The organism is Haloferula luteola (genome assembly GCF_014201715.1).
GTDB lineage: Bacteria > Verrucomicrobiota > Verrucomicrobiia > Verrucomicrobiales > Akkermansiaceae > Haloferula > Haloferula luteola.
In genome coordinates, this window is the sequence record NZ_JACHFD010000002.1 from 230,686 (window position 1) to 346,028 (window position 115,343).

87 protein-coding genes, 1 tRNA gene and 1 riboswitch (2 of these 89 only partly in view) are annotated in these 115,343 nt (G+C 59.5%); of the genes, 46 read left to right on the forward strand and 42 right to left on the reverse strand.

Annotated features, from left to right (window positions below; genetic code table 11):
• Positions 1–577 carry the final stretch of a bifunctional UDP-3-O-[3-hydroxymyristoyl] N-acetylglucosamine deacetylase/3-hydroxyacyl-ACP dehydratase gene (locus HNR46_RS02860; RefSeq protein WP_184015607.1) on the forward strand. The gene continues 737 nt to the left of window position 1, outside the view, so only the last 577 of its 1,314 coding nucleotides appear in the window; its start codon lies beyond the left edge, outside the window; its stop codon occupies positions 575–577.
• A gap of 124 nt (positions 578–701) precedes the next feature.
• Here HNR46_RS02860 and HNR46_RS02865 read toward each other — a convergent pair whose 3' ends face one another.
• The 7 genes from HNR46_RS02865 to trpB all read right to left on the reverse strand — a co-directional run bounded on the left by HNR46_RS02865 (position 702) and on the right by trpB (position 8,738).
• On the reverse strand, positions 702–905 hold the full coding sequence (locus tag HNR46_RS02865; RefSeq protein ID WP_184015609.1) for a hypothetical protein: 204 nt from the start codon (positions 903–905) through the stop codon (positions 702–704).
• 271 nt (positions 906–1,176) lie between these two features.
• A complete protein-coding gene (locus tag HNR46_RS02870; RefSeq protein WP_221284979.1) occupies positions 1,177–2,760 on the reverse strand; it encodes a bifunctional GNAT family N-acetyltransferase/carbon-nitrogen hydrolase family protein in 1,584 nt (527 codons plus the stop codon).
• A 48-nt stretch (positions 2,761–2,808) separates the two neighbouring features.
• Complete coding sequence (locus HNR46_RS02875; protein WP_184015611.1) at positions 2,809–4,494, reverse strand: hypothetical protein; 1,686 nt, start codon at positions 4,492–4,494, stop codon at positions 2,809–2,811.
• Entirely contained in the window at positions 4,491–5,456 is a 966-nt protein-coding gene (locus HNR46_RS02880) for an ABC transporter ATP-binding protein (RefSeq protein ID WP_184015612.1), read from the reverse strand. The genes HNR46_RS02875 and HNR46_RS02880 overlap by 4 nt, the downstream gene beginning before the upstream one ends.
• Entirely contained in the window at positions 5,456–6,400 is a 945-nt protein-coding gene (locus tag HNR46_RS02885; RefSeq protein WP_184015614.1) for a hypothetical protein, read from the reverse strand. Before HNR46_RS02885 ends, HNR46_RS02880 begins: the two co-directional genes overlap by 1 nt.
• A 123-nt stretch (positions 6,401–6,523) precedes the next feature.
• A complete protein-coding gene (locus HNR46_RS02890) occupies positions 6,524–7,447 on the reverse strand; it encodes a sugar phosphate nucleotidyltransferase (protein WP_184015615.1) in 924 nt (307 codons plus the stop codon).
• Positions 7,448–7,535: 88 nt separating this feature from the next.
• Positions 7,536–8,738, reverse strand: coding sequence for a tryptophan synthase subunit beta (gene trpB / locus HNR46_RS02895; protein WP_184015616.1), 1,203 nt, complete (start codon positions 8,736–8,738; stop codon positions 7,536–7,538).
• Positions 8,739–9,112: 374 nt separating this feature from the next.
• Between trpB and carB the strand changes: the two genes are divergently transcribed.
• From carB to HNR46_RS02940, 9 genes are all read left to right on the forward strand, one after another.
• Positions 9,113–12,322, forward strand: coding sequence for a carbamoyl-phosphate synthase large subunit (gene carB, locus HNR46_RS02900; protein ID WP_184015617.1), 3,210 nt, complete (start codon positions 9,113–9,115; stop codon positions 12,320–12,322).
• A gap of 3 nt (positions 12,323–12,325) precedes the next feature.
• The gene (locus HNR46_RS02905) at positions 12,326–12,787 is read left to right on the forward strand and encodes a hypothetical protein (protein ID WP_184015618.1); all 462 of its coding nucleotides are present in this window, start codon (positions 12,326–12,328) and stop codon (positions 12,785–12,787) included.
• Positions 12,784–13,242 carry a hypothetical protein gene (locus tag HNR46_RS02910; protein ID WP_184015619.1) on the forward strand — a complete coding sequence of 153 codons (459 nt, stop codon included), beginning with the start codon at positions 12,784–12,786 and terminating at the stop codon, positions 13,240–13,242. Before HNR46_RS02905 ends, HNR46_RS02910 begins: the two co-directional genes overlap by 4 nt.
• A gap of 81 nt (positions 13,243–13,323) precedes the next feature.
• Positions 13,324–14,196 (forward strand): hypothetical protein, encoded by an 873-nt coding sequence (locus HNR46_RS02915; RefSeq protein WP_184015620.1) that lies wholly within the window; start codon positions 13,324–13,326, stop codon positions 14,194–14,196.
• A 79-nt stretch (positions 14,197–14,275) separates the two neighbouring features.
• Positions 14,276–14,878: an N-acetylmuramoyl-L-alanine amidase family protein gene (locus tag HNR46_RS02920; RefSeq protein WP_184015622.1), complete on the forward strand. Its 603-nt coding sequence runs from the start codon at positions 14,276–14,278 to the stop codon at positions 14,876–14,878.
• 60 nt (positions 14,879–14,938) lie between these two features.
• On the forward strand, positions 14,939–16,417 hold the full coding sequence (locus HNR46_RS02925; protein ID WP_184015624.1) for an NAD(P)H-hydrate dehydratase: 1,479 nt from the start codon (positions 14,939–14,941) through the stop codon (positions 16,415–16,417).
• A 79-nt stretch (positions 16,418–16,496) separates the two neighbouring features.
• Positions 16,497–17,528, forward strand: a complete 1,032-nt coding sequence (locus tag HNR46_RS02930; protein WP_221284980.1) for an HD domain-containing protein — start codon at positions 16,497–16,499, stop codon at positions 17,526–17,528.
• A gap of 5 nt (positions 17,529–17,533) precedes the next feature.
• On the forward strand, positions 17,534–18,115 hold the full coding sequence (recO, locus tag HNR46_RS02935) for a DNA repair protein RecO (RefSeq protein WP_184015628.1): 582 nt from the start codon (positions 17,534–17,536) through the stop codon (positions 18,113–18,115).
• A 19-nt stretch (positions 18,116–18,134) separates the two neighbouring features.
• Positions 18,135–19,022 carry a tetratricopeptide repeat protein gene (locus HNR46_RS02940; protein ID WP_184015630.1) on the forward strand — a complete coding sequence of 296 codons (888 nt, stop codon included), beginning with the start codon at positions 18,135–18,137 and terminating at the stop codon, positions 19,020–19,022.
• A gap of 14 nt (positions 19,023–19,036) precedes the next feature.
• On the opposite strand, the gene HNR46_RS02945 is transcribed toward HNR46_RS02940, so the two are convergent.
• Both HNR46_RS02945 and hisF read right to left on the reverse strand, forming a co-directional pair.
• Positions 19,037–19,798, reverse strand: coding sequence for a hypothetical protein (locus HNR46_RS02945; RefSeq protein WP_184015632.1), 762 nt, complete (start codon positions 19,796–19,798; stop codon positions 19,037–19,039).
• A 1-nt stretch (position 19,799) separates the two neighbouring features.
• Entirely contained in the window at positions 19,800–20,570 is a 771-nt protein-coding gene (hisF, locus tag HNR46_RS02950) for an imidazole glycerol phosphate synthase subunit HisF (protein WP_184015820.1), read from the reverse strand.
• 119 nt (positions 20,571–20,689) lie between these two features.
• Between hisF and HNR46_RS02955 the strand changes: the two genes are divergently transcribed.
• Positions 20,690–21,223: a DUF3313 family protein gene (locus HNR46_RS02955; protein ID WP_184015634.1), complete on the forward strand. Its 534-nt coding sequence runs from the start codon at positions 20,690–20,692 to the stop codon at positions 21,221–21,223.
• Between the two features lie 23 nt (positions 21,224–21,246).
• On the opposite strand, the gene HNR46_RS02960 is transcribed toward HNR46_RS02955, so the two are convergent.
• The 4 genes from HNR46_RS02960 to HNR46_RS02975 all read right to left on the reverse strand — a co-directional run bounded on the left by HNR46_RS02960 (position 21,247) and on the right by HNR46_RS02975 (position 26,647).
• Positions 21,247–21,960, reverse strand: coding sequence for a hypothetical protein (locus HNR46_RS02960; protein ID WP_184015636.1), 714 nt, complete (start codon positions 21,958–21,960; stop codon positions 21,247–21,249).
• 14 nt (positions 21,961–21,974) lie between these two features.
• On the reverse strand, positions 21,975–25,475 hold the full coding sequence (locus tag HNR46_RS02965) for a hypothetical protein (protein WP_184015638.1): 3,501 nt from the start codon (positions 25,473–25,475) through the stop codon (positions 21,975–21,977).
• Between the two features lie 432 nt (positions 25,476–25,907).
• Entirely contained in the window at positions 25,908–26,258 is a 351-nt protein-coding gene (locus HNR46_RS02970; protein WP_184015640.1) for a hypothetical protein, read from the reverse strand.
• On the reverse strand, positions 26,255–26,647 hold the full coding sequence (locus tag HNR46_RS02975; protein WP_184015642.1) for a hypothetical protein: 393 nt from the start codon (positions 26,645–26,647) through the stop codon (positions 26,255–26,257). The genes HNR46_RS02970 and HNR46_RS02975 overlap by 4 nt, the downstream gene beginning before the upstream one ends.
• A gap of 608 nt (positions 26,648–27,255) precedes the next feature.
• Positions 27,256–27,398, reverse strand: a riboswitch (cobalamin riboswitch).
• 60 nt (positions 27,399–27,458) lie between these two features.
• Between HNR46_RS02975 and HNR46_RS02980 the strand changes: the two genes are divergently transcribed.
• From HNR46_RS02980 to HNR46_RS02995, 4 genes are all read left to right on the forward strand, one after another.
• A complete protein-coding gene (locus HNR46_RS02980; RefSeq protein WP_184015644.1) occupies positions 27,459–28,241 on the forward strand; it encodes a methyltransferase domain-containing protein in 783 nt (260 codons plus the stop codon).
• A gap of 84 nt (positions 28,242–28,325) precedes the next feature.
• Positions 28,326–29,000, forward strand: coding sequence for a KIAA2012 family protein (locus HNR46_RS02985; protein WP_184015646.1), 675 nt, complete (start codon positions 28,326–28,328; stop codon positions 28,998–29,000).
• A 24-nt stretch (positions 29,001–29,024) separates the two neighbouring features.
• Positions 29,025–30,419, forward strand: coding sequence for a 30S ribosomal protein S12 methylthiotransferase RimO (rimO, locus tag HNR46_RS02990; RefSeq protein WP_184015648.1), 1,395 nt, complete (start codon positions 29,025–29,027; stop codon positions 30,417–30,419).
• A 123-nt stretch (positions 30,420–30,542) separates the two neighbouring features.
• Positions 30,543–31,838: a phospholipase D-like domain-containing protein gene (locus HNR46_RS02995; RefSeq protein ID WP_184015650.1), complete on the forward strand. Its 1,296-nt coding sequence runs from the start codon at positions 30,543–30,545 to the stop codon at positions 31,836–31,838.
• A gap of 12 nt (positions 31,839–31,850) precedes the next feature.
• On the opposite strand, the gene HNR46_RS03000 is transcribed toward HNR46_RS02995, so the two are convergent.
• The 6 genes from HNR46_RS03000 to HNR46_RS03025 form a co-directional block, all read right to left on the reverse strand.
• Positions 31,851–34,940, reverse strand: coding sequence for an error-prone DNA polymerase (locus HNR46_RS03000; protein WP_184015652.1), 3,090 nt, complete (start codon positions 34,938–34,940; stop codon positions 31,851–31,853).
• Entirely contained in the window at positions 34,922–36,391 is a 1,470-nt protein-coding gene (locus HNR46_RS03005; RefSeq protein WP_184015654.1) for a Y-family DNA polymerase, read from the reverse strand. Before HNR46_RS03005 ends, HNR46_RS03000 begins: the two co-directional genes overlap by 19 nt.
• Positions 36,392–36,393: 2 nt before the next feature.
• A complete protein-coding gene (locus HNR46_RS03010) occupies positions 36,394–37,029 on the reverse strand; it encodes a hypothetical protein (RefSeq protein ID WP_184015656.1) in 636 nt (211 codons plus the stop codon).
• Positions 37,030–37,172: 143 nt separating this feature from the next.
• Positions 37,173–38,171 (reverse strand): bile acid:sodium symporter family protein, encoded by a 999-nt coding sequence (locus HNR46_RS03015; RefSeq protein WP_184015658.1) that lies wholly within the window; start codon positions 38,169–38,171, stop codon positions 37,173–37,175.
• Positions 38,172–38,254: 83 nt separating this feature from the next.
• On the reverse strand, positions 38,255–41,104 hold the full coding sequence (secA, locus tag HNR46_RS03020; RefSeq protein WP_184015660.1) for a preprotein translocase subunit SecA: 2,850 nt from the start codon (positions 41,102–41,104) through the stop codon (positions 38,255–38,257).
• A gap of 161 nt (positions 41,105–41,265) precedes the next feature.
• Positions 41,266–41,598, reverse strand: coding sequence for a hypothetical protein (locus tag HNR46_RS03025; RefSeq protein ID WP_184015662.1), 333 nt, complete (start codon positions 41,596–41,598; stop codon positions 41,266–41,268).
• A 132-nt stretch (positions 41,599–41,730) separates the two neighbouring features.
• Here HNR46_RS03025 and HNR46_RS03030 point away from each other — a divergent pair, with 132 nt between their 5' ends.
• Together HNR46_RS03030 and HNR46_RS03035 are read left to right on the forward strand one after the other, a co-directional pair.
• A complete protein-coding gene (locus HNR46_RS03030; protein ID WP_184015664.1) occupies positions 41,731–42,960 on the forward strand; it encodes a putative DNA modification/repair radical SAM protein in 1,230 nt (409 codons plus the stop codon).
• A gap of 2 nt (positions 42,961–42,962) precedes the next feature.
• Positions 42,963–44,396, forward strand: a complete 1,434-nt coding sequence (locus HNR46_RS03035) for a UdgX family uracil-DNA binding protein (RefSeq protein WP_184015666.1) — start codon at positions 42,963–42,965, stop codon at positions 44,394–44,396.
• Here the strand turns inward: HNR46_RS03035 and HNR46_RS03040 are convergent.
• Together HNR46_RS03040 and HNR46_RS03045 are read right to left on the reverse strand one after the other, a co-directional pair.
• A complete protein-coding gene (locus HNR46_RS03040) occupies positions 44,386–45,339 on the reverse strand; it encodes a sulfotransferase (RefSeq protein WP_184015668.1) in 954 nt (317 codons plus the stop codon). The two genes, HNR46_RS03035 and HNR46_RS03040, sit on opposite strands and share 11 nt — an antisense overlap.
• Positions 45,340–45,525: 186 nt before the next feature.
• A complete protein-coding gene (locus tag HNR46_RS03045; RefSeq protein WP_184015670.1) occupies positions 45,526–46,791 on the reverse strand; it encodes an MgtC/SapB family protein in 1,266 nt (421 codons plus the stop codon).
• Between the two features lie 120 nt (positions 46,792–46,911).
• Between HNR46_RS03045 and HNR46_RS03050 the strand changes: the two genes are divergently transcribed.
• Positions 46,912–48,138 (forward strand): aspartate kinase, encoded by a 1,227-nt coding sequence (locus HNR46_RS03050; protein WP_184015672.1) that lies wholly within the window; start codon positions 46,912–46,914, stop codon positions 48,136–48,138.
• Between the two features lie 84 nt (positions 48,139–48,222).
• Positions 48,223–48,498: a hypothetical protein gene (locus HNR46_RS03055; RefSeq protein ID WP_221284982.1), complete on the forward strand. Its 276-nt coding sequence runs from the start codon at positions 48,223–48,225 to the stop codon at positions 48,496–48,498.
• A gap of 11 nt (positions 48,499–48,509) precedes the next feature.
• On the opposite strand, the gene HNR46_RS03060 is transcribed toward HNR46_RS03055, so the two are convergent.
• Positions 48,510–51,221, reverse strand: coding sequence for a DUF2339 domain-containing protein (locus HNR46_RS03060; protein WP_184015674.1), 2,712 nt, complete (start codon positions 51,219–51,221; stop codon positions 48,510–48,512).
• Positions 51,222–51,262: 41 nt separating this feature from the next.
• Between HNR46_RS03060 and rnhA the strand changes: the two genes are divergently transcribed.
• Together rnhA and recA are read left to right on the forward strand one after the other, a co-directional pair.
• Positions 51,263–51,865: a ribonuclease HI gene (gene rnhA, locus HNR46_RS03065; RefSeq protein WP_246417878.1), complete on the forward strand. Its 603-nt coding sequence runs from the start codon at positions 51,263–51,265 to the stop codon at positions 51,863–51,865.
• 93 nt (positions 51,866–51,958) lie between these two features.
• A complete protein-coding gene (gene recA / locus HNR46_RS03070; RefSeq protein ID WP_184015676.1) occupies positions 51,959–52,987 on the forward strand; it encodes a recombinase RecA in 1,029 nt (342 codons plus the stop codon).
• 504 nt (positions 52,988–53,491) lie between these two features.
• Here the strand turns inward: recA and HNR46_RS03075 are convergent.
• Positions 53,492–54,457: a 6-phosphofructokinase gene (locus tag HNR46_RS03075; protein WP_184015678.1), complete on the reverse strand. Its 966-nt coding sequence runs from the start codon at positions 54,455–54,457 to the stop codon at positions 53,492–53,494.
• A 113-nt stretch (positions 54,458–54,570) separates the two neighbouring features.
• Here HNR46_RS03075 and HNR46_RS03080 point away from each other — a divergent pair, with 113 nt between their 5' ends.
• Positions 54,571–55,611, forward strand: coding sequence for a hypothetical protein (locus HNR46_RS03080; RefSeq protein ID WP_246417879.1), 1,041 nt, complete (start codon positions 54,571–54,573; stop codon positions 55,609–55,611).
• Positions 55,612–55,619: 8 nt separating this feature from the next.
• On the opposite strand, the gene HNR46_RS03085 is transcribed toward HNR46_RS03080, so the two are convergent.
• Positions 55,620–57,476, reverse strand: coding sequence for an SLC13 family permease (locus HNR46_RS03085; protein ID WP_184015680.1), 1,857 nt, complete (start codon positions 57,474–57,476; stop codon positions 55,620–55,622).
• Between the two features lie 89 nt (positions 57,477–57,565).
• Here HNR46_RS03085 and HNR46_RS03090 point away from each other — a divergent pair, with 89 nt between their 5' ends.
• The 3 genes from HNR46_RS03090 to trmD all read left to right on the forward strand — a co-directional run bounded on the left by HNR46_RS03090 (position 57,566) and on the right by trmD (position 60,638).
• Complete coding sequence (locus HNR46_RS03090; protein ID WP_184015682.1) at positions 57,566–58,627, forward strand: SPFH domain-containing protein; 1,062 nt, start codon at positions 57,566–57,568, stop codon at positions 58,625–58,627.
• 31 nt (positions 58,628–58,658) lie between these two features.
• Positions 58,659–59,873, forward strand: a complete 1,215-nt coding sequence (locus HNR46_RS03095) for a TFIIB-type zinc ribbon-containing protein (protein WP_184015684.1) — start codon at positions 58,659–58,661, stop codon at positions 59,871–59,873.
• 87 nt (positions 59,874–59,960) lie between these two features.
• The gene (gene trmD / locus HNR46_RS03100) at positions 59,961–60,638 is read left to right on the forward strand and encodes a tRNA (guanosine(37)-N1)-methyltransferase TrmD (protein WP_184015686.1); all 678 of its coding nucleotides are present in this window, start codon (positions 59,961–59,963) and stop codon (positions 60,636–60,638) included.
• 5 nt (positions 60,639–60,643) lie between these two features.
• On the opposite strand, the gene HNR46_RS03105 is transcribed toward trmD, so the two are convergent.
• From HNR46_RS03105 to HNR46_RS03115, 3 genes are all read right to left on the reverse strand, one after another.
• Positions 60,644–62,170, reverse strand: coding sequence for a UxaA family hydrolase (locus HNR46_RS03105; protein ID WP_184015688.1), 1,527 nt, complete (start codon positions 62,168–62,170; stop codon positions 60,644–60,646).
• A 31-nt stretch (positions 62,171–62,201) separates the two neighbouring features.
• Complete coding sequence (locus HNR46_RS03110) at positions 62,202–66,446, reverse strand: PVC-type heme-binding CxxCH protein (RefSeq protein ID WP_184015690.1); 4,245 nt, start codon at positions 66,444–66,446, stop codon at positions 62,202–62,204.
• An 88-nt stretch (positions 66,447–66,534) separates the two neighbouring features.
• Positions 66,535–67,464: a helix-turn-helix transcriptional regulator gene (locus HNR46_RS03115; protein ID WP_221284983.1), complete on the reverse strand. Its 930-nt coding sequence runs from the start codon at positions 67,462–67,464 to the stop codon at positions 66,535–66,537.
• A 45-nt stretch (positions 67,465–67,509) separates the two neighbouring features.
• Between HNR46_RS03115 and HNR46_RS03120 the strand changes: the two genes are divergently transcribed.
• Positions 67,510–67,965, forward strand: coding sequence for a cupin domain-containing protein (locus HNR46_RS03120; RefSeq protein ID WP_184015694.1), 456 nt, complete (start codon positions 67,510–67,512; stop codon positions 67,963–67,965).
• Here HNR46_RS03120 and HNR46_RS03125 read toward each other — a convergent pair.
• From HNR46_RS03125 to rdgB, 5 genes are read right to left on the reverse strand one after another with little or no spacing between them, the layout of a single operon-like run.
• On the reverse strand, positions 67,959–68,543 hold the full coding sequence (locus HNR46_RS03125) for a C40 family peptidase (RefSeq protein ID WP_184015696.1): 585 nt from the start codon (positions 68,541–68,543) through the stop codon (positions 67,959–67,961). The genes HNR46_RS03120 and HNR46_RS03125 overlap by 7 nt on opposite strands.
• The gene (locus tag HNR46_RS03130) at positions 68,521–69,102 is read right to left on the reverse strand and encodes a P-loop NTPase family protein (RefSeq protein ID WP_184015698.1); all 582 of its coding nucleotides are present in this window, start codon (positions 69,100–69,102) and stop codon (positions 68,521–68,523) included. The genes HNR46_RS03125 and HNR46_RS03130 overlap by 23 nt, the downstream gene beginning before the upstream one ends.
• Positions 69,099–69,509 (reverse strand): hypothetical protein, encoded by a 411-nt coding sequence (locus tag HNR46_RS03135; protein WP_184015700.1) that lies wholly within the window; start codon positions 69,507–69,509, stop codon positions 69,099–69,101. Before HNR46_RS03135 ends, HNR46_RS03130 begins: the two co-directional genes overlap by 4 nt.
• Positions 69,506–71,191 (reverse strand): DUF3592 domain-containing protein, encoded by a 1,686-nt coding sequence (locus tag HNR46_RS03140; RefSeq protein ID WP_184015703.1) that lies wholly within the window; start codon positions 71,189–71,191, stop codon positions 69,506–69,508. Before HNR46_RS03140 ends, HNR46_RS03135 begins: the two co-directional genes overlap by 4 nt.
• A gap of 46 nt (positions 71,192–71,237) precedes the next feature.
• Positions 71,238–71,834 carry an RdgB/HAM1 family non-canonical purine NTP pyrophosphatase gene (gene rdgB, locus HNR46_RS03145; RefSeq protein WP_184015705.1) on the reverse strand — a complete coding sequence of 199 codons (597 nt, stop codon included), beginning with the start codon at positions 71,832–71,834 and terminating at the stop codon, positions 71,238–71,240.
• Between the two features lie 77 nt (positions 71,835–71,911).
• On the opposite strand from rdgB, the gene HNR46_RS03150 reads away from it, so the two are divergent.
• Entirely contained in the window at positions 71,912–72,370 is a 459-nt protein-coding gene (locus HNR46_RS03150; RefSeq protein WP_184015707.1) for a thioredoxin family protein, read from the forward strand.
• Positions 72,371–72,437: 67 nt separating this feature from the next.
• On the opposite strand, the gene HNR46_RS03155 is transcribed toward HNR46_RS03150, so the two are convergent.
• Positions 72,438–73,355, reverse strand: coding sequence for a helix-turn-helix transcriptional regulator (locus HNR46_RS03155; RefSeq protein ID WP_184015709.1), 918 nt, complete (start codon positions 73,353–73,355; stop codon positions 72,438–72,440).
• A gap of 137 nt (positions 73,356–73,492) precedes the next feature.
• Between HNR46_RS03155 and HNR46_RS03160 the strand changes: the two genes are divergently transcribed.
• The 3 genes from HNR46_RS03160 to HNR46_RS03170 all read left to right on the forward strand — a co-directional run bounded on the left by HNR46_RS03160 (position 73,493) and on the right by HNR46_RS03170 (position 81,139).
• A complete protein-coding gene (locus HNR46_RS03160) occupies positions 73,493–77,728 on the forward strand; it encodes a LamG-like jellyroll fold domain-containing protein (protein WP_184015711.1) in 4,236 nt (1,411 codons plus the stop codon).
• 148 nt (positions 77,729–77,876) lie between these two features.
• On the forward strand, positions 77,877–78,878 hold the full coding sequence (locus tag HNR46_RS03165; protein ID WP_184015713.1) for a CheR family methyltransferase: 1,002 nt from the start codon (positions 77,877–77,879) through the stop codon (positions 78,876–78,878).
• Positions 78,875–81,139, forward strand: a complete 2,265-nt coding sequence (locus HNR46_RS03170) for an ATP-binding protein (protein WP_184015715.1) — start codon at positions 78,875–78,877, stop codon at positions 81,137–81,139. Before HNR46_RS03165 ends, HNR46_RS03170 begins: the two co-directional genes overlap by 4 nt.
• A 1-nt stretch (position 81,140) precedes the next feature.
• On the opposite strand, the gene HNR46_RS03175 is transcribed toward HNR46_RS03170, so the two are convergent.
• A complete protein-coding gene (locus HNR46_RS03175) occupies positions 81,141–81,545 on the reverse strand; it encodes a response regulator (RefSeq protein ID WP_184015717.1) in 405 nt (134 codons plus the stop codon).
• Positions 81,546–81,733: 188 nt separating this feature from the next.
• On the opposite strand from HNR46_RS03175, the gene leuS reads away from it, so the two are divergent.
• The 3 genes from leuS to HNR46_RS03190 all read left to right on the forward strand — a co-directional run bounded on the left by leuS (position 81,734) and on the right by HNR46_RS03190 (position 86,332).
• Positions 81,734–84,301 (forward strand): leucine--tRNA ligase, encoded by a 2,568-nt coding sequence (gene leuS / locus HNR46_RS03180; RefSeq protein WP_184015719.1) that lies wholly within the window; start codon positions 81,734–81,736, stop codon positions 84,299–84,301.
• Between the two features lie 7 nt (positions 84,302–84,308).
• The gene (locus tag HNR46_RS03185) at positions 84,309–84,695 is read left to right on the forward strand and encodes a VOC family protein (protein WP_184015721.1); all 387 of its coding nucleotides are present in this window, start codon (positions 84,309–84,311) and stop codon (positions 84,693–84,695) included.
• 95 nt (positions 84,696–84,790) lie between these two features.
• Positions 84,791–86,332 carry a family 43 glycosylhydrolase gene (locus HNR46_RS03190; protein ID WP_184015723.1) on the forward strand — a complete coding sequence of 514 codons (1,542 nt, stop codon included), beginning with the start codon at positions 84,791–84,793 and terminating at the stop codon, positions 86,330–86,332.
• Between the two features lie 178 nt (positions 86,333–86,510).
• Here HNR46_RS03190 and HNR46_RS03195 read toward each other — a convergent pair whose 3' ends face one another.
• Positions 86,511–88,766 (reverse strand): GH92 family glycosyl hydrolase, encoded by a 2,256-nt coding sequence (locus HNR46_RS03195; RefSeq protein WP_184015725.1) that lies wholly within the window; start codon positions 88,764–88,766, stop codon positions 86,511–86,513.
• Positions 88,767–88,887: 121 nt separating this feature from the next.
• Here HNR46_RS03195 and HNR46_RS03200 point away from each other — a divergent pair, with 121 nt between their 5' ends.
• Both HNR46_RS03200 and HNR46_RS03205 read left to right on the forward strand, forming a co-directional pair.
• Positions 88,888–90,426: a family 43 glycosylhydrolase gene (locus HNR46_RS03200; RefSeq protein WP_184015727.1), complete on the forward strand. Its 1,539-nt coding sequence runs from the start codon at positions 88,888–88,890 to the stop codon at positions 90,424–90,426.
• 71 nt (positions 90,427–90,497) lie between these two features.
• Complete coding sequence (locus tag HNR46_RS03205) at positions 90,498–91,817, forward strand: hypothetical protein (RefSeq protein WP_184015729.1); 1,320 nt, start codon at positions 90,498–90,500, stop codon at positions 91,815–91,817.
• Here HNR46_RS03205 and rtcA read toward each other — a convergent pair.
• The 4 genes from rtcA to HNR46_RS03225 all read right to left on the reverse strand — a co-directional run bounded on the left by rtcA (position 91,785) and on the right by HNR46_RS03225 (position 96,270).
• Positions 91,785–92,798, reverse strand: a complete 1,014-nt coding sequence (rtcA, locus tag HNR46_RS03210) for an RNA 3'-terminal phosphate cyclase (RefSeq protein ID WP_184015731.1) — start codon at positions 92,796–92,798, stop codon at positions 91,785–91,787. The two genes, HNR46_RS03205 and rtcA, sit on opposite strands and share 33 nt — an antisense overlap.
• 4 nt (positions 92,799–92,802) lie before the next feature.
• A complete protein-coding gene (locus HNR46_RS03215; protein ID WP_184015733.1) occupies positions 92,803–94,287 on the reverse strand; it encodes an RtcB family protein in 1,485 nt (494 codons plus the stop codon).
• An 85-nt stretch (positions 94,288–94,372) separates the two neighbouring features.
• Positions 94,373–94,504 (reverse strand) — tRNA-OTHER (locus HNR46_RS03220).
• A 188-nt stretch (positions 94,505–94,692) separates the two neighbouring features.
• The gene (locus HNR46_RS03225; protein WP_184015735.1) at positions 94,693–96,270 is read right to left on the reverse strand and encodes an RNA-binding protein; all 1,578 of its coding nucleotides are present in this window, start codon (positions 96,268–96,270) and stop codon (positions 94,693–94,695) included.
• Positions 96,271–96,509: 239 nt separating this feature from the next.
• Between HNR46_RS03225 and rtcR the strand changes: the two genes are divergently transcribed.
• The 5 genes from rtcR (at position 96,510) to lpxA (ending at position 102,633) form a co-directional block, all read left to right on the forward strand.
• A complete protein-coding gene (rtcR, locus tag HNR46_RS03230) occupies positions 96,510–98,126 on the forward strand; it encodes an RNA repair transcriptional activator RtcR (protein WP_184015737.1) in 1,617 nt (538 codons plus the stop codon).
• 106 nt (positions 98,127–98,232) lie between these two features.
• Complete coding sequence (locus HNR46_RS03235) at positions 98,233–99,198, forward strand: coiled-coil domain-containing protein (RefSeq protein ID WP_184015739.1); 966 nt, start codon at positions 98,233–98,235, stop codon at positions 99,196–99,198.
• A gap of 223 nt (positions 99,199–99,421) precedes the next feature.
• Positions 99,422–100,387: a sensor histidine kinase gene (locus tag HNR46_RS03240; protein ID WP_184015740.1), complete on the forward strand. Its 966-nt coding sequence runs from the start codon at positions 99,422–99,424 to the stop codon at positions 100,385–100,387.
• Complete coding sequence (locus HNR46_RS03245) at positions 100,384–101,013, forward strand: response regulator (RefSeq protein ID WP_221284984.1); 630 nt, start codon at positions 100,384–100,386, stop codon at positions 101,011–101,013. Before HNR46_RS03240 ends, HNR46_RS03245 begins: the two co-directional genes overlap by 4 nt.
• Before the next feature lie 846 nt (positions 101,014–101,859).
• A complete protein-coding gene (lpxA, locus tag HNR46_RS03250) occupies positions 101,860–102,633 on the forward strand; it encodes an acyl-ACP--UDP-N-acetylglucosamine O-acyltransferase (protein WP_184015741.1) in 774 nt (257 codons plus the stop codon).
• On the opposite strand, the gene HNR46_RS03255 is transcribed toward lpxA, so the two are convergent.
• The 3 genes from HNR46_RS03255 to HNR46_RS03265 form a co-directional block, all read right to left on the reverse strand.
• A complete protein-coding gene (locus tag HNR46_RS03255) occupies positions 102,623–105,124 on the reverse strand; it encodes a VIT domain-containing protein (RefSeq protein WP_184015742.1) in 2,502 nt (833 codons plus the stop codon). The two genes, lpxA and HNR46_RS03255, sit on opposite strands and share 11 nt — an antisense overlap.
• Positions 105,121–105,522, reverse strand: a complete 402-nt coding sequence (locus tag HNR46_RS03260) for a helix-turn-helix transcriptional regulator (protein WP_221284985.1) — start codon at positions 105,520–105,522, stop codon at positions 105,121–105,123. The genes HNR46_RS03255 and HNR46_RS03260 overlap by 4 nt, the downstream gene beginning before the upstream one ends.
• A 61-nt stretch (positions 105,523–105,583) precedes the next feature.
• On the reverse strand, positions 105,584–106,633 hold the full coding sequence (locus HNR46_RS03265; protein ID WP_184015743.1) for a type II secretion system F family protein: 1,050 nt from the start codon (positions 106,631–106,633) through the stop codon (positions 105,584–105,586).
• Between the two features lie 56 nt (positions 106,634–106,689).
• On the opposite strand from HNR46_RS03265, the gene HNR46_RS03270 reads away from it, so the two are divergent.
• The 6 genes from HNR46_RS03270 to HNR46_RS03295 all read left to right on the forward strand — a co-directional run.
• Positions 106,690–107,418 carry a superoxide dismutase gene (locus tag HNR46_RS03270; protein WP_184015744.1) on the forward strand — a complete coding sequence of 243 codons (729 nt, stop codon included), beginning with the start codon at positions 106,690–106,692 and terminating at the stop codon, positions 107,416–107,418.
• A 173-nt stretch (positions 107,419–107,591) separates the two neighbouring features.
• Positions 107,592–109,958, forward strand: a complete 2,367-nt coding sequence (locus HNR46_RS03275; protein WP_184015745.1) for a heavy metal translocating P-type ATPase metal-binding domain-containing protein — start codon at positions 107,592–107,594, stop codon at positions 109,956–109,958.
• Positions 109,959–110,134: 176 nt separating this feature from the next.
• Positions 110,135–111,994 (forward strand): DUF1549 domain-containing protein, encoded by a 1,860-nt coding sequence (locus tag HNR46_RS03280; RefSeq protein ID WP_184015747.1) that lies wholly within the window; start codon positions 110,135–110,137, stop codon positions 111,992–111,994.
• Positions 111,991–113,454 (forward strand): DUF1501 domain-containing protein, encoded by a 1,464-nt coding sequence (locus HNR46_RS03285; protein ID WP_184015749.1) that lies wholly within the window; start codon positions 111,991–111,993, stop codon positions 113,452–113,454. Before HNR46_RS03280 ends, HNR46_RS03285 begins: the two co-directional genes overlap by 4 nt.
• Before the next feature lie 143 nt (positions 113,455–113,597).
• Positions 113,598–114,092 (forward strand): hypothetical protein, encoded by a 495-nt coding sequence (locus HNR46_RS03290; RefSeq protein ID WP_184015751.1) that lies wholly within the window; start codon positions 113,598–113,600, stop codon positions 114,090–114,092.
• Positions 114,093–114,155: 63 nt separating this feature from the next.
• A protein-coding gene (locus tag HNR46_RS03295; protein ID WP_184015753.1) for a 3-keto-disaccharide hydrolase crosses the window boundary here: on the forward strand, positions 114,156–115,343 show its 5' portion. Its footprint extends 474 nt past the window's final position; 1,188 of the gene's 1,662 nt are visible here — the first part of the coding sequence; it begins with the start codon at positions 114,156–114,158; the stop codon falls past the right edge of the window.

Consider the following 115,343-nt stretch of genomic DNA (forward strand, 5'->3'; position numbering starts at 1 on the left):
CATGCTCTCCGGCAAACGCATCCTCGGCCACGTGATTTGCGTCAAACCGGGGCACGGCCCGAACACCAAGCTCGCAGCCACGCTCAAGCGGGAATACTCGCGCATGCGTTCCCTGGCCGCCCCCTTCGCCATTCCCTCCGGAGAAGCGGTGCTCGATATCAACGACATCCTCAAGATTCTTCCTCACCGCTACCCCTTCCTCCTCGTCGATCGCATTGTCGACTTCGTCGGTGACACCAAATGCGTCGGCATCAAAAACGTGACCATGAATGAGCCCTTTTTCCCTGGGCACTTCCCGGGCCACCCGATCATGCCAGGCGTTCTCCAGCTGGAAGCCATGGCTCAAGTCTCCAGCGTGCTCATGCTGAGAAAACCTGAAAACGCCGGAAAGATTGGCTACTTCATGAGCGCCGACAGCGTGAAATGGCGGCGCCCGGTTCTCCCCGGCGATACCCTCTACATCGAATCGGAAGTGATGAAAATCCGCGGTTCGATTGGCTCAACACGCTGCCGGTGCTTGGTCAATGGCGAGGTCGCATCAGAAGCAGAACTCAAGTTCGCTCTGGTCGACGCTTGACCAGTCGTTGGCTTCGCCAAGCGCAAAGCCCTTCTCCTTCGTTCCAAGAAACGGCTTCCTTCATGGGTCGCCGTTTTTTTATGAGCCTGGCTCCATTCGGAGGACAGAACGAAGGACGCGTCGTTCAAACGCTTAGCCAAATTCCCACACTCAGGAGAGACAGCAGCGCAGAAAGGAACAGGCCTCCAACGACCCACAACATCCGTCCCAACTTTGCCTCAACTTCCGGCGACGCCGCTCGGGAAACGGGCCCTCCTGCGCGCAACGCCGCCGACTGCGCCGCCGCGTATGCGGAGCGATAATCGTGGAGATCAGAGGAACGGGTCATGCCGGGAATTTGTTTTGCGAGTCCTTATTACCAATCGGACCCGGGAATCACCAATTCCAAATATTAACAATTTCCAATCCTACGCGATCACGTAGCCCGCAACCTAACCGAAATAATCCACACAATAACCTCCAAACAAGCAAGTCACAACAAAACCGCCATCGCCAGCCATCACTTCACAACGGAACAGTCTCTAAAAAATTTTCACCTCCCCAACGTCAATGGGAGCAGCGGGAGGCTCAAGTTTTAGGCAATTCGTCCTTTTTGACGCTCAAAGGTGCCCTTCTTCGACACCGGCTTGGATCATTTCATTGGAAAGCTTTGCCTGAAACTCGAAGAGGTCTCTTCGCCGATCATTCACCGGGGTCACCGATCCACTTTGCCGAGATCGATAAAGATCGGAAATATCCACATCCGTCACCAGCATCGTCTCCACGTTGGCATCCGCCTGAGCCTGAATTCCGTCCCGAGCAAATTCGAAATCACTTGGGGTGAACACCGCCGCCCTTCCGTAATGGATGTCCATCGCAGGCACGTCCGGCAAATTCCCGACAACCCCCGCCGTCACCACATAGATTTGGTTCTCGATCGCTCGAGCCGCTGCACAAGTGCTGACCCGCAGGTAGCCCTGACGATTGTCCGTGCAGTAAGGCACAAAAAGAATCTCCACTCCGCGATCTGCCAGATACCGGGTCGCCTCGGGAAACTCCACGTCGTAGCAAATCAGCACGCCAATCCGTGCTTTCGGGGTCTGCACCACCACCATGGAGTCGCCTCCGGTGATTCCCCACCAGGTCCGCTCACTCGGTGTGATGTGGAGCTTCGGTTGGGAAACATGGGTCCCGTCCGGCTTGAAAATCATTGCCGTATTGAAAAGACGCCCATCCTTCTGGGCGACCGGATGAGATCCGGCAATCAAATACAAACCCTGCTCTCGGGCCAGCGTGCTCATCAGTTCCACAAACTGATCCGTGAATTCCGATAGCTTCCGAATTCCTTCGCGAGAACCCATCGGTTCCAAGCCACTCAACAACTGGACCGTCAAAAACTCCGGGAACACCACGAACTCGGCACCATAATCCTCTCCAGCAGTCTCGACGAAATAGCGCACTTGGTTCGCGAAATCCTCAAATCCATCCAACTTCCGCATCTGATATTGCACGCATGCCACACGAACCTTGGTGTCGTCTTCCTCCTTCGCCTGATACTCCGGATTGATCCATTCGATCAGGCTCGCAAAATCCTTCGATTTCGGGTCGCGAATGTAGTTGGGCATCACCCCCCGCACCGCGAAACCCTGAGAGATCTGAAACCCCAGTACCGGGTCTTGGATTTTTCCATCCTGAACCTGCCAAACGTATTCCTCCGGCGTAAGCCTGTCCGCATACTCGGAGTATCGCGACAAACGCCCTCCTGCGAGGATCCGTCGCAAATTCAGACGCCGACAAAGCTCTCTTCGCGCTTCGTAGAGGACCTTCCCAATACCCCGCCCCCGAAGATTCGGGTCCACATACACCTCAGCTCCGTAGAGAGTGTCTCCTTGGGGGTCGTGATTGTAAAAATATCCATCGTCGGTGATCCCATAATAGGTATGGGCGCGAAGAGGATTGCGGCCCATTGAGACGATCAACGAAGAGGCCACTCCCACGATTTTCCCCTCGGCCTCCGCAATCAGCTGCCCTTCTTCAAAAACGTTCAAGTGGGAGCGCAACTCGCTTTCCTCCCAGGCTCCATCCGCCGCCATCATGGCGGGGAAACACCGGCGATGCAGCGCAATGATGGCGGGAATATCATCCACCCGTGGGTTACGCACCATCAACGGGCCCTGATTCGTCTCATACTCCTTCGGCAACACGCCCGCAGGCTCGCGGCAAATTCGACAAACTGCAAGCGGACCCAAGCGTCATTCTTTCTCTCCCGACTCCAACATGATTTGCGCCATGCGCTGACGACTGGCGCGAAGCGATACCGCCCCCCAGACGGCTGCGAACCCCGCCAACATGCCCCAAAAGGCGCAGGCTCTGGGCACCGCTCGAGCCACCGACGCAGGCAACTCAGCAATTTGCAACAGACTGCCTGCAGCATAGACGGGCAATGTCATCGGCGACGCCCCCATCACCCAAACCGCCGTTGGCCACCACGAATCACTGATGGAACCCAACACCGCTCCCACCATCAAAGGCACCGCTCCCACCAAAATCGCCGCCATGAACACGGCACGCCTCCCATGCAATTCAAGAAGCGCTTGGAACCCCCAAGCGAGGGCCAACAGCAATCCCACCATCCAGCCCGCCACCGACTGGGGAACGACCTGACCCGGAAACCAGTCAGATTCCACCACTCGCTGAGTGAAAACAAACCAAGCCGTGGCCCCGGCCAGCGCCATGATCCCGATCCAACCAAAACTCGTTGCCGCATCTCCGCTCCAAGGCAGTCGACTCCGACCTTGTTTCACGGCTCTCCGCCATCCTGCAAGCTGACGATCTGGCGACGGCGTCACCATCAGCGCAAATCCATACAACAGCACCAACGAAAACAACCCATAGATACCCGAGAGCCAAACCGCCTCAAATTTCTCTGGAGCCCGATCCGGCATCATCGGAATCAAACGTCCCATTCCGCGGGACGGGAAAAGACCGCCAGTTCCAATTTCCGGCAGCGCCGTTCCCAGCAGCAGAACTTGGATCCAAATGAAAAAACCTGTCGCCCAGGTTTTGCCCAGCAGGTGCGATTCCGTACGCTCCCACCGTCGACACAGCATCCGCAAAAACGTCAGCATCAAACCCAATTGAGAAAAAACGGTGAACCAGGCCTCGGAGAAATCGAGATTGAAAAACTTCACCGTCGGCAGCCATCGCTGGCTTAATTTCACCATCGATGCCGGCACCTCCGGTAACAACGAGGGGAGTGACTCTTCGAAAATCGGTACGATCGTCAGGTATTTGAAGGTCACCAGCCCGAGTTTGGCAAGCTGAGGCACCACCGTATAGAGGCCAAATACCAGCCCGATCGAGGTGAGAAAGGCCCAACGCCGATTCTTCACCACCATCCCCGTCACCAGTCCCGTGAAGTGATACAAAAGCGCCGAAGAGATCAGCACCGCATACAGTCGCATCCAAACCACGGGATCCACCCCGCCCTTGACCAATCCCCACAGCGAAAACGGAAAGGTGACGGCGAACATCGCCCACTCCCGCACCGGCAGTCCGAATAGAAACCCCAGCACCTTGGCCAAGGGCGACATCGGCAGAAGCCGCTGATAATCGATCACCCCTTCATCGCGCTCTCCCGTCATACCACCCGCCACTTGTGCGGTGCCCAATGCAAAAAGAATGACGCATTGCAGCACCATCAAGGGGATCAACGGAGTTCTCTCCGCATCCATCGGATCATAATCGGTCCGGTTGAATCCAATCGACCGACACAACGCAAAAAGAAAGCCGGCACCAAGCACCGCAAGAAACACCCCGACCCCTCCCCCCCTCAGCCTCAACCGCGAACACGCGTATCGCCGGAAAATCGGGTTCACCGGAATGGCCCACCACCCATGCCGCCTCGGGCGAAGGGAAATCATGTCTTCTTCGCTCATCGCTTTCGATTGGATTCCGCCACCTCCACGAGGATTTCTTCAAAGGAAGACTTTCGTTCTTCAAAGCTCACCATCCGAAAACCTGCCATCACCAGACCCGCCATCAGCTCAGCCTGGTGATCTTCCTCTCCTGCAAATGCCAGCGTTAGGCTCTCTCCTTCTCGCGCGATCGCTTCAATTCCAGGCTTTCCCTGCATCCAATCGGCCGCCGCCTCGGCTTGCGATACGAACTTCATCGTGAGTCGCCGCCCCCCATTCCCCATCAATCGCCGCACCTCTTCCGCCGTTCCCGCCGCTAGCAGCTTCCCTCGATTCATCACGCACAACGAAGTGCACATCTCAGCCAGCTCGCTGAGGATGTGCGAACTCACAAACACGGTTGCTCCCGTTTTCACCAACCGTCGCAGCGCGTCTTTGAGGTCACGGCGAGCCAACGGGTCCAGTCCACTCGCGGGCTCATCCAAAATCATGACCCTCGGCCGATGCAAAAGCGTCTTCGCCAGCACCACCCGCTGAGTCTGACCTCGCGAAAGCTTTGCACACCAAGCCTTTCGCTGCTCGGTCATTCCGACCTCCTCCAAGCACTCCGCCACCCGATCCCGCTGTTGTTGGCGAGTCCCCAGCCCATAGGCAGCCGCATGAAATTCGAGAAACTCTCCCACCTTGAGGTCGGACGGCACGGGTGCCAGATCAGGCATATAGCCGACGATCCGTCGCGCCATCTCGATGTCCTCCTGAATATCCACCCCATCGAGAAACACCTCTCCATAGGTCGGCTCCATCAAGGTCGCCAAAACTCGAAAGGTGCTCGTTTTCCCCGCCCCATTCGGACCCACCAATCCAAATACTTCTCCCGCAGGAACTTGGAGCGACACGTCGTCGACGGCGACAAAGTCTCCATAGTCGACCCTCAGGTCCCGGATCTCAATGGCGGTCCGTCGCGTCTCGGGTTTCGTTTGCATCACCAATCAAATGCGTCCCAATCCGCAGGCAAAGTCAGACCAAACTCCCCCATTTGCTCGTTCATTTTCGCACGCTCTTCCTCTTTGAAGGCTTCATAGGCGGCCCTCTGTCCCGGTGATAGGGCCTCGATCACCGCCTGCTCCCGATCCACTCCCACTTGCGGAGTGATGATTCCCTCCGACCCCTCAAATTGCATCGAGTTCTCATAGTCCGGCGATGCGGCCGCCATGACCCCAAAGAGCAGATCCCGCTGTCCGTCGTCCAAGCCCACCACTCGATCCAATCGCTCCACCCTCATATCCGCAAAATCTTGGACCCTTCCGGCCTTTTCATGCAGCCGATCCGAACGGAACTGCGCCCCTGCCTCTCCTTGAAGGATCCCGCCCATGAACTCGTCCAAGCCCTCATCTGCCCGTGCTTCCATCGACGCCTCCATCAAGTCTTCCATCGACGCTCCCTCACGCGAGGCCAGATCCACCCACCTCTCTGCCTGATCCTGCGCATGCTGCTCGAACCAGGATTTCAAGCGTGCCGCTTGATCGTCGTTGAGACCATATTTTCGCGTCAATTCTCCCGCCAATGCATCATATTGCCGGGCCAATCGTTTGGCGTGGATCCGTTCGAAAAACGGCGCCAAATCCCGCGTCAACGGTTGCGTCGCCCGCAGAAGCTCATCCGGAGTGACTTTCCCTCCATCTCGGATCCGCTGGGCCAAATCCCCGATCCCTTCCCTTAGCGTTCGGCCGCGATGATCGGTGCGCCCCATGGCCTCAAAAGCCACAATCCGATTTTCGGCCTTCTTGAGTGCCGCTTCCAACTCCACCACGCGCTCTTCAGGTGAACCTTCCTCTCCCGGTAAGCTATCGCGGAACAAAGACAGGCCGACCGCTCCCACCACGATGCCCACAAACAAGGGCACGATTGATTTCAACGTCGCTGCCATAAGTTCTCAAGAAACGGGATGCTTCATGAATCCCTAGCGAACCTGCGATGAATTTTACGCAAATCCAATTCCCATCCGCGGCCCTCACGAACTCTCCACTTGCGATCCGACCCGGTCGATCCTTCAACGCATCACCACCTGCGACTCCACCCTTTGGCCCGAGCTTACCACAGCACCTTGCCAGACCACCGAGTCGACCACCACTGCCCCCGCCTCCACCACCGCCCGCGGTCCGATCACCGACCGCTCGACCACTGCATGAGGCGAAATGGTCGCGGTTTCATGAATCGCATCCGACAATGCCAGTTCGCGATGGGCAGCCAAATAGCTGGCCTCATCTCCAAGATCGAACCAATCGCCCTCATCCAGCAGGACACCGCCAATTCGGCCGCGCTTCGCCAGCTCAAGAAATGCCGGAATCACCGAAACCTTGCCCTCGGGAATCTGCCCCAAAAGCTCAGGAGAAAAGCAATACACCCCGCTGAAATGATGCGTTCCGTGGCCTCGACCGATCCGATTTCGGATATCGACCACCTGCCCGTCCTCAAAAGCAATGTGACGCCCCGCCCCCTCCGACCGCAGTGCCAACGTCACCCCATTCCCCGATTGCTCATGAGCCTCGATCAACCGCTCAAGCGGCATGGTCGAGAAAATATCCCCATTGTGCACCAACACATCGTCGCCACCAACCCAATCGGCAATATTCCGGATCCCGCCTCCGGTCTCCAGCAGATCCGGCTCAGAGAAAAGGTGAGTCGACCTCCCAGCCCAGTCCCCGACCATGGAAAACAACCCGTTCCCTCCCCGAAGTTCCGATGGCTTCCAGCCTCCTCTGCACGGCACTCCCCACTCGGGATCCTGCCACTTTTCCGGCAAGTGATGGGTATTCACGGCAAACGCCTCGATCCCCGCCGCCATGCATCGTTCCGCCGCCCAACCCACCATCGGCTTATGGAACAACGGAACCAGCGGCTTCGGCAACCCATGCGTCAGCGGCTGCAAGCGGGTGCCCAAGCCGGCACCGAGGAGGAAAGCTTTGCGGATCATGTCGGATTCACCATGAAGGAAAAACACTCACGACCTCAAAACCAGGCTTTCACCCCGTCCCGTTGGGTCGCTTAGAGATCTCCGCCGATCAGAAATCCAACCCGAGGAGATGCTTCGCCGCCTGTGCCACGTCCTTGTCCCCACGACCGGAAAGGTTCGCGATCAGGATTGAGTCCTTCGGCAAACTGCCCGCCATCTTTGAAACATAAGCCATTGCGTGCGAGCTCTCAAGCGCCGGCAAAATGCCTTCGCAGTGAGCCAATTCCTTGAATGCCGCCAAAGCTTCGTCGTCCGTCGCAAACGTATACTCCGCACGACCGATCTCTTGCAAATAGGCGTGTTCCGGACCGATCGCCGCATAATCAAGGCCCGCAGAAATCGAATGCGTCAGCTCAATCTGACCGTCGTCGTTGGCCAACAGCCAAGTTTTGGTACCTTGGAGGACTCCCAACTTTCCACCCTGGAAGCGTGCCGCGTGCTTCTCCGGGAGAATTCCGAGGCCCCCTGCTTCGACGCCCACCATGCGCACATCAGCGTCGTCGAGAAACGGGTGAAACAAGCCGATCGCATTCGATCCCCCACCCACACAGGCCACCAGCAAGTCAGGAAGTCGACCCTCTCGCTCCAAAATCTGCTGCCGGGCCTCGAGACCGATCACCCGGTGAAAATCCCGCACCATCATCGGGAAAGGATGAGCACCCAGTGCCGAACCGAGGATGTAGTGCGTATGATCCACCGTCGAGACCCAATCGCGCATGGCCTCATTCACCGCCTCCTTCAGCGTGGCCTGCCCTGCCGTCACGGCACGGACTTCGGCACCCATCAGCTGCATCCGCGCCACATTCAATGCCTGGCGTTCCATGTCCACCTTGCCCATGTAGACCACACACTCCATGCCGAACCGTGCACACACGGTGGCTGTCGCAACCCCATGCTGACCCGCCCCCGTTTCCGCAATGATCCGTTTTTTGCCCAGACGCTTCGCCAACAGGATCTGACCGATCGCATTGTTGATTTTATGGGCACCTGTATGCAGCAAGTCCTCCCGCTTCAGATAAATCTTCGCGCCACCCAGACGCTCAGTCCAGCGCTCGGCAAAATACAGCGGCGTGGGCCGCCCACAGTAGTGCGTCAGAAGATCATCGAGTTCCCTCTGAAACTCCGGATCCTTCCGTGCCGCGGCATAGGCTTCGGAAAGCTCATTCAAAGGTGCCATCAAGGTTTCCGGCACGAACATGCCTCCGAACTTTCCAAAGTGTCCGGTGGCGTCTGGCATGGTGGTCGCTGGCATCGCGCCGGGACGAAAACACAGCCACGCCGGCAAATCAGCTGAAAAAAGCGGGCGCTGTCCCCCCCCCTGCGCTCGCGCTTCTGGCAGCGGCCCGGAACGAACGGAATCCCGTGAATCACGCGTCCATCGAAACCCCATCCCGATGAGATGGCCCCTTTGACAGAACCCCTCGCTCGGCGGTGGCGGAGAGAATCTCGACTTCACGGCATTCCACCCACCTTGAATGAAGAGATGGATTCCAACGAATCCCTCGGGAAGAATCCCTCTTCCCCGATTTCATCCGCCCTTCCCCTTTACAACTCGGCGGGACCCTGCGAAACACCCAGAAATTTAGCCGCAACCTGCTCTGCGACTGAAGAAACGACCGCCACGCCATGCCCAAAGACACCTCGATCCAGAAAATTCTCGTCATCGGCTCCGGCCCGATCGTCATCGGCCAAGGATGTGAATTCGACTACTCCGGCGTCCAGGCGTGCAAGGCACTCCGCGAAGAAGGCTACGAAGTGGTGCTCGTGAACTCGAATCCGGCCACCATCATGACCGACCCCGAGTTCGCCCATCGGACCTACATCGAGCCGATCACCCCTGAAGTCGTCGAAAAGATCATCATCAAGGAGCAACCCGATGCCCTTCTCCCCACCTTGGGGGGGCAGACCGCGCTCAACTGCTCCATGGATCTCTTCAAATCCGGAACGCTCGACAAATACGGCGTGAAGATGATCGGCGCCAACGCCGATGCCATCGACAAGGGCGAAGACCGCCAACGGTTCAAGGATGCGATGATCAAAATTGGCATCGACCTGCCGCTGTCCGGCACCGCTCACACCATGGCCGAGGCTCGGAAAATCGCCGAGGAAATGGCCGAATCCACCGGCAAGAAATTCCCCCTCATCATCCGCCCCGCCTTCACCCTCGGCGGACAAGGTGGCGGGATCGCCTACAACCGCGAGGAATTCGAGGAAATCGTCACCCGTGGCCTCGACCTTTCCCCGGTTTCTGAAGTCCTCATCGAGGAATCCCTCCTCGGCTGGAAAGAATACGAAATGGAGGTCATGCGCGACCGCGCCGACAACTGCGTCGTCATTTGCTCGATCGAAAACATCGACCCGATGGGCGTTCACACCGGCGATTCCATCACCGTGGCTCCCGCCCAAACGCTCACCGACCGCGAATACCAGATCATGCGCGATGCTTCCTTCGCCGTGATCCGCGAAATCGGCGTCGAAACCGGTGGCTCCAACATCCAATTCTCCATCGATCCCGTCAGCGGCCGGATGATCGTCATCGAAATGAACCCGCGCGTATCGCGCAGCTCGGCGCTCGCCTCGAAAGCCACCGGCTTCCCCATCGCCAAGATCGCCGCCAAGCTGGCCGTCGGATACACCCTCGACGAACTTCCCAACGATATCACTCGCGAGACGCCTGCCAGCTTTGAGCCCACCATCGACTACGTCGTCACCAAGCTCCCCCGCTTCACTTTCGAGAAATTCCCCACAGCCAATGCCGTCCTCACCACTCAGATGAAGGCGGTCGGCGAAGCCATGTCCATCGGCCGCACCTTCAAGGAGTCGATGCAAAAGGCCCTCCGTTCCCTCGAAACCGGTCGCTGGGGTTTCGGATTTGATGCCAAAGATCCCAAAGAGATCTCTCGCGAGGAAATCGAGCAAAAGCTCGCCGTTCCCAATTCCGAGCGCATCTTCTGGCTCCAAACCGCCTTCGTGAACGGTTGGACCATCGATGAAGTGTTCGAAACGACCGCCATCGACCCCTGGTTCCTCTACCAGTTGAAGGAAATCGCCGACGAGGGCCAAAATCTCGCCTCCCTCGACCTCAAGGACGCCAAGCGCCTCGGATTCTCTGACCGTCAAATCGCCCGTGCCCGCGGGGTTCACGAAGATGAAATCCGTGCCGAACGGAAAGCCGCCGGACTGATCCCTGGATATCGCCTCGTCGATACCTGCGCCGCTGAATTCGAGGCCTACACGCCCTACTTCTACTCCAGCTACGGCGACGAGAACGAAGCTCGCGAAACCGATAAGAAGAAGATCATCATCCTCGGCGGTGGACCGAACCGCATCGGCCAAGGAATCGAGTTCGACTATTGCTGCGTCCACGCCGCATTCGCCGTCAAAGAGCTCGGCTATGAGGCCATCATGGTGAACTCCAACCCGGAAACCGTCTCCACCGACTACGACACCTCTGACAAGCTGTTCTTCGAGCCCCTGACACTTGAGGACGTCCTCAATATCTGCGACCAAGAAAAGCCGCATGGCGTGATCGTTCAATTTGGCGGTCAAACGCCGCTCAACCTCGCCGCCGACCTCAAACGCCACGGTGTGCCCATCATCGGCACCAGCCCAGAGAGCATCGAACTCGCGGAAGACCGCAAATTCTTCTCCGCCCTCCTCGACAAGCTCGGCCTGCGCCAAGCCGAAGCCGGCACCGCCACTTCCGAAGATGAAGCCGTCGCCGTTGCCGACCGCATCGGCTACCCGGTGCTCGTCCGCCCCTCCTTCGTTCTCGGCGGCCGAGCCATGATGATCGTCCATGAGGAAAATGAACTCCGCCGCTACATGCGCGAAGCTGTCGATGCCTCACCCGAGCGCCCGGTTCTCGTTGACCGATTCCTCGACGGCGCCACCGAAGTCGATGTCGACTGCATCGCCGACGGGACCCGCGCCGTAGTCGGCGCCATCATGGAACACATCGAACAGGCCGGCATCCACTCCGGAGACTCCGCCTGCTGCATCCCTGCCTATTCGCTCTCCGATGCCATCAAGCTCAAGATCGATCAAGCCGCCAAGGACCTTGCCCGAGAACTTGAAGTCAAGGGCCTCATGAACATCCAGTTCGCCGTCAAGGACGAAGAGCTTTACGTCATCGAGGTCAATCCCCGCGCCTCTCGGACCGTGCCCTTCGTCTCTAAGGCAACGGGCGTGCCCCTCGCCAAATACGCTGCCCAAATCATGGTGGGCAAAACCCTCGACGAAATCGGCTTCTCCGAGCCCGTCATTCCCGACCACTTCTCGGTCAAGGAAGCCGTCTTCCCGTGGAGTCGCTTCCCCGGCATCGACATCGTTCTAGGACCGGAAATGAAATCGACCGGCGAGGTGATGGGCATCGATTCCGATTGGGGCATGGCCTACGCCAAGAGCCAAATCAGCGCCTTCAACACTCTGCCCACCGAAGGCAACGTCTTCATCTCTGTCGTGGATCGCGACAAACCCCGATCGCTTCAAATCGCCAAGGACCTTGTCGATATCGGCTTTACCCTGTGGGCCACCGGCGGAACCTACCAGTTCTTCGCCGACAACCAGGTTCCTTGCGAGCGGGTCTACAAACTCCAGGAAGGACGCCGCCCGAATGTGGTCGACATGATGAAAAATGGAGAAATCCAATTCGTCATCAACACCCCCAGCGACGAAGCCGCTCGTGCCGACGAAGTGAAGATCCGCTCCACGGCCGTCGCCATGAAGGTTTCCCACGCGACCAACCTGTCTGCAGCCGAAGCCTGCGTGAAGGCCATGCGCTCCCTCAAGGAACGCGAACTCACCGTGAAGCCTCTTCAGGATTTCCACTTCTGATCGATGCGCCTGCTCCTTTGGCTTTTCCTCTGGGTCTTCGCCGCGTGCTCGCACACGGCGATTTCCCCGCTCTCCGATCCTCAAGGCAACCTGGTTGTCCTTGAGGTTCCCAAAGCGAGGCCCGGCAAGGAACCCGACTCCAAAGTCCTGGAAAAGGTCTTCAGTGACCTCGCCAAGCCCTTCGAAACCCGAGCTTGGCCCCTCCAACACTTTCAGGAGTTCGACCTTAGTTCCGATCACGCCGAAGTTCTCGTCGCCGGTCCCATGGGCGACCTCGAAACCCTATCCGGGCGGTCCTTCGTCGGCATCCTCCCCCTCGTCGCCCTGCGCTCCAATCAAAGTGCTGAATCGACCGAGAATGCCCTGCGTTCCGTGGCAGCAGAAATCCATCGCCAAGCCCTCCGCAGTGGGCTGCGCTCGGTCCGCGTCGATGACCTCAAGGAGGAGAAGAAGCCAAAGGCATGAAACCCCTTGCCTTGGCGTTGTTCCCAGCCCTGTTCGTATCCTGTGCGGCACCACCGTCAGGCAGCACGGACCCGGCCCGCGTCCGTCCGCTGCTCATGGGAACGTGGACCAGCCACCGGAGCGAAGGAAGCACCGCCATCTACATGGAAAAAACCTTCCATCCCGATGGCACCGCCAACGGCTTCATCGACATCCGCTCAGGCACCGGAAATACCTCCCTGCTGCTGCCTCGAGTGCCCTTTCAGAGCCGCTGGAAATTCGATGCGGAGGGTGACCTCGTGACCTATGACATGCGCTCCGAAGTGATCGGCTTCTTCGAGCCGGGAAAATCGACGCACGATCGCATCCTTCGAACCCAACCGGACCGAATCGATTTCATCTCAGGGGAAACGGGCGATCGCTTTTCCTTCCATCGCAAGCAGCCGAAGAGAGCCCCCACGAGTTGGTCTCTCTGAGCACCCCTCCCGCAAATCTGTTGGGGGCGCTCGATCCGTTGGATTGACGCCACGGGACGATCCCGATACGGCTCGCCCCTGATGACTGCGCGTCTTTGGATCTCCCTCTTTCTTGGCCTTGTCTCGTTGGCCTGCCCCGCCCTCGCTCAGGTGACCGTCGATATTCGCCTCGAGAAACGGAACTATCTCGCCGGGGAATCCATTCCGCTGAGCGTTACTGTGACCAACCTCAGCGGCCAGGAGCTGGCCTTTCAAGGCACCACTGAAACCAATTGGATCGATTTCATGGTCAACTCCACCCGTGGAGTTCCTCTCACCCCGCTCGCGAAGCCAGCCTTTGGGGCGGTTCGAATCCCTACCGGCAAGGCCCTGACCCGCACCATCGACCTCGCCCAGCTCTATGCTCTCGATGATCTCGGCAATTTTTCCGTATACGCCATCGTCCGCCTTCCAGGACAAGGCACCAATGGCTTCCAATCCAATCGCCACCTCTTCACCGTCAACACCTCCCAACCCTATTGGAAACAGGTGGTCGGAGCCCCAGGAAAACGGGGCGGACAAAACGAATTCCGCCTCATCCAATACAACAATACCGGGAAGAACCAGCTCTATGCTCAGCTGGCCGATGCCCGCACCGGAAAAATCCTGCGCACCCATTACCTCGGCGATGTCCTGATGCTTCGCAAACCAAGCGTCACCATCGACTCGTCGCTCAACATGCATGTCCTCTTCATGATGTCCCCGAAGTTTTGGGGGCATGCCACCATCGCGCCTGATGGCCGCTTCCTCGGTCGTGAACTTTACCAACCCGCCGGCGGGGATCCCGTGCTCGCCCAAATGACCGATGGCAGCATCAAAACTCTCGGAGGCATCCTTTACGACCGCAAGGCCGCCGAGGAAGCACGCAAAGCGACTCGAAAAGCGTCAGACCGTCCCGCATTTCTTTACGAATAATCGTCACAACCGACGAAATTCTTTACAAATCGACGGAAGTTTTTAATAAATCTGAACCTTTTCGAATCCTTAACCAACCATGAAGACTCTGCTCCGACTTGCCGCGACGCTGGCGGCATTGGCGTTTTTCACCGGCGCCGCCCAAGCGAAGTACTTCCGGACCGTCGTGATCGATCCCGGTCACGGAGGCCACGACAAAGGGGGCCAATGGGGCCTCGTGTATGAGAAGCATCTCGCGCTCGACACCGCCGCACGGCTCGAAAACGAACTCCGCAAGCGGGGCTACAACACCGTGATGACTCGGCGCAGCGACTACTTCATCTCGCTGCCTGAACGCGTCCGCATCACCAAAAAATATTCGAACGCCATCTTCGTCAGCGTTCACTACAATTACACGTGGAAGCAAGAAGTCTCCGGGCTCGAAACCTTCTTCAACAACGGTGACAGCTTCAATCTCGCGCAGCAGGTCCACAACGGCATGATGCGCAAGGTCCGGACCAACAATCGTGGGGTCAAGTTTGCCCGCTTTTACGTGATCCGGCACAACACCTGCCCCGCCATCCTTGTCGAGTGCGGCTTCGTCAGCAACCCGACAGAGCGCTCTCGCATGAAGTCGGCTTGGTGGCGCCAGTCCTTGGCTGAAGGAATGGCCGATGGGATCGATCGTTACCGCAAGCTGTAACTTCCCATAGCACCGCAAGCCCCCCTTGCGAGTCATTCCCCGCCCCGCTAGCCTGATTCCATGGCATGGGTGACGGCACAGGAAATGAGGGCCCTGGAAGCCCGGGCCTTTTCATCAGGCGTGGATCCCGGTGCCCTGATGGACCGAGCAGGAATCGGCATCGCCCGCCACCTACTTGCCCACTTTCCCACCCCCGGCCACGCGGTCGCCTACCTTGGCAAAGGCAACAATGCGGGCGATGCAATCGTGGTTCTCGAGCAGCTTTTCGCTCACGGGTGGTCCATCGATTTCCGGGCTTCTCACCCTCAAGAAGCGTGGAGTGAGCTCACCCAGCAACGTTTCCAGCGCCTCCACTCGGCACTCTCGAATCCCTGCCCCTCCGCTTCCCGCCCCGGCCCCTTGCTCCTCCTCGACGGATTGCTGGGCATCGGAGCCCACGGAGAAATTCGCGAACCCCTTCTCTCCCTCTCTCGAGAAATGCAGCATCTCCGGGAGACTGATGGGGCCATCGTCGCCGCCATCGACCTCCCCTCCGGCCTTGATTCCGATCAGGGCATCCCCAGCAAAGGCGCCGTCATTGCCGACCTCACCCTCACCGTTGGAGTTCCAAAAAAAGGCCTGCATGCCGATTCCGCCAACGACTCGGTCGGTCGCCTCTTCCTGGTGCCTCTCTCGGAGCTGCGCCCGCCCGCCGACCGCCACCCCATCTGGAGTTTTCCCTCCACCCATCCGTGCAGACTTCCGCCACGGCCCCATTCATTTCACAAAGGGGATGCCGGGCGAGTCGCCGTTCTTGCCGGCTCCGTCCATTTCAGCGGTGCCGCAACCCTTTGCGCAACGGGTGCCCTCCGAGGTGGCGCTGGCCTCGTGACTCTTTTTCTCGATCCAGACAACCCTGCTCAACCTCCCCCCGAAATCATGACTCGGAGGATCGGCTCGCGCATAGAAGCAGCTTTCAGCGCTCGTGCCGATGCCCGTGTCCTCGGTCCTGGCCTCGGGGAACTGACACCCCCGCAAGCGCAAACCCTGCTCCGCCACCTGAGCGATGACAGCGTCCCTCTCGTGCTCGATGCCGATGCCCTCAACCTGATCGCCGCCACCACCTCACTCGATCTCCTGGCGCCCCATCATCTCATCACTCCCCATCCTGGGGAATTCGCCCGCCTCGCACCCGATCTCGCTCAGCTTCCCCGCCTCGAAGCCGCTCGCCGCTTCACGCAACGCCACCCCTGCCACCTCCTTCTCAAAGGCACGCGCACCCTCATCTGCCAACCGGGAGGCGAGCTGCACATCAATCCTACCGGCCATGCTGGCATGGCCACCGGGGGCCAAGGAGATGTCCTCGCCGGAGTTTGTGGAGCCCTTGCCGCTGCCGGCCATTCCCTCGCCGATGCCGCCATCCTTGCCGCTTGGCTCTGCGGTCGTGCCGCTGAGCGCGCCATCACCTACGGCTCCGAAAGCGAACAAAGCTGCAGCGCCTCCGACACCCTGCACCATCTCGGCGGCGCCTTCCTGGATTGGAAACAAGTTCGGCGCTAGACCCTCGGTGCTCCATGCACCCTCCACCCAAGCCTGGATCGCGCCTCGACTCTCTGCTGGCCACGTGGATGCTGACGGCATGGATTTCCCCAATATCGCCGAACTCAAACAACAAGCAGGCGAATCCCCCCAACGGTTCACTCTGGATGCCGAGCTCCAGTCGCGCAGTGAACGACAAACCAAAACCGGAAAGCCCTATCTCGTCCTGACCTTCGCCGATTCGACAGGCAGCTTTGCTCTCAATGCCTGGTCGGACGCGCCTCTCTTTGAAGCCGCGTCTGGATTCAAAGATGGAACCGCCCTGCGCCTTGATGCCGAATGGACCCAGAATTCCTATGGTCTCAATGCAGCCAATCTTCATTGGGAACGTCTTCAAGGAACGGACCTCGAGGCCTTCTACACAGGGGACCCCGAGACCCGCGCCCGCCAACAGGTCGCCTGGGAAAACATCACCACCCTCCTAGCCACCCTCCATGATCCGCGCCTTGCAACACTCTGCCGACACTTTCTGGAAGAATTCGGTCCCCGTTTCCGCCGTACCGCCGCGGCACGCCGAAATCACCACGCACGCCGCGGCGGCTTGGTCGAGCACGTCTCGCAAATGATGCGCGCTGCCGATGCGATCTGTGGGGTGTATCCCGAGTTGCATCGCGACCTCATGTTGGCCGGGGTGCTCTTTCACGACTGCGGCAAACTCTGGGAAAACCCCTATCCAGAAACCGGCTTTGCTCAGGGACAAACCCTCTACGGGGAAATGCTCGGTCACATCCCGCTTGGCATCGAACTCGTCAACAAGCTCTGGCACGACATCCTCGATCTCCCTGAAGCACAAGCTTGGCTCACCGAAGATCCCCCAAGCGAAACCGTGCGCCTCCACTTACTCCACCTCATCGCTTCGCACCACGGCGCCTACGAGTTCGGGTCCCCTACCTTGCCTCGAACCCCTGAGGCGATGGCCCTGCATCACATCGATAACCTCGACGCCAAGCTGGAAATGGTGAAAGACGCCTACGCCGAAAGCACGCAAATCGTCCCCGGTATCTACGAAAAACGCTTTCCCCTGCCCGCCAATCTCGTCGAACCCCTCCCCCATTATCTCCCGCCGACCTGATCACCATGGAGCCCACGGAAGGCATCATCACCCGCCTCACACCGCTCACCGAAACGAGCTTGATCGTCCATTGGTTCACCGAAGATGCGGGGCTGATCAAAACGGTCGCCAAAGGTGCGCGCCGCCCCAAAAGCCCCTTCGCCGGGCGGCTCGACCTGTTCTTTACCTGCTCGCTCCTGTGGTCCCCGTCCCGGCGCAGTGACCTGCACACCCTGCGCGAGGCCATCCCGAGCACCACTCGGTCAACGATTCGCCAAAACTACACAGCCACCCTCCTCGCCGCCTATTTTTGCCGTCTCCTCGAGCACGCCGTGGAAGGCGATCACCCCGAACCGGAACTCCACGATTTGCTCCGCCGAGCCCTCGATCATGTCGACACGTCCGGTGCTTCCCTGCGTGCATTGACCCATTTTGAAAAGGAACTGGCACGCATTCTTGGGCTGGCATCCCCCCGAATCCGGGCGGAAACCGTTTTGCGTGAAGCACTCGGAAACCTTCCACCTCAGCGCGAATCGTTGCTTGCAACATTCGCACCCGACCGGAGTTTCCCCTTTCCAGAGCACCCTTCCGACCGTAACAAACTCTAACGATCCCATCCTTCCTCCCATGGACTCTGCCACCCAAAACCTGCTTCAGCTCCTTCGCGAGCGAGTTCAAACCCTCCTCGCCCAGAAGAATTATGATGAAGCCGTGCACGCCGCCAGTGCCGCGGTGGAGAAGGCCCAACAGACCCTTTCCGGAGATCCAGACAGCGTCGATGCCTTCGTCGGTGCCCTGGAAGTCCGAGCTGAGCTGTTTCGCTCGTTGCAGCGGTTTCAGGAGGCCAAGGAAGATTACAAGCAGGCGATCGACCAACTCGACAGCCGTGAAGACCGCCTCCACCAAATGGCACGTCTGCACGCGACTTACGGAGCCCTCCACGACGAACTGGGACAACCCGAGCGCGCCGCAGAACTCTGGACGACGTCTCTCGATATCTTTGAAAAAGCCGATCCCCCGGCCCCTCTCGACGTCATCTTGATGGCGAACAACCTCGCCTTCCTCATGAAGTCGCAAGGCAATCTCGACGACGCAGAGACCTACTTCCTCAAGGCCCTGGAAATCTCCCATAAAACTCTCGGCTCCGATCACGAGGAAACCGCCACCGTCTCCAACAATCTCGGGGCCCTCTACCTTTCCTCCGGATACTATGAGCAAGCCCGGGAAATGCACATGATGGCCCTGGAATCTCGCCGCAAGACACTCGGAGATCACCATTCGGACACCGCCCAATCCCACAACAACCTCGCCTTGGCGCTCCTGGAGACCGGCGATCGCTCATGGGCGCGGCGCCACTTTGAGAAATCGATGTCCATCTACGAGGACCTCGGACGAGCTCACCTGGCGGACCTGGAAGCCGTCTCCGCCAACTACTGCCAATTCCTGCGCGAAGAAGGAGAAGAAGGATCTGCCGCAAGAGTCGAGAACCTCGTCAGGGAGATCGCTGCCGGCTGATCGAATCCGCGGAATCAACGAGCCCCTCGAAACGGCTCACCCAACACCCAACGCCGGGCGATTTCTGGATCGCCGGTGATGGGGCCATGCACGCGGTATTGAGACCGCCGCAACACCTCTGCCCGGTCTTCCGGCTCGTCCACCACACACCACGGCTTGGAGCCCGACGAATGGACGAAGTGAAACTCGCCATTCCCGACAATCAGGAAGCCCACATGCGTATCGAGACCCACGATCCGAATGCCCGGCTTCTCGCCTTTCACCTCTTTGGCAAACTCTGCGTAGTCGATCCCCACCCGGCGCACCGTCGCCTGCTTCGGCACAAATGTCCGCAACATCGTTTCTGACGCCTCGCGTGCCAGTTCATAACGATCGACTTGGAAGCCCACATCGCGCAGCACTGTCGCCACGAAATAACCACACGCGATCGGCGCATCTCCCGGACCCTCTGCCGTTCCGTTGAAGTCCCATGGCGTGCCCATCCAGCAAGCCATCATGTCCGGCAAAATCGACTCCAGGAATTGCGAGGCTTCCTTCAACACCTCCTGCCGTTCCTCTTGGGTGGCAGCCGCCTGATATCGCTTCTTCAAATCCTTCCGCCACCGCTCTGCCTCGGATTTGGCCATTTCATAACCTTCTGGATCCGGCCGTCGAAGCCGCTGGCGGAGTTCGATCACACCACTCCAGCCCCCCTCCCAGCGATCGCGGAATTTCCACGCCGCCCACCCCGCCGCCCCCAATATCAGGACGAAGAGCAGGAAGATTGCCCTTTTCATCTCATCCATCGACGTGAGGCCTCACCGGGATCCCTCGCTCGGCAAAATGGCGTTTCGCTTCCCCCACCGTATGCGTTCCAAAGTGGAAAATACTCGCTGCCAAAACAGCATCCGCTTTGCCCCGCTCCAACACCTCAACCATGTGATCCAAATGGCCCGCACCTCCGCTGGCAATCACCGGAATCCCTACCGCTTCGGATACCGCGGCCGTCAGTTCGCAATCGTATCCTGCTTGGGTACCGTCCGCATCCATGCTCGTTAGCAAAATCTCCCCAGCACCTCGCCGCCACACCTCCTTCGCCCATTCCACGGCATCCAAACCCACGGGAGTCCGCCCACCATGGGTGTAAACTCCCCATTTTCCAGGCCCCTCACGCTTGGCATCGATCGCCACCACGATGCACTGGGCGCCAAACGCCTTGGCCCCCGCATCGACCAGCTCCGGCGTTTTCACCGCAGCCGTATTCACCCCGACCTTGTCCGCCCCTGCCAAAAGCATCTCGCGCATGTTTCCCACCGTTCGAATGCCCCCTCCCACCGTCAACGGAATGAAGCAGTGCTCTGCTGTCCGCCGCACCACATCCACCATCGTGCCACGATCATCCGAGGAAGCCGTGATATCAAGAAACACCAACTCGTCGGCCTGCTGCTCATTGTAGGCCATCGCACATTCCACCGGATCTCCGGCATCGATCAAGTCCACGAAATTGACGCCTTTGACCACACGGCCATCGGTGACGTCCAGACAGGGAATGATGCGTTTCGCGAGCACCCCGGCAGGGAAACCGCAGCGAGCCCGCTTGTCCATCCTGCGAATCACCCGGAGAATCCGCACGCCCCCGCACCAAACCACTTGATCGCCGCCCATCCTTCGCTTCCATCCTTCTCATCATGAAGCGCCGCAAGCTCCTCGCCGCCTGCCTCCTTAGCTCCCTCGCCGCCGTCACCAGCTCCTGCTCGGTCTCTCCGGCCACGCCACCCGTCACTCACTACGACAGCATGGTCATCGAGCCCATTCAAACCTCCCTCCGCCCAGGGAGCTCGCCCGCCATGGCGGAGCACCTCGCCGCCGACTATCAATCCGCCCTGCGCACCGCTTTTTACAAACGCTACCGTCTCACCGGCACACCCGGGCCGTCCACGCTTCACCTTCGCGCCCGCCTTGACGACGGCAGCGGATCTCCTCCCCGGACCTTCGCACGCCCCAAACGCAGCATGCAAGGGACTCTGGGAGCCGATGCAGCCCATGTGGCCGCACTCCGCCTCGAAGCCGAAATCGTCGCACCCAACGGAAAAGTGATGGCACGCTCCCACGGACATCACCTTGGCTCATCAGGTCAAATTCGAGCCACCAGCCACTGGATGATCCCCCGCAGCTTGGCAGAGACCGACGCCCAGTATCTGGCCGAAAAACTCAGCCACTGACAGCCCCGGCCTCCAAGCCTTGATCACTCGGGCTCCCCGGGATCCACCGGTTCGAGCCAGGGTGGGAGATCTTTGAAATTGTAGATCTTCGGCTGCTTTGAGCGCCCATCGATCGTCACGACCACCAAGTCACGTTTGGTCTCCAACGCCTTCCAGCCCGGGCTCGAAATCGAAGCCCACTTCCCGTTCGGTGCCTGCAATTCAATGACCGCTTGGTACATGTTCCAATCGTTCACCTTCACCACCTTCGGATAAGTTTGCATCCCGCCCGGCTTGACCGCCGGCAGCACCGCGCCAGCCAGGGTCAAGCGGGAGGGATAAGGGGTCAGGTTGACATAGCGCACTCCCCCCATCGGGAAGGAACGCACGTCGTCCGCCATGCAGAGAATCTTATAGGGCATCTCCTTGTCCTCATTGGGAACCACCAAAAAGAACTGCCGGGATCCACTCGCTAACTTTCCAGCGGCAACGACCCGCTTTCCTCCTGCAACCGAAGAATCCTCTACATAGAAAGAAGCCACTCCGTTCTCAAACACTGCTTGGTGGACCTCGCCAATGCTACCGGTATAAAGCGCCACCTCCTGGTTCCCTCCCTTGCCGGACGCGCAATACACCGAGCGAATTCCTTCCTGATAGGAAATGCAGATTGCTCGAAACGCGACCTCCTGACCCACCGCAGGGAGGTGGAGGATGCTCAGAACCAAAAGAACCAGTCGGATGAAAAATCGATGTTTCATATCTGCGCAGTCGCTTAGATTTCTTCAGCCACCAACCAACGGAATGACCGCACCTCAAAGCGTCGGCCGAACTTTTCGTTGATCGGACTCAACTCATCCAACTCCGTTTCCGCCACGTCCGTGGGATCCACATAATCGGGCATCCGCTGCACCACAGCTTCACACCATGCTCGAGCCTGAATCGTGCCCTGCTTGTTGTCGGATTGACCATAGGCACGGATCACAAAGGTATCCCCTCGCACCGTCATTTCACTTCCCAGGGCAGAAAGAATATCCCCCTGAGTCAGGGACCCTGGGGCTCCCTCGGAGTTATTGCCCAAGGCCGCACTGGGATTCACCCAATCATGGTCCCCCATGTTCTGAGCCTCCAAGTCCAGGCCGTCACCCTCAATGGTCGCATTCACCTCGGTCTCATGAATCGCAGCCGCGAGCGCCCCACGCCGGGAAGAAGCGTCGTTCTGGCCACCCAGTCGACGATTCACGAACTCCGCAAGCGACAGAAAAGGACCACGCTGATGAATCTCATCCACCAGGTTCTCCGCCAGCGCCTGAATCTGCGTGGCATCCAACTGACGGTATCCCTGCCAGCGAGGTTCGCGCTCCGAGAAGAAGCTATCACCTCCCTCAATCGGGCCATCCGCAGGATGACGCACCCGGGGAAATGCCGAAGAATCTCCAGAATCCACCAAACCATCTTCCTGATTCGCAATCTGCGTATCCCTCATCGACGAGAGGAACGCGACCCACGCATCAACCGAGGTCGAATTCACATTGAATCCCCCCTTCAAGCCTACATACTTGCCGACCAGCTTATCGCCATCGGTGCCGCCGATACTTTCTGCTGCGGCCGCACCTTCAGTCGTCGCCACCAAGGGAACCATCCGTGGATTCAACAACTCCCGCGTCTGAGAAAAGAAATCCTCCCTTACTTCGTCCGCTCCACGATCATCCCCTTGGAACGAATCTCCCTCGTAATCCGCCATCGTCGAAAGGAAGTAACGATCCCAGAGCGCCGCATTGCTAAGATAGGCGTGATCGTAGATCTTACCACTCCCCGTGGGATTGCTACCCGAAACCTCACCCGCAGGAATCATCGGATTCGCCCACGACTCACCCACCGTGTAGGTCATGAAAGGAGGCACACCCGAGTTGGCCAAGTTCGCATGACGAAATTGGGCTAGCGACTGCATCGGCGCATGCGGGATCTCATAGAAAGTAGCCTTCGACGTCCCACGGTCAGAATCGTGGCCACCGAAGAAGTAGCCTTCGCTCTCCTCCACCCCCACACCGATCGATGGAGTGCTGGGCTCCACCGGAACCATCACCATCTCATACGGCTGGTCGCCCGGTGCTCCCGCTCCCGACGAAATGTCCATGTCCGCGACAAACAAGTTTGTCGAAGAATCCACATACGGCCGAGTCGGCACGAAGGACTCACGTGTCGTCTTGCCAGTGAAGCTCATGATCGCAAAAGGCCGAGCCCGCGAATAGGCACTGAAGGGCGTCGAATCCGCCTCATAGATTTCCTGAGCACGAACATCCGGGCTCGAACCATCCGGCCAGGTCATCGGAAACTCACGAGTATCAGGATAACGCTCGGAAGTCCCCTCTGCTGCCATTTCATCCAGATTCTTTTGGTCTCCATAGCTCATCCGATACATCCCTGCAGCCTGCCCGTTGAGCTCCATCACGATGTTGAACTCCATCTTCGAATTGGCCAACGGACCCCATTCGACGCCAATCCGGTCGGTCCGCTTCGCGCCCACTGTTCCCCCAGCACAGAAGGCCGAAGCCATCGCCGTCTGGTTGCTTGGAGCAATGTAGTCGACGTCAAACCCCGCCCCACTCGTCGGGTCCGACATCAGCCCCGGAATCATCTCAAACTGAGGAGTCCGGTCACTCTGCCAGTCGAACAGCACCTTGTTTCCGGAAGAAGAAATCTCATCCGCCCACGACCAGGTCGGATTCACCGCAATGGTGCCGAACACCCGCGTCTGACCTGGCTCCAAAGTCACGGTCGTCGCATCACTGCCGCTCAGCGACTGCTTCACCGTGATCCCGAAAGTCTTGCCATTTCCTTGATACTCCGGAAGCACCAGATCCGAAAGAGTGATCAAACTCGATGTCGCCGGACGCTTGTTGTTGTAGAACTTGAATCCAACCGGGATGTCTTGGAACGACAGCTTCATGCCCTCAAAGGAAATTGGCGTATCGTAAGGATTGTGCAGCGTGATCACCGGGAGATACATGAGGTGAATCATGAAATCGTTCTTCAGTGCCGTGTGCTGCGACTTCCAATAACCCGTGTGCGGCACCCGAGCGACGATCGAAAACACCATGTCCACCTTGAGAAGACTCGGCATCAGCACCATGCCGCGAGGAACCTGGGGATTGGCCGTATAGCTCGTTCCCGACTTGCTGAACGGACGCAATCCATTGGGAAGAGAGGCCCCCACGGCATCCGAACGAACATTGCGAGCAAAGGAAGTGCGCTCTCCGATTTCCTTGTAGAGGTTGTGATAGTCCACCAAAGTCGCCAACGAAGGATCAGAGTTCGAATCATTGGGAAGTCCCACATGCTGGTAGAGACTTCCTTCGGATTCAAAACTCTGAGGATTCACGGTAAACGCCGTACTCAGATCCCTCTTGAATCCACCATCGACAGGATTCGTCATCAGCGAAAGCGACCATGGCGTGATGTCCGACCGGTAATTCCTCAGCGAGGTATTGTTGGTGCCCAACACCGCGGAATCAAAGCTGACCAACTTCTTGGCCAGCACCTCATCCGGACGAAGATCCTGCAACTGATCCAGGGCGAAAGTACCGAACCGCGCCGGCGAAGATGCCCGCGCGATCTTCTTCGCCAAAGTGGAACCCTCCGCGAGTTCGACTGGCTCCTCCAAATCGAAGCGAGCCTTCAAACTCTCATCAATCACTCCCCACGCCAACTTGCCATACGAACGGCCCGTTTGAATCTCGAGCGGCTTACTGCGCAGATACTGCCCTTCCGCATCCGCTCCGGCACTCGGTCCGAATGAATCTTCCCCAAGCAACGTGACGACACCCTCGTCCGTCGCCTCAGGCATCGGCGGCATGGTCGACCCCACCGCCTCAGAACGGAAGGCATCGGAAACCAACCAATCCACAAATTTCCCATCCTTCTCGCCGACCGCTTCCACCAGCTCATTTGAAGTGCTGGCTTCCCAAACGCCTGTCACTCCCAGCGGAGCTGACTCCTTCACCATGCTCGCAGGCGCAGTGATCCGTCGATCCGGACCTGCTTGCTTCTGAAGCTGCCCAATCGCCAGCTCCAACGCGAGCCGGGCATTCGCCCGAGCCTCCCGCATGGAGTCCCCCGAACGAGAGCCACGCAGCGACACCGAAGAAAGGGCCAACAAACCCACGGCCAATAGGGTGAGAATGACCATCAAACTGATCGTGATGACCAATGCGAATCCGCTTCGACGGTTGGGCTTCCTCCGTCGGAACCGGGAGAGAGACTTGGAGTATTTCATGAGCAGGACTTCACCAGGGGTTGCGAATCGTCCCGGGAATTCCTCACTCAAATGCCGGTCAAATTATGACACAATTAAGACTGGCCTTTAGTGGGTAAATCCCCCAAACGAAACGGTTCTTTTGGTGATACCAGACCTTCATTGCCACCGTCGAGCGGCAGATGGCTTTTGTGCCATATTTCCAGTTTCCGGGAGGTTTTCGCCGCAGATCGATCCGCGGGAGCATCCCCAAAACCAGTCTCCGTGGCGGCTTCCAGGCTCTTCAAAGCTGGAAATGCCCGCGGAGACGCAAGCCGCAAGCGGGTTTCGCGCCACATTCGACACCGGCCCTGTCACCGGGTAAAACCACGCAATCTTGGAGCCATGGCCGTCCCAGACCAAACAACGGCCTCAAGCCGCATCATCACCTTCGCCCGACCTCGCGGGAAACCCTCAGGAAACCGGCGGCTCAAACCGCGAATCCACCTCTTTCTCGTGGAGCCAGAAACCCGCCACAATCAACCCCACACCCAAAGTCAGCAGCACCATGGGAACATTCACCGCAACCCATCGCACCCCGGCCGACATCCCGGACATGCTGTGAAAAAACTCAGTGTAAGCGAGGATCCCCAAACGCCCGAGAATCAGCGCAATCGCCCCCCAAATCATGAGCGGAGCATTCAAGGAATGGTAGCGCTCGGCCAACCGAATGGCCCCCACCGCCACCAAACCCAATCCCATCAATCCTGCCGTATCCAGCAGAAAGGACTGATTGAAAAGCACTTCAAAAAAAGCCGCAATCATGGGCGCACGATCGTGAATTGAACAGGGCGGCGAGGAGGAAGCGGAGCCCGTGAGGCCCAAAACAATCCCGCCCCAAACAACAGCCATCCGCCATTCAGGGAGAAGGCCTTCACCACTTGCCAAGCCATCGCCACCACAGGATCCCCATCCACTTGGAACAGGGCAGCCTCGGGACTCATCAACACCCCCATCGCATAAAGAGGAAGGATCACCGAGTAACCGAACCCCAACAAAAGGGCTCCCGCCATCAGAATCCGCGCCGGCCATCCCAACCATTTCCTCGATATCCTCCAGGAAATCACCACGAGGGAAATTCCCATCAAAATCAAAAAAACCGGACGCGCGGCATCAAGCGAAGCCAAGGGGGGCAACTCCGTGATCAGGGGCATGCGCAAGCCATCGCCTCCCCTAACCGATTGATCAATAAGCTTTTGAAAAGCTTAACCTAACTACTCCACAGCCATTAAAATCAAGCCCCCCAAATCACCTGCGACCCAATCCCCGAGTTTCCGGGAAATGACACCCTCCCCCACGATCACGCTTCCGTCATCACGGTATGGCTTTTGCGGAAAAATTTCTTCGCTCCGACCAGCAAGCCCCTCCCCCCAGACGGACTTGCTGGCCATGGATCCGGGTCCCTCCCTCCCTTTTTGCCCCCAAGCAAGCCATGCCCTCAGGCATTCCCCCGGCCGCTTGGAGAACAGGATCCGCCCCATGGTGACTCAGAAAAACATCTCCGAGGCCACGAAATGCGAAAAAACAGGAAAGCCCCTTCTATCCTCCACCCACAGGCCCGCCTTTTTCCAGGCCCCAACGGCCGTCTCGCCACGAGCTCGCAGCTCTCACCTTTCGGAAACGGCCAACCCGCCACCACGAAATCTTGGAACCGCGATCACCGACGCACGATCCAACGAGCCCATCCAGCGCCCGCCCGAGGCAGCACGCCATCATTATTCCTATCATGTCACTCTCTGGGATGCCTGAACTCCGCAGGCCGCTGAGAAAAAACCTTCAGGCTGGCGTCCTGACTCCCCAGCTCTTTCAAGCCAAGTCACAGTGGCGGTACCGCTCCGGAATCGCACCGGATTTCCCATCAATTTCCTGCCCGTGCCACGGGCCTCCCGAAAGGACTGCGACCGTCTCACGCCCGCAGCACGGAAAGACTCCACTTCTCTCTAGCAGAAGAAAAGCCCGAAAGACGTGCATCCCTTACGTGATCCTGCCAGTCTCGACCGCATGGGCTTCAAACGCGTCGCATCCGCCACCACTCGCCACCAGGCCCTCGAAATCTGGAAGTCTCCCGTTTCCTGTGAGTTCCGCGTCGCTGGTGCCGTCCACGCCTGGTGGCATCAGGAACGATTCCTCACCGGCCTCGCTTGGGATAACCTCGCCGCGGCCACCCTCTTAAGACCTGAAGCCCCCCCCCGCTCCGTCCTCATGCTCGGTCTCGCGGGCGGCACCACCTTGCGCACCCTCCGCCATCTCCTCCCCGATACCCGCCTCACCGCCATCGATCTGGATCCAGAAATTGTCGACCTCGCCCACGAACACATGCACCTCGGCGAAACCAACACCGAAATCCACATCGCCGATGCCTACGACTGGGTTACCCACACCGATCAGTGCTTCGATATCGTCATCGACGACTGCTACCTCGCCGGAGCCGACGACGTTTACCGCCCTGAGCGCCACCCCGAAAAACTCATCGGCAACCTCCGCCCGCGCATCGCTCCAGGTGGCTTGCTCCTCGCCAATCTCGTCACCGGCTCCGGCCACCGTCGCTTGCAATCCCGCATGCGGGCCGCTTTTCGCCGGGCATTTCCCCAAGTCCGTTCCGTCACCACCCCCGATAGCCTCAACGAAACCCTCGTCGGCGGTGACCACATCCTCACCGCTTCCTCCCTCCAACGCTGGACCTCTCACTTCCCCTCCTCCAAAGACCAACGCTACTGGGATCGAATTGATGTTCGGCTCCTGTCGTGAACCGAATCCCGCCCCCATTCCCCATCCTTTTTCCAGGCTGAGGCCGCGTTGACATCCGCTCTCCTGCTGACCAATCTCCGCTCCATGGACACGCTCAAGATCCTCCTCGGCGCCACGCTCGCCCTCATTTTAGGCGCGCTCATCGCCTTTGTCGGCAAGATGAACACCGGCATGAAGGACGCTCCTGCCGAAGAGATCGCGAAAATGCGTCAAACCATCTCCGAAATGGAGCAGGAGATCACCCGCCTCCAAGACGAAAAGGAACGCCGCACCTTGCAAGAAGCCGTCGAAGCCCCCTCCGGCACCGACCTCGTCACCCGCGATGAAGCTCAACAACGCGACGAGGAAATTGAAGCCCGGCTCAAACAACTTGAAGAACTCAACGTCGAGGCCGAACTCGATGCCAAACGCGCCGAAGACGAAGCCCAGTTCCTCACCGGGCGCACCGCCGAAGGCCGCGACAAAAGCGCCCGCCGCGCCCGCGTCATCAACGACGCCATGCTCATCGCCCGCGTCGCACAATGGCAATCCGACCCCAACTACGGGGACTTCGCCGTACTCGACGTCGTCAGCCCCGACAACGTCCAATCCGGCTCCGTCCTCGCCATTCGCCGCAATGGCGGCATTCTCGGCAAACTGCGCGTCGGAGAAGTCACCTTCGAGGGTGCCATCGCCAACCCCGTCACCCAATTTGGCGAAATCAAACCAGAAGCGGGCGACGAACTCATTCTTGACGAAGTCGTCCAACTCGCCAACTGAGCCGGCCCTTCTTTCCCATTCGCCATGTCCACCACCGTCGGTCTCATCTCTCTCGGCTGCGCCAAAAACCTCATCGACTCTGAGGTCATGATGGGCCATCTGGCCCAAGCAGGCATGGCTCTCACGCCCGATGCCGAACTGGCCGATGTCCTCATCGTCAACACCTGCTCGTTCATCGACATGGCGAAGAATGAGTCCATTGAGGCCGTCTTCGGAGCCGTCAATGCGCGCAATGACGACAGCGAGCGGAAAAATCAAAAAATCATCGTCGCCGGCTGCCTTTCCCAGCGCTTCGCCACACACCTCCCCGGCCTCATGCCGGAAGTCGACGCCTTCATCGGCCTCGACCAGATCACCAAAGTCGCGCCCATCATTGAAGGTCTCGTCGGCAAAACCCCCGCGCCGCCAAAAGACGACGGCGTCGCCACCGACGACGAGCGCGACTTCGTCACCCTCAAGCCCAAGTACGTCCCCGACTACAACACCCCTCGCTGGCGCCTCACTCCCGATCACTCCGCCTACGTCAAAATCGCTGAGGGCTGCAACCACACCTGTACCTTTTGCATCATCCCAAAAATCCGCGGCATGCACCGCTCGCGGACTCAGGAAAGTGTCGTTCGCGAAGTCCGCGATCTCGTCGCCGCAGGGGTGAAGGAAATCAACCTCATCTCCCAGGACACCACCTACTTCGGCATGGATAAATGGGAGGGCAAACGCCCCAATCCCAATTCTCCCGTCGATTCCACCCGAGGAGAATCCCTCGCCTCACTCCTCCGGGAGCTCAACACCATCGAAGGAGACTTCTGGATTCGCCTCCTCTACACCCACCCGGCGCACTGGTCAGATGAGCTCATCGAAACCATCGCCCAGTGCGACAAAGTGGTGAAATACGTCGACATCCCTCTCCAGCACATCTCCGACCGCATGCTCGCGGCGATGAAGCGGAAGACCAATGGCGACTACATCCGTGACCTCCTTCGCCGCATGCGCGCCGGCATCCCCGGCCTTGGCATCCGCACCACCTTCATCGTCGGCTTCCCCGGCGAAACCGAAGAAGACTTTGAAGAACTCCTCGAATTCATCCGCGAATTCCGCTTCGAGCGTGCCGGTGTCTTCCAATACTCCAAGGAAGAAGACACCCCCGCTTACAAGATGACCGGACACATCCATCACATGACCCGCAAGAGCCGCTGGTCCCGTGCGATGGCCGAACTCCAAAACATCGCAGGCGAGCTCAACCAACAACAAGTCGGCCAAGCCGTCCGCGTCCTCGTCGAGGAACCCGGAGTCGGCCGCACCGCTTGGGATGCCCCCGAAATCGACGGTTCCGTCCACGTCGACGAAACCATTCCCGTCGGTGAGTTTGCCGAAGTCACCATTCGCGACTGGCGCGGCTACGATCTCGTTGCCGCCCGCTAAACGCCGGCTCCTCGCCCGCGCATCCTGCCCCGCGGCCCGTGCACATCGCCTCACAGCGGTGATGCCGAGAGGCGGAAATCCCTGAAATCTCCGTCTGGCGCGGCCCCTGCAATGGCTGCTGCCATGGAGTATCCTTGGCCTTCCCTCCTGGCTGCGCGCGCGCCCACGATTCCCGAAATTCTCCTCACCCTTGCGGTGGCCATCCTCGCATTCATGTTCTGGCGACTCTCCCGTCATCAGGAATGCCACTATGAAGGAGAACCCGAAGGCCGCATCGATACCTCACTGCGGGCCTTGGCTGGATCCACCCACAGCCGCCTCACCCCCGGCAATCGATTTGAGCTGATTCAGGACGAAGCATTCTTCGATGCCATCGATCAGGCCATCCGCAGCGCCCGCCACACCATTCACCTCGAAACCTTTCTCTGGGAAAAGGGAGAAGCCGCCACCCTCGTCGCCCATTGCCTCGAGGAAGCCTCCCGCCGTGGAGTCCAGGTCCGCCTGCTCTTGGATGCCGTCGGTTCGAAAAACGCCTGTCCCGACCAGCTCCGCAATCTCCGCCAAGCCGGCGCCACCGTTCGGCGCTTCCGCCGCATCGAAATAGCCAACCTTGGCCGGTGGAATGTCCGTGACCACCGAAAAATCCTCGTCATCGATGGTCACACCGCCTTCATCGGCGGCCATTGCATCACCGATTCCTGGTTCAAGGACGGACCCAAACTTCCCCGCTTCCGCGACCTAAGCGCCTGCATCACCGGGCCCATCGTCGCCGAAATCCAATCCTGCTTCTTCGAAAATTGGACGGAAAACACCGGAGAGCTTTTCGTCGACGACACCACCTTTCCTCCCCTCAAAGCCCAAGGCGATACCCTCATGCACCTCGCCTACGTCAAGGCCGACCAATCCCCCTCCTCCGTTCAGGTCCTCCACCACCTCTCCATCGCCTACGCCAAAGAGCGCATCCGCATCCAAAACCCCTACTTCATCCCCGATAAAACCGCTTCCGATGCCCTCGCCCGCGCCGCCCGCCGTGGCGTCGATGTCCGCATCATGATTCCCGCTCACGAGGCCACCGACTCCCCCATCGCCGAACGCGCCGGCCACCATGCCATCCGTGGCCTCTTGGAAGCCGGCGTCCGCGTCTTCTTCTACCAAAAAACCCTCATCCACCAAAAGGTCATCGTTATCGATGGCCTATGGGCTGGCATCGGCTCCAGCAACTTCGACGACCGCTCCTTCGAAATCAATGACGAGCTCACCCTCGGCATCGCCGATACCACCATCGCGCATCAACTGGAAACCATCTTCGAAAACGACCTCCAGGAATGCCGCGAAGTCGATCTGGAGACGTGGAAAAACCGCCCCCTCTTCAACAAGCTTCTCGACGGAGCCATCCACCTCTTCAACGAGCAATTCTAAGGCCTCTTCCGGCTAATGAAAATCATGGGACTTGGCCCCCAGCCGCGCATCCGCACCCGGCAAGGGCCGCACCTGCGTCACATACACCGTGCGCTGCTCCCCCTCAGAAATCTGCACCCGACCACTCGCCCACAGAAATGGCTCACTGACGATTGTCAGCCGTAACTCCTCGAACGTTTTCCGTGGTACAAACAGATTGGAAATCCCCGTCTCATCTTCCAGCGAAATGAAACAATGCCCCTTCGCGGTTCCCGGCCGCTGACGACAAATCACCAAACCACCCACCTCGACCGCCATCCCGTGGGGCAAGCCTTGCAGACCTTGCGCATCCACGAGCTTCATCGTACTTCCCTTTCGCCACAGCTTCATCGGATGCGGACCGCTCGATAAACCCTGCGTGGCAAGATCCGCCGTGAGTCGCTCCGCCATCGACATCGCCGGCAACGCTCCTCTCTCCCTCTCTACCGGTAGCAAATCCCGCATGAATGGCAGCTCGACCTGCCACATCGCCTCCCGCCGATGCATGCCCTCCGGCAAATCATTCAAGGCCCCAGCCTTTGCCAGCAACCGGCGTTCACGCACATCTGGAGCCACCCTCATCAAGAAATCATCCAAACTCTCAAAATCCCGGGCCGCCCGCATCGCGAACAAACGTCCCGCCGTCTCCTTCGAAAGTCCCTTCACCCGATGGAGACCCAAGCGAATCGTCTGCTCATCCACCACTTCCGTTTCCCAACCACTCCCCACACAAGAAACCGGCAGCGCTCGGATTCCATGCCTCCGCGCATCCTGGAGCAATGAGTGAGCCGAATAAAAGCCCATCGGCTGATGATTGATAAGCGAGGCGTAAAACGCCGCCGGATGATGCACCTTCAACCAACACGATTGATAGGCAATCGCCCCAAACGCCAATGCATGGCTCTCCGGAAAACCATAGAGCGCAAAATTGCCAATCGAACGCACCACCTTCTCCTGCACTTCCGCCTCCACACCCCTCTCTTCCATCCGCTCACGCAAGCGCGCCGTCACCTTACGCATCCTCTCGTCCGTCCGATTGAACGCCATCGCACGTCTCAACTCATCCGCTTCCGCTCCGGTGAAATCCGCCAGAATCATCGCCATCTTCAGCACCTGTTCCTGAAACAACGGCACTCCCAACGTCCTCGCTAACACCGGCTCAAAATCGGGGTGGATGCAATCCACGGGCTCCAAACCATGGCGCCGCCGTAGGTAAGGATGCAGCAAATCCCCAACAATCGGCCCCGGACGAACAATCGCCACCTGAATCGCCACCTCATAGAAGTGATTCGGCTTTAAGATGCGCAGAGTCGACATCTGTGCCCGCGATTCCACCTGAAACGTCCCCACCGTATCCGCCCGATGAAGCATCGCATACACGGCGGGGTCATCGAGGGGGATTCGCGCCGGATCCACTGGTGTGCCACGCCGCGCACAAATCTCATACGCATCCTGCATCGCTGCCAGCATCCCGAGACCGAGCAGATCGATCTTCACGATTCCAAGATCCTCGCAGTCGTCCTTGTCCCATTGCACCACCGTCCGTCCTGGCATCGTCGCCGGCTCGATCGGCACCACTTCGTCCAACCCTCGATCGCAAATGATGATTCCCCCGGAATGCTGCCCGAGGTGCCGTGGTAACCCAAGCACACTCTGATAAAGGCGCTCCAAGGCATTCGCCCGTGGATGAGATGGAGGCACCAAAGAACCGAATGGCACTCCTTCATCATGATCCGGATGATGATGCCCCAAAGAAGAGAACCGATCCGCCAATCCAGGGGGGAACCCCAACACCTTCGACATCTCTCGAAACGCCGAACGTGGTCGGTAGGTGATCACATTCGCCGTCATCGCCGCCCCCCGCGCACCATACTTCTGGAAGCCATACTGAATCACCGCCTCCCGCCGCTCCCCGGAGGGAAAGTCGATGTCGATGTCCGGCCACTTGCGTTGGTTCTCCGACAAAAACCGTTCGAAGACAAGACGTTGCCCAAAAGCATCGACATGCGTGATCCCGAGCACGAAGCACACGACCGAATTCGCCGCCGACCCTCGACCTTGGCACAAGGTTCCCTGACTGCGGGCAAATCGGACAAGGTCCTGAACGATCAGGAAATACCCGGAAAAACCCAGTCGATCGATCAAGCCAATCTCTTTCTCGATCTGCTTCAGGACCTCCCTACGAGGCTTCCCATATCTTTCCTCTGCTCCTTCGAGGCTGCGCTGCCGAAGCAGGGCCGTTTGCTCCGCCATCGCCATCGGCCTCCCTGCTGCATCAGGAAAATCCGGAAAACGATACCCCAGATTCTCCAAAGTGAACTCCAAACGCTCTTCAAGCCTCCTCGCCTGATCCAGTGCCTGCGGCAGATCCGCAAAAACGCGCGCCATTTCTTTAGGAGACTTCAAGTGCCGCTCTCCATTCGGAGCCAGTCGGCTTCCAGCCTGATCGAGAGACACATGATGCCGCAGACAGGTAAAGGCATCCGCCAAAAGCCGATCGGCGCGGGTAGCATGCACCGGTGCATTGCAGGCCAATAACGGCAGTTTCAAATGCGCCGCGAGATCGATGAGATGGCGCACCAAGCGTCCGTCGTCGCGCAACCCATGGCGAAGGATTTCCACATACACCTGATTCCTCCCGAACATCGCCACCAAACCCTCTGCAGCTCGCAAGGCTGCGGCCCGATCATCGCGCAGCAGATGGCGCATCACCGGCCCTTCACGATCCCCCGTCAGCACCACCAAATCCCCATGATTCAATGGACCGTGCTCCACTTCCACCCCGAGGTGCTGATTGCTCAACCATCGGGAAAGTCGCCGGTACCCCTCCCGGGTGGCGCAGAGAACAGGCAGCGGCGCCCCGTCAAATGGGATCGTCGCCCCCACCACCGCTCGAATTCCCCCTTCACGCGCCGCGTGATGAGCCCGTGCAGAGCCATAGAATCCATCGTGATCGGTGATCGCCAAGGTCCGCAGGCCGAGCGCCGCAGCCTGCTGCACCATTTGCTCCGGTGAGCTTGCTCCGCGCAGAAATGAAAATGCCGAGCGTGCATGGAATTCCGCCATCATGACCGCCGATAACATCCGTGAAGCTGCCAGCGCTCCGGTGGCAGATGAGCCAACCGGAACAGTCCACTCCCGAGCTGAATGTCCCACTCCAGCTGCCGCCAGCTCGCACCCTCATCCCACCATTGGCCTGAACGCAGGAAGGGCCCGCGACAATCCAAAATCTCTCCGCGATGCAGACCTGAAAGAACCGCCAAAGGCCGCGGCCCCGGCGCGAACGCCACATGCACTTCGTGGGGAGGACGGAATCGCCGCAAAGGAACGGAACCCGCTGGCGCCACCTCAGAGTCTTCCACGAGACTGGGCTGATCCGGATGGCGAAGACAAAAATGCTCCTCCCGGTGATCCCTCGAAGGCTCAGGAATGCCCACCCGGTCATGCCCCAACAAAGCTTCAAGTCGCGCGAGCGTCTCCTGCCACTGCTGCGGACGTGGAAGCTGGCGGCGAAAAGCATCGCGCTGCGTGGCTTCCGGCTCCGCGGTTTCCACATCCAGCCCTATTCTTACGACAGCAGCTGGCAGCTTCAGATTTTCTAGCAACACCTGAATCGGATCCAACAAGGCTTCGCATCGAGGTTCCGGCAGACGCAGCTCCCGCACTTTCTCTGCGCCATCTTCCAGCAGAAACCGCAGCCGAAGCGCGCGCACCGCTTGATGGCGAGCCTGCAACCTCCCCCCCAAAGGTCCCAGCAAACGCTGGAAGGCGAAAACCAACGGCTCCCATTCCACCACCGGATACTCCAAGTCCAGCTCTTGCCCCAACTGCTCGGGAACTCGATGAAGCCGCAGCCAACGTTGCTTGCGCCCATGCAAGATGTCGTGCCACTCCCCCACTTCCGGCCCCAGTCGCTCCATGAGTGCCTGCCGCGGCAATCCCATGAAATCCCCCAGGCAAGACAAGCCCCAGTCTTCCAAAACCGCCAACGCTTCCCCCGCCCCCGGCAGACACCGCAAACACTCCACCGGCAGCGGTTTCAACGCCTCCACCGTCACCTTCCGCCCGTGCAACTCCTCCACCTGCACCCCCAAGCAGGCAAGGTCTGGCGTTTCTGCCAACACATGCCGGAGTTCCCCGCCACCCGACATTTCCAGCCAATCGAGCCGCCCGGTCTGGCGCGCCGTCGCCCGCGAAAGATCGAGCACCAAAGTATCCGGCCCAGCCACCTCCAAATCCGGCGTGAGCGTCTCTGCCTGCTCCAGCATTTCTGCTAACAATGCCAACTCCTGCTCCGCACAAGGCGCAAGCACCTCCAAACCCGGACAACGAACAAGAGCTCGGTTGAGCGGCCAGCCCGCATCGATTCCCGTCCGCCGTGCCGCCGCATTCACCGCCAACAAAGGCAGCTTCACCTTTTCCACCACGGCCCCTTCCACCAACGACAACACTCCACATGGCAAGCGCCACGCCTCAGGACGTGCTGTCAACGCCGCCAACACCGGCAAATCCACCAAATGGAGGGCCGCAAACATCTTCAACCCCATCTCCTTTCTCGCTCCTGCACGACCTGCATCCGCTCAATCAACTCCCGCCGTGGAACCTCAAAATCCACCAACTCCCACCGCGCGTTGAGCAACCAGCGCACCACCGCACAAGGCACCCGCGGCCGGAGGCTCATCACCACCAATCGACACCCCGTTTTCTCTGCCACCCACTTGAGCCGCCACCACACCGAATCCGACACCCCCCTCCACTCCCGCTCCTCCATCCCACAGGTATCCAGCAACACAAAGGGCACATTCCCATCCCGCACCAGCAGCTCCGCGGCCTGGAACATCTCCCGCACCGCCTGACATCGCACCCACAACAATCGCGAACATGCCGCGACCGTGAAGGAAGCCGGATCAAAACCATCTCCACCATCCACCAACACAAACTCCGGGAAATCCACCCGCTCCTCCACCTCACCCAACAAACCCGCCACCAGCATCCCCAGCCCCGGCCCCATCACCTCAGAAATAGCCCCCATCGGAAACAGCTCCGCCGAAAATGCCTGTCTCTGCGAAGCCGACGAACCCTCGTCCCCCTCTTTCTGATCTGAAATAAAAGCATGCGCCTGCGGGAACTTCTCCCGCAACTGCTTCCGCAAATCCTCGATCGCATGCGCCATGCGCCTCATCGAATCAGCATGCCGGTAAATGTTCAAGTGAACACTTTCGCGCCCATTTCCGCAACGCCGAAGATCCCCGTCCTGCGGCCTTGAAGTGGTCCCCTGAGCGGAGCCAGGTCCGGGCAAAAATCACCCGAACTTTCTCACCCCTTCGCCCGCGCCCAGCGATTGGCCAGCAAGCCGTTGGCGAACAACTGCAATGGGTGATAAAACATGGTCGGCAGCAAAATCAGAGAAAGGTCGGGGCTATCGCCGAAAATCAACATCGCCAACGGTACCCCCATCGCCAGGGTTTTCTTCACCGCACAGAAGTAAGCCGCAATACGGTCATCCCGCTCCAGCCCCAACACTCGGCAAGCTCCTCCTGCCAACAGCGAAATCGACAAAAACAGCACCACCACTCCTGCCACCGTCTGCACAGTCAGCAGGGCTCCATATTTCCCCCAGATGTTCTCCGCCACCGAGTCGCAGAAAGCCGTGTAGACGATAAAAAGAATGATCATGTTGCTGATCCTCGCCACCCACGGCTTGCGACGCTCCACCAGCTCCTTGAGCCATGGCCGCAGGCCCATTCCCAAGGCGAAGGGCAGGAGGGTCAACAGGATGATCTTGACCAGCAAGGGGCCAAAGCTGCCCGTGCTGCCCGTCGATCGCATCAACCCATGCACCAGCAAAGGCGTGATCACCACCCCCACTATGTTCGAAAGCGCGGCATTGAATAGCGCCCCGGCGACATTGCCACGAGCTACGGCGGTCAGCACCACCGAAGTCGAAACCGTCGAGGGCAACACGCAAAGATAGAGAAACCCCTGCCGCACGGCCGCCGGCTGACTTTCCCACAGAACCGGTGCCAGGTGGTCAAAGAGCAGTCCCACCAAAGGGAAGATCACAAAGGTGAAGGACTGAACCACCAAGTGAAGCCGCCAATTCGCCGCACCATCACGGATCTTCTCCACCGCCAACGAAAGCCCCTGAAGAAAGAGAATCAGCGCAATCCCTCCATTGCCCACCAACTCGGGATGAAGAACGCCACCTCGGGCCCCAGGACCAGGAAAAAGGAAGGCCATAGCCACCACCAGAACGAGCCCAAGCAGGAATCCGTTCGCGCGCAGCCAGGAAGCGGGTGTGATCGACGAGGCCATCGGAAAGCGGCCTCATAGGCCGACCTCCCCACTTTGGCAAATGCGATGGATGCCAGGGGAGGCCGGGAAAACCCGAAGCAAACTCATCCCGCAACGGGAGCCACGCTGCTGACCAGGCGTGACAAACTCCTCGCGGAAGCCTCCTGGATGGCATCCATCAACCCGGAGAACAACGTGTAAGCTTCATTTTTATACTCCACCAACGGATCCTTTTGCCCTTGGGAACGGAGAAAAACGCCCTCGCGCAGATCCTCCATGTCATCAAGGTGGTTTTGCCAGTGATGGTCGATCGCCCGCAACACCACATCACGCTCGATCGGTTCGAAGCGTTCCGCAGAAAGCCCCTCGACCCGGCGTTGATACGATGCTTCCAAAAGTTCCGGAAGCTGCACGAGATCCTCCGGCAACTCTTCCACTCCCCAGCCCGCTGCCCACTGGCGCAAAGAAGTCAAATCCGGCTGCTCTGGATCAAGCTCCGCGAGGTAGCGGCGCAGCGTCACCGCCGTTCCCTCTCGCAGGATTTCCTGCACCATCTCCCTCACGTCACGTGCATGAATGACTTCATTGCGATGCTCGTAAACGATGCTGCGCTGAAGGTTCATCACATCATCGAAATCGAGCACCCGCTTGCGGATTTTATAGCCATGCTGCTCGACTTGCTGCTGAGCGGCTTCGATGAGCTTGCCGAGGGACGCACCTGTCAAAGTGCGGGCTCGGGCAGCAGAATCCTCAATCATGCCCGCCATCCGGTTGGGCGCTGCATGATGACGCATCAAGTCATCTTCCAGCGAAAGAAAGAACCGGGCATACCCAGGATCGCCCTGGCGGGAACAGCGCCCGCGCAACTGCCGATCCACCCTCCTTGAAGGATTGCGCTCGGTGCCGATGACGAACAAGCCCCCCAGCTCCGCCACCCCGGGAGCGAGTTTGATGTCCGTGCCACGGCCCGCCATGTTGGTCGAAACCGTCACCGCACCTCGCTCCCCGGCCTTCGTCACAATCGCCGCTTCCTGCGCGTGATTTTTGGCATTGAGAACCGCATGCGGAATCTTGGCTCGCTTGAGCAAACGCGAAAGCGTCTCCGATGCCTCCACTGAAGCGGTGCCCACCAAAACGGGCTGCCCCGTGATGTGAACCTTGGCGATGCGATCGACAACCGCTTGGTATTTCTCTGCGCGGGTTCGATAGATGCAGTCGTTCTCATCCACCCGGATGTTGGGCCGATGGGTCGGGATCGGCAGCACATCCAGTTGGTAGATATCGTGAAACTCGGCGGCCTCCGTTTCCGCCGTCCCTGTCATCCCTGCCAACTTCTGGTAAAGCCGGAAGTAATTCTGGATCGTGATGGTCGCACAAGTGCGGTTCTCCCGCTCGATGGCGACTTTCTCTTTCGCCTCAACCGCTTGGTGCAGTCCATCGGACCAACGCCGGCCAGACATTTCGCGGCCAGTGCTTTCATCAATGATCGTCACCTTCCCCTCGCGAACGACGTAGTGGATGTCGCGCTCATGAAGGCAGTAGGCCTTCAACAACTGCGAGATCGTATGCACATCCACCGCACGCGCTGCAAAAAGTTGCCGCTCATCCTCTCCCGCCGCGGCGTCCAGTTCCGGCACAGTGAATGCCTCCGGATCCTGCGGCGAAAGAAAGCACCGTCCCATCTCCGAAAGATCGGCATCTCGATCCTTTTCGTGGATGCTGAAATACAACTCCTCCTTGAGTTGAACGAGGGTCTTGCCAAAACCACCACGCTGGTAACTCAGTTCGGTTTTATCCACGAGGCGGCGCAGCTCCGGCTGCTCCATCATGCGCAGAAACTGTCGGTGACGAGGCTGACCGAGCTTCAGCTTTAAGAGCGCGACTCCCGCCGCAGACTTCTCACCCGCTTCCAGCAGCCGCTTGGCTTCGGTCGCAAAGCCATTGCAAAGCTCCACTTGTCGGCGCACCAAGCGGGCAACAGCGGGTTGGTGCCTCACGAAAGGCTCCGATGCATCGTGACCTGGCATGGTGATGATCAACGGAGTGCGGGCCTCATCGATCAGAATCGAATCGATCTCGTCGATGATCGCAAAATAATGACCACGCTGAACCTGCTCCGCACGACTGCGGGCAATCCCATGGTCACGCAAATAATCGAAGCCGAACTCCGCATTCGTGCCGTAGGTGATATCGCAGGCATACTGTTGCTGGCGATCTGCCGGTTGCTGCGAATTTTGCAGGCAGCCGACGGTCAATCCGAGAAAGCGGAAAAGCTCGCCCATCCACTCGGCATCCCGGCGGGCAAGGTAATCGTTGACGGTGACCACATGCACTCCGAGCCCCGTCAGCGCATTGAGATACACGGGTAGGGTTGCCACGAGGGTTTTGCCCTCGCCGGTTTGCATTTCTGCAATCAATCCACGGTGGATGGCGATTCCCCCCATCAACTGAACGTCGAAATGCACCATCTCCCAGGTCATGGTCTGACCACAGACCGTCGCCTGATGTCCGACCATTTTGCGGGCCGCATTTTTCACCACCGCATAGGCTTCCGGGAGAATGCGTTCCAGATAGCGCGCACGGGCGGCATCGAGGCCATCCTCCATCCGGTGCCACCCGAGCCGGGCCTGCTCCAAGGACTCCGGCGTCGCTTCCACGCGCCGCGGGAGGGACGGAAATTCCGCCCTCAAGGCATCAAACCGCTCCTGCAGGGAAGCGGCCAACCGTCGGCGACTTTCCTCATCGCCCTCCTTCACTTGTCGCCGTGATGGCAACTCGAATGGCTGATAGAAGGAAAGCTCGCGCTGCCACTTCTGAGTAAGCTCTCGGAGGGCCTCCTCGGGCTCCCCTTGCAAGGCTTCTTCGTGGCGGTGAATGCGGCCAACGATCGGACGGATCTTGGCCAATTCGCGTTCGTTTTTTCCCGCGAAAACGGGAAACAGTCGTGAAATCATGATGAAAAAAAGTGAAGATGCAGCCCCTCTCAGAGGAGCGGTCGGATGAAACCGGTCAACCTGCCGAAACGGAGTTCAGCCGGGTAAAATGGGTGCCAGCAGCCAAACAGCCGGTCCCCCTTGGATCAAAAACGAGGCCGCCAATGCTGACCTCTTCCGCATCAAGCAAGCGGTGGCTCGCGGCTCTTCAAATTCCTTCTCAGCAGATGAAAGGGCGGCAGCTCTGTCCGCTCTTCAACGGGCAGCCAAATGCACGGCAACTCCACCCGGGCGAATCCCACAGACGGAATATCGCGCACCAGAACCGGCCTCAGCGGCAGATGCCCCTGCACCCCGACATCCGGGCTGGCCTGGGAAATCCCCACCTCATTCGGACCCGGATCCGCCGACTCCGCATGCCCCAGCCCAAGGGCCGACCAACCCACGCACAACAGCAGGGCGATGACCCATGGGATCAAAGCCGGCCGGGCATGCAGCTCGTCGGTTTTCTTCATCAGACTACGGTCTTCCCCACTCTCCGCGAGAAAGACCGCTGCAAGCGTCGCTGCTTCCCGTATTTTGTCAAACGAGCTTGCGCAGGATTTCGGCTGGCACATCGCACTTCCCTTTCTACTGTTCATTTGCTCATGTCCACTCTTCTGGAAAAACTCGCCCTGCTCGCCGACGCAGCCAAATACGATGCTTCCTGCGCCAGCTCGGGAGCCACCCGCCGCGATTCCACCCAAGGCAAAGGCGTGGGTTCGGCAGGCGGTATGGGGATCTGCCATAGCTATGCTCCCGATGGGCGCTGCATCTCACTGCTCAAGCTCCTCCTCACCAATCGCTGCCTCTACGACTGCCACTATTGCATCAACCGCCGCTCTTCGAACGTCCGCCGGGCCGCCTTCACATCCCAAGAGGTGGTCCGCCTCACGCTCGATTTCTATAAGCGCAACTACATCGAGGGGCTCTTCCTCAGCTCGGGCATTGTTCGCAGTGCCGACCACACCATGGAGCAACTTGTCGAAGTCGCCCGCACGCTTCGCGAGGATCACGACTTCCGCGGTTACATCCACCTCAAAACCATCCCAGAAGCCTCGCCCGGCTTGATCGAAAAGGCTGCCCGGTTTGCCGACCGCATCAGTCTCAACCTCGAACTTCCCGTTCAGGAAAGCCTGGATCGCTTCGCTCCAGAGAAAAACCTGGCCCGCACCAAACAGGCGATGGGCCGCATCCGGCTGCGCCTCGATGAGGCGGCCGATCGGCGAAAAAATGGCGATCGCTCCCTGCGTCACGCCACCGGCCAAAGCACTCAGGTCATCGTCGGTGCCGATGCCTCAACCGATGCCGACTTTCTCGCTCGCTCAGAAGAACTCTATCAATCCTATCGCCTGCGCCGGGTCTACTACTCTGCCTTCAGCCCCATTCCCGAACCCTCGGCGATTCTTCCGGCCAAACCGGCTCCGCTCCTCCGCGAGCATCGCCTCTACCAAGCGGATTGGTTGATGCGATTCTACGGGTTCCAGCGAAGTGAAATCACCTCCGCCTCCCAGCCCAATCTCGACCTTCACCTCGACCCCAAGCTGGCTTGGGCTCTGCGCCATCGGGAACAATTCCCGCTCGACCTCCGCACCGCCACCCGCGAGCAACTTCTCCGGATCCCCGGCCTCGGTCCGCGCAATGTCGACCGCCTCCTAGCCATCCGCCGCCACGCTCCGATCCGCCTTATCGACCTCGCCCGCCTACGAGTCTCCCTCGACAAAGTTCGGCCCTTTCTCATCACCGCGGATCATCGCCCCCCGGCCGCTGAACTCGATAGCGACCGCCTGCTCGCCCGCTTCGCCCCGAAACCGGAACAGCTCGAACTCTTCTGCTGACCATGCGAACCGTCGATCCTGGTGATGACTTCGACTCCTGGCGTCCACTTGCCCGTCAGATGTTGGCGGATGGCATCCGCCCCGAGGAACTTCTATGGCAGAAAGAACCCGGGCTTTTCCTCGGAGAACCCGAATCCCCATTTCGCACCTCGCCTCCCACCCCCCACCGCGTCCCTGCGTCTTTTCTCCGCCTCGCCCAGGTGGTTGCCTGCCACTCCGATCCGCAACGTTGGGCTTTGCTCTATCGATTGCTTTGGCGACTCACTGCCGGAGACGAGCCCTCCCTCTTATCGCAACCGAGTGACCCCGATAGAGTCCGCGCCCGAGCTCTCGAAAAAAACGTACGCCGGGAGATCCACAAAATGCATGCCTTTGTCCGTTTCCGAAAACTCACGGATGCTGGCAACACTCAGGAACACTACGTGGCGTGGTTCGAACCCGAACACTTCATCGTGAAGGCCGCTGCACCCTTCTTTTGCAAACGCTTCGCCAACATGGATTGGGCGATCCTCACTCCCAAAGGCTGCGCCCACTGGAACGGTGAGCACCTCACCTTTTCCCCCGGCGTTTCCCAAGACCCTTTCGCAGGAAAGGATCCCCTCGAAGAAGCCTGGCGCACCTACTACGGCAGCATCTTCAATCCCGCACGTCTCAAAACCCGCGCGATGCAATCCGAGATGCCCCGGCGCTACTGGAAGAACCTTCCCGAAGCGGGACTCATCGACTCCCTCGTCCGCGATAGTCGACATCGACTCGATCGCATGGTCGCCTCCACCGGAAGTCCCGTTCGTTCTCCCTCCTCACTTCCTTACCTCGATCAACTTCGCGCAGCGACCTCGGCACCCGAAAACCCACCCGCGACCCTGGCTGAAATAGCCCGCCACCTCGCCCATTGCCGCCGCTGTCCCTTGGCCGAAACCGCCACCTGCGCCGTCGCCGGTGAAGGCCCCCTCTCCGCCCGCATCATGATCGTCGGCGAGCAACCCGGCGATCGGGAAGACCTCACCGGTCGCCCCTTCATCGGGCCCGCCGGCCAGTTGCTCGATCGTGCCCTTACCACGGCAGGCATCCCCCGCTCGGAAATCTACCTCACCCATGCCGTCAAACACTTCAAATGGACCCCGCGCGGCAAAACTCGTCTGCACCAAACCCCCAACACAGCCGAAATCGAAGCCTGCCGACCTTGGCTGCTCGCCGAACTCTCCGCCCTCACACCACAGATCGTGATCCTCCTCGGTGCTACCGCCGCCCATTCCCTGATCGGTCCCGGAGTCCGGGTGATGCGCGATCGTGGCCTTGTTTCCCTCCCCTCGCTCGCTCCCCACGTCATCCTCACCGTCCACCCCGCTTCACTCTTGCGGCAACCAAGTGATCGTCTTTCAGCCGACGCCTTCAACGACTTCGTCGCCGATCTGCGGCTCGCGCTCACATCATGACGGCGGCGATTTTCGAGGCCATCTGGCCCATCGCTCCCGCCATCTCCATCAATCGCGTCTCCTCCCCTGAAAACTCCTCCTGCAGTCGCGAAAGCAGCGGCTCGGCAATCGTACGATCAGACAGCGGTCGCAGCACTCGATCCACGACACCTCGATAAATCCCTCCCACCTCCGCCTGCAGAAACCTCGAAATCGGCTCGCCTCCAGGCAATCGCCCCATCACCCGCCCCAGCCACAAATCGAACGCATGCGTCGCTGGCAAAACCGACGAATCATTCTCTCTCTTCGCCTCGGGCATGGGGCCGGGATCCACGCCCAGAAAATCCAGCAACCGCCGCAGGAACGCCTGGGGATTTCCCTCAAAATCCGGCTGCCACCCGATGAACACCCTTTCTTGCCCAAAGGTTTCCTGCCAGCGGTGGACGTATTCTGAGAAATGGGCGAGCTTTCGGTAGTTCATGCACCCGGCAAATGCAGCCCTCCGGGGCAGTTCCCGACCCGCATCTCGTCGCTCACCCCGCTCGATCGCTTTCTCAAAGTCTCCGCAATTTTCATAACCGTAGCGCAGCAGATCATGATGCCACGAACGCATCCAGAGCACCGGGGAACGGACCATGATGATGATCTTCGCCTCCCCTCCCGTAAACGTCCGGATGCGCTGCGGCGCTTCCTCTGAAAACAAATACGTCGCGGTGGCTTCCCCACAAAGCCTTCCCTCCGCGGCAGGCTCGAACAGGCGGAGATAATCCTCCTCTGGAATCACTCGCAACCAATCAGCGATCTTCAAGTCGCCCGCGAAATGCCCCGGCTCCTTGAACAACCAGTACGCCTCCCGATGCTCCGCGAGCGGAAAATACAGAGCCGGATGCTGCCGCAAACAATGGTACAGCGCCGTCGTGCCGCATTTCGGCGCACCAACGATGAAGATCGAGGGACGGGCCATAACCGTAAGAAAAACGGAAGGTTGGGGAGTGGGGTGAAGGGGGATGGGGAGTCCTCCGAAGCGGGTACTTCGGGTGTTCCTGCGGCAAACCCGCGATGATGCGCAAAGTTGCCCAAGCAGGAGAGGATTTTGGCATCCCCCATCCGTTTCAGCAAGTTCGGTGTTTCGGCAATGCCCCATGCAGCCTCAAGGCCAGCCCCATGCCAACAAACCGGCTCCGACACCAATCGCGCTGAATCCCAACAAGACCGGCCAGAGCATCCTCCGCGTTCCCAAAACGGCCACCATGCCTGCCTTGAAAACCAAATTCGACATCCCGCCCAGAAGGATCACCCGCCATCCTTGATCCGCCCGAACTTCCCCCGCCGCCACCAATTGCGAAGTGGAAAGCGTGATCGCATCCATATCCGTCAGCCCGGAAATCGCCGCCACCCCATAAAGCGCCCCTTCTCCCAAGCGCTCCTTCGCGAAGGCCACCCCGCACAACACCGCCACATACATCAGCGCAAACCAGACCGCAGCTTTCAACTCGGACGGAGCCCGGTCCTCGGTCGGCATCCCCGATTCTCCCATCCCCCTCCAACCCACTCCCGCCGCCACCAGCGCACTCCACCCCAGCATCACCCCGAGCGGCGCCAGCATCGCCCTCCCCTCCGAGCCTCCCGCCGCCACCACCTCCACCATCACTCGGGCAAACACCACCGCCGTCGCCACCAAGGCAATGAAAGCACAGGCCCGCGATGAATCCGGCGCTCCATGGCTCCGGCGCGACGCCCCTGCCGTCGTCGCCGTGCTGGAAATCAATCCACCCAAAATCCCCGAAACCAACGCTCCTTGCCGACCACCCACGAACTTTGATGCCAAATAAGCCGCCAAGCTGATGCCCACGATCAGCACCACCAACAACCACACCTTGAAGGGGTTGATCACATCCAAATAACCCATCTCCCGATTCGGCAACAGGGGCAAAATGACCAGACCGATCAACACTAACCTCGCCACCTCCCGCAGTTCCCCTTCCCCGAATCGGTCGACCCACGCATGCAACTTCGCCTTCGCATGCAGCAACACCATCACCACCCCCGAAACCACCATCGCCTCCATCCAATGACCCATCACACAGATCACCCCCACCGCATACATCACCAATACCGCCATCTCGCTCGTAAGCCCTTCTCCAGGCCCCTCCGGCCGACGCCATTTCGCCAAATTCGACAACGCCAACATCGCCACACAGGCGACCCCTCCCATGACGATGATTCCGCCCCCATGGACCTCGCTCATCATCGCACACAAGCCCCCCCACACCGCCACCAGTGGAAAGGTTCGGATCCCCGCCATCCGCTTGTTCGCCCACTCCCGCTCCAAGCCCACCAACAAACCCAACCCAAGTGCGATCCCCAGCGACTTCAACGTCTCCGTCGCTTGCGTGATGTCTGCCGCTGTTTCCATAGATTCGAGCCAGCCTAACCTGCCCTTTCCCTCTGGCGATGCAAGGGTTCCCTGTGTCCGACACACACCCAGCGAGGTCTTGCCAAGTGCTGCACTCTCCCCTTCACTCCGCCCCCGGCCATGGCCCTCATCGTCCAAAAATACGGCGGCACTTCCGTCGGCACCATCGACCGCATCCGCAACGTCGCCGCCCGCATCAAGCGGACTCGCGATGAAGGCAACCAAGTCGTTGCCGTTGTTTCCGCGATGTCTGGCATCACCGACAAGCTCATCGGCATGGCCAAGGAATTCGGCGACACCCCCCGCGAACGGGAGATGGACGTCCTCCTCGCCACCGGCGAACAACAGTCCATCGCCCTCGTCACCCTCGCCCTCCATGAGGCCGGCGTCGAGGCCGTCTCCGTCACCGGTCGCCAGGCAGGCATCCTCACAACGGGATCCCACACCCGCGGCCGCATCGAGGATATCCGGCCGGACTTCATGTGCCGCTCCCTGGAGGAAGGAAAATCTCTCGTCGTCGCTGGCTTCCAGGGCGTCACCCCCGAAGGCATGATCCATACCCTCGGCCGGGGTGGCTCCGACCTCACCGCCATCGCCGTCGCCGCAGCCGTCAAAGCCGACGTCTGCCAAATCCTTACCGATGTCGACGGCGTCTATACCTGCGACCCTCGCATCGTTCCCAATGCCCGTAAGCTGCCGGAAATCTCCTACGACGAAATGCTGGAACTCGCCTCTTCCGGGGCGAAAGTGATGCAATCCCGCTCCGTCGAATTTGCTAAGAAATACGGCGTCGTCTTCGAAGTCCGTTCCTCCCTCAATGACAACCCGGGCACACTGGTGCTCGAAGAACATCCCGCCATGGAAAATGTCGTCATCCGCGGAGTCTCCATCGAGCGCTCCCAAGCCCGCGTCACCATCACCGGCATCCCCGATGAACCCGGCATGTCCGGGAAAATCCTCGGTGCCCTCGGCGATGCTGAAATCAACCTCGACATGATCCTGTCGAACATCGCCCACGACGGCATGGCTCGCCATTCGTTCACCATGCATACGAACGACCTCGGCAAAGCCCAAGCCGCCCTCAAGCCCGTGCTCGCCGAGATCAGCCCGCTCGCCAAAGTTGAAACCGAGGCCGGCATCGCCAAGCTCTCCTGTGTCGGCATCGGCATGCGCTCCCACTCCGGAGTCGCCGCCACCATGTTCAAGGCACTCGGGGCCGCAGGCATCAACATCGGCATGATCTCCACCTCGGAAATCAAGATCGCCGTCACCGTCGAAGAGACCCGCATCGAAGACGCCGCCCGCGCCGTCCACGATGCTTTTCACCTCGATCAGGCCCCGGCCTAACCCCCTCGCTCCCGATCCTCGGAGATTCTCCCTTCTCCGAGGTTTTTCCCGCCTCTTCTTGCCTCTTCTTTTCTCCAAGGGCGAATGGCGGTAGAGACAGGGATGGGCCCCGATCTCAAATCCAAACGGCTGATCGTCTTCAAAGGAGGACTTTTTCTCCTCCTCGCGATCCTCTCAGGGGCCCCACTCGTTTTCCTAGAATACACGCCCCCGCTTCGCGCCCTCTTCCTGGGTCTTTGCCTGTGGGCCGCGTGCCGATTCTACTACTTTCTCTTCTACGTCCTTCACACCTACGTCGATCCCAGCCTGCCTCAAGCCGGGATCCTAGCCTTGCTCAAGAGCCTCACCTCGCGGAAATGAATGCAGGGCCGTCATTCCTCCTGCACCAACTTTCTCAGCAGGCCCGTGAAGCGATTGTAAAAGAATCCCAACACCACCAGTGCCGCTCCCAATGAGAGAAATGCGGCCACTCGCGTGAAGGCCCCGAACTCCCACACATCGTGGAAGAACAACTTCAGCAGCGCCCCCAGCAGCAGCACAAATCCGGCAATCCGTACGGATGCCAAGCCTCGCCAAAGACCCGCTGTCACCCATGCGAAGCCCAAGCCGGTCCACAATAAAGTCACCGCTGACCACCCCATTCTCTCTCCCAACCCCTGACTTGCCCACAGGGTAGATACCGCAACCGCGATCCAGTCGATCCATGCCGCACGGCGGTCCTTCAGGAAGACCGCTGCTACCCACGCCGCCGACACTCCCCACCCCGCCGGCAAGCCCTCGCCGCCTGACTCACACCAATCCCACAAGAACGCCACCATCACCACCCCTCCCCAACATCCCAGCTCCACCGGCTTCCAAGCCCTCAGCCAGCGACGCCAAATCCACCACCCCGCCAGCGTCGAAAGCGCCAACAGATCCATCCAGCTTTCCTTCGCCACGCTGTGCCACGCCAAGCACCAGCCCAAACACCCGACCCCTCGGGCCAGCCATGCATACAAGCGCCCGCCCGGGGCCGCTTCTTTTCCGCGAGAGCCCACCCATCGCCAGAGCCCCCAAGCCGTAAGGGGCACCCCAAAAATCCATCCTCCCAAGCTCGTTGGAGACAACACCGCATCCCCCAAGAAAAGCACCAAAGCAAACCCGCCCACAGCACTCAATCGAGGACATCTCAGCCCATACCATGCCATCGTGGGCCAGCCCACTGCCAGACCCCACTCCCAACCAAACCGGGTCATCGGATCCGCGAATCGCAAGATGGCCCCCATCGCTGCCAAGCCCGCCAGTCCGCCATGCACCCATGCTGCCACCGAGGCCGTCCATTCCACCGGCTTGCTGAACCCCTCCGTCGCCGGACTTCCTCTTCGCTCCCAAAGCCAGCACCCGATGATTCCTAAAATCATCGTCAGCAGCATCCCGCCAACACGGCATTCCGGGGACATCAATGTGCACAACGCCGCCACACACCAAGCGAGCACGATCCACCCCTCCTCCATCGCCTCCTCCGTCCACTTCCGAAGGAGCACCACCCCGGAGAGACCCACCGCCAGAGCCATCGCCACTGGGCTCTGAATCGACGCTGGCAACTGCCACCAGGCACAGCCCCCCACCCCTGCCGCACCGATCGCCACCAAACTCGACCCCGCTTTCTCCAAGCCCATCGTTTCGGGTGCGCGACTGCACCTCAGAAGAAACGAGGCACCCGCTAACAGCAGCGCCATCGCAGTCAGAACACCCACGGAGATTCCTTCCGACTCCAGCGCACAAACTACGGCACCCACCGTAGCTAAATTCGCAAATGCCAACTCGGGCCATTTCCCAAACCTCACAAAGGCCCCGGCCATCACCACGGCCTCAAGAGCAAGCCCCAGGCCCAAATGATAGCCTTCCAGCTTCATCACCATCGCCATGCTCAATGCCACCAAACCCTGAACCCAATAGGTTTCCATCGCTCGGGATCGCCACCGCCCCCACATTCCCCATGCCAGCCACACTCCGCCCCACCCCAATGGGACCCGCCACCATTCTCCATACCCCAGTTGAATCCAAGTCAGCGCAAACAGCCCGAAGCCCGCTGCATTGTTGATGCCGATCCACCAAGCCCGGCCATAATCCCCAAATCCCGGCAGCCCTCCACGCCACAGCGTCGGGATCGCGAAAACCCCCGCCAACAACGCCGGGTAGGCCAGGGATGCAGGATTCACCGCACCATTCGATGCCCCGGCTACATGCCAGAAAAAGAAGGCTCCATAAGATCCCACCATCGCCGCCACCCCAGGGCCTTGCCACCGTTTCCATCTCACCAATCCCACCCCAGCCACCGCCAAAATGAGATTGGAACCAATCGAAAGCCAGCTCATCGGCTGCAGCACCGTCGAATACGCCGCTAACAGCAATCCCATGACTGCGGTCACCTGAGCATCCCGGCGGATCGAGACTCCCACCATCCATCCCGACGCCACCATCAAAGCCCCCGTGCTCAGCAATGGCGAATCGATCACCTGCAACCGCGGCACATGATACGCCGCATACGTGCACCAATAGAGAAATGCCATGCCTCCTGCCGCCAACACTTCCCCAAAAGCCTGTGTCCGTTCGCGCAATGCACACCTCCACCCGGCGATGCACATCGCCATGCCCGAGGCTCCCAGCCCCGCCAATCGCCATCCCGCGGAGAGATCTCGAACCCAATTCCGATAGGCGTAGTTCCCAAGCAAAACCAACCCTGTCACCAACAAGACCACCCCCACACGCACCAGCCAAACTCTTCCCAAATCCCACTCCAGTTGCCCCTTTTCCGGAGCCATCTTCTCTTCCCCGGCTGCCTCATCCACCTTCGCCGCCAACTTCTTCTGGGAACCACTCGATTCAACAAATCTCGTCACCTTCTGAGGCACCTTCTTTTCCTCAAACAAGCTCGACTGTTCCCCCTTCGATTCCCTGTCGATCACGATCCCTCGCTCCGCCCGTTCCACCTTCACGGGCGCCCCATCGAAAAACCTCAATTCCAGCTCTCGGATCTCCTCCCTCAACTCCAGAACCTGCTGTTCCTGCAGCGTCGCCCATCCATCGAGCTTCGCTTTCAACCTTCTGATCTCCTCTCGGGCCCCATCCATGACCACGCATCATGAACGTTCGTGATCGCGGAACAACCTACATCGACATCGAAAACCCCAATCGCTTCATCGTTTTTTTCGATCTTTCTCATTTCGTCCACTCCGCCCTTTTCCCATCCCCTCTCCCCACCTACACCGCGGCCATGAAGGACGTTACCATCCACACCGACGGCGCGTGCAAAGGCAACCCCGGCCCTGGTGGCTACGGCGTCGTTCTGGTCTCCGGCAAACACCGCCTGGAACTCTCCGCCGGCTACCTTCATACCACCAACAACCGCATGGAGTTGCTCGCTGCCATCGTGGCCCTCGAAAAACTCAATACCCCCTGCCGCGTCACCCTCCTTTCCGATTCTCGTTACCTCATCGACGCCATGACCAAAGGCTGGCTCAGCGGTTGGAAAGCCCGCGGGTGGGTCACCGCCTCCCGCCAACCGGTCAAAAACCCCGACCTTTGGAAACGCCTCGAATCCGCCGCCGCACCTCACACCATCACCTGGAAATGGCTGAGAGGTCATGCGGGTCATCGGGAAAATGAGCGCTGTGATGAACTCGCGGTCGCCGCCAGCCGCGCTCCAAGACGACTTGAGGACTCTGGATTCGATCCCCAGGCGTGACGCCATCCACCTTCCTCAAGAGGCTCATTTTTGTTCACCCGAACATCTTTTTCAGTTTGACCGACACGCCCGGTGCTGCGAAAGATTCGCGCCATGGCCAAATCCGCTGACGACTCTTCGAAACTCGCCGACGCCCGCAAACGCAACCTCGATCTGGCTATCTCCCAGATTCAAAAGGAATTTGGCGAATCGGCCATCATGCGAATGGGCGACGAGCATCGCATCGATGTCGACGTCATCCCTACCGGCAACTTGGTCATCGACCGTGCTCTCGGTGTTGGCGGCTTTCCCCGTGGCCGAATCATCGAGATCTTCGGTCCGGAGTCCTCCGGGAAAACCACCCTCACCCTCACCGCGATTGCCCAAGCCCAACGCAAAGGTGGCTTGGCGGCCTTCATCGACGTCGAGCACGCCCTCGATCCTCAGTACGCCAAGCGGCTCGGCGTCAATCTCGACGACCTTCTCGTCTCCCAACCCTCTTCGGGTGAAGAGGCCCTCCAAATCTGTGAGGCCCTTGTCCGCTCCAACGCCATCGACGTCATCGTGCTCGACTCCGTAGCCGCTCTCGTCACCAAACAAGAACTCGATGGTGAGATCGGTGACTCCACCGTCGGGGCCCAAGCACGTCTCATGAGCGCCGCGATGCGCAAGCTGACCGCCATGATCTCCAAAGCCCGCACAGTCTGCATCTTCACCAACCAAATCCGTGAGAAGATCGGTGTCATGTTTGGCAACCCCGAGACCACTCCCGGGGGCCGCGCCTTGAAGTTCTTCGCTTCCGTTCGCGTCGACATCCGCCGGATCGGCCAAATCAAAGCAACGGATGGCACCGTTCAGGGCAGTCGCACCAAAATCAAGGTCGTCAAAAATAAGGTCGCCCCGCCTTTCACCGACTGCGAATTCGACATCATGTACAACGAGGGCATCTCATCGACCGGCTCTCTCCTCGATCTCGCACTCGAATTCGATCTCGTCCAAAAGCGCGGTTCTTGGTTTGCCTACAATGGCGAACAACTCGCGCAAGGACGTGACGCCGCCAAACAGGCACTCAAGGACAACGAAGAACTTTACGCCGAACTCACCGAGAAAGTCCGAACCAAACTCGACGAAGCCAAAAAGTGACGCGGCGTCGCAGCTTCTGCGCGATGCCTCCCCCCCCCTCTTTGCCTCCCCCCACGAATCATCGAGATCTCACCGGCATCAGATTGCCGGTGAGACCCTATGAGCCGCCGAGCTCCCTCGCGCGTCAGCAAGTCGGCTTGATCCACCCTCATCTCAAGGGACAGGGGATCGCCAGTCCCGCTATCCCTTAGCCTTTGCCTCCCGGATCTTCGCACCTTGCCATGCCAAAAGATCTTGGACTCCTGCACTCCCCGTCAGGAACCGGACTTCCATCGGCAAGGCGCCACCTCGCCTAAGGCCGATTCGTGCATCTTCTCCTCAACGCCAGCCATCCCCTGAGTCGCCACATCGAGCCCCTCTCCTGATCGGTTTCACGCCGGGCCCCCTTCACGGGCATCTCCTCAGAGTGTACCCGCCGGAGGTCGACAGGTCGATCCACGCATCGGCACCATCCTACGCCTTTCGAATCAGGGCCTCGAGCGGCCCTTCAAAGAAGCGACCTTCTTACTGGCACAAAGGCTGGCAAAGCCGCAACACAGCAGGATCCAGCTCGTATCGGGAATCGCAGACCTGATGGATCGGCTTCGTCGAGTACGTTCCATCACGATAAATCATGATCGAGTCCTTCTCTCCGCGTTCCAAGGCATCCACGGCTCCCACCGCAAATTTATAAGCCATCAGGCGATCCCGCACCGTTGGCGATCCACCTCGCTGCACGTGACCCAACACGGTCAGACGGGCCTCCATTCCAATCGAATCGTTGATCCAGCGGGTCAGGTAATCTCCCATCTTGGTTCCCTCCGCCACGATCGCCAGAATGTAGTTGCGGCCGGATTTCAGATCTCTGCGCAGACGCTCGCCAATCGAATCCATGTTGTAGGGCAATTCCGGAGTCAGGCAAACCTCGGCGCCGCAGGCCAACGCACTTACCATCGCCAGGTAGCCACAGTGGCGGCCCATCACCTCAATGACAAAGGCCCTCGAAAACGAATCCGCCGTATCCCGGATCGAATCCACCGATTGGCGAATCATGTTGAGCGCTGTGTCCACTCCCAAACAGTAGTCCGTTTCCGGAATGTCATTGTCGATCGTCGCCGGAATCCCGGCAAAGGGCACCCCAAAATCAGCGTAAAACTGGTTCATCGCACGGAACGATCCATCGCCACCGACCACGATCAGCTTTTCAATCCCCCGTTTCTGCAGGTTTTCATAAGCCTGACGCCGATACGCGATGTCAAAAAAGCGCTTGGATCGAGAAGAACGAAGAAAGGTGCCTCCCCGGTGAAGGATCCCGGACATCAGAGCCCGATCCGCTTCAGCAAACTTGTCGTCAATCAGCCCACGCAGACCGTCGTAGACGACCCAAGGCTTGTATCCGACCCGTGCAGCATATTCCGCGGCACACTTCACGGCGGGGTTCATGCCGGCCGAGTCTCCTCCAGAGGTGAAAATGGCGATTCCCTTGCTCATGTTCAGGCGGGAGGGAAAGACGGCTCCCCGCCTATGGCAAGCATCCCTTGTGCCCGGAACCCGCTGACAGGAGAAATTTATCGCCAGACTCGCCAGCTTTGCCGCATCCGATCATGCTTCCTCCTGTCATGGCCATGATTTCGCGGCGCAAACTGCGCTATCCGGTGAGCCCCCCCCTGTGGCAATACCTCTACCACTTCGATCGCATGCGGGAGATTCCGCAGGTGTACGACGACCTTTTCCACTTTTCCGGGTCCATTCCCTACGAAGACCCCACCGGCAAAGAAACGCTTTGGCTGACCGTCTTCTACGACCCTCAGCACATGGAGGAACTCCGTCCGAAGCTCACTCAAATTTACACCGAGCTGAAAGTCGGCGGGGCTGCCGAGAGACACGACCATCTCCTCGTGGACCGCATCGACTTCGGAGAATTTGGCAACTCCCGCCCCTTCCGGATCCGCATCACCAACCTCGACAACGACAACTCGGACTACTTCTACGTCAAGCATGCCGACGCATCCCGGATCTATGGCCTAGAGCTCGAGCACATTCTTTCCCCCAGCCGAATCAACTACCTCGTCAAAGGCAACACCTTGATCGAGGAGCACATTGCCGGTGTTCCGGGCGACGCCTATCAACGCGACCACATGAAAGGCAAGGACCTCAACAAGGTTCGAATCGCCAAAGAGTTCACCAAATTCAATGAACGCTGCTTCATCCGGCTCCTGGGTGACATGCGCAGCGTCAACTACGTCGTCGAAATCACCCCAGACTTCGAGGAGGTTCAGTACCGGGTGCGTCCGATCGACTTCGACCAGCAGAGCTACCAAGGGAAGGGCAAAACCTACCTCGCCTATCACTTCGATTCGAACCGCCCCGTCACTCGACTCGCATTTGAGGTCCTCAACCGCCGCGCCATCCAGCAATACGTCGCCGAGGAACACGCCCAAATGACTCGCCGTGCTAAAGTCGAAAGCGGTCGCTTAAAAGCCCTGCTAGGCGTCATGCAACGCGAAGCCGAATTGGCCCCGCCCGCCCACGTCAGTCGCCTCGCCCTCGACCTTGCCAAATACCACCACACAGATGTTTTCCGAGACTGCACCACCATGGGCGAGCTCACGGCCACCCACATCAGTCACATGCTGGAGCTGTAAATTCCCCATCAAAAGGGCCACAGGATCGGGATCAAAACCGATGCCACCACCCATAACAACAAGTTCAGCGGCAGCCCCACCTTGACGAAATCTTTGAACTGATAGCCACCGGCACCAAACACGTAGGTATTCGTCTGATAACCAATAGGTGTCGCAAACGAAGCACTCGCCCCGAACATCACTGCCACCAAGAATGGCGTCGGAGAAACCCCCACCTCCTCGGCGATGCGAATCGCGATGGGCGACAGCACCACCGCCACCGCATTGTTCGAAACCATTTCCGTCATGATGCTGGCCAGCAAGTAGATCCCACAGAGGATTCCCCATGGCCCAAGCGGTTCAAGCTGATGGGCAACCAGCTCTGCCAAAGTCCTCGCTGCCCCCGTCTTCTCCATGGCCGTTCCCAAAACCAACATCCCGATGATCAGCAGGAGGATCTTCCAATCCACCGACTCATAGGCCTCTCGCGGCTGCAGGCATCCAGTCAGCAGAACAAACAAAGCGGCAATGAAGGCCGCAGTGAACGTGTCCATCTTCAGATCGATCCCGATCCGATCAAACGGGAAGGAGGCGAGAAAGACGAACAACGCGATCCCAGCGAGCGCAAACGGTGCTTTCCGCAAATTGAAGGATTCCGGGCGCGGTTCCGAAAGAGTGATGAAATCCCGTTCACTCTTCAGCCGCTCAATCCCTTCTCGAGCCCCTTCCACCAGCAGCGTATCACCGAACTCGAGAGTCAGTCTTTCGAAGTCCCGGGTGATGTTGTGACCCTCCCGGTGAATGGCCAAAATCAACGCTCCAAACCGCTGCCGGAAAGCAATCTCCTTCAGAGTCCGGCCCACCAGCGAGGAATTCGGCCCGATCATCCCCTCCAGCAGCACCGCTTCCCGTTGTTCCATCGGTGCCAGATCGCTCTCGCCTAGCCCCACATTGACCCCTTCTGAGCGATGCAGCTCGGCCACCCCTTTCGTCCCCGTCCGAATCAGCAACCGATCCCCCTCTTGCAAAAGAATCTCGCTCAGAGACTCCTCCAGCACCCGCCCCCGGCGGCGAACTTCCATCACCCGCAGCTTTCGTGAGCGCCCACCGAGGGCCTCCACCACCGTCTTGCCGATCAGCGACGATCCTTCCGACACCGCGGCCTGAATCAGAAACTCACGCCCACGAGTCGCATCCAACAAGGTGGCCAAAGTATCGCGAGCGGGCAGCAACTTGCGTCCGAAAAGCGTCAGATACCCCCCGCCAATGACCGCATAAATCAAACCCAAGGGCGCAATCGAGAACAGCCCAAACGGCTCCAATCCACTGCTACGCGCCACCCCATCGACCAGAATATTCGTCGAAGTCCCCGCCATCGAACAAGTGCCTCCCAGGATCGTCGCATACGACAGTGGAATCAGCAGTCGCGAAGGCTTGGCGCCGCTGTCCCGGCAGAAACCCAGAATCACCGGCATCAGAATGACCACCAGTGGCGTGTTATTGATGAATGCCGAGCACACCGTGCACACCACCAAAATCGCCACCAATGCCCGCGTTTCACTGCCCCCTGCCACTCGATTGAAGAGCATCCCGAGGCGAGCAATCTGTCCCGTCCTCTCCAGCGCAGCACTGATGATGAACAACGAACCGATTGTCACCGGCGCCGGATTGGAAAAGGCGGCCAAAAGGTCATCCCGATTCACAATCCCCATCAACAGCAGCAAACCCGCCCCCGCCAACGCCACGAGCTCCACCGATAACCTTCCCCAAAGAAAGGCTCCTAGCGTTCCGATCGTCAGAACCAATACAAACCCCTGCTGCCAATCGAGCGTCACAGCGGCAGCATTCGCAGGAACCGTTCCCACGGCCAAGAGCGAATTGATCACCCCCCTGTTCCACAATCGACCGGGATTTCTCATTGCCCCTTTCCACCTAGCACCGAAGACTCCACGCCCAACCTTAACTTCTCTCGACTATGGGCCTCATGGACTTCATCAAAGGCGAGCTGCTTGAAATCATCGAGTGGCAAGACGATTCCCGCGACACCATCGCTTGGCGTTTCCCCGACGACGACAAAGCGATCAAAAATGGAGCCCAGCTCATCTGTCGCGAAAGCCAGACTGTCCAGTTTGTCTACCTCGGCCAATTCGGCGACACTTTCGGCCCAGGGAAACACACCCTCACCACCGATAACATCCCGGTCCTCACCCGCCTCAAAGGCTGGAAATACGGCTTCCAATCCCCCTTCAAAGCCGACGTCTATTTCGTCAACACGCGGCTTTTCACCGGCAACAAATGGGGGACTTCCAACCCCATCATGCTGCGCGATCCCGATTTCGGTATCGTCCGCGCCCGGGCCTTCGGAACTTACGACTTCAAAGTCGTCAACGTGCAGACCTTCCTCAAGGAAGTCGCCGGCTCCGACCACGATTTCCGCGTCAATGAATTCGCGGACACCATGCGTTCCCGCATTGTCAGCATCTTCTCCGAGGCACTCGCCCAAGCCCATGTGCCCGTCCTCGACGTCGCCACCCGCTACTCGGAACTCGGAGACGCCCTGCTGCCGATCATCAACCCGGCGATTTCAACGAAATACGGCATCGAAGTCGATTCCTTCATCGTCGAAAACGTCAGCGTCCCGCCGGAAGTCGAAGCTGCCATCGACAAACGCTCCGCCATGTCGGCCATCGGCAACCTCAATGACTACGTCAAATACCAGATGGGCCAAGGCATGGCCACCGGGCAAGGCGGCGGCCCAGCCGGCATGGCCAGCGAAATGGCCATTGGTTTCGCCATGGCCCAGGAGATGATGAAAAACTCCGGAGTCGTGGGCTCACCGCCCCCTCTCCCAGACGCCTCTCCCGCTCCGGTTGCCCAGAATCCCGATATCCTCGATCCCGCCACCGTCGCACGCATGCTCGGTGTCGCCGAATCGGACATCATGACCGAAATTGAAGCTGGCAACCTGCCCGCTAAAAAAATCGGAAGTGCTTATCGCATCACTCGAGCCACCCTCGACGAGTTCCTCTCCAAATAAGGGAGCCGGGCCTCTCACCCGGGTCTGAACCATGGCTCCTGAGCCTCCACCCATTCCCGACACTGACTCGGGGAGCGACGCCCATGGCGAAACTCCCGTCACCGTCAGGAAGCGCACGATCCCTCCCCCGCTCCCGAATCTTCGCGGAGCGGCCGCGGAAGTGCGCTCTCTCGAACGCCACGTCTGCCCCGAATGTGGGGGCAAAGGCGAATGGGATCCCGCCAAGCGCAAGCTCGTCTGCCCCTACTGTGGCACCGTGTTTGAGCGAGTCGCGCCCCCCCCTCTTCCCGATATCACAGAGCATGATCTCGATGCCATGCTCTCCCAGCTCGGAACGGCCGCCACCACCGTTCGCACCACGCAACGCAAGGTCCAGTGCACCCATTGCCACGCAGTCCTCACTCGCGACGCCTCCAATGTCGGCCAAAGCTGTGATTTTTGCGGTTCCCCTGAGATGCTCGATTACGACGAAATCGAAGCCCCCATCCATCCCGAGTCCCTGCTCCCCGCCATCGTCTCCAAAGAACAGGCCTACCACGCCCTCAAACAATTTCTCTCGTCCAAATGGTTCGCGCCAAACGACCTCAAGCGCCGCAACCTCGTCGACCGCATCCAGGGGATTTACCTCCCCTATTGGACCTTCGACAGCGCCGCCGAATGCCCGTGGACAGCAGAAAGCGGAACCTACTACTACGTCACCGTCACGGACCGTGACTCTCAGGGCCGCACCGTCACCCGCCAAGAACGTCGCACCCGTTGGCGGCCAGCCAGAGGTCATGTATCGACCTTCTTCGACGACATCCTCGTTTCAGGAACCCGTGGCCTCGATCCCTCGATCCTCCGTCGATTGGAACCATTTCCCACCAAGGACCTCGTTCCCTACGAGACCCGCTACGTCTCTGGTTGGGACGTTGAACAATATCAAGTTCCTCTCCTTCAGGCGGCCCGAACCGGCTTCGGAGTCATGGAAGGCATGCTTCGCGAAATGTGCGCCCGCGAAGTCCCAGGCGATACCTACCGAAATCTCCGCATTCACCCAGACTACCACGCGAAGACCTTCAAGCACATCCTTTGCCCCATCTGGATCCTCGCCTATCAATACCGGGGCAAATCCTACCAAGGAGCCGCCAACGCGGTGTCCGGACAGACCTACGCCCACTTCCCGAAATCTCCCTGGAAAATCGCGTTCGTCGTCCTTCTCGTCCTCCTTGTGATCGGTCTCATCTTCCTGTTCGCCCAGCACTAGCCTTCTCCGACCCGTTCGGGAGTGCAGCTCGACATCCGGTGCGGCTGGACATCCGAGATCCCATGCCCGAAAGATCCTCCCCCGGAGATGGAAATCGACATCCTCACCCTGTTTCCAGAGATCGCCCTCGCTCCCCTCAACGAGAGCATCATCAAGCGTGCCCAAGAGGCCGGCATCGCCACCATCCGCGCTCACAATCTTCGCGATTGGGCCACGGACAAACATCGCCGTACCGATGACTACCTCTGCGGCGGAGGCCAAGGCATGCTACTCCTCCCCGGCCCCCTCTTTGATGCGATCGAGGAACTCAAGCGCCCGGACACCCTCGTCGTTCTCATGACCCCTCAAGGGAAAGCCTTCAAACAGGCCATCGCCCGAGAGCTTTCCACCCACTCCCACCTCCTCCTCATTTGCGGTCACTACGAGGGCGTCGACCACCGTGTCATCGAGCAGCACGTCGACCTCGAACTCTCCATCGGAGACTATGTTCTCACCAATGGAGCCATTGCTGCAGCCGTCGTCACCGATGCCATCGTTCGGCTCCTTCCCGGAGCCCTTGGTGACGCTCGCTCACCAGAGGATGAATCTTTTTCCGATCCGAATCTTCTCGAAGCACCAGCTTACACCAAGCCTGCGGACTTTCGTGGTCTCAAGGTCCCCGAAGTCCTCCTCTCCGGGCATCATGCCAAGATCGCCGAGTGGAAGAAACAGATGGCCCTTGAGCGCACCCGCACCAACCGCCCCGATCTCCTCGACTCGCCGTAGTTCGGCTACATCTGCGCGGAAATATTCCACGGCACAAATTCCGCGTCCCCAAAGCCCAGTGCCTCCGATTTCGTCTGGGCACCCGACGCAACTCGCAGGAACTCCTGATAGATTCTCTCCGCAACCTCCTCGTGGGATTCCAAGCCCTCAGCAATCGTCCCCGCATTCAAGTCCATGTCTTCCTCCATGTGCCGAAACATCGGCGAGTTGGTTGCAATTTTGATCACCGGTGACGGCTTGTAGCCATACACCGAACCACGTCCGGTGGTGAATGCCACCAAGGTTGCCCCCGAAGCGACCTCCCCGGTGATCGACATCGGATCGTAACCCGGGCTGTCCATCAGATGCATCCCTGGCTCCTTCACCGGTTCCGCATATCGCAATACCGAGACCAGATTCGTGGATCCCGCCTTGCACACCGCACCGAGCGACTTCTCCAAAATGGTCGTCAACCCCCCTGCCTTGTTTCCCGGCGTCGGATTGTTGTTGATCTCCCCATCGAGCTTCGCCGCGTAGTCTTCCCACCAGCGGATGCGCTCAATCAATGCTTCGCCCACCTCCGGGCGCACCGCTCGCCGCGTGAGCAGATGCTCTGCGCCGTAGATCTCAGGAGTCTCCGCAAGGATCGCCGAACCACCCTGTGCCACCAATCGATCCACCGCCAATCCCAGCGCCGGATTGGCCGTGATGCCCGACAGGCCATCCGACCCTCCGCACTGCAACGCAATGATCAACTCACTCGCAGGAATCTTTTCCCTCCGCGCTCGGTCCGCTGCCGGTAGCACCTCCGTCTGCAGTTTCTCCAGACAGGCTTCAATCGTCCGCCGCGTACCTCCCATCTGCTGAATCGTGAGAAAGTGCAATTGCCCTTCTGGAGGCTTCCCGAAGGCCTCGACCATCCCGGGGATCTGATTCGTCTCACAGCCCAGCCCCACCATCATCACCGCACCAAAATTAGGATGGCGCACATGGCCCCAAACGGTGCGTTGCAGCATGGCAAAGGCTTCGTTGCGCTGGGATATGCAGCATCCGACGCCGTGGGTGATCGCCACCACACCATCGACATGGGGAAACTCCTTCAACAACTCACGGCGCTCCACCTCCCGAACCACTTGCTGAGCCACGGTGGCAGAACAATTCACCGAGGAAATGATCCCAACGTAGTTGCGTGTCCCGGATTTTCCATCTCCCCGTCGAAATCCCAGAAAATGATCCAGCTCGGCCTCCGGCACCCGCATGGTCGGAATCGCCATCTCACCATGAGCATAGTCTTCCGTATGCTCCGACATCCCAAGATTGTGCGTATGTACGTGCTCCCCGGCCGCAATCGGCACCCGCGCATGGCCAATCACTTGCCCATACTTTTTCACCGGCATCCCCTCGGCAATCCCCCGGGTCGCCACCTTGTGGCCTCGCGGAACAACTTGCGTCGTGAAAACATCCAAGGCGGCAAGCACCTGCCCTTCGGCAAGATCCGTCACCGCCACCGCAACATCATCATCTGGATGCAGGAGAAAAACTGGGTTCATCATGATCTGGATTGAGAAATAAGAGAAGGGGAGCTCAATGCGTCGTGTTCTCGGAAGCCGCGCCTCCATGATTCGGAGGAGGCGCCATCACTCCATCCTTGGCAGGCGCTTCCAGAGTGATGCCAGCAATCATGGGGGCCGCCGCCGCCCCCGAGCTCGAAATCACCAATCGGCGAATCGATTTCTCTGGAGACTTCAAATCCCTCCACAAATAGCGGATTTGACCTTGCTCCACCTCGTCCACACGCACCGATCCTGGCACGTCCGGCCCAGCGACATGATCAGAGATATCGATCCCATTCACCAAACGAATTTCCTCCTGATCACCATCCTCGTATTCCACCTCAATCGTCACTAGGCGCACCCGCTCTTGAAAGGCTGGATAACCCCACCCCGCTACCGCGCCGAGAAGGTGCAGTCGTCCCGCTTTTCCACCGATAGGAATCTCCACCCGATCCGGCATGCCCTGGCTTAGTGCCTCGAGATTCATGCCTCCTCGCAACACAATCAGATTCTTTCCCGTCGGTGAAAGCGCGGGATCTTCCAATTGGAATGGAATGCCCTCCACCTCGACCAATCCATATCTCTTCAGGGGCACCCGATCTCCCTCGGTGTCCTTCGATGCATACACTCCACGACTCCCATCAGCGGTCGCTACCCTCGCCAGAGAAACCGTCTGGAACCGCTGCTCTCCCGACCTCAAGTAGGTGATCAGGTTCCTCAGGGCCTCCGCACCCAAACCCTCAAAGCCCTCAGGCATGAGCGACCGCCCCGTGTCCTCCCGGCTCGCAATCTCATTCCGCCGCACCTCCACCTCTCCCCCAGCATTTCGGAGAAACAAACTCTCCGCCGTCTCTCGACTGATGAAACCACTGATCACCCGGCCATCCGTCGTCTTCAAATTCCAGGTGTGATAGCTCGGCTCCACCTCCCGGTTCGGATCGACGATGTGCGTCAGGAGGGTTTCCACTCCATGAACACCGATCCCTTCCAGCATCGGCCCCACTTGCACCCCCTCACCCTGAAACACATGACATACCGCACAGGCAGCAAACAACTGGTGGCCGACCTCTCGATCCCCGGGTTGAGACACCTCGGGAAGCAACTTTCGAATCACTTCGTCCTTCGCCACAACCGCACCGCGAAGGCGCTCGACCACTGGCGAAGAAAGGTGCCGAACCTCGACGTCAGGATGCTCCGCCAATCGACTCAACACCTGAGGTCCTACCACCGCTAACGGCAAAGAACCGTCGTCCAGAGCCTTTGTCAGTGCCATCGCCCCCTCCCGACGTGCTAACAGCGACTCTAACAGAACTGCTTTCTCCTGCGCAGGAACCTGGGCCAGCAATTCGATCATCCATCGGGCCGCCTTGGAAGATGCATTCCCAGCCAATGCCGGAAGTACGGCTGCACGCATCTCTTCCGAAATCGCCACTCCCTTCAACACCGGTGCCCTCAAAGCATCGGGCAAATCGGGCAAAGTCACCAACGGAGCCAACACTCGCGGATTGTCACTTCCTCGTGCCAGAACCGACTCGATCGCTCTCTTCAATCCGTGCTCATCACCTTGCATTCTGGCCATCATGGCGATTCCCGCCGCCGCCGTTGCGGCATCCGAACTCTCCGCCAGTGGCTTCAAAGCCTTCAAGACTCGAGGGTCCGATTTCAATTCTTTGCCACGAAGCGATTCCAAAGCGGAAGCCACCCAGTCCCCTTGTGTCGCCGCTGCCAATACCTCCAGCATCTCTGCAAGCCGCTCCGGATCCTCAGCACCTGCATCCAGAACCAAACCAGACCAATCCACCAAGCGTTCAGGCTCGGGGTCCTGCAAAATTCCTACTAGCGTTTCTGCAGGATACTGACGCGCCAACCGCGCAGCCGCGGCCCGTGTCCATCGGTCCGGACTCCGCTTCACTGCCGATACCAAGACCTCCACTGGCACCTTTGCGCTCAATGGAAGATGGGCCAGAATCTGCAAGCGGACTCGCGCACTTTCTTCCTCCGGAAAATGCTCGGAGATCCTTTGGATCATGACGCGTCCCACCCTCTGAGGATACTCACCCATCACCCGCGCAGCACTCACTCGCAGGGCCTCATTTCCCTTTACCATCGCCGTCGCCCATTCCTCCTCACTCAGCACCCCCGCTGCCGCCCGAATCCACAAGGCGTGGATGGCTGCCACGCCACGCGCATCCTTTAGCATCCCCGCAGCCGACGCAGTGTCTCCCTCTTCAAGCAACCTCTGAGCACGATAGCGCACCTCACGATTCGGGTGCGACAAGGCTGCCACCTGGCCGCGCAAAGTCGTCAGATCCGCTTTCGGCAGTGCCTTTGAATCCTTGTGATGGTATCGATGGATTCTCCCGAAATAGTGATCTCGATCCGGCCGCGCCGCCTGATTGTTCCAAAGGTGGATTGGCCCCCGCGGATCATTGTGAAGAATCGCCTGATTGTAAAAATCGATCACATACAACTGCCCATCAGGTCCGATGCGGGAGTCGATCGGTCGACTCCAAAAATCCCTCGTCGCCGCAAACTCCTCCTCGCGGGTCTTCTCCGCCGCGTAGGTCACCCCATCTGGCGTGAGTTGTTCGTGGTGCACGATGTGCACGGTTGGCTCACAGGTGAAATACCCACGGGACCAAGAGTCGGGCCAGGCACCTCCCTCATACACTGCACAACCGCAGGCCGCCGTAAACGATCCGATCACATCGTTCGGCTGGTTCTCCACAATCTCTTCCCACGACATCAGGGGCTTGACCGGGCGCAAGTGGACCATCACTTGGTACGAGGGTTCTCGTCCCAGCCCTCCGGCTGCCATCAAAGCATCGCTCACCGGAACATGCATCACCAGATCGCCCGACGTCGGCTGAGTGTAAAATATCTCACCATCCGAGCTTAGGTCCACACCCCAGCAATTGCCGCTCTTGGCACTGTACATCTCTATTTTCGAGCCATCGGGTCGAAACCGGACCACTCCGGAATTGATCGCCCCAAAATCCTTTGTCCCATCTCCCGAAGTCACCCGCGGTGACCCAGAATATCCATGAGTGGCATACACCCAGCCATCGAGTCCCCAGCGCAAATTATTCAACACCGCATGGCGATCAAAAGTACCAAGCCCATCGTAGAGAACCTCTCGATTGTCAGCCACACCATCCCCATCACGATCCCTCACCCATAGCACCTGCGGGGGTTGCGCCACGATAATGCCATCCCGGTAGAAACAGAAACTCGTCGCCAGATCGAATCCCTCTGCAAACACATGCTTACGATCCATCACACCATCACCGTCTCCGTCCTCCAACCACGACACACGATCCAATGGAGGCCGTTCGGCCGGAGCTGGCCTGGGCAGATCCGAATCCCGTTGCCAGACCGAATACATCCCCTCTGCACCTCCACCCTCCCTTCCCTCGGGATACTCCACACTCTCCACCACCCATAGTCTCCCTTGAGCATCCCAATCCAGGTTCAGGGGCTTCGAAATCAATGGTTCCGAAGCCACCAAATCCAAATCGAATTCCGGATGCACCTCGATCGCCTTCAGTTCTTCCGTCGGGGAAAGCGGTCCCCCCTGAGGATACATCAAATCCTCTGCTTCCACCGGCCCCACCGTCACCGTTTCATCGCCCTCCAAGCGACCCGCCCAATTCAGGGCCCGCTGCAACATGACCTTCACTGCCGGGAGCTCCAAAGTCTTCTCCCGCTTGCCCGGCGTGAAAACGACCACTCTGCCTTTTCCCCACTCCATCGTCCACAGAACCGGAGAGACCCCATACACATACGGTTGTGGTGTCGTTCCCTTCAGATGCTTCGAGTTCGGCGTCCAGGTCGTGGCCAAAACCGTCGCCTGCTGCGGAGGCACGAAGCCGTAAAACATTTCATCTTCACCATCAAAATTCGAAATCCCCGTACTGATCGGGTGGTCGCGTCCCTCCGGCGTGAAGAACCACGGCAAACTTCCCTCCCATCGCTGAATCTCTCCTTTGAGGAAGCCCGAAGCTGGCACCGCCTCATTGACCAGAACCAACCCGCCCCCTTGCTGAACCCAGGCATCGATTTCTCTCCGACGGGCATCACTCCACCCCCCCGCTTGGGAACTCAAGATCACTGAAAGCTCTCCCAACTCCGATGCATTCGGTAATTCGGTGACGTGAGTTTCGGACTCGAAGAGACCCTTCGGGGCCTGCACCCTTACCACCGGAGATCCATCACAGAGTCCAGCTCCAAGCTGAACAACCAGCCATAGAGCCGCCCAAGAGCACGGGGTTCGCATCGAAGTTGATTTCGCCATCACCCCCTTCCTACGACAGCCCACTGGGCTCTCCTAGCACCTGTGCCGAACGAATAACCAGATGTGGATTTCAGATATTTCTCGCATCGAAGGGTCGGCGCATTCGAGAAGGCCTCCACCCCATCCATTTTTGGAACGTGTTGGAAAACGTAAATGGGTTGGCAAACCCCACCTTCCTGGAGATCACCTCCACCTTGTCCTCCGTTGTCGATAGCAACTCCCGAGCTTTTTGCATCCGCAGAAAGGTCACATGCTGCATCGGCGTCCGCCCCAGTTCGCGGTGGCACAACTTGCGCAGATGCTCTTTGCTCAAACACGCTTGATCCGCCAGATCGTCCAAAGTCCACGGATCCCCCAAACGACTCTGCACCTTCTCCCACAATCGCCACAACCGAGAGTCCCCTTGGTGGGGCTGCGCGAAGCGCAAAACATACCCTTGGATCAACTCCAGCCACAGATGCATGGCGGCCGGCACGGAGGCGGCGAGGCATTCGGCGTGAAGACCTCGAATGGCATGCAAGAGGGGATCAGGGTCGAACTCCCCCAGAATAGGCGACCGGTGCGCCACCATCGGATTCGCATCTCGAGCCTCCTGGTAACGGACGCAGCAGGAGATCCACGGGGCCCTCCCCTCCGCACGCAATCCGTGAGTCACAAAGGGTGGCAAAAGACATGCCTGTCCCTCATCGACACGCAACCACTTGCCATCCACCAGCACTCGTCCCCCACCTGCAACGCACGCCAGGAGAAAAGTCCCGGAGAGATCCTGGCGCATCATTTGAAAAGGTGAAATCGCCTCCAACACCTCAACATGGGCAATGTGATGCTGCGCCAACAACCCACAAACCGGCGCACCCGCCAGCCAAGGTCGATGGTCCGAATCATCGGCGCGTACCACATGGGATCGCCTCGCCCCCTCGTCGTCTTCCATGAAACTCCATCCCTTCCAGTTTCCCTCCTCACGGTCAATCCTGTGGATCTGAAATAGGAATTCGCGCATTCCGGTGACTTGTCTGCCCATCCATTGACGTGCCATCCTGCCCCGATGCCCGACTCGATCCCTCCATTCATCACGGCAGAGAACGTCGTTCACGAGGACAATGATTGGACCCACAATGAATGGCTTTGCCGTCCTGACTTCACCCCCTTGAAGCATCTTCTCATGGTGCGTGCTCACCTTCAGGCCGGCCATGGTCACCCCTTTCATCGCCATCCCCATCGCGAAGAAATCATCCACATCGTCTCCGGCCGAGCCGAACAGTGGGTGGGGGAATCCTGCCAAATCCTCGGTCCCGGCGAGATCGCTGTGATCCCTGCCGGAGTCGTCCACGCCACTTACAATCCTTTCCCCGTCCCCCTCGTCTTCCACGCCATCCTCTCCCCCGCGGAGCTACCCCCCAGCGAGGCCCAAGCCCCGGATCCCGAAGACGTATCCGATCAGGAGCCCTGGAATCACCTGCGCCACGGGAGAAAACCCTGTCGGCTTCTCAAGGATCAGTAGCCGGATGGGTGGCGCATCACATGACCCGACGAAGGGCGTGGCATCGGCTTCCAACGCGGCCCCGTACGCCCGCCGCCATAACCAGTGTCCAAACGCAAACCCGCTACCGTCATGAAAACGTGCCCATCGCGCACGTAAATCGTGATCCAATCTCCCGCCCCCTTCTTGCCGTAGGAAAAGAATCCCCGCGAAGGCAACTGTCCCTTCATCAGGCCAGCTTCCCGCAAAACATAGGACACCGAACCGGAGCAATCGTATCCGCTGTCGTCGAACACCGCATGCCCGCCGCCCCACTTGTAGGGCTTGTTTTGCAGGCGATTTCCCGCCTGCAAAGCCCGTTTCACGACCTCGGGAGCACCAGGAGGGGCATAAGCCAGCCCATCCCTGAGCAAGGCCGTTTTGCCTTTTTGAAAATGATAAGAAACTTCATGGCGCGCCTTCACCTGCCGACTGCACGACACCATCGATAAACCTGCCATCGCGACCACCAGAGACCACGTCAACGCTTTCATTGTGGGGTTTTTAACGGACTTGCTTAAGTTTTTCAAAATGTTTTTAAAATTTAACTTCTTCTCCATTCCAGCGGTCGTAGCACTCCAGCCATAGCTCGCGGAGATTTCCGCGATGGGCTTCGAGACGCCCCGCCCAATCCAGGTGAGCTCCAGCAGATTCTGGCAAAAGTCGACGCCAGAGAACTTCCACCAGAACTTCATCCGGCGCCAACCTCAGCAGCTCTGGTATGCCCTGTTTTCGATGCCTTGCGCTCAGCCACCCCCGTGCATCGTGAGCCCACCGAAACAACTCACGTCGCTGGAGAGACGGCAGGTGGTCATCCCCATCGATCAGCAGCACTGCCCCTTCCAACTTCGACAGCAACCCTCTCTCCTCCTTCCCCAGATCTCGGTGTCCTTCGTGAAAGAACAGGCGCACGACCCGATACTTGAGCTCCAAATGTCGCTCAAAACCATCAAGGAAAGTCGTTTTGCCAGCGCCATGGCGGCCCGTCACACAAGCTTGGCGGCCCATGTTTTCCCAGCGGTCTTCCAATTCTTCCCAGGAGGTTCCACAAAGTCTTGGATCAAAGGACAAAAGCTTCTCCACCCGCCGCGTTGCAAAAGGATTTTCACAGGCACTCATCCCTGAGTCCCGAATGGATGAAAAATCGTCTTCAGCTTCTTATGGGCAGGCTTCTCGACCTTGGGCAATTCCACCCTGCAACCCGTCGGTGAAACCACCAAACCGCACTCCGCCACGGCTCGCCCTTTGCCGTCGACCCACTCCAGCGCCCACTCGACTCCCACCAAAGTGCCCGAAAAACTCACCGGTGCGGCAGGAAGGACAAAGGTGAAGTGGGATCCCTGAGTCAGCGGCCACCTCGCCACCACTTCCACATCCGTGGTGCCTCGGCCCACGGTCGACCAAAACAACCGCACTTCACCGTGAATGGGGGATTCCCCCCTGACTGCACCCTTCAAGACTCCGCCGGGCACACCCATCCCATCGCCATCCAACTCAAGGCTCGGCCGGTCATTCGCGGGCTTCATGGTACCACATCGATTTCATATTCATCCAACACGGCTGGCATCCTTGGAGTCTCAACTCCCAAAACTGCGAACCACCTTAGCTTGTTATGGGGAGTCCGCAGACTCGGCATTCCCCCAGCCGGGATCGTCACTGTGAGCCGACCTTCCCGCATTCGGAGAGGCGCTTCCGTCGCAAACAGCTCCTGCTCGAAAAACGTTTCCCGAGCCGTGGTCGTCGAGCTTCCGCGCTGATAAGTCGCCTCTTCCCTCCCCACCAACCAGATTCGCAAGCGACGGGGGGTTCCCACACCTCCCGTCCGCATCCACTGCAGTGCCGTATCTTCCCCGGGCCGCAAGCTCACCTTCTCAAGCTCCACACCATACCGTGGCGAAAACAAAGCCACCCCCTGCACCACCACCGCACCGAGCAAAAAGATTCCGATCCCGACAAAGGGAATCAAAAACAGCATCAGGAACCACTCGGGATTCCCTCCCTTCCATGCCTTCCACGCCACGCCCACAAACACCGAAACCAACCCATTCCAAAACCCCGCCGTCAGCAATGCCACGGTCAGCGATGTCCATCGTCGCCGCAACGAACCGTCTCGAACTTCTCGTCCCAGCCCTTTCCGATTCTCGTTCTCCCTCAGGCGCCTTGATGCATCCCCATCGCTCGGCCCTCCCAGCACCCGCCACCAACATCCCATCGAGGTCAAAAGAATCGCCACGGCCACGGCCGCCATCACACCGTGAAAAACCCAGCCCCGCTCCAGCACCGCCCGGTCCGGGTGACCCGGATCGACCCAACACGAAATCGCCTGACCTGGCGGATGCGCATCCACCTCCGCCTGCTTCGACGCCCGACCACTCGACGAACTGGAGATCAAGCGGCGTCGATTCGAGCGATACTCCTGCCCCTCGTAGGTATAACGATAAAAGATATCCACCGAATAGGTCGTCCCATCATCGGAGTCCTGCTCTCGAACCCTCGACCAGATCACCTCCGCCGGCGTTTTCACCCAAGACCTCGCATTCAGGGCTTCCTGCCACTTCCCGGAAAAAGAAATCACCCACACGATCCCAATGACCGAAGTCGCCCAAGCGACAACCCGGACTCCACGGTCCTTCCGCACCGGACTCTTCCTTCTCACAGCTCCAGCGGTCCGAGCCCTATTCGATCTCATCGCCAGAATCGACGCCACCGTGACCCCCACACCTATCGATACAAAGACGCCGACAAACAACAACATCAGCAGGGCCCGACCCAACTCACCCTCCTCCACGGCCAAAACCGCTTCGTCCGCATCCGAGGGGTTGACCCAACAATTCAAATGACCCGCCTCTTGGCGCTCCTTCGCCAACTCGCGAATTTCCACCAAGTCCGAGTATTTGTCGTCACGGGTGCTCTCGGACGATGACGTCGAAAACAATCTCGTGCCCCGATGCCAACGGCCCTCCACTTGGTAGACAAACTCCACCTCCGCTCGAAACGGAGGATCGTCATCCGGCTCGTCGTGAATCTCAAACCGCTCCAACTGACAGGGCACTTCATCCCAGCCACGCACCTCCATGACCTTTCTCAAGTGCTGCAGAACCAGCACGGCGAAAACCAAGGTGAAAGCGGTCCAACCAAGGCCGAAAACGACACCACAGCCCGCCCCAGCAGAGGTGGCCTTCGTGGTTCGACCGCGCTTCCAGCTCACCCTTTCCCGCTAACAAAAGTTCACGTGCTTGGCCCGAAAAAACCCGTCATTCTCTGTCCGCCAAAAAGGCAACCACCTGCTGCAAGGCCCGCGCCCGATGGCTGAGCTGGTTTTTCACCTCCGGCCCCAGCTCCGCAAAGCTTCGATCATATCCCTCCGGAGCGAAAAACGGATCATAACCGAACCCCCCTTCGCCACTCATTTGCTTCAAAATGCGCCCTTCCACAGCACCCGAGAAATCCGCCAACACCTGACCCTTCTCCGCCAGAACCATCACACATCGAAAGCGCGCCTGCCGCTGCTCTACCGAGGCCATTTCATCGCTCAACCGAGCATTGTTTTTGGCATGATTCCCTTCCTCCCCGCCAAAAGAACTCGACCAAACTCCCGGCCTCCCCCCCAGAGCATCGACCTCAAGCCCAGAATCGTCCGACAGCACCATTCCCTCGACCCCAAGACTGACTGCCACCGCCTTCAAGGTCGCATTCTCCAGGAAAGTCGTCCCGGTCTCCTCCACCTCCGGCAAACCCGGGAAATCGTTCGCATTGAGGACCGTGTAGCGGTCCCCCACCATCTGCCGAATCTCTTCTGTCTTGTGCGCATTTCGCGTCGCGACCACCAATCTGGGTTTGTCTGCCGTCATGCGAGAACCCCACCGATCTCCGGCTTCCCCGACAAGAAATTTGAAATAATCCTGAATTGGACGACGCCTATGGCAGCATGAAAGCCGTTACCTATCTCGCCTCCTTCGCCCTTGCTGGCACCACCATGGTTAGTACGGCCCTGGCCGCGACCCCCAAAGGATGGACCACCGACCTTGAGCAAGCCTTCAAAGATGCCAAGGCGAAGAACAAAGCCGTGCTCGTCGAATTCACCGGCTCGGATTGGTGCCCTCCCTGCAAGATGATGCACAAGAACGTGTTCTCAAAAGAAGACTTCGTCACCAAGGCAGCGGAAGATTTCATTCTCGTCGAACTCGATTTCCCCCGCGGGGACGAAGCCGTGACCGAGAAAAACAAGCCCTACGCCGAGAAATACGAAATCGAAGGGTTTCCGACCGTCATCCTCTTCGACAAGAGCGGAAAGGAAATGAACCGGTTTTTCGCTTCCGAGTTCCCCTCGGTCGACAAGTTCCTCGCTCATCTCGACCAAGTCACCGAGCGTGCCCAGCTCGACTGAATTCTCCCCTCCATCTCTCCCCATGGCCCCATCTCCCGACTCGGGACATGGGGCCATTTGTTGACCGCTACGACGTCGCCTCTCTTGGGGATTCACCCTCTGGCTCCAACGCGTTCGCGACATCACCACGGCGCAGGTCCCGAGGGGTCACTCCATGATGCTTCCGGAAAGCATCGGTGAAAGCCCAAGGATCTGAATAGCCCGCTTCATGGGCCAAATCCTCGATCGATCGTCGGCTTTCCAACAATCCCCGCTTCGCGCGAGTCAGCCGCAATCGAGTCAAATGCCGCCGCGGACTGGTCGCGAACTCCCGCTGGCACAATCGCCGAAATTGCTCCGACGAACAGGCGGCCAGTCGCGACATCGACGATAACTCCCAGTGGCCGTCCAGTTCGGTTTCGATCAGCTCCCAAGCCGAATAAAACCGCGCCATCTCCGGCAGTGGAGAGATAAATCGGCCCACCATCCGCTCGATCATCCCCAACGACTGCCGAACCAGCCAGCTGTCATGGCTGCCACCGCATTCCGCGAGAAGGCACTCCACCGCATGGAACAGCGGCCGCACTTCAAACTCCCTGCGCCCCGTTCGGCTGGCCTCCGGCACGCGCGATCCCTTCCCAAAGCAAAGCCATACCAACGACCACGGTGCCTCACCCACCACCGCGTGATAAGCCGCCGCCTTGCCTGCGGGCAACAACGTTGCCGTTCCTGGCGGTAGCTCCATCCAATGCCCCCCGGTTTTCACCCGGCCCAGACCTCCCGCACATGCCAAAAATATCGGCTGGGGAATGCGCTTCCGCTCAAAACGATACGGCGCCACCGCCCGCACAATCCCAAGGTGGCGAAAGCCAAACTCCTCCAAGTGAGGAGTCGACCCCAAATCCCGAAACCATGGCATCGAGCGCTCATTCCCATCCGTCGCACAGAGCCCGTGATGCTCCGTGCGCTCACCGATGATCGTGATGCCCGCGGGAGAAATGTTCATGGTTCCCAGCGGCAAGCACTGGCCGCACCAGAAACGCGAACCCATGTGGATTTCACCGGGATATTCGTGCTTTCCACCCGTGCCCAAAATAACCGAATCGGGGGACTTGGCGCAGGCCCTTCTTTATGGGGCGCCCGATGAACCCCAAGCGTCCTCAACCTTTTATCCGATTCGCCAGCAGCGGCTGCCGATCCGGCACAACTCTCTTCACGAGAGTGCTCACCGCTTGTGCCGCCGCCAGTCTGGCACCGGCGCAGACCACCTCCATCGAAAGTGATGTGGTCACCCGCTCCGCTCTCACCAGTGAATCGGTGACCCTTTCAGGAAATGCCGAACTCCGGCTTACGGACGCGACCCTTCCCCTCGTTTCCTCGACCGTCGATCTCGTCTCCGAAAACGCTTGGCTCGTCCTCACCCTCGTGGACCCCAGCGACGCCATTGACGGCTTTCTCGACCAAGTGCGCGTCCACGGAGAGCCCGCCGTGCTCGATGAAAACGTCCGCGTCATGCAACACGCTTCGGGAACGGCCATCGTCGCCCAAGGTCCGGAATTTCTCCCGCTTCAGGTATTCACCGGACCTGCATTCACCGGCGATTCTTCCTTCCCCACCCAGCTCACTTATCACCGAGCTTCTGGACTGGGCACGTTTCACGACGCGATCAGTTCCTTCAAACTGAAGCGTGGCTACATGGCCACCTTCGCTGAAAACGAGGACGGCACCGGCATCAGCAAAGTCTTCATCGCTCAGGACGGCGACCTTGAGGTCAACGTCATGCCTCCGGGCCTTGATGACACCGTCTCTTTCGTTCGCATCTTTCCTTGGGCCGCGGTTGGCAAAAAAGGCTGGTCGGGTGGTGTGCCCATGCAACGGGATCTTCCCTTGTCAGAAACACCCGACCAGCCAGGCCCCGTCGTAGACAGCGATTGGCTCAACCTCGATTGGAACTACGACTGGAACAACGCCACCGTCTCGACCCGTTCCACCGAATACATCCCCATGCGGCACAACGCCGGCTGGAACTCGTGGACGAACATCAATAACAAGATCGGCTCCACCCAAGTCCTCGGCTTCAACGAACCCGATCGCCCAGATCAGGCGAACATGACCGTCGATGCGGCCATCGCCCTTTGGCCCAACCTACTTACTTCCGGGCTGCGGATTGGGTCACCTGCCCCCGCCAGCGCCAACTGGACCTCAAATGCCGACTGGTTGGGCCAGTTCATCGAGAAAGCCGATGCACTCAACTACCGCGTCGACTTTGTCGCCCTCCACTTCTACCAGGCGAACTACTCTGCCCAAAACCTCTACGACTATCTCCGCGCCATCCACGTCCGCACCCGCCGACCGATTTGGATCACGGAAATGAACAACGGGGCAAACTGGACCGACGATGCCCAGCCCAACCTCACCCAAGCCGAGAACTCGACCATTCTTCAGGCTTTCGTCCAGATCATGGACTCCGCCCCATTCGTTGAGCGCTACGCCATCTACAACTGGGTCGGCGACAACCGCTCCATGGTGCTCTACGATGCCAACCTCGGCATCGATGTGCTCACTCCGGCAGGCGAGATGTACAAGGCCCACCATGCTCCCGCGGCCTTCGTCGCCGAGGCCCCACCGGTCAACGACACCCGCTTCGAGGCCAACTACCACTTCGACGGAGACCTCACCGACGCCTCTGGCAGCGCCAGCCCAGCCAGCTCGGCAGGCACCCCGCAATTTGTCGATGGTGTGATCGGTCAGGGCCTGCACTTCGACGGCACGGATGACCATGTTCAGCTACCCTCGAAAATCGCGGGCGGCATCGATTTCACCTTCGCCTCCTGGGTGAAGTGGGATGGTGGAGCCACCTTCCAGCGAATCTTCGATTTCGGCTGCGATACCAACGAATACATGTTCCTGACGCCAAACTCCGGCGGCAACACTCTGCGTTTCTCAATCACCGAAGGCAGCTACCAGAATCAGCTCATGCTGCAGACAGACCCGCTTGTCGCAGGCCAGTGGACCCACGTCGCCGTCACCCTCAAGGGCAACACCGGCAAACTCTTCGTCAATGGAGTGAAGAAAGCCGAGAGCACCACCATGACCATCAATCCGGTCAACCTTGCCGCTTGGTCCAACTACCTCGGAAAAAGTCATTTCGCGGCCGACCCTCACTTCGCAGGAACCCTTGATGAAGTCGTCATCTCCGATGTGGCCTTCTCGGACGAAACCATCGCCACCATGGCATCCAACACGCCGCCGGAGTTTGCCCAAACGGTGATCGAAGCCCCCACCACCGTCGCCGGGCGCTACTTCCGCTGGTCCGTCGCCGATCAAGCCCTCGATTCCCAGTCCCTTCCCTCAGAGTTGCGATTCGCGAAAGCCGGGGGACCTGCATGGATTGGAGTGCTCCCCGATGGAACCCTCTACGGCACGCCGGAATCTGCCGGAACCTGGGAGGTCGCCGTCACCGTCACGGATCCCTCCGGCTCCGCAAACGTCGCCTCCGTGGTCATCACCGCCGACGGCGGCTCAAGCCTGCCCGAGTCAGAAGACGTGGCCGCTCTCTATCACTTCGACGGCCATCCCCGGAGCTCTGTGGGCCTTCTCCATGGCCAGGCTTCCGGTGGACCCACTTACGTCGAAGGCCACATCGGCCAAGCCATCGCCCTCGATGGAACCAACGACTATGTCCAACTCCCCGCCGAAGTGACTTCGGGGCCTGGCTTCACCTTTGGAGCTTGGGTCCGCTGGGACGGTGGCTCCAGCTGGCAACGCATCTTTGACTTCGGTGCTGGCAGCTCCAGCTACGCCTTCCTCACTCCCTATTCGGGCAGCGCAACATGCCGATTTGCCATGCTGGCCCCGGGAGCGTCTGGTGAAGTTCGCCTGGAGTCCTCCACCCCCTTGCGCACAGGAGTCTGGACCTACGTGACCGTCACCATGGATGGCACCACCGCCAAGCTCTACCTTGATGGCGTGGAGGCCGACAGCACGGATCTGCCCCTCACCCCAGCCGACCTTGCTGCCACCTCGAACTACTTGGGCAAGAGCCAATTCTCTTCCGACCCCTACTTCAACGGACTCATCGATGAAGTTCACCTCTTTCATCGGGCACTGACCGGTCCGGAGATCGCCGAAATCATGGCTGGCGACACCTCCGGACCGGCGTTCGCCGTTTCTCCACTCGATCTCGGCTCCGCCACGGCGGGAACCCGCTTCAGCGCCTCCATCGCCGATCAAATCACCGGCGCCAGCGGCAGCCTCGTTTTCCAGAAAACCTCGGGTGCACCGTGGTTGGAAGTCACCGCCGACGGCCGCATCCTCGGCACCCCTGCCGCCATCGATGCCGGCCCGAATCGCTTCGGCGTTCGCGTCGTCGATGCCACCGGTCGTATCGACGAAGCGGAACTGGACATCCATGTCACCGGCTCTGGATCCGGTGCCATGGCCGCCTACGCCTTCGAAGGCAATGCTGACGACTACCTCGGCGGAGCCAATGGCCTCCTGAGCGGCACCACCGATTTCGTGGACGGCATGCGCGGCCAAGCCCTCGCCTTTGATGGTTCCACCACTGCTGTGACTCTCCCCGCGGGAGTGGCCAGCTCGGATGACATCACCATCGCCACCTGGATGCGCTGGGATGGCGGCGCCATTTGGCAACGGCTCTTCGACTTCGGAAATAGCACCGATCAGTACTTCTTCATCACCCCGAAGAGCGGGGGCGGCACCCTCCGGTTTGCCATCAAAGCCTCCGCAGCGGCGGCCGAAGAACGCCTCGAAGTCCCTACTCCCGCACCGGGAACCTGGATTCATGTCGCCCTCACTCTGGAAGGAGACCTCGGTCGCCTCTACATCGATGGTCGAGAAAAAGTCTCCGGCGCCATCCTCACGGATCCTTCCGACCTCAACCCGGCCTTGCTGTACCTCGGTGATAGCTTGTTCGAAGCCGATCCATCGTTCGCAGGGGCGCTCGATGAATTTCAGATCTTCGACCATGCCCTGACTGCCAACGAAATCGCCGACCTCGTCGGCAGCGGAGTTCGCAGTGCACCAGAAACCTTTGCCGAATGGTCAGAGCGCATGCTCCCCACCGGCGCCCGCCCCGGGGCGGACAGCGACGGCGATGGCGCATCGAACCTCGCTGAATTCCGGCTCGGCCTCGATCCCACCGATCGCAATTCCGCATTCCGCGTCCACGTCCGCAACGGCCAACTCGAGTGGCCGTCCGCCATGGACCTCCGCTTCTTCGTCGAACGCAACGCCAGCCTTTCCGCTGGCGGCTGGGAAACCATCGACGAGGTCGAAGGCAGCGACACCTCGAACTCCTGGCCGATGCCCGACCCGGAAGACGACGCCGCCTTCTTCCGCATCCGATTTGCCGAGTAGGCAAAGGGGGAAATGGCCGCCGGTCGGAAGCTGGAGCCGGCCGGCGGCCAAACACCATTCCCCCTCCTCCCAGCACTCCGGGCAGATGCATTTTGCCCGAAACCACAGATTGTTTGGACAGTAAGGCCACCGTGAATTATTCGGACCCGTGCCCCCTGCCCGCGAAACCGCGCCCCAACTCCCGGCCGATCGGTTTCCCCTACCCGGCCCGCCGGAAGACCATGCCGCGACGCCGTCATTGACGGATCCTCGATTCGCCCACGTTTGCTTTCACGGAGCAGCCGAAACCTCTCCAACGATCGTTGTCGATCCATTCACACCGTCGGTTCCCTACGGCACCCCTCTCAAGGACCTCGTCGAGTCGGAACCCCATCCGCCCGAAGATCTCGGATTCGTCCGCCGCCTGCTCCGTCAGGCCGGCCTGCGCGCGGAGGGTTACCGGGCAACTCCCTTGGTCCGCCGCATTCCCGCCTGCTTGCGCGCCCTGCGCGTGACCACCAAGGAAGCGGCCGAACGACTCGTTGCTGACGATCCCGCCAAGCTCCAGATCGCCGTCAACGCCCTGCTCATCGGCACCACCAGCTTCTTTCGTGATGCCGCCACCTTCGGCCTCCTTGAGGAAGCCATCGTCCCTCTGCTCGTCGAACACTCGCCCCTCCCACGGGTCTGGAGTGTCGCCTGCTCAGATGGTTCCGAATTGGTCTCCATTGCCCTTCTCTTCGCCCGCTACGGTGCCGCCGGTCGGTGCCGTTTCCTCGGTACCGATTGCCGTCCCTCGGCCATCGCTTCCGCCAAAAAAGGCCACTACTCGCAGGAAGCCATCGCCTCCATGCCCGCCGACCTCGGCGAACGCTACTTCGAAAATGTCGGCAAGGCCCGCCGCCTCATCCCTGCCATCTCCTCCCGCATCATTTGGAAAGTCTCTGACATCCTCTCCGATACGGAGCCCGGCTTGTGGGACCTCATTCTCTGCCGTAATCTCGCCATCTATCTCGGGCCTGCGGTGACCCAGCAATTATGGCTCAAACTCGCCGACGCTCTCACTCCCGGCGGCCATCTGGTCGTCGGAAAAGCCGAAAATCCGCAACTTCCCGGCTTGGAACGCGTCGGCCCCTGTGTTTTTAGGAAAAGCTCCACGTTCCGCCCATGACCACACCCGCTGCTGTGCGTGCCGCTCAACCGGTCCGATACTACATCTCCCTTGCTCTCTGCATCGGAGTCACCGCCCTCATCATCTGGATGCGGCTGGCGCTCTTTCACGACCGGGTTTTCCCGCTCTCCGCCGCGCTGCCGCTGCTGCTGTGCCTGTGGAATCGCGACCTCCGGGTGCTCTACACCATGGCGATCGTGCTCACCGGCGTCACTTTCCTCAAATACTTCGGCGTCATTCCCGAGCGCGTTTACTCCGCAGGATACGAACGCACCATCATCAGCAGTCAGCTCATCAACATTTGGGTCGTTGCCGGCACCATCCACGCCCTCATCCGCACCCGCCGGAAAATCATCGCCCAAAACCAACAACTCGGGGAACTCAATGGAGAACTCGAGGCCAGCAACGATGAACTCGCGGCCAGCAACGAAGAACTCTCCGCCCGCGAAGAAGAAATCAGCCGCCAAAACGAGGAACTCCAGTGCCAGACCGAGGAACTCGAACAACAGGCCGAAGAACTCCGCCAACAAACCGAGGAAATGGAGGTCCAAAGTCGCGAGCTCAAGACCGCCCACGACGAACTCCTCCGCCGTGAACGCGGCATGAAGACCCTTCTCGAATCTGGCCGTTGGCTCCGCGCCGACCTCAGCGAAGCCATGGTCATGAACGGCATCTGCGACGCCGCCATCCAAATCCTCGGCGAAAGCGTTCATGCCGCCTGCGTCGTCGACGACAAAGATGGCCGCCTCCATCTCGCCGGCGATGCCGGATTCGGCCTCCACGGCGCGGTCACCCCCGACATCCCTTTCCCCGATACCTTCGCAGCCCTCATCTTCGAAAGCAGCCGCACCGCCTTCATCGAAGACGTCCATACTCGGCCCGACCTTCGCCTGCCCCAACCCGGAGCAGGCCGTCCGTTCCGGTCCATCCTCGCCTCCCCCATCTGGCAGGGTGGCCGCCCCATTGCCGCGCTCGAAGTCTTCAGCCCGGAACCTCGCAAGTGGAGCGAAGAGGAATTCCGAATCATGGAATGGCTCGCCGCCCAGGCCGCCCTCGCCCTCCAATCAATTCGCTTCCAGAACCAACTGGACGAAAAACGCCTCGCCGCTGAAGAAGCATCCCTCCAAAAAACTCGCTTCCTCGCTGCCGTCTCTCACGACGTCCGCACTCCCGCCAACGCGATCTCCCTCCTCGCCGAGCTCATCGAACGCTGCTCCAAAGACCCCGATCGCGCTCACCAGATTCCCGGCTTGGCCCAGAACCTCTGGAAAAATGCCCGCTCCATGATCGATCTCGTCAGCGATGTCCTCGATCTCACCCGCTTCGACGTCGGCCGCATCGACCTCGAACTCGATGACTTCTCACTCAACGAACTCGTCGAGTCCCAATACCGTCAGGCCCTTCCTCTCGCCGAAAAAAAGGAACTCAAGTTCACCGCCGATTTCCCCTGCGACGAAATCCTCGTCCGGTCCGATCGCACCAAACTCTCCCGCGTCCTCGGCAACCTCATCAGCAACGCCATCAAGTTCACCGAACGGGGGGAAGTCCGCCTTCACGGCGAACGCCAAAAGAATGGCTCGATCGTCCTCAGCGTCATCGACACCGGCATCGGCATCCCCGGTGATCAGATCGACAGCATCTTCGACGAATTTCACCAGCTCCAGAACCCCGAACGCAATCGCGACAAGGGCGCAGGGCTCGGCCTCGCCATCTGTCGCCGCCTCGTCGAGAACCTCGGCTTCACGCTCAAAGTCGAAAGCCTCGTCGGCGTCGGCTCCAACTTCTCTATCACCCTCCCCGCCAGCTCCCTCACGCTCTCCCATCCCTCCGGAAGAATCGTCAGCCCCGAGCCCGATCGCGATGCTCCCTCCCCTCTGAATGGAGTTCGAATTCTCCTGGTCGAAGACCACGACACCGCCCGCCAAGTCACCTCCGAACTTCTGGCCACCGAAGGAGCCTTCGTCCACCAAGCAGCCAATGGCCGGGAAGCCCTCGAAAAACTCGTAGAGACCGATCCGGAAATCCTCCTCCTCGATCTCAACCTGCCTGACTTTGACGGCACCGAAATCCTTAAGAGCCTTCAGGTCAAACGCTCCGACACCCTGCAATCGATCTTCGTCGTCTCAGGGGACGTCCGCCCCGAACGCATCGAGGAAGTTAAGCTCCTCGGAGCCGACGAACTCATCGCCAAGCCCGTCACTGTCGAAAAACTCCGGGCCGCCCTCTCCGAACAACGGCCTGACTACTCCGCCTTGAACTGACTCACACCGGCAAGCCAGCTAACAATGCCCGCAGATCATCCGGCACCACGGGCTTCGGCAGAAACCCATCGAAACCTGCCTCGCGGGCCTTGACCCCCTCCACATCCGCCAAGCCTCCGCTCAACGCATAAAGGTGGATCCCTCCTCCCCCCTCCATTTCCCGAATCATTCCGGCTGTCTCATAACCACTCAGTCCGGGCATGTTCAAATCCATCACGATCAAATCCGGCGGCACCTCGCGCACCTTTTCCAAAGCCGACGACCCATCATACACCACAGTGACCTGATGGCCCTCGAGCTCGAAAAAGAGCCCCAGCACATCGGCGGAACTTCGGCCGTCGTCGACGACCAGCACCTTCAACGGGCCGCCGTGGGCACTCGGCGCAGAAATCGGGGTGTCACTCATGGATGGAGAAATCAGGCCGGAGCCTGAGCCCAAACAACGGGAGGATCCCGCAACAGGCAACCTCTTATCGCCTCGCAGATTCCTCCCACCCGGGGTTTTTCTTTTCAAAATTCGCCCCTTCCGGCAATTTCCGCGCCCTTTCCGGGGCATTTTCCCCCTGAAATTCGAACCTTTGGCCACCGCCCACCATGTCCGATCGACGCAAACCTTTTCCCTTCGATGAGTTCGAACCCCGCTGGCAGCAGCTTTGGGACGCGGAGAAAACCTTCCGCGCCCCGAACCCCGGCGACGCGGACTTCGACCCTTCGAAGCCGAAATTCTTCGTCCTCGACATGTTCCCCTATCCCAGTGGGGCCGGCCTCCACGTCGGCCACCCGGAAGGCTACACCGCGACCGACATCATCGGCCGCACCAAATTGCGCCAGGGCTTCAACGTCCTCCACCCGATGGGCTGGGATTCCTTCGGCCTGCCCGCTGAGCAATACGCCATCAAGACCGGCCAACACCCACGGATCACCACTGAGGCCAACATCACCACCTTCAAACGCCAACTCAAGTCCCTCGGATTCGGCTACGATTGGGATCGCGAAATCGCCACCACGGACCCCGAATACGTCCGTTGGACCCAGTGGATCTTCCTCAAACTCTATCACTCCTACTTCAACCAAGAGACTGGCAAGGCCGCTCCCGTTTCTGAACTGGAAGCCCAAGGCTGGAGCCGCTCCCAAATCGACGCCGTTCGCCTCGCCTTCATTCACGAAGCCCCCGTCAACTGGTCTCCCGATCTCGGCACCGTCCTCGCCAACGAGGAAGTCGAAGAATGGAAATCCAAAGGCCACACTGTCGAACGCCGCCCACTGCGCCAGTGGATGCTGCGCATCACCCAATATGCCCAGCGCCTCATCGACGATCTCGAACCCCTCGACTGGCCGGAAGGCATCAAGCTGCTGCAAAAAAACTGGATTGGCCGCAGCGAAGGCGCAGAAGTTTGCTTCCAGATCTCCACGGCTTCCGCGGAAGCCTCCCACGCCGTGGAGGTCTTCACGACTCGTCCCGATACCCTTTTCGGAGCCACCTACATGGTGCTGGCCCCCGAACACCCCCTCGTCGCCGAAATCACCTCCTCAGACCAAAAGGAGGCAGTCGAATCCTACATCAAAGCCTGCGCCGCCAAGTCCGACCTCGAACGCGGCGACCTCAATAAGGACAAATCCGGAGTCTTCACCGGCGCCCACGCCATCAACCCGGTCAACGGCCAAGCCATTCCCGTGTGGATCGCGGACTATGTGATGATGGGCTACGGCACTGGCGCGATCATGGCCGTTCCAGCCCACGATGAACGTGATTTCGAATTCGCGAAAAAATTTGAGCTGCCTGTGGTTCAAGTCGTCCAACCCATTGGCGATGCGGATTGGCAGGGCTACACCGACCCCGGCACCGCAATCAACTCCGGCTTCCTCGACGGCCTGACCACCGCAGACGCCAAAACAAAGATCATCGATTGGCTCGAAGCCGAGGGCAAAGGCACCCGCCGCATCAACTACAAACTCCGCGACTGGCTGTTCAGCCGCCAACGCTACTGGGGCGAGCCCTTCCCTCTCATCTGGAACCGGGAAACCGGCGAACATGCGGCAATCCCAGAAAGCGAGCTGCCGCTGCTTCAGCCGGATATGGAGGACTTCAAGCCCACCGGGGACCCCCGTGGACCGCTCGTCAAAGCCACCGACTGGATCGCCTACTCCGAACAATTCGAGCGCGAAACCAACACCATGCCCCAATGGGCAGGTTCCTGCTGGTACTACCTCCGCTACTGCGACCCTCGTAATTCCAACCAGTTCATCGGTGAAGAAGTCGAAAGTTACTGGTCCGGCGGCGGCGCGAACCCCGGCACTGTCGACCTCTACGTCGGCGGCACTGAGCATGCCGTACTGCACCTCCTTTACGCCCGTTTCTGGCACAAGGTCCTCCATGACCTCGGTTACCTGTCGACCAACGAGCCGTTCCAGAAATTGGTCAATCAGGGTCTCATCCTCGGTGAAGACGGCCAGAAAATGTCCAAATCCCGCGGCAATGTCGTCAATCCCGACGAAGTCGTCCGTGACTACGGTGCCGATGCCTTGCGCCTCTACGAGATGTTCATGGGTCCGCTCACCGAAGTGAAACCTTGGCAGATGAAGGGCGTCGAAGGCGTATCCCGCTTCCTCGCCCGCGTCTGGCGTGTGGCCATGGAGCAAGATCAAACCGGCGAATGGACCCTGTCCAAAAAACTTCAGAATGTCCCCTGCTCCGACAAGGCCCTCCTCAAAGTGGTGCACGAAACTATCAAGAAGGTCACCGAAGACATCGCCAAGATGTCCTTCAACACCGCCATCTCCCAAATGATGGTCTGCACCAACGCTTTCACCGCTGCCGAGGTCGTACCTCTAAAGGAATTCACCCTCTTGCTGAGCGTGTTGAACCCCTTTGCTCCTCACCTCTCTGAAGAAATCCACCGACTCATTGGCAACTCCTCCCAACTCGCCCATCAACCCTGGCCCGAGCACGACGAATCCGCGCTGATTGAATCCGAAATTGAGATCGTCGTACAGGTCAATGGTAAGCTGCGCGACAAAATCACCGTCGCCAAGGATGCCCCTAAGGAGGACATCGAATCCGCTGCCCAGGCGACCGAAAAAATTCAGGAGCAACTCGCTGGCAAAACCGTCCGCAAGGTCATCGTCGTCCCGGGAAGGCTCGTCAACATCGTCGCCAACTGATCCCCCGGTGAAAATCGAGCACCTCGCCTTCAACGTTGCCGAACCCGTGGCCATGGCTTCGTGGTATCAGCATCATTTTGGCCTGCGCATCGTCCGTCACCTCCCCGAGCCGAACCAGACCCACTTCCTTGCTGACGACGCAGGCACAGTGCTCGAAATCTACTGCAATCCCCCCGATCAGGTTCCGGACTACGCCGCGATGGATCCGCTGCAGTTCCACCTTGCCTTCACCAGTGAAGCCCCAGAAGAGGACGCGGCCCGTCTTGTCGCGGCCGGTGCCCAGAGAGTCTCAGAGGTGCGTCCCGACCTCGGTTCCCTGATCCTCATGTTGCGCGACCCTTGGGGGGTCCCCTTCCAGCTCTGCCGGCGATCCCGTCCCCTGCAGCAAAGCTGACCTCCACGTCCACCGAGGTCGGAGATCGGACAGACTCATGCATCGACAAGCTGCTGACATTGTTGGGAAGCTCCCTTGGCGTTTCGCCTCCCATCATGTCAACCCGATCAACCCAACTCCTTCTCAGCACTCTGCTGGGTCTCCTCGCCACCCAGGCGCCCCTATTCGCCCAATCCCGCTTTGCCCCGGCCAATGGCCAGGACTTGCTGGAAAACCTCCAGCCGCTCGGTGGAAAATGGACCGCCGAGGGTGATGTCCTCACCGTCGACGGCGGGAACGGACCCAAAGCGCTCTTTCCTGGACGACAATTCGAAGACTTCCAGCTCGACCTCGAACTCCGCGCCAATGGGGAGGGAGCCCAAGCAGGCATCGTATTCCGTGCTCAAGACCTCGCCGAAGGCATCGACGCCTATCGGGGCGACTATGTCGGAATCACCGGCGGAAAAGATCTCCTCGTCTGGGGCGCCGTCGATCCTTCCTGGCGACCCATCGGCACCCGTCCGTTGGCAGTCGAATCGGGCACTTGGTATCACCTGCGCCTTCAAGTCGCTGGAGAGAACGTCAAAATCTACCTGGATACTCAACCCATCACGGAGTCCAGCTGGCCCGTCTTCGACGGCGTCGATCCAGCCCTGAAAAAAGGCTCCATCGCCCTGCGCGCCCTCGATGGCTCGGCTTCATTCCGCCATCTCTCCATCCAGCCCTATCAGGCACCTCGCCTGCCAAAAAGCTACACCAATCCCGTTCAACCCGGCTGCGCAGATCCTGTCGTTTTCCACCAAGATGGCAAATACTATGCCTACACCACTTACTCCCCGGATTTTCCCAACATGCCACGCGGCATCCGGCTCTACACATCCACAAATCTGGTCGATTGGAAGGACCAAGGCTTCGCCTTGAAAAACGAGGACAGTTGGGGCGACTCCCGCTTCTGGGCTCCGGATCTCGTCGAGAAGGACGGCACATACTTCCTCTACTATGCCGCGGATGAACGGATGTGTGTCGCCACCTCCGATACCCCCATGGGTCCCTTCCGCCAAAAAACCGAGACACCCATCGAGCCCAATAGCATCAAAATCGATGGCCACGTCTTCGAAGACGACGATGGTCAACGCTACTTCTACTACGTCAGCTTCGCCGACGGAAACCAGATTTGGGGAGGAAAGCTCCATGACGACATGGTGAGCGTCGACGCCACCACTCTCAGCATGATGGTCAAACCCGACCAGGCATGGGAACGTCACCAGTGGCCCGTCACCGAAGGACCCGAAATCCTCAAGCACAAGGGAACCTACTACCTCACCTATTCCGGAAGCCACTTTGAGAATCCGGAGTATGCAGTCGGCTACGCCACCTCAAACAGCCCTTTGGGCCCTTGGACCAAGTTTGAGTTCAATCCGGTGATGAAATCCACCTCCTACGCTCACGGCACCGCCCACCATTGTTTCACCGAATCTCCCGACGGAAAAGAGACCTTCATCGTGTACCATCGCCACCATACCCTCGACGAAACCGAACCCCGTGCGTTGTCGATCGATCGGGTCCGATTTGTCCCGAATCCCAACGGTGGGCCTGATATCCTGCAAATTCACGGGCCCACATCCTCCCCGCAGCCGCTCCCATCAGGAGCTCGCTAGGCAGGTATCTCCTCACTGAAATCAAAAAGCCGCAGATTCCGCCGGTGCCCGCCGTAGGGTTTATTAAATGGCGGCGAGTCCGTGCAGAATCTGCGGCGAGGACCTCCGACAGGATTTCTTCATGGGGCAATCCACTCACCCCAAGAAGCCGGTCGGAGAAAGACAACAAAGACGAGTCTTACGAATCTGCCGCCCACTTGGACGGCTTGGGACCCATCTGATAAACGATGGTTCCGCCTCCCTTGATTTCATCGTAGGGCAGTCGAACGCTCGTCCAGGGCTTGCCGTTCACTTCCACGGACTGGATGTAGACGTTTTCAGCACTCTGATTCTCCGCCTTGATGTCGAGCTTGTGCCCGTCACCAAGATCCATCACCGCATGCTCGATCGCCGGGCTCCCGAACACATAGTCGTCGCTACCCGGGCACATCGGATAGAAACCCAGCGATGAGAACAAATACCACGCCGACATCTGACCACAGTCGTCATTGCCCGTCAGCGCATTCGGCTTGTTCCCGTACTGGGTTGCCAGAATATGGCGGATCTTCTCCTGCCCCTTCCACGGCTGGCCCACTTCTCCATACATGTAGAGAACATGGTGAGCTGGCTCGTTGCCGTGCCAGTATTCACCCATCCGGCCCTGCACATCCTCCATGTCGTTGGTTTCGTCGTCATGGAAAGTGAACAGCTGATCGAGCTTCGAGACGAATGCCTCCTTGCCTCCCATCAGTTCCGCCAAGCCCTCCACGTCTTGCTGGACGTGCCAAGTATATTGCCAGCTGGTGCCCTCGGTGAAGTCACCCATGTGAACATACTCGTGAGGATTGAAAGGCTCGCGCCATTGGCCCTTCGAATCCTTGCCGCGCATCAGCCCGGTCTCTGAATCGTAGAGGTTCTTGTACGAGGCCGCCCGCTTTTCGAATCGTGCCTGGTCTTCTTTGCGGCCGAACAGTTCTGCCATCCGAGCCACGCAGTAGTCGTCATACGCATACTCGAGCGTTTTCGACACCGACTCATTCTCCAGGTCAAAGGGGACGTATCCCAATTCCTCATACGCCGCGATTCCATCGTATTCGGGATGAGTCGCCGTTGCCATCACCGCTTCATACGCGTGTTCCTTGTCGAAACCCTCAAGACCCTTGACCATAGCATCCACGATCACCGGTACCGAGTGGTAACCGATCATGCACCAAGTCTCGCCACTCTGTAGCGACCAAATCGGCAACATGCCATCAGCGCTTTGATCGTAGTGCGCCAACATCGAATTGATCATATCGACATTGCGCTCTGGCTGAATCAGGCAAAACAAAGGGTGCGTCGCCCGGAAGGTGTCCCAGAGGGAAAAAACCGTATGGTTGTTGAAGCCCTCCGCCTTGTGCACCTCACGGTCAAGCCCTCGATATTCTCCATTGGCATCCTGATACAAAGTCGGCGCCATGAAGCAGTGATAAAGCGCTGTGTAGAAGGTCTGCTTGTCGGCTTCCGACCCTTCCACCAACTGGAGCTTCTCCAACTCCTTGTCCCAGGCACTTTTGGTCTTTTCCTTCAGGCCATCGAAGTCCCACGCGGGGACTTCGCCTTCCAGGTTGGCCATGGCGTTCTCTTTGCTGACCGGGGAAATCCCGATCTTCACCATGATCACCTCATCCTGCTTCGTCTCATACTCCGCAAGAAATCGGAGGTCCGGTCCGAAGACCTCATGCGAGCTGCGAAAGCGGTAAGTCTTGTAGCTATCATACTTCACCTCGCTGCCACCGCTGTAGGCCTTGTAGGAGTCAAATGGCCGGGAAAACTTCGCAGCAAAATACATCTGCCGCTCCCTCGCCCAACCATCGACCAGGTGCATGCCTGTGATCGTCGAGTCGTCCTCTACCCGTAACTGCGACCAGATCATTTTGAAGCGGTCACCCGTCAAAAAGTGGCTGAGATCGGTCAGGATCGACGATTTCCCTGCCGGAAAGGTGAACTTCAAAATTCCCGCACGCTCTCCGGCGGTCATCTCCGCATTCACGCCGCTATCCAAAAGCTTCACCTGATAGTAGCCCGCCTCAGCCGACTCCTGATCATGAGAAAAGCGCGAACGGTAACCCTCATCCGGCTTGTCTTTTGGACCCGGATTGAGCTTCGGCTCACCCGTCTGTGGAATGAACAGGAAGTCCCCGAGCTCCGGAATTCCGGTGCCGGAAAGGTGCGTCATCGAAAACCCCATAATCGAGGGGTCGGTGTATTCATAGCCCGAGGCCGTAGCCCACGTGATGGGGTCGGTGTCCGGGCTGATCTGCATCATTCCAAAGGGCGCGGATGGCCCCGGGAAGGTGTTGCCCTCCCCTTGAGTGCCCACAAAGGGCTGAATGTAGTCACTGAGTCGAGACTCCGCATGCACCGCCGTCAAAAGGGCGAGCACCGAAGCCGTAAGGCTGATCTTGGGTATCATTGGGTAGGAGCGTCATAGCAGGCAGCGGTCCGGCCGGGAAGCGAAGGGTCCGATTCCGAAAAATCACGATGTATAGGAAACGTTTCCCCGTGAAAGAACCCCTCTTTTTGCTGCGATAACCATGGCATTTCCACTTCTCCACATGCGCCTCTTCCCACTCGCGCTCGCGCTTTCCCTGATTCTCCCTGCCCCTGGAGCATGGCCTTATCTCGATCCCTTGACTCACCCCTCGGCGGATCACTGGGAACTCGTCGGCGGCGATTGGTCGGCCGACCAAGGCAGCCTTGATGTCGATCCAGGCGCTGGCGCCCTCGCCCACTTGAAAGGTCTCGAAGTCAACGATTTCCAACTCGACCTGGAGATCAAGGCGGATGCTCGTTCCGAAGTCGGGGTGATTTTTCGTGGCCAGAAGCTTGATTCCAAACCCGATGCCTATGAAGGCGGGGAGGTCCGCATCCATCCTGGCGAGAATACCATCTACTGGGATTCGGTCGCCAAGACTCGAAAACCCATCGCCCACCGACCGCTTCCCATCGAATCTGACCAATGGTACCACCTGCGCATTCAGGCCGCCGCAGAGCGCGTTCGGATCTACCTTGAGTCGAGCCCCATCACCTCTGACAGCTGGCCGATCTTCGACGGCGTGGAAGCATCCTTCACCAAAGGAGACATCGCACTCAAGGCCTCCGGGGACCAGGCGTCCTTTCGAAATTTGGAACTTCGCGAGATTCGCTCCCGTCCGCTTTCTGACTCCTTCACCAACCCGGTCCAGGAAGGTGGCGCGGACCCTGTCGTCCTTCATGATAACGGGAAGTACTACGCCTACACCACTCACACCGCCCGGCAGCGGGGAAGAACCCAAGGAATCCGATTGCACACCTCCACCGATCTCGTCCATTGGAAAGACGAGGGCTTCGCCTTGAAGGACCGGGATAGCTGGGGCGACCACGGATTCTGGGCACCTGACATTGTCGAGAAAGACGGAACCTTCTACCTCTACTATGCCGCTCAGGAACGAATCTGCGTCGCCACCTCAAATTCGCCCATGGGACCTTTCCGACAGAAAACCAAGGAGCCCATGGCGCCAGACAGCATCAAAATTGATGCCCACGTGTTCGAAGACGACGATGGCCAGTGCTATTTCTACTACGTCAGCTTTGGGCAAGGCAACGAGATCTGGGGAGGAAAGCTGAACGACGATATGGTCAGCGTCGATCCCAGCAGCCTCCGAAAAATGCTCGGGCCCGACGAAGCCTGGGAGCGCCATCAGGCGCCGGTCACTGAGGGCCCCGAAATGATCAAGCACCAAGGAATCTACTACCTCACCTATTCCGGAAGCCACTTTGCCCATCCCGAATACGCCGTGGGCTACGCCACTTCCGATAGCCCTCTGGGCCCTTGGAAAAAGTATGCCTTCAACCCGGTCATGAAATCCACTTCCTACGCCCGGGGAACCGCTCATCATTGCTTCATCGAATCTCCAGATGGCAAGGAGATCTTCATCGTCTATCATCGACACCAAAGCTTCACCCAAGTGAGCCCCCGGAATCTTGCGATCGACCGCGTCCGCTTCGTTCCCGATCCGGCCGGAGGTCCGGACATCCTGCAGATCCACGGCCCCACCTCCACCCCTCAGCCCATGCCGTCGGGAGCCCATTGAAGTGGGACGATTCGACTTCAACTTCACCCAAGCTTCATTCTAACTTCAAAGACTCCCCGCATGCTCTCGAGATGTGGAAGTTGATTCGACGCTTGCTTGCGATGGGGTTTCTGGTTCCAGGACTCCTGCTGATCCCCGCCATCACCAGTACCGCGATTCTCATCAGTGACCCAGGGCTCCGTTCCGCGAGCCCCAGCCGCTTTGCATTTCAGCTCCACCGCAGCCTCTCGCGGCGGATCCCCCGCTATGTGGAAGATCGCCTCGCCTCCGGGAAGGCCGCCACGCTCAGCGTGTCCCAAATCACGGCGACAGAATGGCCTGTCTACGGAGCCTTTTTCTACCTCCTCGCCACCCAGAATTTGCAGCAGCAATGGGATGCCAACCCTCAGCTCTCCTCCACCGCACCCAAGGAGGAAGGCATGGAGGCCATTGAAGCCAGCCTGCGTCTCGCCCTCGACGACAACCACGCCCATTGGGTCAAAACCTATTGGGGCGACGACTATTTGTCAGACCCTAACTGCTTCTATCGAATGCTGTTGATTGGATCGATCACCGCTCACCACCTGCTCACCGGTGACCTTCAGCACCTCGAACTCCTCCGTGAGCTCTCGACCGATCTCGCCACCGACATTGACCAATCTCCCAGAGGCCTGATCGACGACTATCCCGACCAGTGCTTTCCCGCTGACGTCGCCGTCGGCATCGCCATGGTGCGCTATGCGGATCAAGCCTTGGGCTCAGATCATCAGGAGTGGGCTTCAGCTGCCTATCGCAGACTAACGACCACTTTTCCCGATTCCCTTCCTCCCTACATGGCACGCGCCAGCACCGGCCACCCCACGGCACCCTCGCGAGGCTGCACCAACGGATTCTTTTTCAGCTTCGATCGCCAACTCTCCTCCGACGATACGGACTCCCGCTACGAAGCCTATGTCGATCACTTCTGGAGAGAAACAAAGGTGATGGCGGGGTGGCGAGAGTTCCCAGCCGACCCGGCAAAATCCGACACCCTCTACTTTGACCCCGATTCAGGACCCGTGATCGATGGACTTGGAACCTCGGCCACGGGCCTCGGTCTGGGTGCCGCTCGGCACCACGCCGATTCGGATCGTGCGGGCAAGCTCGGTGCCGAATTCATCGCAAGTGTCCTCCCCCTGCCCACCGGCCGCCTCCTCCTTCCATCGTTGGTGGCAGATCACGAACATGCACCCTTGTTTCCGGAAATCGTCCTCCTCCATCAGATTTCCATCGCGGGTGGAAGCACTCCCTCGCCAGCTCCCATTCCCCGAATCGTCTTTCTTATCCTAACTTCCGAAATCTTGATCGGTCTCCTTTCCCTGGCTGTGGCTTGGAAACTCCTAAGGGTGCAGCGTCAACCGAAGGCGGCCTGATCCCAGATCCTCCCACACATGCTGAGTACCGAGGAAAGCATGAATGACAGAGAGATTGGTCTCCACGTGAGAATCCGGGCTCATGGTCGTGAAGCTGCCTCCGCCGGCAAGGGCCATCGGCAATAGCAATTGATCAGCCAGATGCCGACCCACGGCACTGCCCGTACCCATCCAATCCCGCATCGCTTTTCCCGCTCGTCTGCCTAGCCGCTCCGCCGATACCCCTTGGGCACCAAACGTGCAGGTCATCTCCCGAGTATGCTGAAACTCCGCCTCGACCAGGCAGGCAACTCCCATCCCCGGACCTGCGGGAAGGGCTTTCACCTGAGCATCTTCACAAGGAAATACCTGAACAGCCGCATCCATCATCCGACCGGCAATCGACACGGGAAGCTCACGGAACGGCACTCGGATGGAGCTCGCTACGAGTTCTCCGGGCTCCTGGACGTCAAACGACATTCGTGACTCCCATGGCTCGACCTTGGCCAAGATGCAGCCGCCTCCCACCGGAGCAAATCCGGATTCCTTCAACTCCAGTTGGGCACGGGCACCCATCTTCGCGAGTGCAGGCAAATACACCCGCTCTAGGAATTCAAAAGGAGGAGCCATCGGGTTGTGAGTTCCCCCAAAGATCTTCACTTCACTTGCACCCCCTGCTTGCCACAATGCGGGCAACACCGTCTGAAGAACCAAACCGGTGCTGCCCGCAGTCCCCACGGCGAATTCATAAGTTCCAGAACGCACCTTTCCGGCCCGGAACACCAACTCGGTGGAGCCGATCTCGGCGCCGTCGGCGGTTCCCCCGGAAATGGCACAAGCGGCCCGCACACAGGCAAGATGCTGACGCATCAGACCCGGCTTCCGCCGCGCCCCACGAAGGTGGTTCATCCGGAAAGGTTGCCCCGTGACGACCGAAAGAGAGAGTGCGGTGCGAAGCATCTGCCCACCTCCCGCACTCCCATCGAGTGAAATGACTTTCATGCCTTCAATCGTCGGCTTCTGCTGCGTCTTTGATCACAAACCGAGCTTGCAACTTCGCCACCGTCTCGGCGAGCCCGGCCGCTTCGACGCTTCGAAGCACTTCGGGGAAATTCTTGTAGGCATCCGGTGCCTCATCCAAGGGATACTTGCGGCAATTGGTGAGGATGTCCGAGGCATCGAACTCCGCATCCACCGACTTTTGATCGAGAGTGCGGAATGCGTGCTTGCGACCCATCTGACGTCCCGCTCCGTGGTTCACTGACCAAGCCGTCCGCTCGGCTCCACCGCGCGCCACCATCACCACGGAACCATCCCGAGGGTTCCCCGGAAGAAGGATCGGATGCCCGGTCTGTGCAAACGGCGTTCCATGCAGCGAAAAGTGTCCGCCGGGAACCGCCCGGGTCGCGCCCTTGCGATGCACCCAGGACTTCTTGCCATCCACGATCTCTTGCCGCGCGATATTATGGGAAATGAAGTACACCAACCCTCCCTTGGCTCCAGGCAGCACTTCTTGAAATGCCTCCAGAACAAGCGCATTGATCAGCAGGTGGTTCACTGTCGCAAAGTTCGCACCTAAGGCCATGTCATCAAGATAGGCATCTGCCTCCGGAGTTCCAAGAGGTGCATACACCAGCTTCTTGTCGCCAGCAGGATAAGGGGTGCTCCACGCCTCAAACTTGCGTTCGAGGTCCTTGAACTGATGCGTCGCTAACAGGTTTCCAAATCCGCGTGATCCACAGTGGCTGAGAAACGACACATGCCCATCTCTCAATCCGAATACATCCGCAGTCTCTCTCATCGAGGGACGGTCGGCAATTCTCGTGATCTCGCATTCGCCGAAATGGTTGCCACCACCGTAGGATCCGAGCTGGCTCATCTTGTCTCCAAAGTGCTTGATTCGATGCGTCTCAAGAATCCACTCAAGACGGCTACGAAGAGCATCGTAGGAACCATCATGCCCCGCATGCGCCGAGTCCTCACAGCGTCCAGCCCACTCGAGGGGAATTCCTAGGGCTTCACACACCGCTTCCGAAGCTCCTTCGGTCACCACCTTGAAGCCGAGATCGCGATCGACAGGGCGCCCTTTCTTCACGTTCCGCTGACCACGCCCAGCTCCGGTCGGTGTCCGCTCCACGATGGCTTCAATGAGTGCACGACGCGTCCTCTTGTCGGCGATAACATCCTCGGGGATGTCCATCTGCAACAGCGACATCGAGCACTTGATATCCACTCCCACAGGTCCGGGGTAGATATGTGTCGGCGAAACCATCACGCAGCCGATGGGGGCACCATACCCAGCGTGACCGTCGGGATTGAGCACGACATCGGTCACTCCGGGAGCAAGGCGCGAGTTCACGGCCTGCTGGAGGCAGGTCTCATCAAATGAGTCGCGAATCGAGTCCGTCCCAATCACCGTAATAGGCTTGCCCTTATCTTCGGGCAAAGGGAGGAAGCCAATGGCTTCGTCAGTTTTATGGATCGTTTTCATTGTCTGATTCAAAGAGGCGGCGACAAGGGGTGGTGAAACAACTTTTCCTGCTCTACCGCTGAGCTACCGGGCCGTTGTGAATGAGTGGCCCGAGCCGGATTCGAACCGGCGACCTGGTCGTCCGTAGCGATGGAGTTCCACCTGCATTCGCCATTTTTAGTCAAGGATTCGCGACAAGGAGGTCGAAGACATCTTCCATGCTCTACCGCTGAGCTACCCCGCCGAGGCGGGAGCCGGATTCGAACCGGCGACCATGGGCTTAGATGGAGTCTTCAAGGCATTCGCGAAAAGGGGGGCCGACGCGACGTCTCCGGGACGAGTTGGGCAAAAGAACTTCTCTGCCCCGAATCTCTCCTAGGGGTCCCCCCGTGTGGGGGATTCCCTGATTCGTCGCGTCGGTGCAATCTAGGCTGTTTTGAGTCGAGGGTTAAGAGCTTGAGATTCGATGGCCTGGATCCAGGGACTGATTTCGCTTCCGCTCGCCGCAAACGCCGCGATGACTTCGAAGACATGGTCACTGAATCCACCTACATTCAGGATATCCTGGCCGTCAGGAGCCTGCGCCGTGGTGTTCGGCACGAGGTCGATGCACACCAACTTCGCCTGGGAGTTGCGCCGCTTGAGCTTTTGCCACTCAGCGAGCATCCCCGTCCCGTACCCTGCCCGGCGGGCATCCATCCATGACTCGTTGTCGGAGACGAAAACGACCAAGTCTGGAGCTTCGCCTCGTTGGTTGAGCCAACGCAATGGAGCGGAGACATTCGTTCCTCCGCCGCCGACGGCAGCAAGCCGCTGGGCATTGGTGAGAACGGTGTCACGAGGATTGAGTGGAACCTCGACCACATCCCTCTCGAATGGAAGCACCCGCGCCGAGCGGTTCTTCCGAAGAAAGGCGGCCGCCACCAGACCAGCAATGTCGACACAGCGGACCTTAGAGGTGGCTCCCTTACGAACACCCGTCGCAGCGCACTGCATCGACCCTGACACATCCGGGCAAACGACCACCGATCCTCGAATCGTCGGCACGTTTTCAAGCGCGACCTCCATGGCATCCTGAAGCGCTTCCCGCAATCGATGAGGCACCTCATTTCCTGCATGCAGAAAGGCCACCATGAGCTGATAAGGAAAGACCCGAGCACGCCGAACGGCTTCAGCGTTCGCAAGTTTCCTCGCCAACCGCTTCACCATTTCGCGATCCTCGAACACGCCGTGTCGCGCAAAGGTGTTCAGGTTCATGCGGACGGTCTGCCAACTCGCATTCTCCGCGATCTCGGACCACTCGCACGGTCCAAGCTCAAGAGCTGTCAGCATCTGGAAAGGCACGTCGGGAAGCTCGCCTCGACGAGATCGCTTCCAATCCTCGAAATGGCGGATGTTCTCCGGCAGCAACTCGACATCATAGGAACGACCGATGAGCCATCCATAGAACGCTTCCCGTGACTGGGTGCTCGGACGCGGGTGGACCATCTTGACGATATCCGCCAACGACGGGTCGTTGCCAACGGAAGCATGGAGCAACTGACGGTCCGTGGCTCGTTCCAACCACTCGCGGACGAGCCGCCGCGGAGCCGAGCCCAATGACTTCCGCCCCGTCACTCCAGAACGAAGAATCTGAACGAAGGTTCGCAACATGCGGCCGTTGTCGATGACGTGAGGGAAAACCTCGGCGAGCCGATCGAGATCACGAGTCGCCAAAACAGCGCACAACAACGCCGGAAGGTCCTTCATGAAGCCGCGCTGCCGAGCATGCAGCGCCGTCTTGGCGAGGAAATCGGTGTCCACCTTGGCCGCCAACTCCAGCACGCGCTCAAGTTGAGTCTCCGCCGAGACATAGTAGGTCGTCGTGAGACACCCCGTCATCGCCACCCGAGCCAAAGCCGCCTTGGCGGAGAGCTCATAGGCCACTCCACCTGCGTCATTTCTCGCAGTCGCCTTGGGGATGAAGGCCCCGCGGAGTGATCGGAAGAGTTGGTGATTTGCCATCGGTTTGCAGGTCCGGGTGTTGCGCCGGACGCCAACCTATAGGCACCCGCCATGCCAACTCTTCACGACCCCAAGCCCCACATCATCGCAACTTCCTCTCTTTTAGAGCTTAAAAACTTTCACCACTCGCAAACCCCAAGATCATCAACCCCACAAAATCGAATCATTTTTATCCTTTTGGATAGGCTTTTCTCTTATTTTCGATTGCCTACCCTTCTGGCTAGAGTGATTTTTGCCGCATGAAACGAGTCGCAATCGGATTGTTGGGCACCGTCCTCGATCGAGGAAAGACTCCGGATCGTTGGGACAAGTGGCGCCCTACCATCTCTCTATTTCAGCACGAGGATCTGTTGATCGAACGCTTCGAGCTTCTGTTCGAAGCCGCATTCCAATCCCAGGCGCAGCAGGTTGCAGAAGATCTCCGGTCCGTTTCCCCAGAAACGGAGGTGCGTTTTCACCAGATTCCTTTCGGCCGCGATCCTTGGGACTTAGCCGATGTCTACGGCGCACTGCACGATTGGGCACGGAACTACGAGTTTGATCCCGAGAACGAAGAATATCTGATCCACATCACTACCGGCACCCATATTGCCCAGATCTCTCTGTTCCTGCTCAATGAAGCCGGCTTCTTACCGGGACGGCTGGTCCAAACCGCACCACCACGCGGCGGCAAACGCACTCGGCACCACGATCCCGGGCATTTCACCATCATCGATCTCGATCTCTCCAAGTACGACGCTCTGAGTACGCGCTTCGCTCGCGAGGCCGGTGAAACCACCGATTTCCTCAAAAGCGGCATCGCCACTCGCAACCCTGCCTTCAACCAACTCATCGACCGCATCGAACAGGTCGCCCTACGTTCGAGAGCCCCGATGTTGCTCACCGGGCCCACAGGAGCAGGGAAAAGCCAACTCGCCCGCCGAATTTTCGAACTCCGGCAGCATCGCGGGGGCCTTGAGGGGAATTTTGTCGAGGTGAACTGCGCCACCCTGACCGGCGACACCGCTGCTTCGGCACTCTTCGGTCACGTCCGAGGATCCTTTACCGGGGCTCAAAAGGACCGGCCCGGATTGCTTCGGGAGGCCCACAAAGGACTACTGTTTCTCGACGAGATCGGGGAACTGGGCACCGACGAACAGGCCATGCTGCTGCGCGCCCTTGAGGACAAAACCTTCCTCCCCGTCGGCTCCGACAAACCCGTGAAGAGCGATTTCCAACTCATCGCCGGGACCAATCGGGACCTCCGACAGGCCGTGGTCGAGGGGCGATTCCGCGAAGATTTGCTCGCGCGGATCCACCTATGGACCTTTGCCCTGCCCCCACTTTGCGAGCGTCGGGAAGATCTCGCACCCAATCTGGACTACGAACTCTTGCGCTACGCTGAAACCGAGGGAAGGCAGGCATCCTTCAATCAGGAAGCACGCCGTGCTTTTCTGCGCTTTGCCGAACGCCCAGATACACCGTGGCTCGGAAACTTTCGCGACTTCAACGCCGCCATCGTTCGCATGGCCACCCTTGCACCACGGGGCCGCATCCGCATCGAAGATGTGGACGAGGAAATCCAGCGCCTTCGCGCCAGTTGGCAACGCCCCGGGGTGCCCACCCCTCACTCCTCCGCAGAGGCAACCATCCCTCTTTCCCCTCAACAGCGGGAACAGATCGACCCTTTCGACCGGGTTCAACTGGCCCATGTCGTCGAAGTATGTCGCCGGTCGACCTCATTGTCCGAGGCAGGAAGGGAACTTTTCAGCGTCTCACGCCAAAAACGTGCCATCACCAATGATGCCGATCGGCTGAAGAAGTATCTGGCCAAATGGGGCCTATCCTTCGGCGATCTGGGAGCTTTCAAGCATTGACCCCCACTCCATTCCCCCAAAGTAGCGGAAAATTTGAGGCATTTCCTTTTGCTTTGAAAGATATTGGATGTTAACCGATGTTTACCTTTTGCTTTCACAAACCATCATGAAACCGTTGTCACGCACCGCTCTCGTCTTCGCCCTCGTCACTTCATCCCTCGCCCCATTTGCGCTGGCTGAAAACGCACCCGCCGCGAATCCCTCCCAGGAATCCTTGCTGCAAAGCTTCGACTCGCTGGCCAACACCCTGACTCAAGCCAAGAGCCAGATGACCCAGGCCGTCACGGAACGTGACCAGGCCCTCCATCAACTCACCGATGCTCGCAACACCTTGGACAACCAGTCCAAGCTTATCGAAAAGCTCCGCAAACAACTGGCGGAGAGTGATCAGCGCGCCAAGGAGTGGGAGAAAAGCAGCCGCCAACAGGAAGCCGAAGCCAATCGCTGGCAAAAACACGCCAAGGAACTCGACGAACGCCTCGCTGTCGGCGGCAAAGCCCAGGAGCGCCTGAGCGACTTCAACCAGCGCCTCAACAAGACCGTCGCAGAGTTTGATTCCCTGCAAGCCGAGCTGACTCGCTTCCGCGACTCCATGAAGGAGCCCCGCCAAATTTCCGAGCTCGTCAAAGAAAACGAGTCCCTCAAGGACGCGGCCAACAAGTCCGCTCTGGCCATGAAGCAGCGCAGTGAGGCGGAGGTGAACCTGAAGAAGCAAATCGATCAACAAGGTTCGGTGCTCAAAGAACTCGAGGCCAAACACCAGGAATTCGTCGCCAAGGCCGAAGCACGCCTGAAAGAAAGCAACGCCCGTGAAACCGCCGCTCAAGCCCGCGGTGAGGAACTGGCTCAACAACTCGAGGACACCCGCTCGAAACTCGAAGCTTCCCTCCGCAACCAACAAAAGCTCACCGCTGAGCTGACCGAAAACGGCAAGAAGCTGGAGGCCCTCCAAAAGCTGCAAGCCAGCCACGAAGCTTCCCAAGAAAAGGCCCAAAAGCCCGAAGCTGAAGCTCACGAGGCCAAGGCCGAGACTCCTGAAGCCGACCAAGCTCAGGCACAAAACGCGGAATAATCCCGCCTCCGACTCTCAAGCCGTCCCGGAATTTTCCGGGGCGGCTTTTTTTATGCGAAGAAGCCCCCCTCGATTCTGGGGGTGCAAAATGTTCACATCGGTGGGAGGATTCCCGGTTCAGGGCCTTTCCTGATCGAGCTAGCTCGCGGCGCGCCCACGATCCGCCAGCGACCGCTTCGCCGGGATCCCTCTGGGCGCCGCGCCTCCTCCGACCTGTTTTCCCTTGAAGATCCCCTTCCTCCAGCTTCCTGAATTCCGAGTCTCGGTGATTTATTTGATCGTCGGGTGCCTCTGGATCGTTGGGTCCGATCTCGTGGTTGACCACATCGCGGCCCTCCATCCAGCCGCACAGGTGCTTCAATCTTATAAGGGGCTCAACTTTGTCCTCGTCACCGCGCTCCTGCTTTTTGCGGTCCTTCGACGCTCCTTCGGTGGCTGGCGACTTGCTGAAAAGCAACGGGAAGAAGAACTCATCGCCTCCAGCGAGCGTTTCCGCGAACTCTCCGCACGCCTGCAAGCCCAGCGCGAAGAGGATCGGACCGAAATTTCAAGGGAGATTCACGACGAACTCGGCCAGCAACTCACCGCCATCCAGCTCAAGCTCGGCCTCGCCGAACGCTGGCTGGATCGATCCGGCGACAAAACGCTCAATGCCCTGATCGACCTCACCGTAGAAACCTCCGAATTGGTCGACCAAGCCATCGATTCCGTCCGCCGCGTCGCCTCGGGTTTGCGCCCACCCGCCCTCGATCACCTGGGGCTTGCGGCGGCTCTCGAAGAAGAAGCCCGCGATTTCACCCAGCTCACCCAAATCCCCTGCCGCCTCCACATTCAGACGATGGACAACGAGCTTTCCCGGCCGCTGGCGACCGCCGCATTCCGGATCTTCCAAGAATCTCTCACCAATGTCGCTCGTCATGCGCACGCGACGGAAGTCCTGGCCACCTGCGAAGCCGACGACCAGCGACTTCTACTCACGATCGAAGACAATGGCCGGGGCATGGACGCACACACCGCCGAACGACCGCTCACGCTGGGACTCCTCGGCATGTGGGAGCGAGCCCGCAATGCGGGTGGAGAATTGAATTTCCGCTCTTCGGAGGGACATGGCACAACGGTCCGGCTGGTACTACCCCTCTGTGATTCTCATCCCTTAGGTGATCCCGAATCCACACGACAGGTCGCATGAAAATCCTCGTCGTCGATGACCACGCGATCGTCCGCAAGGGAATGATCGCCCTTCTCAAGGAAGAGATCCTTGGACTGGAATTCGACGAATCCGGAAGCACCGAAGCCGCTCTCCATCAAGTCTTGGCGTATCCCTACGCCCTGGTCATCGCCGACATCACCTTGCCGGGTCGCAGTGGCCTGGATCTCCTGAAGGACCTTCGCTCCACCCAGCCGAAGCTTCCTGTTCTCATCATGAGCGCCCTCCCGGAAAAGGACTACGCCGTCCGTGCCTTCAAACTCGGCGCTTCTGGCTATCTCTCGAAGCAAAGCGCTGCAGACACTCTGGTCACCGCCGTTTCTAGAGTCCTCTCTGGCGGCCGCTACGTCAGCCCCGGACTCGCCGAGGTGCTCGTTGGAACGCTCCAGCAAACCTCTTTCGACGAACCCCACGAAGCGCTCTCCAACCGAGAATTGGAGGTGCTGCGCCTGATTGCCGAAAGCCACTCGCTCAAAGCCATCGCGGCTCGACTCGATCTCAGCGAAAAGACCATCGCCACTTACCGAGCACGCATTTCCGCCAAACTCGGGCTCGCCACCAATGTCGAACTTACCCGCTACGCCGTGCAGCGGGGATTGATCGAGTGAGCCCCTCTGTCGGGTTTTTCCCCGACACGAGAATCGTCAAGCCACCCGACAGATCCCATGAAAGAACCGTGGAAGTCTCTCCTCCGTCCGGTGGGAACTGCGCGAACCTTCCGGACAAAGAGACCATTCCGCGACCCATTGGCCGGCGATATTCCAACGCCGTTCTCGTCCCGGGAAAGGACCTGCTGATTTCTCCGCCATCCTTGGAGGCATGGCGGAACCCACTCAGGGCGAGACAGTGTGGTTTGCTGGTTTCAGGAGGCTTGCCGTCGGCATCAGGGTTTCCGGTTCCGCAACTCCGGGGGGACTTTGCGGGACAGGGGGGAAGACCCCACGGTGCCGGCGGCATCACCGCCTCCCCGCGGGTGCGAGCAAGGTCGACTTTCGTTAGATACGGGATCATTACGCTTTCCCGTATGTTTTTCGCGGAATGCCAGTTAATCCATCAGCTGGCTATATGAATCCATTCATTCGCCGGAGGAGCATGTGTGGGTCAAGGCTTCGTCACATGAATCCGCTCGTTCCCGACAGGCCTTCCCTCCCTCATCGTGGGGGGCAGGATTCCCCGTTCCTACGGGGATTGGGCACGGTTCCTGCAGTGCCCGAAATTCAAGTCTCGTCCGACTCCTCTGGGTTTACCCCTCGAAATCCAAACACTGTCTTCCATGTTCCGTGCATTACGAAAATTCATCCGGCGGCTCTTCATGCCGAAGTGGCGCCGGGAATATGAAAAGTTCCGCAAATGATTCCAGCGCCCCGGAAAGGTCCGGACCCCTTTCCGGGGCGCTGAACATCATCGGATTTTGAAGTTTGAATTTTCCGTGGCTGCCGTTTGCACTCCCCGGCGTGATTCACCCTACGGCCATCGTTTCTCCCCGTGCCCAAATCGGCGCAGACGTTCACATCGGACCCTTCTGCGTCATCGGTGACCACGTCGTGCTGGGCGAAGGATGCCGGCTCCATTCCCACGTGGTGATCGAGGGCCACAGCACCATTGGCAGCTACAACGAGTTCTTCCCCTTCGCCGCTATCGGCGGAAAAACCCAGGATCTCAAATACGCCGGGGAACCCACCTCGCTGATCATTGGCGATCGCAACGTGTTCAGGGAAAATACCACCGTCCACCGCGGCACCTTCGAATACACGCCGACTCGGATCGGGAGCGACAACCTTTTCCTCTGCTACGCCCACGTTGCGCATGAGTGCCAGGTGGGCAACCATGTGATCCTCTCCAACAACGGCACCCTTGCCGGCCACGTCACGGTCGAAGATCACGCCATCGTCTCCGGCTTGGCCGCCATTCACCAATTCTGCCGGGTCGGCTGCCATGCCATGGTCGGAGGCTGCTCACGCATCGTCCAAGACATCGCCCCCTACACCGTGGTCGAAGGCAATCCCGCCACCACCCGGGCCATCAATCAGGTGGGGCTCAGCCGCCGCGGATTCACCGACGATGACCTGAAGGCGCTGCGCACCGCTTACAAACGTCTCTTCCTCAAGAAAGACGCCAACCTCGGCCTCGCGCTGTCCGGTCTCAAGGCCGAAGCCAGCGCCAACAATCCGCACGTCAAACATCTCATCGCGTTCCTCGGATCCTCACAGCGAGGCGTCACGCGCTGAGCCGCCTCCGCCTGAAGACCATCGAGGAAGCCCCCAACAACACCAACAGGAACGCCGAGGGTTCCGGCACTGCGGGCAAATGAGGGACTGCCGAAATCTCGGCCGGATCCAGCCCGTGGCGACGGTATTGCTCATCGGTTTCCAAAACCACCGCACCGGAAACTGGTGAAACGATTTGGTATTGAGCCGCCACTTCCCCCACCTCTTCGCCTCTCCCATCGGCCTGCTCGATCGCCCAAAGACGGGCAAGTTGATCCCAAACTTCCTCTCCCAAGACCGGTTGCTCCGGCGACGTTCGCGACCAATCCCATTCCAGCCGGTCCCGGCCTGCACGCAGTTCTGCAAGGAATGCCTCAAGATCACGCAGCGGATTCGCGAGACGAGGCCCCCGTTTCAGCGCCCCTTCCCGACCCAGAGCTTCCGCCAACCGATTGGGGCCCGGAGCCACCTCGATCTCAAAAATCTCCGGTCGATGGGTCCCTCGCTGTAGAAGCTGCAGCAATGCCTCAGACTCCGCCAACTTCACTGGCTGAGGCCCATGCAACCATACCACCGCACCCCGCTCATTCCCGCGGGCACGAACAATGGCCTCTCGCAACGCTGGCTCATTGTCCCTCCCCCCTCGGAACCGATAATCCTTGCGATAAGGTTCCACCTGATCCGTCGCCAAAAGGAACTCCGCCGAGCTCGAGGCCGTCACCTCGTCCAGCCAATCCGCCGCCTCGGCCATCGATACCGATCCATCGACGACGACCACCACCCGATCATAACCCACCTCATGCAGCCGATGCGGGCTTCGCGAAAGAACCGACTCCTCGACCTTCGCCATCGGGTCCCGGCACCACACCCGCGAGGGTTCGTCATCGAGCTCCGATAGCCGCACCACGGAGCCATTTCCCGTCAGGCGGTCTGCCGGCGTCATGATCTGGCAGGCATAGCCATCACCATCAGGCTCCCCTTCACCCAATCCTGGAACCGAGAAATCCTGATTCGCCTGCACCCAAACCGCATGGCGCAGGTTCTCCTCAAAACTAAAATTCCTCTCCACCAATCGCGGCATCTCCCACTCCCCACCATCCAACGGCGCGGTGACCCCAAAGCGAATCTTCATCGACCCTCCAGGCGGCACCGGAAAACACTGCACCATCACCGTGTCTGGCCCCACCATGGTCACCAAAACCGGATCCCTCTGTTGTCGCACGGCGATCTCCCGGTAGGCCTCTTTCACCTTTTTCACCGTGCTAAAGGCCGCTTCCCGAGGCTCTCCATTCACCCAAAGGGTCAACCGAGAAACTCTTCCACCACGCGGCAATCGCACCTGGCAACGAGCTTCCTGCGGCCGCAGGGTGGCATTCTCAAACACCATCGTCCATTCTCCGTACCCAATCCGCGAAACGCCGTCGAGGTGTGCATCGATTCGAGACTCCCCCAGCTCCAGTCCCTTCAACCGAACCGCCACATCATCCCCACCGAGATGGTCATCAAATTGCCATTCTACCCTCTCCCCTCTTTCTCGGACCTTCAGACTCCCTCGCGGGGGTTCGAGCGCATTGAAAGGCGTTCCCGTGACCCGGAAAAAGACTTCCCTTACTTTCTCTGAATCCGGGCTGCGCAGGACGCCGGTCGACACCCAGCCGGAAATATCCGTGCGCCGATTTGTGCCACGGTTTCCTTCATAGCAGGCCTGAAGGAGCGTCTCCTCCGAGTGAAAGAACCTCAGCCGAGAAATCGCCGATTCGGCCGATTTTCCCGTTTGGGTCGCCTCTTCCAACTGCAAACGCGTCCAAATCCCGGGACCATCCAGCAACACCAGCGAGAAAATTCCCGCCGCCAGGCCCCATCGCCAGCCAGATCGATACTCCCAAGGCCGCGGCACACGACTTTTCCGCGACCTCGAAATCCTCAAACACACCCACCAGGCCAAAATCGGACTTAACGAAAGAAACCCCAGCCCCAGAAACAACACCGCAATCAGCGACGCCGGAAGCAGGGGCAAAAATAACAAGGCATAGAACCCCGAAATCGCGATTGCCCAACCCGCCGCCAAGCCCTGCCAGCGGCTCCCCATCCATCGCCCCTTCGTCAGCAACCACGCATTCAGCACCGGAATCGCGAGGACCAGAAGCAGGTGCCAAATATCCACCACCGGATTGAAAAACACCTCCGCACAAAACCCAGAGAACGCCTCAAAGATGCCAACACCTGCCGGAAGCAGAACTCCAAACATCCAAACCGCGACCTTCCGCCATCGCGAGGTCGCCACCATCACCTCGGACTCCATTTCCGATCCCGCCTCCAAGCGAGTAAGAGCTTCCTCCAACACCCCGCTGTCGACCCGTTCACCCGGCAGCCTTTCCGCCTCCTCCAGCAAGTGAGCCCGAAGGTCATCCTTCAATTCCTCGGCATCTTCCCGATCCAAGCCCTCCCTTAAGACCCTCGCCTGCAGATATTCCTGAAGCCGATACTCGGCCTCCATGGTCCACTTTTTCATGATTTTAGGTCAGATTCGGAGTTCTCCTCCGAGGTTTTCAGTTCATCCAAAGCCGTTCTTCCGAGCCCCTCCACCCCCGCTGACAGGACCGCAAAATAGTCCGCCATCTCCCCGGCAAGCCGCCGCCCTTGATCCGTGAGCCGGTAGTACTTCCGCGCCGGTCCTTCCTCCGATTCCACCAGGCGAGTCGTTACCCACCCCTGCTTCTTCAGGCGGGAAAGCAGGGGATACATCGAGCCCTCTGCCACCCCGAGCCCGGGGATCGCCACCAGCATCTTTACCAGCGCGTAACCGTAGCACTCGCCCCCTTCCAGAGCTCTCAGGATGCAAAAATCCAGCAGACCCTTGCGCATCTGCACGGTCCAATTCGCAAACCATCCATCAGGATCGACATCCACCCCATCACTCCATCGTATTGCAAGGTAGCTGTCAAACCTAAGATCCGAGTTCGGCGAGCGTTCAGCCTCCAAGCTCTTCGATCAGGCCAAAATAGCCGGAGTAGAACCCCAGGATCTTCCACACCACAAATGCGACAATCAGGGCATATCCCAGCTTGGGAAGCATCACTGTGAGGCGATCGACCCGCTCACTGGCCTCGTTCGCGAAGTGTTTGGCCCAGCGGTCGAGATCCTGATCCAGAGTCCCCGATTCCTCCGCCGTGAGGTAGGAGCGCGAAAACGATTTCGGAAACGCCGGCTCCCCCACCATCAAGGGTCCGATGGCCATCCCCTCCTTCACCGCGGGGACGATCCGCTCGACCGCTGCCGTCAACTCTCCGCTCAACGACGCTTCCCCTGCCAATCGCACCGTTTCCTCCATCGGCAAGCCCGCCAAAACGGCCGCATGGTCGACGCGAGCATAGCGCGCCATCGCCAGAGACCTCCGAGCCTTTCCCACCCAGGGAATTCGATTCAGCGCCCGATCGACACCAGCATCGGTCGGCGCCTTCGCCAAGGCACTTCGCACCCACAGATACCCGAGCCCAATCCCACCATAGGCCAGCGCCAGCGAAATGCCCAAGCGCACCACCACCCGGGTGAAATCCAGCCCCTCCATCAAATCCCCCACCGGAATCGCCGCTAGCAGCATACCAAGGTGCAAGAGAACCAATGGATACACCAGTGCCTGCAATGCCTTGCGCCGTGCCGCAGCCAGCATCCCGAAATACTCCGCCAAATGACGATACGCAGTGGCGATCTTCCCGCTGCGCTCGCCCGCCTCAATCAACACCGCTTCCAACTTCGATACCTCCGCCGCTGCAAAGGCACCGGCAATGCTCCTCCCCTCCGCCAGGGCAGACTCCATCCGCTCCACCCGATTGCTTTCCGCTTCTTGAAGCCCCGACTCCACCATCAATCGCAGCGCCTCTCGGATTCCGAATCCCGCCTCCGTCAGCTTCGCCAATTCCGAGTAGAACCCCTCCCTGCGCTGAAACGTCATTTCCAACATCTTTGCCAAGCTAAGCCATGCGCTTCCCGCTTCGCGAATGGAATCTTCCCGGCGCAGCACGCATCCGATGCCACTTTTTTTTGCGCATCCTGGCAGAGGTGCTAAGCAGGGGAATCATGCAAACTCCCATCTCCCGTCGCCGCTTCACCCAACTCACTGCCCTTGCTGCCGCGGCCGGAGGCAGCCTTCCCCGGTTGACTCGCGCCGCTGAAGCCACCCTTCCCGACCTTCCCTTCGCCTTCGATGCGCTCGAGCCGCACATAGATGCGATGACCATGGAGATTCACCACGACAAACATCACGCTGGATACGTCGCCAAACTCAATGCCGCCCTCAAGGAATCCCCTGACCTCGCCAGCCTGTCCCTCGACGACCTGATGCCGGCCATTTCCGGGATCTCCGACAGCTCGCTGCAAACCGCCGTCCGCAACAATGGTGGCGGCCACTGGAATCACCGCTTCTTCTGGGAATCCCTGACCCCCGCCAGCCAATCCGGAAAACCCGGAACCGCCCTCGCCGCAGCTCTCGACGAAGCCTTCGGCTCGCTGGCGGCCTTCAAAGAGAAATTCGGCGCCGCCGCCGGATCCCGCTTCGGCTCCGGATGGGCTTGGTTGATCGTCCAGGACGGCAAACTTGCCGTGGTTTCTACCCCCAATCAGGACAACCCCCTGATGAAAGGCATCACCCCCGCCGATGCCCTCGGCACCCCTATCCTCGGTCTCGACGTGTGGGAGCACGCCTACTACCTCCACTACCAAAATCGCCGTCCCGACTACGTCTCCGCCTGGTGGAACGTGGTCAACTGGGAAGCCGCCAACAGCCGATTCGAAGCCGCCCTCGGCTGATCCAATCCGGCTCCATCGCTTCCCTACCGGCATCGGCGGAACCTCCATGGCATTCCCCGATGCCGAGGGCATCACAGCCCTTCATCGCGAGCCCCGCCCGACCTCTCGCGGCCGCGGGCTCCGCACATCCTCTGAACTTCCTCAATCCTCGCATGGTCTGAGGCAAATCGCGCATGGATGCAGCGCTCGGCGGAGGCCAATCTCCCCTCGTCATGGCCACTTGCGAACACTGCGGCACCGCCTTCACTCCCTCTCGCCCCGAGGAAGTCTATTGCTGCCGCGGCTGTGAATTCGTCGCCGAAATGATCCGCGATAGCGGGTTCGATCGCTTCTATGACCTGAAACAAGGACTGGCCACCGCACCGGTGCGCTCGCGACCCTTCGAACAACACGATTTTTCCTGGCTTGCGCCCCTCGTGGCCGAGTCTGAAGCCCGCAGTACCGACGGCAGCGCCTCCCTCGATTGCGCGATCGAAGGCATTTCCTGCGTCGGCTGTGTGTGGCTGATCGATAAGCTCTTTGACCCCTTCCCTGGTGCGATTCGCTCCGCCGCCCACCCGGCGTCCGGGAGGCTTCACCTCGATTGGCAAGTCGGCCAGTGTGACCTCGAAAGCTTTCTGCGTGAGCTGACCCGCTTCGGCTACGTTGCCGGGCCAGTGCGCCGCGATGCCCCCGACCACGAGCGCCGACGCCTGGCCGCCCGCCTCGGGCTCTGTGGAGCCTTTGCCCTCAATGCCATGGCCTTCAGCCTGCCCGTCTATCTGGGCATGCCGGCCAGCTTTGAATTCGCCGGGCTTTTCCGCCTCATCGCCTTCATCTCTGCCACCCTCTCCATGCTCGTCGGTGGCACCTATTTCGTCGAAAGAGCCTGGCGCGCCCTCACCCTGCGCACCCTCCATATCGACCTCCCCATTGCCCTCGGCCTGCTGCTCGCCTATGCCGGCTCCATCGTCGGCTGGGCCCTCGGCCTCGAAGGGCTCATGTACTTCGATTTCGTTGCCACCTTCGTCTTCCTCATGCTCGGCGGACGCTTCTTGCAAACCGCCGCCGTCGATCGCAATCGCCGCCGCCTCCTGCGCAGCTCGCCCATCCCTCCATCCCTGCGCTCAGGGAGCGAAACCATTGCGCTCGAATCCCTGCAATCCGGCCAAACCTTCGAGCTCGATCCCGGTCAGGCCACCCCCGTCGCCGCCACCGTCACCCATGAAGCCGAGGTTTCCCTTGAGTGGATCAATGGCGAGGCCGATCCCGTGCTCGTCCATCCCGGCACCCGCCTGCCAGCCGGGGCCATCCTGCTCTCCCGCCAACCGTTGACACTCACCGCCGCCGAGCCCTGGGCCGAATCCCTCCTCGCACGACTCGCCCGCCGCGACGACACCGAGCGCGGCTCTCCCCTATTGCAGAAAGTCCTCCGCGCCTACCTCATCGTCGTTCTGCTTTTCGGAATCGGCGGTCTCATCGGCTGGATCCTCCTCGGGGAACCCGCCACAGGACTCCAAGCCATGATCTCCGTCTTCGTTGTTTCCTGCCCCTGCGCTCTCGGGGTGGCCATTCCCTTGGCCGATGAACTTGCCGCCACTCGCGCCGAACGCCATGGAGCCTTCATCCGCACCGCCTCCTTGTGGTCGCGCCTACGCCAGGTGAAACACGTCGTCTTCGACAAAACCGGCACCCTCACCTTGGAGCGCCCTGTATTGCAGGATCCTGCCACCATGAGCGACCTCTCCGATGAGGCCGCCCTTGCCCTCGCACGACTCACCGCAGGCTCCCTCCACCCCGTGGGCCGGACCCTCCACGAAGCCCTAGGCATGCGCGGTCAACGATTGCTTGCAGCCCACGGATCCGGGAATCTCGAAGACCATCCCGGTCAGGGCGTTGCGCTCCGCCCGACTTCGGACGATCCTGGCACCTGGACCCTTGGCCGGGCGGGCTGGACCGATGCCATCCAAGACGGAGCCACGGTCCTCGCCCACCAGGGTCGACGCATCGCCGCTTTTCATTTTCGTGACTCGATCCGGCCCGATGCGCACCAAGCACTCGATGCCCTGCGCAACCGTCCCTGTGATCTGCACATCCTATCCGGCGACACTCCCGCAAAAGTCGCCCCCCTCGCAGCCGAACTCGGGATTCCCAGCAACCAAGCCATCGGCGGACTCGACCCCGATCAGAAGGCCGCCCGGGTGCGGGCCATCGACCACTTGGACACCCTCTATCTTGGAGACGGCGCCAATGACTCCCTCGCCTTCGACGCCGCCCATGTCACCGGGACTCCCGTGGTCGACCGCTCCCTGCTGGAAGCCAAATCGGACTTTTACACCCTGGGGTCAGGCCTCGCATTCCTGCCCGAACTCTTTCGCATCGCCGATCAACGGGCACGCGGTGTCCGTCACGCTTTCATCTTCGCCCTGATCTACAACAGCGCCGCCGTCGCCCTCTGCTTGCATGGCCACATGAACCCTCTCCTGGCAGCGATTCTGATGCCTCTCAGCTCGATCTTTTCAGTTCTCTTGGTCACCTTCCGAAATCGTCCCGCGGCCTAATCGAGCTCGCCCCATCCCCTCGAGCGCCTCCGGCAGCAGGTACGGCCAACCTCGTCTCGAATCGCATGCCCGAACCAAGGTCTCCTCGACCGATTTCCTGATACGTCTCGCCATCGCTTCCCGTAGCCACGTTTCGCAAATTCCGGGTCGGCCCCGGGATTTCTCCCTTCGTGGCGATGAGAGCTCTCGTATTCCTGCTGCTATTTCCCAGCTCAGCCTGGGCCGATGTCGACTTCGCGCATCAAGTCGTTCCCCTGCTCAAAAAGCACTGCTTCGAATGCCATGGTGGAGACAAATCCAAAGGCGGATTCTCCATCAACTCCCGCGATTCTTTCCTCTCCGACGACATGGCCGTCCCGGGCTCCCCCGAAGACTCGGAGTTCCTCACGCTCATCGCCGATCCCGATCCGGAATTCCGGATGCCGCCCGAAAAGCATGAACCCGTTCCCGAAGTGGGACAGCGCTTGCTGGAACAATGGGTCGCCGCCGGAATGCCATGGGAGGACGGCTTCACCTTTGGCAAACCCGCCTACGATCCGCCCCTCGAAGTTCAAGAACCCCCGCTGCCACCAGCTCACCAGGGCCGAGAGCACCCCATCGACCGCCTTCTCGACGCATGGCTGACCGATCACCAGCTTCCCGTGCCGCCCCCTGCCGAGGATGCCGCGTTTCTCCGCCGAGCCACCCTCGACCTCACCGGTCTGCTTCCCACCGTTGAAGAAACCCGGGCCTTTCTGGATGACCCCTCGCCCGACAAGCGAGACCGACTGATCGACCGCCTCCTCACCGACGACATTGGCTACGCCGATCACTGGCTGAGCTTCTGGAACGATCTCCTGCGCAACGACTACGAAGGCACTGGCTACATCGACGGAGGACGCCGCCAAATCACCGCCTGGCTCTACGCCTCCTTGGCCGCCAATAAGCCCTACGATCAGCTCGCCCGGGAACTCATCGCTCCACCCAGTGACGACCTACGGGGGTTCATTGATGGCATCCGCTGGCGGGGTGAAGTGAGCGCCGCCCAAAGCCAGCCCATCCAATTTTCCCAGAGCCTCTCCCAGAGTTTTCTCGGTATCAACATGAAGTGCGCTTCCTGCCACGACAGCTTTGTCGACCGCTGGAAACTCAACGACGCCTATGGGCTGGCGGCCATCTATGCCGGCAAACCTTTGGAAATGTATCGCTGCGACCAGCCGACCGGAAAGTCAGCCGCACCCCGCTGGTTGTTTCCTGAAATCGGCGACATCGACCCAGCGGCCGACCCAGCCACTCAACTCGATCAACTCGCCCGTCTGGTCACTCATCCCGACAACGGGCGCTTCACCAAAACCCTCGTCAATCGACTGTGGGCTCAACTCATGGGCCGCGGAATCAGTCATCCCCTCGACGCCATGAAAACCGAACCTTGGTCGGCCGAATTGCTCGATCACCTCGCGTGGCACTTCCGCGAAAACGGTTATAACCTCCGCGAAACCCTCGCCTACATCGCCCATTCTGCCGCCTACCAAAGCGCCGCGGCTCCAGCCGGCCCAGATGCCACCCCCTACCGTGGACCCCAGGCCAAACGACTCACCGCAGAATCGTTCACTGATGCCATCTGGCAAATCACTCAAAGCGGGCCCTCCTCCATCGATGCGCCCTTACCCCATGGAGGCGCCGACCGAGGATCGCGCCCGGTCCGGGCATCCCTGGTGAAAAGCAACCCGCTCATGCGGAGCCTCGGCCGCCCCAATCGCGACCAGATCGTCACCTCCCGGCCTGAAGAATTGACCGCGCTCGAAGCCCTCGACCTGTCCAATGACCGCACACTCGCCGAATGGCTGGAGAGCGGAGCCCACCACCTCGCCAGCCAAACCTGGCCCTCCCTCGACGCCCTCATCGACCACCTTTTCCTCTCCACCCTGAACCGCGAACCTACCGCCCCGGAACGCAGTCTTTTCCGGGAACAACTCGGTGATGAGCCCTCCCCTGCCGTCCTCACCGATGCCCTCTGGGCCCTCTGCATGACTCCCGATTTTCTTCTGATCCCATGAGCTTCTTTGCCGATCGCGACCCCCGCGAACCTCTCGCCATCACCCGCAGAGACTATCTCAAAAAGCTCACTGCGGCCTCCCTCGCAGCTTGGGCCGGAGGCGAACCACTGCGCGCGGCTGCCTCCGACTCGGACACGGAATCCGTCCTCCAGGCGACGGCCGACTCCTGCATTCTTCTGTGGATGGCAGGAGGCATGGCCGCTCCAGAAACCTTCGATCCGAAGCGCTACGCGCCCTACCAAACCGGAATGGATCTCGGCTCCGTGCTCAGCACTTTCCCCGCCATCGATACCGCGCTCGATGGCGTCCAGTTCTGTCAGGGACTTGAGGAAATCGCCTCCATCATGGATCGCGGCACGTTGATCCGTTCCGCCGTCCAGCCCGATCTCGGCAGCATCTTGCACTCCCGCCACCAGTACCACTGGCACACGGGCTACGTGCCTCCCCAGACGGTCGCAGCTCCCCACCTCGGCGCATGGATCGCCAAAGTTCTCGGACCCATCAATCCTGTTATTCCCGCCTTCATCAACATTGGCCAGCGCCTCGAAGGCATCGGGGAAAAAGAAGAACTCAAAGCCTTCACCACTGCAGGTTTCTTCGGCAGCGAGTATGGCCCAATGAACCTGCCCTTCCCTGAGCTCGCGGCTCGGTCAGTGCAACCCCCCGAAGGCATGACCCCAGGGCGCTTCAGCGATCGGCAAAAGTTCTACCAACGCCTGCTTGAGACGCACCCCCTGCATGACCAGGCCAGCGACCACCAGCGCGAGTCCCTCCTGCGCTCCATGGACAAAGCCTACCAGCTTCTCAGCTCCAAAGACCGCGACGCCTTCGATCTTTCCGCCGAGTCTCCCGAAACCCGCCAAATCTATGATACCAGCCGCTTCGGACGCGGCTGCCTTCTCGCCCGACGACTCGTCGAACGCGGTGCCCGCTTTGTCGAAGTCACCACCGAATACGAGCCCTTCATGCAGTGGGATACCCACGCTGCAGGACACGAAACCACCGCCCGACTCCATCGCGAGATCGACCGCCCCATCGCTCAGTTGATCCGCGACCTTGACTCCCAAGGCCGGCTTGACCGCACCCTGGTCATCGTTGCTTCCGAATTCAGCCGCGACGCCATGATGGAGGGAAAACCCGGCTCCAATGCCCAAGACCAGGCCGATCACAAAGGCTCCACCGTCCTTGAGCCCAAACACTACGGCCTCCACCGTCACTTCACCGGAGGCTCCAGCGTTCTGCTCTTTGGCGGTGGCATGCGCCGCGGATATTGCCATGGACGCACCGCCGATGAGCGTCCGCTGGTCGCCATCGAGAAACCTGTGACCGTCACCGATCTCCACGCAACTCTGTTCACCGCCTTGGGGATCAGCCCGAAAACCGAATTCGAAGTCGAGGGGCGCCCCTTCTATGCCACTGAGGATGGAAAAGGCACCGCCGCACGGGAAGTTTTTGCCTAATTCGGCAAGATTTCTGCTGATTTCAGGGAACTTTTTGGTCGATTTTGCCAAAGATGAGGAGTATCCGAAACGAGATTCAGGAATTTTTGAGATGGGTTCTCAGATTTTTGAAATCTCTTAACCTTTTTGCCGATTGGAACGCCATGTCGAAGAGCCTCTCCATCACCGGTTGGGATGCTGCCGCCACTCGCGGCGGAGAGAGAAGCCGGTTCCACTCTCGGTCCGCTCCTCGGCTGCTTTCGCAACCCTCTGAGGCAGAGAACTCGTTTCTCTCCGCTTGGCTCTGTGTCCCGCTCTTGTTTGGGGCCTTCGCCCTGCTGACCACCGCGGTCATCCTCAAGGAGCAGCCTCTCTTTTGGCGCAACGCTGGAGGTTACCCCATCTGGATGCGCGACACCGTGCGGATCTTCTTCTGGCCTTTCCTCATCATCTTCACCGGGTGCCTCGGCATGTGGTCCACTTGGCTCCTCGGAGCCGCCGCCAATCGCGGTCGGAGTTGGGGCAGTTCCGTCACCGCAGTCACTGGATTCTGGGCGGCTCTCGGCGGACTCATGTTCTACATGGTCTGGAACAACCTCGAAAATGTGACCGACGGCCACCACTGGCATTATCACAACCCTTCCAGCCTGGTACGCTGATCGGAGCAGATTTTTGACGCCTTGACTTGGCGGACCGGCAGAAACGGTTTGGGGTGGGGACCCATGCACGGGATTTCACCCATCTTTGCTCTCTTTCTCGGTCTGATTGCCAGCCCTCGGAGTTCCGCCTCCGACTGGCAACCTCTCTTCAATGGCCGCGACCTCGACGGATGGACCGTCACCCTCGAAAACCTCTCGCCCGGCGAGGACCCCGATCAGTTGGTCCAAGTTCATGACGGAGCCATCCACATGTATCGTGACGTGCCCGTCGGCCAAAAGGTCCCCTTTGGTGTGATCACCCACGAGCGGGAGCTCTCTCGATTTCAAGTGCGCTTTGAATACCGCTGGATCGGCAAACGATTTGCCCCGCGGGCCGACAAATTGCGCGATGCCGGGCTGCTCTTCCATGTCCAGGATGCCTCGACGATTTGGCCCACTTCCGTCGAATGCCAGGTGCAGGAAGGAGACACTGGCGACCTCATCTTCATTCGCACCGGGGGCCACACGTGGATGCGTCCGGAGACCTCCCCAGCTCCCGAAGGCGCCGGAGAAGCCGGTCAGCTCCCGGAAAATGGCGGCGTGCTCAAAATCTACGAACCCTCCTGGCCCTATATCGGTCGCTTCGAAGAGGCCGATTCCCCCTCGGGCTGGAACCGCGTCGTCGTCACCGTTCAGGCCGATGAATCGGCAGAGTTCACTGTCAATGGCCGCACCATCGCCCGCCTCGGTGGGATCGTCGATCCCCAAGGCCAGCCCCTCAAAAAAGGTCGCATCTGTCTCCAACTGGAAGGCGCAGAAATCGCCTACCGTGCGGTCGAATTCCGAGAAATCCCCGCTCCTCCCCTCATCGAACCGAGACTTCTCAGCCTCAGCGCCGTGCGGGATCAACCTGCCCAACCCGGCATCGTCCACCTCCGCAACCCGGGCACGACCCCCATTTCCCGCCCCTCATGGACAGGCAGCGATGCCGATTGCTTCGAAGTCCTCGAGGGGCCCGCAGAAGTCGCTCCCGGCGCTCAAGCCGAGTGGAAAATCGCCTTCCATCCGCGCCACGGTGCCCGTCGCTACTACGCTGGACTCCATTTCGACGTCCCCAACGCTGCTCCCATCACCCTCCCTGTGCAGGCCATTGGCCTCGATGCCTTTGAAGGAAAAAACGAACCGCCGCTTCAGCGCATCGTCCACGCCTTGGGCATTCCTCTGGACGTCGGCGGCCAAGCTCTGGAGCTCGACACGCGCGCCGCTCAGATC

Coding starts and splice junctions, on each gene's coding strand:
- HNR46_RS02865 (WP_184015609.1), bottom strand. CDS start 905: ATGACCCGTTCCTCTGATCTCCACGATTATCGCTCCGCATACGCGGCG.
- HNR46_RS02930 (WP_221284980.1), top strand. CDS start 16,497: ATGGATTTCCCCAATATCGCCGAACTCAAACAACAAGCAGGCGAATCC.
- secA (WP_184015660.1), bottom strand. CDS start 41,104: ATGATTTCACGACTGTTTCCCGTTTTCGCGGGAAAAAACGAACGCGAA.
- HNR46_RS02975 (WP_184015642.1), bottom strand. CDS start 26,647: ATGCCCCTGATCACGGAGTTGCCCCCCTTGGCTTCGCTTGATGCCGCG.
- HNR46_RS02920 (WP_184015622.1), top strand. CDS start 14,276: ATGAAGACTCTGCTCCGACTTGCCGCGACGCTGGCGGCATTGGCGTTT.
- HNR46_RS03000 (WP_184015652.1), bottom strand. CDS start 34,940: ATGTTATCGGCGGTCATGATGGCGGAATTCCATGCACGCTCGGCATTT.
- rtcR (WP_184015737.1), top strand. CDS start 96,510: ATGAAACGAGTCGCAATCGGATTGTTGGGCACCGTCCTCGATCGAGGA.
- HNR46_RS03245 (WP_221284984.1), top strand. CDS start 100,384: ATGAAAATCCTCGTCGTCGATGACCACGCGATCGTCCGCAAGGGAATG.
- HNR46_RS03215 (WP_184015733.1), bottom strand. CDS start 94,287: ATGAAAACGATCCATAAAACTGACGAAGCCATTGGCTTCCTCCCTTTG.
- HNR46_RS03285 (WP_184015749.1), top strand. CDS start 111,991: ATGAGCTTCTTTGCCGATCGCGACCCCCGCGAACCTCTCGCCATCACC.
- HNR46_RS03195 (WP_184015725.1), bottom strand. CDS start 88,766: ATGATACCCAAGATCAGCCTTACGGCTTCGGTGCTCGCCCTTTTGACG.
- HNR46_RS03110 (WP_184015690.1), bottom strand. CDS start 66,446: ATGCGAACCCCGTGCTCTTGGGCGGCTCTATGGCTGGTTGTTCAGCTT.
- HNR46_RS03005 (WP_184015654.1), bottom strand. CDS start 36,391: ATGTTTGCGGCCCTCCATTTGGTGGATTTGCCGGTGTTGGCGGCGTTG.
- HNR46_RS03160 (WP_184015711.1), top strand. CDS start 73,493: ATGAACCCCAAGCGTCCTCAACCTTTTATCCGATTCGCCAGCAGCGGC.
- HNR46_RS02885 (WP_184015614.1), bottom strand. CDS start 6,400: ATGGCAGCGACGTTGAAATCAATCGTGCCCTTGTTTGTGGGCATCGTG.
- HNR46_RS02875 (WP_184015611.1), bottom strand. CDS start 4,494: ATGAGCGAAGAAGACATGATTTCCCTTCGCCCGAGGCGGCATGGGTGG.
- HNR46_RS02970 (WP_184015640.1), bottom strand. CDS start 26,258: ATGATTGCGGCTTTTTTTGAAGTGCTTTTCAATCAGTCCTTTCTGCTG.
- HNR46_RS03055 (WP_221284982.1), top strand. CDS start 48,223: ATGGCGGTAGAGACAGGGATGGGCCCCGATCTCAAATCCAAACGGCTG.
- HNR46_RS02965 (WP_184015638.1), bottom strand. CDS start 25,475: ATGAAATACTCCAAGTCTCTCTCCCGGTTCCGACGGAGGAAGCCCAAC.
- HNR46_RS02995 (WP_184015650.1), top strand. CDS start 30,543: ATGGAGTATCCTTGGCCTTCCCTCCTGGCTGCGCGCGCGCCCACGATT.
- HNR46_RS03080 (WP_246417879.1), top strand. CDS start 54,571: ATGCTTCCTCCTGTCATGGCCATGATTTCGCGGCGCAAACTGCGCTAT.
- HNR46_RS03095 (WP_184015684.1), top strand. CDS start 58,659: ATGGCTCCTGAGCCTCCACCCATTCCCGACACTGACTCGGGGAGCGAC.
- HNR46_RS03125 (WP_184015696.1), bottom strand. CDS start 68,543: ATGGAGAAGAAGTTAAATTTTAAAAACATTTTGAAAAACTTAAGCAAG.
- HNR46_RS02960 (WP_184015636.1), bottom strand. CDS start 21,960: ATGAAACATCGATTTTTCATCCGACTGGTTCTTTTGGTTCTGAGCATC.
- HNR46_RS03280 (WP_184015747.1), top strand. CDS start 110,135: ATGAGAGCTCTCGTATTCCTGCTGCTATTTCCCAGCTCAGCCTGGGCC.
- HNR46_RS03090 (WP_184015682.1), top strand. CDS start 57,566: ATGGGCCTCATGGACTTCATCAAAGGCGAGCTGCTTGAAATCATCGAG.
- HNR46_RS03040 (WP_184015668.1), bottom strand. CDS start 45,339: ATGGCCCGTCCCTCGATCTTCATCGTTGGTGCGCCGAAATGCGGCACG.
- HNR46_RS03150 (WP_184015707.1), top strand. CDS start 71,912: ATGAAAGCCGTTACCTATCTCGCCTCCTTCGCCCTTGCTGGCACCACC.
- HNR46_RS03290 (WP_184015751.1), top strand. CDS start 113,598: ATGTCGAAGAGCCTCTCCATCACCGGTTGGGATGCTGCCGCCACTCGC.
- HNR46_RS02915 (WP_184015620.1), top strand. CDS start 13,324: ATGACTGCGCGTCTTTGGATCTCCCTCTTTCTTGGCCTTGTCTCGTTG.
- HNR46_RS03255 (WP_184015742.1), bottom strand. CDS start 105,124: ATGAAAAAGTGGACCATGGAGGCCGAGTATCGGCTTCAGGAATATCTG.
- recA (WP_184015676.1), top strand. CDS start 51,959: ATGGCCAAATCCGCTGACGACTCTTCGAAACTCGCCGACGCCCGCAAA.
- recO (WP_184015628.1), top strand. CDS start 17,534: ATGGAGCCCACGGAAGGCATCATCACCCGCCTCACACCGCTCACCGAA.
- trpB (WP_184015616.1), bottom strand. CDS start 8,738: ATGCCAGCGACCACCATGCCAGACGCCACCGGACACTTTGGAAAGTTC.
- HNR46_RS02945 (WP_184015632.1), bottom strand. CDS start 19,798: ATGAAAAGGGCAATCTTCCTGCTCTTCGTCCTGATATTGGGGGCGGCG.
- HNR46_RS03170 (WP_184015715.1), top strand. CDS start 78,875: ATGACCACACCCGCTGCTGTGCGTGCCGCTCAACCGGTCCGATACTAC.
- HNR46_RS02880 (WP_184015612.1), bottom strand. CDS start 5,456: ATGCAAACGAAACCCGAGACGCGACGGACCGCCATTGAGATCCGGGAC.
- HNR46_RS03200 (WP_184015727.1), top strand. CDS start 88,888: ATGGCATTTCCACTTCTCCACATGCGCCTCTTCCCACTCGCGCTCGCG.
- HNR46_RS02985 (WP_184015646.1), top strand. CDS start 28,326: ATGGACACGCTCAAGATCCTCCTCGGCGCCACGCTCGCCCTCATTTTA.
- HNR46_RS02910 (WP_184015619.1), top strand. CDS start 12,784: ATGAAACCCCTTGCCTTGGCGTTGTTCCCAGCCCTGTTCGTATCCTGT.
- HNR46_RS03025 (WP_184015662.1), bottom strand. CDS start 41,598: ATGAAGAAAACCGACGAGCTGCATGCCCGGCCGGCTTTGATCCCATGG.
- HNR46_RS03050 (WP_184015672.1), top strand. CDS start 46,912: ATGGCCCTCATCGTCCAAAAATACGGCGGCACTTCCGTCGGCACCATC.
- HNR46_RS02905 (WP_184015618.1), top strand. CDS start 12,326: ATGCGCCTGCTCCTTTGGCTTTTCCTCTGGGTCTTCGCCGCGTGCTCG.
- HNR46_RS03155 (WP_184015709.1), bottom strand. CDS start 73,355: ATGAACATTTCTCCCGCGGGCATCACGATCATCGGTGAGCGCACGGAG.
- rtcA (WP_184015731.1), bottom strand. CDS start 92,798: ATGAAAGTCATTTCACTCGATGGGAGTGCGGGAGGTGGGCAGATGCTT.
- rdgB (WP_184015705.1), bottom strand. CDS start 71,834: ATGACGGCAGACAAACCCAGATTGGTGGTCGCGACGCGAAATGCGCAC.
- trmD (WP_184015686.1), top strand. CDS start 59,961: ATGGAAATCGACATCCTCACCCTGTTTCCAGAGATCGCCCTCGCTCCC.
- HNR46_RS03130 (WP_184015698.1), bottom strand. CDS start 69,102: ATGAGTGCCTGTGAAAATCCTTTTGCAACGCGGCGGGTGGAGAAGCTT.
- HNR46_RS03075 (WP_184015678.1), bottom strand. CDS start 54,457: ATGAGCAAGGGAATCGCCATTTTCACCTCTGGAGGAGACTCGGCCGGC.
- HNR46_RS03225 (WP_184015735.1), bottom strand. CDS start 96,270: ATGGCAAATCACCAACTCTTCCGATCACTCCGCGGGGCCTTCATCCCC.
- carB (WP_184015617.1), top strand. CDS start 9,113: ATGCCCAAAGACACCTCGATCCAGAAAATTCTCGTCATCGGCTCCGGC.
- leuS (WP_184015719.1), top strand. CDS start 81,734: ATGTCCGATCGACGCAAACCTTTTCCCTTCGATGAGTTCGAACCCCGC.
- HNR46_RS02955 (WP_184015634.1), top strand. CDS start 20,690: ATGAAGCGCCGCAAGCTCCTCGCCGCCTGCCTCCTTAGCTCCCTCGCC.
- HNR46_RS02925 (WP_184015624.1), top strand. CDS start 14,939: ATGGCATGGGTGACGGCACAGGAAATGAGGGCCCTGGAAGCCCGGGCC.
- HNR46_RS03030 (WP_184015664.1), top strand. CDS start 41,731: ATGTCCACTCTTCTGGAAAAACTCGCCCTGCTCGCCGACGCAGCCAAA.
- HNR46_RS03135 (WP_184015700.1), bottom strand. CDS start 69,509: ATGAAGCCCGCGAATGACCGGCCGAGCCTTGAGTTGGATGGCGATGGG.
- HNR46_RS03235 (WP_184015739.1), top strand. CDS start 98,233: ATGAAACCGTTGTCACGCACCGCTCTCGTCTTCGCCCTCGTCACTTCA.
- HNR46_RS03115 (WP_221284983.1), bottom strand. CDS start 67,464: ATGCGCGAATTCCTATTTCAGATCCACAGGATTGACCGTGAGGAGGGA.
- HNR46_RS03010 (WP_184015656.1), bottom strand. CDS start 37,029: ATGGCGCATGCGATCGAGGATTTGCGGAAGCAGTTGCGGGAGAAGTTC.
- HNR46_RS02890 (WP_184015615.1), bottom strand. CDS start 7,447: ATGATCCGCAAAGCTTTCCTCCTCGGTGCCGGCTTGGGCACCCGCTTG.
- HNR46_RS03275 (WP_184015745.1), top strand. CDS start 107,592: ATGGATGCAGCGCTCGGCGGAGGCCAATCTCCCCTCGTCATGGCCACT.
- HNR46_RS03205 (WP_184015729.1), top strand. CDS start 90,498: ATGTGGAAGTTGATTCGACGCTTGCTTGCGATGGGGTTTCTGGTTCCA.
- HNR46_RS03035 (WP_184015666.1), top strand. CDS start 42,963: ATGCGAACCGTCGATCCTGGTGATGACTTCGACTCCTGGCGTCCACTT.
- HNR46_RS02940 (WP_184015630.1), top strand. CDS start 18,135: ATGGACTCTGCCACCCAAAACCTGCTTCAGCTCCTTCGCGAGCGAGTT.
- HNR46_RS03190 (WP_184015723.1), top strand. CDS start 84,791: ATGTCAACCCGATCAACCCAACTCCTTCTCAGCACTCTGCTGGGTCTC.
- HNR46_RS03270 (WP_184015744.1), top strand. CDS start 106,690: ATGCAAACTCCCATCTCCCGTCGCCGCTTCACCCAACTCACTGCCCTT.
- HNR46_RS03105 (WP_184015688.1), bottom strand. CDS start 62,170: ATGATGAACCCAGTTTTTCTCCTGCATCCAGATGATGATGTTGCGGTG.
- HNR46_RS03045 (WP_184015670.1), bottom strand. CDS start 46,791: ATGGAAACAGCGGCAGACATCACGCAAGCGACGGAGACGTTGAAGTCG.
- HNR46_RS03120 (WP_184015694.1), top strand. CDS start 67,510: ATGCCCGACTCGATCCCTCCATTCATCACGGCAGAGAACGTCGTTCAC.
- HNR46_RS03175 (WP_184015717.1), bottom strand. CDS start 81,545: ATGAGTGACACCCCGATTTCTGCGCCGAGTGCCCACGGCGGCCCGTTG.
- HNR46_RS03015 (WP_184015658.1), bottom strand. CDS start 38,171: ATGGCCTCGTCGATCACACCCGCTTCCTGGCTGCGCGCGAACGGATTC.
- rnhA (WP_246417878.1), top strand. CDS start 51,263: ATGAACGTTCGTGATCGCGGAACAACCTACATCGACATCGAAAACCCC.
- rimO (WP_184015648.1), top strand. CDS start 29,025: ATGTCCACCACCGTCGGTCTCATCTCTCTCGGCTGCGCCAAAAACCTC.